This is a genomic window from Paludibacillus litoralis (assembly GCF_037646705.1).
Classification (GTDB): Bacteria; Pseudomonadota; Alphaproteobacteria; order Rhodobacterales; family Rhodobacteraceae; genus Pikeienuella; species Pikeienuella litoralis.
In genome coordinates this window covers 1-111437 of record NZ_JBBHER010000003.1, presented here as the reverse complement: position 1 = coordinate 111437, position 111437 = coordinate 1, and the positions used below count along the sequence as shown (strand labels likewise).

The window sequence follows — 111437 nt, the reverse complement described above, 5'->3', positions numbered from 1 at the left end:
AACCCGGCGCGCTCACGGGTCGCGAGGATCGGGTCGCTCATGTCAGGATCGGTCATCCGAAAGCTCCTCGTCAAATTCAGGGCCGGGCGGCCGAATCCATGATTTCGACACGCCGCGCCGGGCGGCGCCCGCACAGCGATCATCGAATGATCCAATCCGACGAAAAAAGCCAGCTTCGCGAAACGCCGCGCCGCCGCCAAGGGTGGCGCCGCCCCAGTATTTCAGCATAGTATCCCCATCGACCGGACGAACAAGAGAGGCGACAGGCCTCGGTCGGCAGTGAGGCGGAGAGTTGATATGGCGACAGAAAACTGGATGGGCCGCGCATACTGGATCGGCGCGGCGATGGCGATGCTGATGGCGCTGCTTGTCGTGACGCCGAACGCAAGCTTCGCGCAGGAGACGAATGAAAGCATCGGGGCGAAGCGCGACTGGAGCATCTTCAAACAGGGCTCCGCGGCCGACCGGCAATGCTGGGTGGTCTCGAAACCCGTGTCGTCGCGGGCGCTGCGCGGCGGCAAGCCGGTCTCGGTCAATCGGGGCGACATCTATCTGATGGTGGCGATCCGCCCCGGCTCGCAGGTCCTGAACGAGGTGTCGATGATCGGCGGCTATCCGTTCCGGAGCGGCAGTTCGGTGAAGATGGAGATCGGCTCCGACAAGTTCGAACTTTTCACCGAAGGCGAAGGCGCCTGGGCCGACAGCCCCGAAAGCGACGCCAAGATCGTGGCCGCCATGAAGCGCGGCGTCACCGCGAACGTCACCGGCGTCTCCACGCGCGGGACGACGACGATCGACCGGTTCTCGCTCAGCGGATTCACCGCCGCGCTGGACGAGGCGCGCGCGCTCTGCAAATGAGCGCGCTTTTGATGTAGGATGCGCGCCGCGTTCCATTGCGGCGCGCTTTTTTGTTCAAGGACAGAGATCAATGGCCGAGGCCGCCTTTCCCCCCATGCGAGCGATCACGCAGGATGCGCGCGTCCTGCCGCGCGTCGCGCCGAAAGGGCTGAAGCCGAATCTGATCGGCATGGACCGCGCCGCGCTGCGCGCCGCCGTCATCGAGGCCGGCGCGCCCGAGCGGCAGGCCAACATGCGCGTGGCGCAGATCTGGGGCTGGCTCTATCAGAAGGGCGCGGCCGACACGGCGGCGATGACCAGCCTCTCGAAGGGGTTCCGCGCCGCGCTGGCGGACCGGTTCCGCATCGCCCGCCCCGAAGTGGCGGAGCGCCAGATTTCCGAAGACGGCACGCGGAAATATCTCCTGAAGATCGACGGCGGCCATGAGGTCGAGGCGGTTTACATTCCGGAGGAGGACCGCGGCACCCTCTGCATCTCCTCCCAGGTCGGCTGCACGCTGAACTGCACGTTCTGCCATACCGGCACGCAGACCCTGGTGCGGAACCTGACGACCGCGGAGATCGTCGGCCAGATCCTGGTCTGCCGCGACGATCTCGGCGAATGGGCCGCCGCCGGAAAACCCATGGGCGAGAAGCGTCTTCTCTCCAATGTGGTGCTGATGGGCATGGGCGAGCCGCTCTACAACACCGACAATGTGCGCGACGCGATGCGGATCGCGATGGACAACGAGGGGCTCAGCCTCTCCCGCCGGCGCATCACGCTCTCCACATCCGGCGTGGTTCCCGAGATCATCCGGGCGGGCGAGGAGATCGGCTGCATGCTCGCCATCTCGCTCCATGCGACGACGAACGAGCTTCGCGACACGCTGGTGCCGATCAACCGGAAATGGAAGATCGAGGCGCTGCTCGACGCCTGCCGCGGCTGGCCGAAGCTCTCCAACGCCGAACGAATCACCTTCGAATACGTGATGCTGAAGGATGTGAACGATTCCGACGCCGACGCGCGCCGGCTGGTGAAGCTGATCGCCGGGATTCCGGCGAAAATCAACCTGATCCCCTTCAATCCCTGGCCCGGCGCCCCTTACGAGCGGTCCGACTGGGACCGGATCGAAGCCTTCGCGGAAATCGTCAATCGCGCCGGCTACGCCAGCCCCGTCCGCACGCCGCGCGGGCAGGACATCATGGCCGCCTGCGGGCAGCTCAAATCCGCGACCGAACGCGCAAGGAAAAGCCGCGCCGCGATCGCGGCGGAGGCCGCCAGCGCCTGAGCGGCGCCGCGGCTTTCCTCTGAACAAGAATCCGAACTCCCATGGGCGCGCCGATCGGCGCGCCCGCCTTGCAGACGGACTCTCCCATAGCTTGCGATGCATATTCGCATAGCGCGCTATTCGATACGTGGAGACGCTCATGAAGTTTCGGAAGGACCACGCCGCGAGCTATCTCGCCAATCACATGGCGCGCCTGTTCACGCGCGGCCTTCTGGCCAGAATCAAGCCGCTCGGCCTCGGCGTCGGCGCGTTGCCGGCGCTGCTGGAGCTTTGGGAGAAGGACGGGCTGACCCAGAAGGAGCTGGTCCTGCGCCTCGATATCGAGCAGGCGACGATGGCGAACACGCTTGGCCGGATGGAGCGCGACGGGCTCATCACCCGCGAACAGGATCTCGATGACGGGCGGGTGCGGCGCATCCGGCTCACGAACAGGGCGCGCGCCCTTCGCGCCCCCGCGCTCAAAGCCGTCAGAGAGCGGAACGCGGAAGCGCTCGCGGATCTCACCGAAGCGGAGCGGGAGGTCTTTCTCGATCTGATGCGAAGGACGATCGAAACGATGAAGCGCGGCGCCGACGGCTGACGGCGCCGCGTCGCTTCAGGGCGTCGCTCCGGTCAGCCGCGGCCGACGAAGGGCATGTTCGTCGCCATGATCGTCTGAAAGAGGACGTTGGTCTCCAACGGATATTCCGCCATCTGCGCGACGGCCGCGGCCACATGGTCCGGATCCATCACCGCCTCGGCCTTGATCGAGCCGTCGGCCTGCGGCACGCCGTCCACCATCCTCGCCGCCATCTCGGTCAGCGCGTTGCCGATATCGATCTGGCCGCAGGCGATGCCATGCTTGCGCCCGTCGAGCGAGAGCGACCTCGTCAACCCCGTGATCGCATGTTTCGTGACGGTGTAGGCGACGGAGCCGGGCCGCGGCGCATAGGCGCTGATCGAGCCGTTGTTGATGATCCGGCCGCCTTTCGGATCCTGCCGCTTCATCAGCGCGAACGCGGCGCGCGCGCAAAGCACCGAGCCGTTGAGATTGGCGTCGAGGACGCCATACCAGTCGTCCAGCGTCATCTCGTCGATATCGGCGACCGGGGAGCCGCGCCCGGCGTTGTTGAAAAGCAGGTCGAGCCGGCCGAACTCGGTCGCGACCTCGACGAAGATCCGCTCCACGTCATCGGCCTTCGCGATGTCGCCGGGGGCGACCAGCGCGCCTTCGCCGATCTCGGCCGCGGTTTCCTCCAGCGCGTCGCGCCGCCGACCGACCAGCGCCACGCGCCACCCCTTCGCCGCAAGCGCGCGCGCCGTCGCGCGGCCGATTCCGCTGCCCGCGCCGGTGATGAGCGCCGTTTTCGCCATGTGGTCTCTCCTATTTATCGCTTGTTTTTCACTGAAGTCCGCGCAGACCCTGACCCGCAAAGCGCGATCAGGCAAGGGGGCAACCTTCCGCCTCCGTCGCATCGAGCGCCTGAATCCGCCGCGCCTCGGCGCGATATTTCGGGAGCGACCAGATATCGATCAGGAAAGCGCCGTAAAGCCCGCGAACCAGCGTGACGAGCCAGACGATCGGAACCCGGAGCAGCGCCGGCGCCTGCAGGAGCCGCCACTCGATGGTCTCGGGCTTGCGCGAATACCAGACCGCCCAGCCTCCGGCCCGCACCGCCCGCCACATCAATCCCGCCCAGACCCAATTGAGGCCGAGGACCATCATCGCCTCGCGGAAGATCGCATCCGCCTTCTCGCGCTCGACCAGTTCGTGCTCGACCTCATAGAGCCAGTCATGAAGCGCCGCCGCGGCGAGATAGAGAGAATGGGTTTGCGGCACCAGGACCGTAAGCGGGAACGGGACGCTCGCGCCGTCGAACTCATAGCCCTTGCCGACGACATGGCGTTCGCCGGACCCGGGATGGCCGACATCGTAGCAAAAGGCGTCGTCGGTCACCCACTTCTGCGCGATCAGACCCGGCGGGGCCCCCTTGGCCCGCGTCTCCGCCCGGCGGCGGCGGCGCTCTTTCGATGAGAGCCCCTCGTAATTGCTCGCCGCCTGAAAACTGGCGCGCGTGATCGAAACGGGTTGGCGCTCCTCCGGCTCACTCATCGGCTTCCCACTCTCGTTGGCCGCGGATAAATGGCGCGCCGCCCGGAATACGCGGCGAAAGGTCGGAATTTACGGGTTTCGCGCGCACCGGATCGCCTCCATAAGTCAGGGTTGAAGATTCTCACAGCCTCCGAGGGAATGAAAGCGCTATGACCGAACTGCCCAAAACAATGCGTGTGGTCGAAATCTCTAAGCCGGGCGGGCCGGAAGTCCTTCTCCCCGCGACGCGCCCGCTGCCGGCGCCCGAGCCCGACCAGATCCTGATCCGGGTCGCCGCGGCGGGGGTGAACCGCCCCGACGTCTTCCAGCGCGCCGGCGCCTATCCGCCGCCGCCGGGCGCCTCCGATCTCCCCGGCCTCGAAGCGGCGGGCGAAATCGTCGCCATCGGGGCCGGAGTCACGCGCTGGCGGGTCGGCCAGCAGGTCTGCGCGCTCCTCGCCGGGGGCGGCTACGCCGAATACGCCGTCACCCACCAGGATCACGCGCTGCCCGTCCCGGCCGGCCTCTCGATGGAGGAGGCCGCCGCCTTGCCGGAGACGTTCTTCACCGTCTGGACCAACGTCTTCGACCGCGGCCGGCTCAGCGGCGGCGAGACGTTTCTCGTCCATGGCGGCTCGTCCGGCATCGGCACGACGGCGATCCAGCTCGCCGCCGCGTTCGGCGCGCGCGTCTTCACCACCGTCGGCGGCGCCGACAAGGCGAAGATCTGCCGCGACCTCGGCGCGGAGATCGCGGTCAACTACAAGGAGCAGGACTTCGTCGAGGTGCTGAAGGAGGCGACCGGCGGCCGCGGCGTCGACCTGACGCTCGACATGGTCGGCGGCGAGTACATCGCCCGGAACATGAAGCTCGCGGCGGATCAGGGCCGGATCGTGCAGATCGCCTTCCTCAAGGGCGCGGAGGTGAAGCTGAACTTCTCGCCCGTGATGCGAAAACGCCTGACGCTGACCGGCTCGACCCTCCGGCCGCGCTCCGACACCGAAAAGGCCGCGATCGCGGCCAGCCTCCTCTCGAAGGTCTGGCCGCTGATCGAGGCCGGCCGGGTGAAGCCGGTGATGGCCGCCCGCTTCCCGCTGGAGGAGGCCGCCGCCGCCCATCGCCTGATGGAAGGCTCGACCCATATCGGCAAGATCGTTCTGACGGCCTGAAGCTTCATCCCTCAAGTGGGCGGCGCTCAGCCGCCCATGGTCAGGACCACCTTGCCCATCGCCCGCCGCTTGGCGAGGTCGTCATAGCCCTTGACGAAATCCTCCAGAGGATAGGAGGCGGAGATCCGCGGGCGGATCTTGCCCTCGGAGAAGAGCTGCAGGTATTCAGCCACGTTCTGACGGTGCTTCTCCGGGTTCCTCGCCACCCATTGGCCCCAGAACACGCCGCGAATATCGGCTGATTTCAGGAGCGCGAGATTGAGCGGCAGGCGAGGAATCTCGCCGCCCGCGAATCCGACCACAAGGTACCGCCCCTCCCAGCCGAGCGCGCGGAACGCCGGCTCCGCCAGCTTGTCGCCGACCGGGTCGTAAACCACGTCGACGCCGCCATCCGAAAGCTCGCGCACCTTCGTCTTGATGTCTTCTTTCGCATAATTGACGCACATATCGGCGCCGTGCGCCTTCGCGACCTCCAGCTTCTCCTCGGAGCTCGCGCCGGCGATCACCGTCGCGCCCATCGCCTTGCCGAGCTCCACCGCCGCGAGACCGACCCCGCCCGCGGCGCCGAGAACGAAGAGAGTCTCCCCCGGCTTCAACCGAGCCCGATCCTTCAGCGCGTGGTAGGATGTCCCGTAGACGAGATTGATCGCCGAGCCCTGCTCGAAGCTCATGTTGTCGGGAATGTGGAACACCTTCTCGGCGGGCGCGACCACCTCTTCCGCGAACCCGCCGTAACCGGAGCCGTAGAACACCCGGTCGCCGATGGAGAAGCCTTCGACGCCCTCGCCGACCTCCGTCACCACGCCAGCGCATTCGGCGCCGGGCGAGAACGGAAATTCCGGTTTTATCTGGTATTTGCCCTCGACGATCAGGATATCGGGAAAATTCATCCCCGCGGCCTTAACCGCGATCCGGACATGGCCGGGCTTCATCGCGGGGGCTGGAACGTCCTTCACCTCATGGCTGGCGTAGGGCCCGAAGGCGGCGCAGATCAGAGCTCTCATCATGGTTCCTCTCTTGTGCGGGATTCGCGGCAGAAAGCCTGACCGCGGCCGCTTTGGCAAGCGCTGTCGGGCGTTCGCGGCCGGGGCGCGCGCGCGGCCCGTCATATCGGCGCGGGCGCCCGGGCGGGCTCGATTTCGCCGTGCGGCGGTGCTAAATCATGTTGATGACGCGCATCGCTCTCCTCCTGCTTCTCCCCGTTCTCGCGCTCGCGGCCTGCGCCGCGACGACCGCGACGCTCACGCCGGCGCAATGCGCCGCGAACTGGCGCGCGGTCGGCTACGAGGACGGCCTCGATGGCGCGGATTTTTCTCGGCTGGCGGCGTATCGCGAGGCGTGCGCGCGCGGCGGCGCGGCGCTCAGCAAAGCGGACGAGGCCGCCTGGACCGAAGGCTGGACCGCCGCGGGCGGCGCGCAGCCCGCCTACGAGCCTCGGGACGATGAGTATCGGCGGACCGGCGGCTATCCCCGGATTTACCCGCAGATCGGCGTCGGCGTCGGCAACCACGGCGTCAGCGTGGGCGGCGGGGTCGGAATCGGGCTCGGCTCCTTCGGCCTCGGCTTTTATCACTGACGCGCATCTCTGACCTGACGAGCCCGAAGGAGCCGCACCCATGACCCCCACTTTCGCAGACGCGCGAGCCGACGCGCCCGCCACGCCGCTCCATCTGATCGAACGCGCGGCGGCGCCGGCGGCGCTCGACGCGATGCCCGGCGCGGAGGCCGCCTGGGCGCGGCTTCAGGGGTTTTCCGGCGAGCTTGGCGAGACCGTGCTGATTCCCGATGACGACGGCGGGCTGAAATCCGCGCTTTTCGGCTGGGGCGACGCCCGCGCCCGCGCCGCGAAGCGGTTCGCGATCGGGGGCTTCGCCGCGAAGGCGCCGGAGGGCGTCTACAGTCTCGAAGGCGCGCTGACGGCGGAGGAAGCCGATGAGGCCGCGCTCGGCTGGCTCCTCTCCGCCTATCGGTTCGGCCGCTACAAGAGCGCGCCGGCGCAGAAGGCGCGGCTGATCCCTCCGGCGGGGGTCGACGCCGCGCGCATCATCGCCATCGCGGAGGGCGCGTGGCTCGCGCGCGATCTCATCAACACGCCGGCCGGCGACATGGGGCCGGCGGCGCTGGCGGAAGCGGCGCGCACGCTCGCCGAGCGCCATGGCGCCTCGATCGAGGTGACGGTGGGCGACGCCCTTCTCGACGCGAATTTTCCGATGATCCACGCCGTCGGCCGGGCCGCGGCGGAGGCGCCGCGCCTGATCGACATCGGATGGGGCGACCCGGCGCATCCGAAGGTCACCCTCGTCGGCAAGGGCGTCTGCTTCGACACCGGCGGGCTCGACCTGAAACCCGCCGCCGGCATGCGCTGGATGAAAAAGGACATGGGCGGCGCGGCGAACACGCTCGCGCTCGCGCACATGATCATGGCGCGCGGGCTGAAGGTGCGGCTGAGGGTCCTGATTCCCGCGGTCGAGAATTCGATCTCCGCCGCCTCGTTCCGGCCGGGGGACGTGCTGACCTCCCGCCTCGGCCTCACGGTCGAGATCGGCAACACGGACGCCGAGGGCCGGCTCGTGCTGGCGGACGCGCTGGCGCTCGCCTCTGAAGAGGCGCCCGCGCTTCTTTTCGACATCGCGACCCTGACCGGCGCGGCGCGGGTCGCCACCGGGCTGGACCTGCCGCCCTATTTCACCGACGACGCCGCCCTCGCCGCCGGTCTGGAGCGGGCCTCCGCGCAGGCGCGCGATCCGATCTGGCGTCTGCCGCTTTACGACCCTTACGACGAGGCCCTGAAATCGCCGATCGCGGATATCGACAACGCGCCAAGCGGCGGGTTCGGCGGCGCGATCACGGCCGCGCTTTTCCTCCGCCGCTTCGTCGGCGCCGGGATTCCATGGGCGCATTTCGACATTCACGGTTTCACCAACACCGCCGCGCCCGGACGCCCCAAAGGGGGCGAATGCATGGCCGCGCGCGCGCTTTTCGCGCTTCTGGAGGCCCGATATGGCTGACGATCCTTTTCAGGGCGATCCGCGGATCACCCCGATCCGGCCCGATCTCGCGCCGCTGGAAATGCGCGGCGTGGTGGAGGCCGCGACCTACGCCTCCGGCCAGCCGATGCGCGTCTCGGTCCCGATCGCGCCGCTGAGCGCGGCGCCCGATGCGGAGTCGGAGCAGGTCAGCCAGATGCTTTTCGGCGAAGACTTCACCGCCTACGAGATCGAGCGCGGCTGGGCCTGGGGGCAGGCGTCGCTCGACGGATATGTCGGTTACGTCCCCGAAGCCGACCTGATGCCCGAGCCGGCCTCGAAGCCGACGCATCGCGTCGCCGCGTTGCAGGCGCTGATCTTTCCCGAGCCGGACGTGAAAGCGCGCCCGATCGGCGCGGTGCCGTTCGGCGCCCGGATGACGGTGAAGGCGGACAATGGCGGCGCGTTTCTCGCGCTCGATCCCGGCGGATACGCGGCGAAGGTCGCGCTGAAGCCGCTCGGCGCGCGCGATTCGCTCTGGGTGGCGACGGCGGAGCGGTTCATCGGCGTCCCTTATCTCTGGGGCGGACGCTCCGCGGCCGGGCTCGATTGCTCCGGCCTCGTGCAGACGGCGCTTCACGCCGCGGGAATCGAATGCCCGCGCGACAGCGACATGCAGATGGCCGCGCTCGGGCGCGGCGTTTCGCCGAAAACGCTGAAGCGCGGCGATCTCGTCTTCTGGCGCGGCCATGTCGGGGTGATGGCGTCTCCCACCATGCTGCTGCACGCCAACGCCCACCACATGGCGGTGACGGCGGAGCCGTACGAGACCGCCCGCGCCCGCATCGCGGCGGGTGAGGACGGCGAGATCCTCGGCGTCCGCCGATTGACGCTTTGACCAGCGCGGCGCCGGTCGATCCGACAGTTGGATCGCGGCGCCCGCTACGCTAGATGAACGCCGGAGGCGCAACGCAGAATGGAGCGGGCATGTATCGACCATTGATTCTCGCGGTGGTTGCTCTCGGGCTCGCGGGGTGCGCGGCGCCCGGCGGCGCGGAAGCGCCGGCGACGGCGCCGACGCCCAACGCCGCCCCGGACCGGCCGGCGGCGTCATTCGCCGATTGGCGCGCCGGGTTCCGCCAGCGCGCGCTGGCCGCCGGAATCTCGGCCGCCACCTTCGATCGCGCCTTCGCCGGCGTCTCGCCGAACGACAAGGTGGTGGAGCTTGACCGGTTCCAGCCCGAATTCACCCGCCCGATCTGGAGCTATCTGGACAGCGCCGTCTCCGACTCCCGCATTGCGACCGGGCGCGAGGAGCTGGCGGCGCAATCCGCCACCCTCGCGCAGGTCAAGGCGACATACGGCGTCGACCCCACCGTCGTTCTGGCGATCTGGGGGCTGGAGAGCGCCTATGGCGTCAATTACGGCTCGATCCCGGTGATCGAGAGCCTGGCGACGCTGGCTTATGAAGGCCGCCGCCGCGCCTTCGCCGAAGAGCAGTTGATCGAGGCGCTCAGGATCATCGACGCGGGCGACGTGACGCCCGGCCGCATGGTCGGCTCCTGGGCCGGCGCGATGGGGCACACCCAATTCATCCCGACATCGTTTCAGGCTTACGCGGTCGATTTCGATGGCGACGGCCGGCGCGATCTCTGGGCGACGGATCCGGCCGACGCGCTCGCGTCGACGGCGAATTATCTCGCCCGGTTCGGCTGGCGGCTGGGCGAGCCCTGGGGGGTCGAGGTCGCGCTGCCGCGCGGCTTCGATTTCACGCTCGCGGATCAGGACCTCCGCCGCCCGGTCGCGGATTGGCGGGCCGCCGGCGTCACCCTGGTCGACGGAGGCCCGCTCCCCGACCATGGCGAGGCGGCGATCCTGCTTCCGGCGGGCGCCAACGGGCCCGCTTTCGCGCTCTTTTCGAATTTCGACGTGATCCGCAGGTACAACAACGCCACATCCTATGCGCTCGCGGTCGGCCATCTCAGCGACCGGATCGGGGGGGGCCAGCCGTTCCAGACCGCGTGGCCGCGGAGCGATCCGCCGCTGAGCCGTTCGGAGGCGGAGGAGATGCAGCGCCGGCTGACCGGCCTCGGGTTCGACACGCAGGGCGTCGACGGGATCATCGGCCCGATGAGCCGCGCCGCGATCCGGAATTTTCAGGCCGCGCGCGGTCTCACCCCGGACGGCTACGCCTCCGCCGCCCTTCTTGGCGCGCTCCGCGCCGCCGGGAACTGAACGCCGGAAAGGGGTCCGGGCTCAGGCCGTCAGCCCCTCCGGCTCGGGGAGCCCGTTCGCCCGCGCGAAGGCGGTCAGCGTATTCGCCAGCAGGCAGGCGATGGTCATCGGCCCGACGCCGCCCGGGACGGGCGTGATCGCGCCGGCGACAGGGGCGACGGAGGCGAAATCCACGTCGCCGACCAGCCGCATCTTGCCGCCCTCCCCCGGAATCCGGTTGATGCCGACATCGATCACCGTCGCGCCGGGCTTCACCCAGTTCGCCTTCACCAATTCCGGCCGCCCCACAGCGGCGACGAGAATATCCGCGCCCGCGCAGACCTCCGCGACGTCAACCGTGCGGCTATGGGCGATGGTGACGGTGCAACTGTCGCGAAGCAGGAGCTGCGCCATCGGCTTGCCGACGATGTTGGAGCGGCCGAGGACCACCGCGCTCTTGCCTGACAGGTCGCCATGGCGCTCGCGGAGCATCATCAGACAGCCCAGGGGCGTGCAGGGAACCATCGCCTTCTGTCCGGTGGCGAGGCGCCCGACATTCGAGATATGAAATCCGTCCGCGTCCTTCTCGGGAGCGATCGCGTTGATGACCAGATCTTCGTCGAGATGATCCGGCAACGGCAGTTGCACGAGGATCCCGTGCACCGCCGGGTCCTCGTTCAGCCGGCGGATCAGCCGCAGAAGTTCCTCTTCCGAGGTGGCGGCGTCGAGCCGATGCTCGAAACTGGCCATCCCGGCGGCGACTGTCTGCTTGCCCTTGTTGCGGACATAGATCTCGGAGGCCGGATCCTCTCCAACCAGAACCACCGCGAGGCCGGGCGTTCCGCCATGCTCCGTCTTCAGTTTTGCGACATGCGCGCCGACGCGCGCGCGAATCGTTGCGGCGAAGGCTTTGCCGTCAATGAGGGCGGCGGTCATGGCGATCTCCCCTTGGCGTCTCGATGGTGATTTCCGACTTCACCGAATTGGCGATGAAACACGCGTGATGGGCCGCCTCGTGAAGCGCGGCCTCCGCTTCGGCGTCCGGCCCGTGGGTCCAGCGGACCTTGGGGCGGAGCGTCACATGGCTGATCCAGAGCGCGCCGGCGTCGTTCTTCGTCATCACGCCGAAGGCCCGGTCGTCATAGCTCTCGGCGGTGAAGCCCTCGCGGCGGGCGAGGTCCAGAAACCAGAGCATATGGCAGGCGGCGAGCGCCGCGACGAACGCCTCCTCAGGGTCGACCGCAGCCGGGTTCGACCACGGCGCGGGCACGATCCCCGGGGATGGAGAGCCGGTCACCACCGCGCCGCCGTCGAAAAGAAGCTCATGCGCGCGGGAGTAGCGGCCCGAAGCCATGTCGCCTCTCAGCTTCCATCTTACGCGCGCCTCATGCTTCATTTCATTCCTCAGGTTTGAAATTGACCCGATGCGCCCATTCCGAGCCGTCGGAAATGACAAGCGACGTGAACCCCATCACCTGCAGAATGTCGTAGAACGTCCCTTCCAGGTCGAGGTTCTGCTCCCGGAAGAATTCCGTCCCGCGCAGGTTCGAGGTCATCTGCGCGAGAAGCGCCCGCGCGCGGAACAGGGTCCGGAACACCTCGTCGTCGAGCGCGACGACGATCAGACGATCCGAGTCGGCCCCTTTCTCGAAAAGCACGTAGCGCGGGCTCTCGGGCGCCGCAAGCTGCGCCTTGGTGATGGCGGTGACGAAATTCACCCGCACCTCCCGATTGGAGATTTGACCCGGCGTCAGCGTCCGCGCGAAGGTCTCCTCCGAGGTCACCGGCGGATAATAGTAGTTCGCATATTGATCCTCCGCCGCCGCGGCCGCGCCCGTGAGACAGGCCGCGAGGCTGAGAGCGACGATCACACGATGGCGCATGGCTCATCTCCTCCTGATGGTTTCGACACGACGCGCGCGGAGCCCGCCCCCGCCCTCATGAAAGCCCCTCGATCTCGCCCGCCGCGTTGATCCGGATGTTCTCGGCGGACGGGACGCTCGGCAGGCCCGGCATGGTCATGATCTCGCCGCAGATGACGACGACGAAGCCGGCGCCGGCGGCGAGACGGACCTCCCGGACCGGCACCGAATGTCCGGTCGGCGCGCCGCGCCGGTTCGGGTCCGTGGTGAAGGAATACTGCGTCTTCGCCATGCAGATCGGCAGATGGCCGTAGCCGGCCTCCTCCCAGTCGCGGAGCTGATCGCGGATCTTCTTGTCCGCCAGCACCTCGTCGGCGTGATAGATCTCCCGCGCGATCGTCTCGATCTTCTCGAAAAGCGGCATCTCGTCGGGGTAGAGCGGCGCGTATTGCGCGGATTTCCCGTCGATGATCTCGACGACCTTCGAGGCCAGCGCCTCGGCCCCGGCGCCGCCCTCGGCCCAGTGCCGGCAGACCACCGTCTCCGCGCCCATGGTCTTCACATAGGCTTTCACCGCCTCGATCTCGGCGTCGGTGTCGGTGACGAAATGGTTGATCGCCACCACCGCCGGGACGCCGAACTTCTTCATGTTCTGGATATGCCGGCCGAGATTCGGGCACCCCTTCTCCACCGCCTCGACATTCTCCGGCCCGAGATCGTTCTTGGCGACGCCGCCGTTCATCTTCATCGCCCGCACCGTGGCGACGATCACCACCGCCTGCGGCGCGATCCCGGCCTTGCGGCACTTGATGTTGAGAAATTTCTCCGCGCCGAGATCGGCGCCGAAGCCGGCCTCCGTCACCACGTAATCGGCGAGCTTCAACGCGGTTTTCGTCGCGATCACCGAATTGCAGCCATGGGCGATATTGGCGAACGGCCCGCCATGAACGAAGGCCGGGTTGTTCTCCAGCGTCTGCACGAGGTTGGGCTGCATCGCCTGCGCGAGAAGCACCGTCATCGCGCCCTCCGCCTTCAGATCCCGGCAATAGACCGGGCTCTTGTCGCGCCGATAGCCGATGATGATCGAGCCGAGGCGCTTTTCAAGATCGGCGAGATCGGTTGCGAGACAGAGGATCGCCATCACCTCGGACGCGACGGTGATGTCGAACCCCGTCTCCCGCGGGAAGCCGTTGGCGACGCCGCCAAGGCTGGCCGTGATCTGCCGCAGCGCGCGGTCGTTCATGTCCATGACCCGCCGCCAGGTGATGCGGCGAATGTCGATGCCGAGCTTGTTCCCCCAGTAGACGTGATTGTCGATCATCGCGGAGAGCAGGTTATGCGCCGACGTGATCGCGTGGAAATCTCCGGTGAAATGAAGGTTCATCTCCTCCATCGGCACGACCTGCGCGTAGCCGCCGCCGGCGGCGCCGCCCTTCATCCCGAAGCAGGGGCCGATCGACGCTTCGCGGATGCAGACCGCCGCGCGCTTGCCGATCCGGTTCAACCCGTCGACGAGGCCGACCGTCGTCGTCGTCTTCCCTTCGCCGGCCGGGGTCGGGTTGATCGCGGTGACGAGGATCAGGTGGCCGTCCTTCCGGGATTCCTGCGCCTTGATGAACTCGGCGGAGATCTTCGCCTTGTCATGGCCGTAAGGCAGAAGGTGCTCCGCCGGAACGCCGAGCCGGGCGCCTATTTCCTGAATTGGCAGTTTCTTCGCGGCGCGCGCGATTTCGATATCGGTCTTGGCGGCCATGTCTTGTTTCCTTCCCTGCGGGTCTGCGCTCGTTTGTTATATCGGGAGTATCCCGGTCCTGACGCATTGCATAGGTCGGAAATCCGCCGCGTCTTGTCAAAGCGCGGGGCCCTCCCTCCCTCTTTCGCACGGACCTGAGCGACGGGCGCGCCTATTCCGCGGCCACCCGCGCGGGCGCCTGGCCGCGGCCGTAGGCGTCGCGAACGATGGCGGCGAGCCGTTCGATCAGCGGCCGTTTCGGGCCGTCGGCGAGGTAGAGATTGATCCGGATCGGCGGCAGTTCCGGAAGCGCGCCGTCATGGGCGATCACCTCGAAATGCGGCGGAACCGAGCTGGCGATTTGCGTGTGGACCGCGAGATCGGCGGAAACCGTCGCCTCCACCACGCGGGTCTGGTCGCTCTCCACCGCCATCTCCCAGGAGACGCCCGCCTCGTCGAGCGCCCGCTGCGCCAGCGCCCGGAAGACGCAGCCCCGCTCATAGGCGAGTTTCAGCGGCCGCGCCTTCCAGGCCGCGCCGCCATGCGCCCCGACCCAGACGAGGCGGCCATCCTCGAGCGGCTCGCCGCCAAGGCCGGTCCGCGCTTCGGTGGTCAGGATCAGGTCCGCCGCGCCCCGCGCCCAATCCTCCTTCAGCCGCCGGGTGAAGGACGAAACGAGGCTGACCTTCATCCGGGGGAACTCGCGATGAAACCGCTGCAGGATCAGCGGCACATGCGGATAGATCACGTCGCAAGGGACGCCGAACACCAGTTCGCCCTCGAAATCCTCATGGGTCATCCGGCCCCAGACCTCGTCGTTGAGCGCCACCATCCGCCGCGCGTACCCAAGCAGCAATTCGCCCCCTGACGTCAGCGAGACGCCGCGTCCGGCGCGGTCGAACAAAGGCTGGCCCAAGGCCTGCTCAAGACGTTTCATCTGCATCGAGACGGCGGATTGCGTCAGGTTCAACCGGATCGCGGCGGCGGTCACCTTGCCTTCGTCGGCGACGGTCATGAAGCTTCGGAGAGCGGTCAGATCGAGATTGCGCGTCATATCAAACCTCGTGATCAAGGCGGTCATATAAATTCATGTTCATTAATTCGCGCCCGCCGACCATATCAATCGCGGCGGCCGAGGCCACGGCTCGCGCGGCGTCACCGCCTTCCCGCGCCGTCGGCGAGCGGATAGCGCGCGATCTCCTCGTAGACGGGCGCGGCGCGGCCCAGCGTCGAGCGGAAAAGGCCGAAGCTCTCCACGAGGATCGGCCCGGCCATGAAGCCCCCGCCCGCCTGCAGCCAGCGGGCGACGCGGGACGCGCTCATCTCGCCCGGCTTCAACCTCTTCAGGGTGACATGGGGTGAAAACCGCTCCGCCGGCAGCGCCACGCCGGCGCCGCGCGCGGCCTGCGCGACCTTGCTTTGGAGATGAAAGAGCGCGGGCTCGGCCCGGACCCCGGCGTAAAGAAGGCGCGGCCGGGCGCCGCCGAACGCGGCGACGCCATCGAGCGTGATCTCGAACGCCGGCGCCCTGATCGCGCCCAGCGCGGCGTGCAGATCGGCGGCGACCGCGCCGTCGACTTCGCCGAAAAAGCCGAGCGAGAGATGCAGATTCTCCCACGCCGTCACGCGCCCCTCAGGCACGCCCCTCTGAAGCGCGCTCAACCGGTCGCGGATTTCGGGCTCGAACCCGATCGCGGCGAAGAGACGCACGGCTCAGCGCCCGTCCCGCGCTTTCGCGATCAGCTCGAGCGCGAGCGGCCCGAACCGCTCGACCAGCTTGCCGACGCCGGCCGCGTTGGGATGAATTCCATCGGCCTGAAAGAGCGCCGGTTTCCCGGGCAGCCCTTCGAGGAAGAAGGGATCGTAGAGCGCGCCGTATTTCTCCGCGAGCTCCGGATAGAGCGCGTCGAATTCCGCCTTGTAGTCGGGGCCGTAGTTCAGCGGCGCCTTCATGCCGGTCAGCAGCACCGGCAGGCCGCGGGCCGCGGCTTCGCTCAGGATCGCGGCGATATTCTCGCGGGTGGCGGCCGGGTCGATGGCCCGCAGAAGATCGTTGCCGCCAAGCTCCACGATCAGCGCGTCCGCTCCGCCGCCGAGCGCCCAGTCGAGCCGCGCCCGGCCGCCGGCAGACGTGTCGCCGCTGACGCCGGCGTTGACCACGACGGCGTCCGGCGCGCCATTCGCCCTGAGCCAGGCCTCCAGCCGCGGCGCGAATCCCTCCTCCGCGGGGAGCCCATATCCCTGGATGAGGCTGTCGCCGAGCGCGACGAGCCTGATCTCCGCCTGGGCCGCGACGGCGCAAACCGCCAGAGCCGCCGCCAGCGCCGCCTTGCGCAGCAGCCCTTTCACGCCATATCGGACTGCACCACACATCATCTCCGGATCCGTTCCATGACCACCGCGTTCTCCCTTAAAGATGTGCGCCTCTCGCTCGCCGCCAAGGCCGGGCCGGTCGATATCCTGCGCGGGATCGACCTCGAGGTCGAGACCGGGCGGTCCCTCGGCGTTCTCGGCCCGTCCGGCTCCGGCAAATCCTCTCTCCTGATGATCATGGGCGGGCTGGAGCGCGCGACGGGGGGCGAGGTGCGCGCGCTCGGCCACGATCTCACCGCGATGGACGAAGACGCGCTCGCGCGGTTCCGCCGCGACAACATGGGCGTCGTGTTCCAGAGCTTCCATCTCATCCCGACGATGACGGCGCTTGAGAACGTCGCCGCGCCGCTGGAGCTGGCCGGCGCGCGCGACGCCTTCGAGCGGGCGGCGGCGGAGCTGGCGGCGATGGGCCTCGCCGGACGCGAAGATCACTATCCCGCGCAGCTTTCGGGCGGCGAGCAGCAGCGCGTGGCGCTCGCCCGCGCCTCCGCGCCGCGCCCGAAGATTTTGCTGGCGGACGAGCCGACCGGCAATCTCGACAGCGCCGCCGGCGCGGTGATCGTCGATGCGCTCTTCGATCTTCAGAGCCGCCACGGCGCGACGCTGATCCTGGTCACGCACGCGCCGGCGCTCGCCGCGCTCTGCGACCGCGCGATCCGGATCGAGGATGGCCGGGCGACGGAAGCGCCCGACGCCGCGCGGCAAGCCGCGTGAGGCCCGCGCTCGCGTTTCGTTTCGCGCTCCGCGAGATGCGGGGCGGCCTGAGGGGCTTTCGCGTCTTCCTTCTCTGCCTCGCGCTCGGCGTCGCGGCGGTGGCGGCGGTCGGCTCGGTCAAGGCCGCGATCGAGGCGGGCCTCGCGGATCAGGGCCGCGCCATCCTCGGCGGCGACGTCGAGATCCGCCTCACCTACCGGCGGGCGGACGCGGCCGAGCGCGCCCGGGTTCAAGGCGTCGCCGAAGAGCTCTCCGAGATCGTCGATTTCCGCTCCATGGCGGTCGCGACCAGCCGGATCAGCGGCGAGGTCGAGCGCGGGCTGGCGCAGGTGAAGGGCGTCGACGCCGCCTATCCGCTCTACGGCGAGGTCGGGCTCTCGCCCACCGGGCCGCTTTCGGCCGCGCTCGCCCCCCAAGAGGGGCTGCCGGGCCTGGTGATGCAGCAGGTCCTGATCGACCGCATGGGGCTCAGGCTCGGCGACGAGGTGAAGCTCGGCGGCGCCCGGTTCAGGCTGACCGCGGCCCTGACGGCGGAGCCGGACGGCGTCTCCGCCGGGTTCAGCCTCGGCCCGCGGGTCATCGTGGCGACCGAGGCGCTGGAAGGCTCCGGCCTTCTCGGCGAAGGCTCGTTCTTTGAAAGCGCGCTCCGGTTGAAGCTGCCGGAGGGCGCCAGCCTCGGCGCGCTGAAATCCAGCCTCGCCGCGGATATCGAGGCGGGCGGCTGGCGTTGGCGCGACCGTCGGGACGGCGCGCCCGGCGTTCGGCGGTTCGTGGAGCGAATCGGCGCGTTTCTCGTGCTTGTCGGGCTCGCCGCGCTCGCGGTCGGCGGCGTCGGCGTCGCCTCGGCGGTGCGCTCCTACATGGCCGAGAAGACCGAGACCATCGCCACGCTGAAAACCATCGGCGCGTCGGGCGGCGGCGTTTTCCTGATCTATCTGATCCAGATCGGCGCGTTGACGAGCGCCGGCGTCCTGCTCGGGCTCGCGCTCGGCGCCGGGGGGCCGGCGCTGATCGGGCCGCTCTTCGCGGCGGCGCTGCCGGTCCCGGCGCTCTTCGGCCTCTACGCCGCGCCGATGGCGGAAGCCGCGATCTATGGCGCGCTGACGGCGTTTCTTTTCGCGCTCTGGCCGTTGACGCAGGTGCGCCGGGTGCGCGCGGCGGCGCTTTTCCGCGACAGCGCCGCCCCGGCGAAGAGCGCTCGGCGCGCGGGGGACATCGCGGCGCTTCTTGGGCTTCTCGCGCTCCTCATCGCGGCGGCGCTCGCCTTTTCCGGCGCGCCCGTGCTCGCCGGCTGGTTCATCGCCGGGATCGGGGCGGCGCTGGCCGCGCTCTGGCTCGTCTCCAAACTGGTTGGGCGCGGCGCGGCGAAGGCGGCGCGGGCGGCGCGCGGGCGCCCCGCGCTCCGCCTCGCGCTCGCCGCCGTCGGCGGCCCCGGCGGCGAGACGACCTCCGCCGCGCTTTCCCTCGGGCTCGGGCTCGCCGTGCTGGCCGCGATCGGACAGGTCGACCACAACATGCAGAGGCTGATCGCGCAGCAGTTGCCGGCGGAAAGCCCCGCCTATTTCTTCATCGACATCCAGAACGCGCAGCTCGACGGCTTCCTCGCCGCCGCGCAAGGCGCGCCCGGCGTCGGCGAGATCACGACCGCGCCGATGCTTCGCGGGGTCGTCACCGCGCTCGCGGGCGTGCCAGCCGCGGAAGCGCGCAAGCGCGTCGCGCCCGGCGCGCGCTGGGTGCTGAACGGCGACCGCGGCGTCTCCTACGCCGCCCGGCCGCCGAAGGGCGCGGCGCTCACCGAAGGCGAATGGTGGCCCGCCGATTACGCCGGGCCGCCGCTCGTCTCGTTTTCGGCGGAAGAGGGGCGCGAACTCGGCCTCCGGATCGGCGATACGATCAGCGTCAACATCCTCGGGCGCGACCTGACCGCGACCATCGCAAATTTCCGCGAGATCGACTGGCGCGCGATGGGGATCAATTTCCTGATGATCCTCGACCCCGGGGCGATGGCGGGGGCGCCGCACTCCCACATCGCCGCCGTCCACGCCGCCCCGGAGGCCGAAGCGCCGCTCGTGCGCGCGGTCGGCGGCGCGTTTCCGAATGTGACCGCGATCCGGGTGCGGGACGCCATCGAGCGCGTCTCGGCCGGTCTCGCGGGGGTCGCCGCGGCGTCCCGCTGGGCGGCGGCGGCGGTTCTGGCGACGGGGCTCGTCGTCCTGATCGGCGCGGCGGCGGCGGGGGAGCGGGCGCGCGCCTACGAAGCGGCGATCCTCAAGGTTCTGGGCGCCAGCCGGGCGCGGATTCTCGCGAGCTTCGCGCTCCGCGCGGGGCTCGTCGGCGCGGCGACGGGAGTCGCCGCAATCGGCTTCGGCGCGGCGGCCGGCTGGGGCGTCGTGACTTTCGTGCTCGAGAGCGACTTCCGCTTCGACGCGCCCGGCGCGCTGGCCGTGGTCGGCGGCGCCGCTCTCGCCTCGCTCTGCGCCGGACTCGCCTTCGCCTGGCGGCCCCTTTCGCGCCGGCCGGCGGCGATCCTGAAGGCGCGCGAGTAACGCTTGAATTCCACGCCGCCTCCACCGATATTATCAGAGAATGAAGGCTTCCTGGGACAGGCGGCCTCCGCAAGAGATGGATAACGGAGAGGACACAGCTCTTATGGCTGACTATCAAACAGCGGTCCGGCACGGCGGCGCGACGCGCGTCGATATCGATGTCGGGCTTCGCGCCTACATGAACAAGGTCTACTCGCTGATGGCGGTCGCGATGGCGATCACCGGGGTGGTGGCTTACGTCTTCGGCAACGATCTCTATGCGGTGATGACCCAGCAGGAGACGATGCTGGTGCCCTCGGGCGTGATCGTCGCGCTCTTCAATTCGCCGCTGAAATGGGCGGTGATGTTCGCCCCGCTGATCTTCGTTTTCGCGTTCGCGGCGGCGATCAACAAGATGTCCGCCTCGACCGCCCAGATGGTGTTCTGGGCCTTTGCGGCGGTGATGGGGATCTCGATCTCGTCGATCTTCGCGATCTACACCGGCATGTCGATCGCGCAAACCTTCTTCGTGACGGCGATCGCCTTCCTCGGCCTCAGCCTCTACGGCTACACGACGAAGCGCGATCTGTCCGGCATGGGCGCATTCCTGATCATGGGCGTGATCGGCCTGGTCGTGGCGATGGTGGTGAACATCTTCCTCGCATCGTCGGCGCTGCAGTTCGCGATTTCGGTGATCGGCGTCCTGATCTTCGCTGGGCTCACCGCCTTCGACACCCAGCGGCTGAAGAGAGAATATCTGCACTATTCGCAGATGGGCGCCGACGGCGCGGCCTATCTGTCGAAAGGAGCGATCATGGGGGCGCTCAGCCTCTATCTGAACTTCCTCAACATGTTCATGTTCCTCCTTCAGTTCCTCGGCGCGGCGCGTGAATGATCCGTTAACCGGCCGAAGCTAGATGTGGGCCGGGGCGAACGCCCCGGCCCTTTTTCGTGATGCGCGGCCCGGGCTGGCGCCAGGGGCGGCGGGGGCGTATCAGACGTGGCCCACTTCATCGCTGCAAGACCGGGAATTCGGACATGGCCTTACCAGACTGGGCGCGAAGCAGCGCGCCGGATGGTCGATTCGCCTCTGCGCGCGGCGGCGTCGGGCGCGGTCTGTCGCTGAACCTCGTCGCCGCGGTCTTTCAGTTTCTCGGCGCGATCCTCAGCACGATCGTTCTTTCACGCATCCTTCTGGCCGAGGATTTCGGCGTCTACGGCATGATCATGCCGTTCATCTCGATCATTCTCCTCATCGTCGACGGCGGGGCGATCTACTACATGCTCCGCAGCCCCCGGGTGGTCGAGCGCGAGACGGATATGCTTTTCTGGTATGCGCTGACCTGCGGCGCGGTCGGGACGGCCGCTCTCGTTCTTGCGCTTCCCGCGATCGCGTGGGCGATGGACGAGCCCCGCCTGATCGGCGCCGGAGCGGTCGCGTCCCTCGCGCTCTTTTTCACCGCCCTCGGCTCGCAGCATGGCGCGCTGATGATGCGCTGTTTCCGGAACGATCTCCGGGCGCTCGCGATCATCGGCGGAGTCATTGTCGGGGTCACGGCCGGCATTGCGCTCGGCGTCGCCGGATTCGGCTATTGGGCGCTGATCGCGCTCCTGGTTCTGCGCGTCGGCGTCATCAGCCTGCTCAATTTCGGCCTCTCCCGCTGGCGCCCCGGCCCGCCCCGCTGGGACCGGGCGCTGATGTCCGACATCTTCCGGCTGATACGGCCGACCCTCCGCGGGCGCATCGTTCTCGCGCTGGTGCGCGAGAGCGACAAGATCATCATCGGCGTGCTCTATTCCACGACGCTCGCCGGATTCTACGTCTTCGCGCAGATGCTCTCGGTTGTGCCTCTCCAGCAAATCCTGGCGCCGTCGGTTTCCGTCGTCATGCCCTGGCTGGCTGAATTCAAATCAGATCAAAAACAGGTGTTCGCCCGGTCCTGGGATCTGCTCTGCATCTTCGTCTATGTGGCTCTCGCCCCCTGCCTTTTCGCTTCATTCTTCGCGGGGGCTCTTTTCGCGCTGGTGCTTGGACCGGAGATGCAGCCTTCTGCGGAACCCTTCCGAATCCTGATACTCTCGGCCGTCACAGGGCTCACCTTCACCCTTGTCGGGATCACCTTTCAGGTCATGGACCGGCCGGACATTGTCGAGCGCCAGACTCTTCTCATGGCTGTGATTTTCGCGGCCTGCTATGGGGTGGCGGCTTTCGACACCCGGTTTGAATCCATCGCGGTCGCCACGCTCGTGGGCAATCTGGCCGCCTTGGGGATCTGCATCGCCGCCTGCTTCAGATTTTTCGAAACCGCCGCCGCCGCTCCGTTATGGCGGCTCGCGCGGTCCGCCGGGGCCGCCGCTCTGCCGGCGCTGACCGTGCTCGCCCTGGACAGCGCCTTCACGCCGGGCGCGCTCACCGGCTTTGAGACCGGCGATCTCGCGCTGATCATCCTCGCGTTCCTGTTGATCTACGTTGGGCTCGGCTCCTGGCTTTTCAAAGTTCACCCACGCGATATTTTACGTTACGCGCGCGGCATAAAATAAGGCCGCTCGCCCTTTGCTTCGCCGAATTCGCTGCTAATCTCGCCTACAAAAGAAAGCCATCTGAATAACGGAGGACACCATGCGCGACTTGATGCAACACTGGGAGATGCGGGTTTCGCATATTCTCGACCATGCCGCGAAATATCACCCGAATCGCGCCATCATCTCGCGCTCGGTCGAAGGGCCGATCGAAACCACGAACTGGGCCGGAATTCACCGCGGAGCGAAGCAGACGGCGCAGGCGCTGGTCAAATCGGGCATGAAGCCGGGGGAGCCGGTCGGCGTCATGGCCTGGAACACCGCGCGCCACCTGAAGGTCTGGTACGGCGTCTCCGGCGCCGGCTGCGTGCTGCACACGCTCAACCCGCGGCTTTCGGGCGCTCAACTCTCTTATATCATCAATCACGCCGAAGACCGGATCCTGATGGTGGATCCGGACCTCGCGCCGGTCATCGCCGCGATCGCGGATCAGCTGAAGACGGTGAAGCAATTCATCATCATGACCGACCGCGAGCACATGCCCGACGCCCTGCCGGGCGCGACTTGCTACGAGGACTGGATCGCGGAGCAGGACGGCGATTTCGAATGGGTGCCGGGCGATGAGCGGGACGCCTGCGGCATCTGCTACACCTCCGGGACCACCGGCAACCCGAAGGGCGTCGTCTACACCCACCGCTCCAACATGCTGCATGCGCTGGCGGCCTCGGCGCCCGATTGCGTCAACCTCTCGTCGCGCGACGTCCTGATGCCGGTCGTGCCGCTCTTTCACGCGAATGGCTGGTCGCTCGCCTACACCGGGCCGATGAACGGCGCCGCCATGGTGATGCCGGGCCGCGACATGACCCCCGCCGCGCTCTATGAAATGCTGGAGATGGGCGTCACCATAACCGCGGCGGTGCCGACGATCTGGCTCGGCCTGCTACGCTATCTGAATGAGGGCAAGAAGAGCTTTTCGAGCCTGAAACGGGTCATCATCGGCGGCTCCTCCTGTCCGCGCGCGGTGATCGAGGCGTTCCAGAACGTCTACGGCGTTCACGTTCTCCACGCATGGGGCATGACGGAGACCTCGCCGCTCGGCAGCACCGGCTCCTTCAAGCCGGAGGTGGCGGCGCTGGACGAGGAGGCCAAACTCGACATCCAGTGCACGGTCGGCCACCCGCCGTTCACCGTCGATCTGAAGATCACCGACGATGCGGGCGTCGAGCTTCCATGGGACGACAAGAGCCAGGGCAGACTCTGGATCCGGGGTCCGGCCGTCATCCGGCGCTATCTGAAGGCGGAAGAGGACGCCGTGGAGCCGGATGGGTGGCTCGACACCGGCGATGTCGCGACGATGGACCCCAACGCCTATGTCCGGATCACCGACCGCTCGAAGGACGTCATCAAATCGGGCGGCGAATGGATCAGTTCGATCGATATGGAGAACGCCGCCGTCGGCCATCCCGGCGTCGCGGAGGCGGCGGCGATCGGCGTGCCGCATCCGAAATGGGATGAGCGGCCGATCCTCGTCTGCGTCAAGGCGCCGGGGGCGAATCCGCCGCCTGAGGAAATCATCGAAATCGCCTCCAAGGGACTCGCCAGATGGCAGCGCCCGGACGACGTGCTCTTCGTCGACGACCTGCCGCACACCGCGACGGGCAAGATCTCCAAGCTCCACCTCCGGCAGCGACTGAAGGAGATGGACTACAAGCTCCCGGAGTTCCGCTGAAGGCGGCGGCGCGCGCCATTCGGATCCACCTCGCCGCCGCCGCGCCCCGAGCCGGCGGCGGCCTCCGCATTGAAGCCCCGGGCGCGGCCCAATATTGTGCGGCGCCGAATGGCGAGCGAAGGCGGAGTCGGGCATGACAGGTGAAGCGGCCTTGCTTCCCGGGGGCGGCGGCCCGTGGGGATCTTCGGCCAGTTCGGCGGCGCTCCGCCCCGTCTATTCAGGCCGGCGCGGGCGGCTCTTCCTGCTCGCGCTCTCACGGATGATCGTCACCATCCTCACGCTTGGAATCGGCCGATTCTGGATGGTCACGCGGCTCCGGCGGCATTACTGGTCGTCGATCATGATCGACGGCGCGCCGCTTGAATACACCGGGCGCGCCAGCGAGAAGCTGATCGGGTTCCTCGTCGCGGTGGTGATTTTGGCGGTCTATCTGTTGGTGGCGAATCTCGGGCTCACATTCATCAGCCTCTCGTGGTTCCAAGGAAACGTTCTGGCGTTGCAACTCCCCTTCATCGCGCTTTTTCCGCTGATCTTCTGGGCGCGATATCGGGCGCGGCGATATATTCTCGCGCGGACGCGCTGGCGCGGGATCCGTTTCGGCCTGGCGCCGGGCGCGTGGGGATACGCCGCGCGGGCCATGCTCTGGTGGGCCGCGACCCTGCTTTCGCTCGGCTTCCTGTACCCGCTGATGCAGATGAAGCTCGCGCGCTACGTCACCGATCGGAGCTACTATGGCGACCTTCCATTTCGGCAGCGGGGCGGCTGGGGGCCGCTGCTTCGAAGCTGGCTCTGGTTCTGGGCGCCGCTGGCCGCGCTCGCCGCTCTCCTCATCGTTGTGGGCGCCTCGTTGATCGGGGGTGATCCGTCCCGCATCCCGGGCCTGGCCGCGATCGCCATCGGCGCCGGCTTCGCGGCGGCCGTCTGGCTCGGCTTCGCTTTCATCCGGCATCAGGTGTTCAGCTTTCGCTATATCAACGGCGGCAAGCTCCTGGCCGGGCGAACCTTCGTCGAGATCGAGCTTGGCGTCTGGCGCGTGATCGGAATCTATCTTCTTGGCTGGCTGGTGATCGGCCTCGGCGTCGCGATCACCGGATTTGCGGCCTCCGCGACGGGGTTTGGCGCGCTGGTCGGGTTGGGGCGGGAGTCCGGCGTGATGGACAGCCTCGCCTCCGGCGAGGCGCCGCGCCTCTCCGGATTGATCGCCCTCGCCTTCGGCGCCCTCGTCTATCTGCCGGCGGTCGCCGCCTACACGGCTCTCGGACACGCCTTTCTCAATCATCCTCTGATTCGGGCGACGGTCGCCGCGACCCGGATTCACGGCCTCGCCGCGGCGGCGCGCGCGCGCCAGCGCCCCCATGACGACCAGGCCGAGGCGGGCGGCTTCGCCGATGCGCTCGGCGCCGATGTCGGCGGCGCGTTCTGATGACAGCACTCGCGCAATACGAACGGCTGGAGGCGTCGGGGCGCTATTTCGACGGCGAGACCGCGGCGCCGCGCGAGGTGATCGTGAAGTTCGGCGACGCGTCACTGATCCTGGCCACCCTCGACGACACGCCGATCACCCATTGGTCCCTGGCCGGGCTCCGCGACCTCGGGGCCGGGGAAGGCGCGCTGTCGCTCACGCCCGACGATGACGGCGACGAGCGGCTCGTACTGGAGGATCCCGACATGGTGGCGGCGATCCGTGCGGTTTGCCCCGATCTCGAGCGCCGCCGCGCGGTTCCGCGGTCTCGCTGGCGGCGCGCGTCGCTCTGGGCGGCGGCGGCGCTCGGCGCGATCTATCTGATCATCTTCCACATCGCGCCCGCGCTTTCCAACCAGATGGCGAAGATGATTCCGCCGGAAACCGAAGCTGCGATGGGAAGGGAGATGGCGAAGCAGTTCACGTCTCTCCTCTCCAAGGGCGAGCCGCGCTTTTGCTCCGGCGGCGCTGGAGGGAGGGCGCTGGACGCGATGGTCGCCAGAATTTCACGCCACGCCGACACGCATGCGCCGTTGACGGTGCGGGTGCTCGACAACCCGATGATCAACGCCTTCGCCCTCCCCGGCGGACAGATCATAATGTTCCGCGGGCTGCTCCGGGCGGTCGACAGCCCCGAAGCGCTCGCCGGGGTGCTCGCGCATGAGATCGGCCATGTGGCCGCGCGCGACCCGACGCGGCTGACGCTGCAATCGGCGGGAACGGCCGGCATGATCGGGCTGCTCCTCGGCGATTTCACCGGCGCGACCGTCACGGTCGCGTTGTCGGAGGCGCTCCTGCGCTCCGGCTATCAGCGGGAGGCCGAAGCCGCCGCCGACGCCTACGCGACGCGGCTCCTCGCCGCCGAGGGCTTGCCGACCGCGCCCCTGGCGGCGTTCTTCCTGAAGCTCAAGGAGAAGGAGGGGGAGGGCGCGCCGGTCCTCTCCCATTTGTCGTCGCATCCCGATCTCGACGGCCGCGCCGCCGCGACGCGAGCGGCCGACACCGTCGGAGACGCGCCCTTCGAGCCGGTGCTCTCCGATCAGGATTGGGTGGCGCTCCGCAACATCTGCAAATAGGGCTCTCAGCCCCGGATCAGATGAAACCGGGCGCCCGGGGTGATCGCCCCTTCGGCCTCGACCCGGCCCTCGGCGATCAACCCGAGAAGATGGGAGAACACATTGCGCGCGGCGGCGCCATGAAGCCTCGGGTCGACATCGGCGTAGATCGCGGCGGTCAGCGCGGCCGGCGTCGCGGCGCCCATCTCGTTCAACCCGGCGACGATCTGGGCCTCCCGGCCGCGCCGATGCTCGGCCTGATAGGCGATCATGCCTGACGGATCCGTCACCGGATGGCCGTGGCCCGGCCAGAACACCGCGTCGCCGCGCGCCGCCATCCGATCGAGGGACGCCATGAACGCCGCCATGTCCCCCTCGGGAGGCGACACGAGCGTCGTCGCCCATCCCATCACCAGATCGCCGGAGAAGACCCCCGCCCCCGCCAGATCGAAGGCGAGATGGTTTGAAAGATGGCCGGGCGTATGGATCGCCGTCAGCCGCGCGCCGCCGATCTCCAGCACGGCGCCATCCGCCATGACCTCATCGGGGGTGAAATCGTGATCGGCGCCTTCGCCGCCGCCGAATTCCGCGCCGGAGGCGGCCAGGTCCCTCATCATCGCGCTGGAGCCGGCGCCATGGCGCCCGAATCCGTATGTGGGCGCCCCGGTCGCCGCCTTCAGCGCGGCGACGCCCGGCGAATGGTCGACATGGGTGTGGGTGACGAGAATCGCGCCGACCCGCTCCCCCGGCGCGAGCGCGCCGAGCAGCGCCTTCAACTGGTCGTCCGAGGCGGGGCCGGGGTCGATGACCGCCACCTCGCCTTCCCCGACGATATAGCTTTGCGTTCCCGTGAACGTCATCGGCGAGGGGTTCGGCGCCGTCACGCGCCGCACCTGTGGCGCCAGACGCACGGGCGCTCCATATTCCACACTGGAGTCGCGGTTGAACGGGTCGGCCATGATCGCTCCTGATTGCGGACGACGCGGGGCGCGCCTAGGCTCCTATCGTCGCGAGGACAGGCATGATCTTCAAGAGATACATTCCGCGCAGCCTTTTCGGGCGCGCGCTGCTCATTTTCATCGCGCCTGTGATTCTGTTGCAGGCCGTCGTCGCCTATGTGTTCGTCCAGCGCCATTTCGAGGGCGCGACGGCGCAGATGGCCAGCGCCGTCGCGAAGGAGCTGAACTACGCCGTCGACCTTGTCGAGCGGACCGAAGATCCGGTGGCGGCTCAAAGCACGCTTGACGAGCTGGCCGGGCCGCTGGGGATGAAATTCGGGCTGGTGGAGGGAGCGATCGTCGCGCCATCGGCGATTCGCGAGTTTTACGACGTCGCCGGCGGGGCGGTGGAGCAGGCGTTCAAACGCGACGTGAACCGACCCCTGGCGCTGGATCTGGTGTCCGACGCGGACATGATCGACGCGCGGGTGCAAACCGCGAAAGGCGTGCTTCGCGTGCTCATCCCTCGCGACCGGATGATCAGCTCCAACCCTGAATATCTGCTGTTCTGGATGTTCGGCACGGCGGCCGCGCTGATGGCGGTCGCCGTGTTCTTTCTGCGCCGGCAGGTCCTGCCGATCCGCGCGCTCGCCGCCGCCGCCGACGATTTCGGCAAGGGTCGCGACATCCCGTTTCGCCCGCAAGGGGCGGAAGAAGTGCGCCGCGCCGGCGCCGCCTTTCTCGACATGAAGGCGCGCATCGAGCGGCAGATCGAGCAGCGGACGAAGATGCTTTCCGGGGTCAGCCATGACTTGCGGACGCCGCTCACCCGGATGAAGCTCGCGCTCGTGCTTCTCGGCGACTCGCCCGAGACGCGTGAGCTTCAGCGCGACGTCGACGAGATGGGCCGGATGCTGGGCGAATTCCTCGCGTTCGCACGCGGCGAGCAAGGCGAGGAGACGAGCGAGGTCGACCCGGTCGAGATTGCGGAGGAGGTGGCGGCGGGCGCGCGGCTTCTCGGCGCGCAGGTCTCGGTGCTTTCAACCGTCGATACGCCCGGCCGGGCGACCGCGCCGTTGAAACGCATGGCGGTCAAGCGGGCGCTCGGCAATCTGGTCGGCAACGCCGCGGAATTCGGAGACCGGGTCGACATATCCGCCCGCGTCACCCGGAAATTCATCGAGTTCATCGTGGAGGATGACGGTCCCGGCATCCCCGAAGAGGCGCGCGAGGCCGCGTTTCGTCCGTTCGAGCGGCTCGACAATGCGCGCAATCAGGATAAGGGCGGCGGGGTCGGCCTCGGCCTCTCCATCGCGCTCGACATCGCGCGGAGCCATGGCGGCGAGCTGAGCCTGCATGAAAGCGAGCGGCTCGGCGGCCTGAAAGCGCGGTTTCGGGCGCCGCGTTGAGCCCCCCGCGGCCGAAGGCCGGGGCCTCCCCGAGACCACGCCCTGCGGCGATGCGCGTGAGCCGCTCCGGGGCTGAGGCGAACAGCGCGGCGGGATGCATTCCGGCGCCAGTCATGACCCGGTCCCGGACCCGGATGCGCGAAGCCCCGGCGGATCTCTCCGCCGGGGCCCGATCACCGCTTCGGAGCGGAAATGGTCAGTGAGGCCGCCGCTTGATCGGCGCCCAGATCTTCTTGTTGGTGAGGTAGAGCAGAACGAGAAGGAGAATCAGGAAGCCGATATTCCGGAACCCGGCTTCTTTCCTCTCGGTCATCTTCGGCTCGGCCGTCCACATCAGGAACGCGGAGACATCCATGGACATCTGCTCCACCGTCGCGTCGGTTCCATCCTGATACTCGATCAGCCCCTCGGAAAGCGGCGGCGGCATCGCGATAAACCCTGATGGGAAGGCGGTGTTCTCATAGAGAACCGCCCCGGCCTCGCTCTTCTCCTCGCCGGTATAGCCGGTGAGGATGGCGTGGATGTATTCCGGCCCGCCGGGCCCCTTGATCAGCTGGTTGATCCCGAGTCCGGCCGGCCCGTGAAATCCCGCGCGCGCCTTGGCCATCAGGCTGAGATCCGGCGCCCCGGCGCTGGTGTTGGCCGGGAAGTGGTCGGACGGTTTCGCCGGCCTCGTGTCGCCCGGCTCGCCCTCTTCGTCGGCGACTTCGTAATTCGCCGCGATCGCCTTCAGCTGCGCGTCGGGAAAGCCCGGCCCCGCCTTCTCTCCCAGAGAGCGGATCGTGACGAATTTCAGCCCGTGGCACGCCGCGCAAACCTCATAATAGACCTGAAAGCCGCGCTGAAGCTGATGCTGATCGAAAGAGCCGAACGGGCCTTCGAAGCTGAACGACACATCTTCGATATGGCCGCCTTCCGCGGCGAGCGCGGGGGCGGCGATGGCGAGCGCGGCGCTGGCGGCCGCAACGGCGAGAAGGTGCTTCATATCCATTTTTCCCTCTCTCACTCAGCCGGATTCGGCTGCGCGCCGGCGGCTGCGCCGGCTTGCGGCGGATAGTGCGCGTCGAAATCGGCCTCGATCGTCGCGGGCTGCCGGGTCGGCCTCTCGGTGATGCCGAGGATCGGCAGAATCACCAGGAAATAGAGGAACCAGTAGATCGTGCCGATCAGGGACAGCACCGGCACGATGCCTTCCGCCGGTTGTCCGCCCGCCCACATAAGCACCAGGAAGTCGATGACCAGGACGAGAAACGCCCAGCGGAACATCGGCCGATAACGCCCGGAGCGAACCTGGCTCGTATCGAGCCAGGGCACCAGCGCGAGAACGGCGATCGAGCCGAACATCAGCAGAACCCCGGCGAGCTTCGCCGGAATGATCCAGAGAACGTCGAAGGTGATCGCCCGGAGGATCGCGTAGAAGGGCAGGAAGTACCATTCCGGCACGATATGCGCGGGGGTCACCAGCGGGTTCGCTTCGATGTAGTTGTCCGCATGACCGAGGTAATTCGGCATGAAGAAGACGAAGACCGCGAAGAAGATCAGGAAGAAGACCAGCGCGAAGAGATCCTTGATGACGAAATACGGCCAGAAGGGCAACGTGTCCTTCTTCACCTCGTCGATCGAGCCGCGCCGAACGTCAACCCCGGTCGGATTGTTGTTTCCGGTCGAGTGGAACGCCCAGATATGCACGATGACCAGCCCGGCGATGACGAAGGGCAGGAGATAGTGCAGCGAGAAGAAGCGCGTCAGCGTCGCATTGTCGACCGCCGGCCCGCCGAGAAGCCAGGTCTGGATCGGCTCGCCGATCAGCGGCAGCGCGCCGAAGAGCCCGGTGATGACCGTGGCGCCCCAGAACGACATCTGCCCCCAGGGCAGGACATAGCCCATGAACGCCGTCGCCATCATCGCCAGATAAATCAGGATGCCGATGATCCAGGTGATCTCGCGCGGGGCCTTGTAGGAGCCGTAATAGAGCCCGCGGAAAATGTGCATGTAGACCGCGAGGAAGAACATCGACGCGCCGTTGGAATGGAGATAGCGCAGCAGCCAGCCGCCATTCACATCGCGCATGATATGCTCGACGGAGGCGAAGGCGAGCGTGGTGTCGGGCGTGTAATGCATGACCAGCGTGATGCCGGTGACGATCTGAACCGCCAGGAAGAACGTGAGGACGATCCCCCAGATCCACATCCAGTTGAGGTTCTTCGGCGTCGGAATGAACAGGGTCGAATGGAGCAAGCCGAGAATCGGCAGCCGGCTTTCGATCCATTTCTCCCAGCCGGATTTCGGCTCGTATTGCTCGTGAGGAATGCCGCTCATCTCAGGTCTCCTCAGCCGAGCTTGATGACGCCGTCGCTGACGAAAGCGACGACAGGAATGTAAAGGTTCTTCGGCGCCGGGCCTTTTCGGATGCGGCCGGAGGTGTCGTAATGCGAGCCGTGGCAGGGGCAGAACCAACCGCCGAAATCGCCGGCGTCGCCCAGGGGCACGCACCCGAGATGGGTGCAGACGCCGATCATCACCAGCCATTCGCCCGCTTCGTCGAGGGCGCGGTTGGCGTCCGACGCGTCGGCGTCGGCGGGCAGGTTGGCGTTTTCCGCGCCGGTGTCGCGCAGTTCGGAAAGCGGCGTCTCGCGCGCGGCCGCGATCTCCTCCTCGGTCCGGCGGCGGATGAAGACCGGCTTGCCGAGGAACTTGACGGTGAGCTGCGTCCCGGTCTCGACGCCGGAGATATCAACCTCGACCGACGCGAGCGCGCGCACGTCGGCGCTTGGGTTCATCTGGTCCACCAGAGGCCAAACAGCTGCGCCAACCCCCACCGCGCCTGCGGCGCCGGTCGCGACGTAGAGAAAGTCGCGGCGCGTTCCAATTGCTTCGGACACGGGTCCCATCCCCTCAATTCTGCCGGCGGTCCGGCTGTTGCTTCGGCAAACCGCGCCCGAAGCGCGGCCATCGGCCAGCGCCCTCGCACGGCGCGGTCTCGCTCATGAGCCGACTTACCTTGCGCCGCCGCGCTCGTAAAGGCGATAGGCGCGGGAAATCACGCGCCTCTGGTCGCACCCCGCGCCGAACCCGCGCGAAAGATCGCGGCGACGAAAGCAGGGGCCGCCGCCGCGCGTGCGCCGCCGTCGTCTATTCCACGGCTTCAAGCCCGATGAACCCGCCGGACTGACGGCGCCAGAACCCGGCGTAGCGGCCGTTTTCGGCCAGGAGCGAGTCGTGGGTTCCGATCTCGACGATGCGCCCCGCCTCCATCACGATGATCCGATCCATCCGCGCGATGGTGGAGAGCCGATGCGCGATCGCGATCACCGTTCGCCCCTCCATCAGCCGATCGAGGCTCTTCTGGATCGACGCCTCCACCTCGCTGTCGAGCGCCGAGGTCGCCTCGTCCAGCGCCAGAATCGGCGCGTCCTTCAGGATCGCGCGGGCGAGCGCGACCCGCTGGCGCTGGCCGCCGGAGAGCTTCACTCCCCGCTCGCCGAGATGGGCCTCATAGCCGCGCCTGCCCTCGATATCGCGGAGATCCTGAATGAACTCATGCGCCTCGGCCTCCCGCGCCGCCGTGATCATCTCCTCCCGCGACGCGTCCGGGCGGCCGTAGCGGATGTTCTCCGCCGCGGCGCGATTGAACATCGCGGTCTCCTGCTGGACCATCGCGATCTGACGGCGAAGATCATCCTGGCGCAGGGTGCGGATATCGACGCCGTCGAGCGTGATGCGCCCCTTCTCGACATCATAGAGCCTGAGCAGGAGCGAAAGCGCGGTGGTCTTGCCGGCGCCCGAGCCGCCGACCAGCGCGACCTTCTCCCCGCTCCGGATCGAGAGATCGAACCCGTCGAGCCCGCCGCCGTCCCTGGCGCCGTAGCGATAGCTCACATTCTCGAACCGGACCTCGCCCCTGGCGCGCGCAAGCGGCCGCGGTCGCGGCGGATCGGTGACGCCATGCTCCGGCGTCAGGGTGCGCATTCCATCCTCGGCCTCGCCAAGATGGGCGAAGATCACCATCGCGGTGAAGCTGATCCAGCCGGACATCTGCGCGATCCGGGTCGACAGCATCCCGGCGACGGCGATGTCGCCCGCGCTGGCGCCGCCGCCCCGCCAGAGCATCAGCGCGCCGCCAATCAGAAGCACCGGCAACGCGCCGGCGAGAAGCATCAGGACGCCGCGGAATCCGGCCGCCATCACGCCGAAATCAAGCGCGCTTTCGCGGAACCGGCCGATGGCGCGGTCCGCGCCCGCCTCCTCCCTCCCGACATGCGCGAAGAGCTTCACCACCGCCATGTTGGAAAGCGTGTCCACGATCCGCCCGGTGACCCCGGCCCGCGCCTCCGCCCGCGCCTTGGCGAGCCGCCGGATGCGCGGCAGATACCAGCGTATCAGCAACACATACGCGAAGAGCCAGAGCGCCAGCAGGGCCGTCAGCCGCCAGTTCACATTGGCCAGCACCAGCGCGGTTCCCGCAATCGTCGCCAGCGCGAACGCCATGGCGTTGGTCATCTCCAGCATGACTTCGGTGATCGAGGTCGAGGTCTGCATCTCCTTCTGCGCGAGGCGCCCCGCGAAATCGTCGTTGAAGAACTTCAGCGACTGCCCGAGCGTGTGGCGGTTGAGCCGGGCGAGGACCTGCGCGAAGAGATTGGGGCCGAGCGTGATCGAGTTCAGCGCCGCCGACAGCGTCATCGCCGCCGGGCGAATCAGCATGAAAAACGCCGCGACAAAAAGCAGCATCGGCCATTGATCGGCGAAATACGTCGCCCGGTCCGACGCCAGCGCATCGTCGATCACCCACCCGATCAGAAGCGAGCCGACAGCCTCCAGCCCGCCGACCAGCGCGCCGGCGCCCCCCGCGAGAAGGATCGCCGGCCACGCGCCGGCGAGCGCCCAACGCAGAAAATCCCGGAACCTTGACGGCGGAGCGCCTTTCGCGGCCGCGAAAGGCCGGATCAGCCCGGCGAAAAGGCGCCTCACGCCGTCGCTCCGACGTCATGGCGGCGGCCCGAGCGCCGGATGAGGCGCGTCTCGACGGGCGCGATCCGGCCTGCGCCGGGGACGGCGGCCCGGGCGATGGCCGAAAACCGGCGCGGGGTGGAAGCCAAGATCTCGCCCTCCGTCTCGTCGATCAGCCTCGTCTAGCCGCGCCCCGCCCCATTGTCGAACGCCCCGCCTTGCGCCAGCCGGGCGCGGAGCGGATAAACGGGCCGCCCAAACGCAGTGGAGACAAGACCGATGACGCCTCCCCCGCAATCGGACGCCGCAGGCGCGACCGGCGACATGACCGAGGAAAAAGCGCGCGCCGCCGCATGGTTCGAGGCGCTCCGCGACCGGATATGCGCCGCGTTCGAAGATCTGGAGACGACGCAGACCGCAGGTCCGCACGCCGCCCTCCCCCCCGGCCGCTTCGAGCGGAAGGCGACCCGCCGCGAGGGCGAGCCGGGCGAGGATTCCGGCGGCGGGGTGATGAGCGTGATGCGCGGCGGCCGGGTGTTCGAGAAGGTCGGCGTGAACGTCTCCACCGTTCATGGCCGGCTCGGCGCGGCGGCGCAGCGCTCCCTCACCGCGCGAAAGGAGATCGCGGGCCTTGAGAAGGATCCGCGCTTCTGGGCGTCCGGGCTTTCGCTCGTCGCGCATATGCGAAGCCCGAAGACGCCGGCGGTCCACATGAACACGCGGATGTTCTGGACGCCGTTCTGCTGGTGGTTCGGCGGCGGCGCCGACCTCAACCCGATGGTCGAGGAGCCGGAGGACACCGCGTTCTTCCACGCTGCGCTGAAGGCCGCCTGCGACCGGCACGACCCGGCCTATTACCCCGCGCACAAGGCCTGGGCGGACGAGTATTTCATGATCCGCCACCGGGGCGAGGCGCGGGGCGTCGGCGGGGTCTTTTTCGACGATCTCTGCACCGGCGACTGGGAGGACGATTTCTCCTACACGCAGGATATCGGCCGCGCGTTTCTCGACGCGTTCCTGCCGATCACCGAGAGACGGCGATTCGAGCCATGGACGGCGGCGGACCGCGAACATCAGCTGATCAGGCGCGGCCGCTATGTCGAGTTCAACCTGGTCTACGACCGCGGCACGAAATTCGGGCTGGAGACGGGGCATAACCCCGACGCCGTTCTGATGAGCCTGCCGCCCGAAGCGAAATGGCCGTGAAGCGGCGGCGCGCGGCTGGCGCGCCGCCCCCTCAACCTATTTGAGGGCCGACACCGGCGTCGGCGTGATCCGTTGCACCTTGATCAACGCGCGGTCCATCAGATCGCCGACACGCGGGGCGATCTCGTCCTTCCACTCCGGGTCCTCGTAGACCGCCGCGTAGAGCCGCTCCCGCTCGGCTTCGGAATCGAAGCGGCGGATCCAGATGAAAACGCTTTCGTCGACCTCGCCCCGGAAGCTGCCGACGACGCTCATGCCCCGAGAGATCTGGAACGGGAGGATCACCTCGTCGAAAAACTTCACCCATTCGTCAATCTTTCCCGGGCGGATCACATATTGACGAAGCTCCAAGAACGGCATCCGATTTTCCTCTCTCTTTGATTTCCGGCGGATGAAACAGGCGATCTCCCGGAAGCGCAATCCGCTTCTGCGTGATTGAAACGCCGACCGCGCGGCGCCTATGCTCTCAGGGAAACAGAGGAGCCCCGAACATGACGAAGGGAAGAGCGCTGGTCACCGGCGCGTCCGCCGGCATCGGCGCCGCCACGGTGCGCGCGCTGGTCGCGGACGGCTGGACGGTGGAGATGACGGCGCGGCGGGCGGACCGCCTCGCGGCGCTGGCCGAAGAGACCGGCGCCGCGCCGCACACGATCGACGCCGGAGACGCGGCCGCGATGCGGGCTCTGGTGGAGGGGGCCCCGTTCGATCTTCTCGTCGCCAACGCCGGCAAGGGCGGGGCGATGCGCGGGCTCGCCGGCGCCGACCCGGCGGAGATCGCCGAGATCGTCCACCTCAACGTCACCGCCACATTGCAGCTCATCGCCGCGATCCTGCCGGGGATGGCGGCGCGCGGGCGCGGCCATGTGATCACGCTCGGCTCGGTCTCCGGCGTCTATCCGACCGGCCCGGCGGTTTACGGCGCGTCGAAACACGCGGTGCGCGGGCTGATCCGCAATCTCCGGCTGGAGACGTTGGGCCAGGGGATCCGGTTCACCGACATCCAGCCAGGGCGCGTCGCCACCGAATTCTACGATGTGGCGGTCGCCGATCCCGTCGCCCGGGCGCGGATCACCGACACCGGCGTGGACGTTCTGGCGCCGGAGGACGTGGCCGAAGCGATTCGCTGGGCCGCGGCGCAGCCCGCCCATGTGAACGTCTCCGCGCTGGAGCTGTCGCCGATCGGGCAGACCTACGGCGGCGCCCGGTTCGCGGAACGATGACCACCAGCCTGAGAGGGCGAATCGCCGTCATCGGCTGGGGCTCCCTGCTCTGGGATCTCGACGATCTCGCGCCGAAGGTGAAGGGGCCCTGGCTGATGCGGGCGGGGCCGGCGCTGCCGTTCGAATTCTCGCGCATCTCGCCAAAGCGGAAGCTGGCGCTGGCGCTCTGTCTCGATCCGGCGCACGGGGCGCTCTGCCCGACCAACGCGATTCTCTCGCTCCGCTCCGATATCCACGAGGCGGCGGAGGATCTTCGCGCGCGGGAGCGGGCGGCGGACATCGGCTTCATCGGCGCCTTCTGCGCGCGCACCGGATTCCGCCGCTCGCGCCTCCCCGACGTCGCCGCGCTGTTCAGCGAGTGGTGCGCCGCGACCGGGGCCGCGGGCGCGGTCTGGACCGATCTGGACAGCAATTTCGAGGCCGTCCGGGGCGCGCCCTTCTCCTGCGACGCGGCCATCGCCTATCTTCGCGGCCTCCGCGGCGAAAGCCTGGAGGAGGCGCTCCGCTACGTCAGCCTCGCGCCGGAGACGACCGAGACGCCGCTTCGCCGCGCGCTCGACGCCGATCCCTGGTGGACCGGCGAGATCGCGGCGCGCCGGAGAACGGGTTAGACATGTCCCGGTCCGCTGATTACAGTTTCGCGCTGAAGACCCCCCTCCAGTCACGCAGGCGGCCATGGCGATAGCGAAAAACCGCATCCTTCTGGTGATCGGCGGCGGCGTCGCCGCCTATAAATGCCTCGACATGATCCGCCGCGGACGCGAGCGCGGGCTCGCCTTCACGCCGGTGATGACGCGCGCGGCGGCGGAGTTCGTCACTCCGCTCTCGGTTTCCGCGCTGGCCGGGGTCGCGGTCAAGACCGCGCTCTTCGATCTGACGGAGGAGGCGGAGATGGGGCACATCCAGCTTTCCCGGGCCGCCGATCTCGTCATCGTCGCGCCGGCGACCGCCGATCTGATGGCGAAGATGGCGAGCGGGCGCGCCGACGATCTCGCGTCGACGCTCCTGATGGCGACCGACAAGCCGGTTCTGATCGCGCCCGCGATGAATGTGCGGATGTGGGAGCACCCGGCGACGCAGCGCAACCTCGCGACCCTTCGCGGCGACGGGATTCACGTCGTCGGCCCGGATCGGGGCGACATGGCCTGCGGCGAGCATGGGCCGGGCCGTATGGCGGAGCCTGCTGCGATCCTCGCGGCGGCGGAACGCCTTCTCACCGGCGGCGGGCGGCTCGCGGGCCGGCGCGTTCTCGTCACCTCCGGGCCGACGCATGAGCCGATCGACCCGGTGCGCTATATCGCCAACCGCTCATCCGGCAAGCAGGGCGCCGCGATCTCGGCAGCGCTGGCGGCGGAAGGCGCGGATGTGACGCTGATCACCGGCCCCGCCACCCAGCCGCCGCCCGCCGGCGTGGCGGTGGTTCGGGTGGAGACGGCGCGCCAGATGATGGCGGCGGTCGAGGCCGCCTTGCCCGCCGACGCCGCGATCTTCGCCGCCGCCGTCGCCGACTGGCGCGCGGCGACGGAATCGGGCCGGAAACTGAAAAAGGACGGCACCGGCGCGATCCCCGATCTGAAACTGGCGGAGAACCCGGACATCCTCCGGACCATCGCCGCGCTGCCGCCCGGCCGGCGCCCGCCGCTGGTCATCGGCTTCGCCGCCGAGACCGACGACGTGATCGAAAACGCGACCGCCAAGCGGACGCGCAAAGGCTGCGACTGGATCGTCGCCAACGACGTCAGCGGCGACGTGATGGGCGGGGAGCGCAACCGCGTCACCCTGATCGACGAGAACGGAGCCGAAGACTGGCCCGAGGCCGAGAAGGCAGAGATCGCCCGGCGGCTCGCGGCGCGGATCGCGGCGCACCTGACGAAGACGACCGCGGCATGTTGAGCGCGCCCGCCATCCGCGTCAGCGCCCTGTCGAATTTCGACGCCACGCTCGGCATGCCGGCCTACGCCACCGCGGGGGCTGCGGGGGCGGACCTTCGGGCCTGCCTCGCGCCCGAGGTCCGCGCCGCCGGGCTCAGCTTCGCGCCGGGGGCGCGGGCGCTGGTGCCGACCGGCCTCGCCATGATGATCCCGGAGGGATTCGAGGCGCAGATCAGGCCGCGCTCGGGCCTCGCGTTCCGGCGGGGGCTGACGGTGGCGAACGCCCCGGGAACGATCGACAGCGATTACCGCGGCGAGATCATGGTCCTCCTGATCAATCTCGGGGCGGAGCCGACGACGGTCTCTCATGGCCAGCGGGTGGCGCAGATGGTGATCGCCCCCGTGGTTCAGGCCAGGTTCGAGACCGGCGCGCTCGATTCGACGGCGCGCGGCGCCGGCGGCTTCGGCTCAACCGGCGAAAAGGATCTGAAGCCATGATCCCGCTCCCGCCGGAAGGCGCCGCTCATCCCCGGAGCGACGCTCATGGCGGGCCGCCCGGCCCGGCGCGGCCGGGGGCCGATCGGCGGGCGGCCGCCGCGTTTTTCGGCGGACAATCGGCCTCGCGCAATGGCGTGGGGCGCGCGGCGCGCTATATTGACGAGACGAACCCAAGAAAAGGACGGCGCCATTGATGGGTGACACATTCAGCGAAGACGAGCTGGAGCGCTACGCCCGTCAGATCGTCATGCGCGAGATCGGCGGCCCCGGCCAGCGCCGGCTGCGCGGCGCGAAGGTGCTGGTGCTGGGCGCGGGCGGGCTCGGCGCTCCGGCGCTCATGTATCTCGCGGCGGCGGGGGTCGGCACGCTCGGCGTCGTCGACGACGACACGGTTTCGGTCTCCAACCTTCAGCGGCAGATCATCCACACCACCGCGCGCGTCGGCCAGATGAAGACCGCCAGCGCGAAAGAGGCCATCGCCGCGCTCAATCCGCATGTGCTGGTCCGGCTTCACGACATGCGGGTGACCGCCGACAATGTCGACGAGCTCATCAAGCCCTACCGGCTGGTGGTCGACGGCTCCGACAATATCGAGACCCGCTACATCCTCAATCGGGCCTGCGCCGCCCGCTCGACGACGCTCATCTCCGCCGCGATCACCCAGTGGGAGGGGCAGATCTCGGTGTTCAAGCCGTGGGAGGGCGGGCCCTGTTACGAATGCCTCTTCCCGACGCCGCCGAGCGAAGGACAGGCCGTCTCCTGCGCCGCCGGCGGCGTTCTCGGCCCGCTCGCCGGAGTGATGGGAACCATGCTCGCGGTCGAGACGATGAAGGACGTGGCGCTGGCCGGCAGGCCGCTCAAAGGCCGCGTGCTGGTCTATAACGCGCTGGAGGGCGAGACGCGGACCTTCAACGTCGAGAAACGTGACGACTGCCCGGTCTGCGGGAGGGCTGGGCGCGTCTAGCGGCGCGCCGCCGCCCCCGAGGCGCTAGCCGCCCGCCGCCTTGATCGCCGGCATGATGCGCTTCTCGATGTCGTCGTTCTGGATCGGCCCGATATGCTTGTAGACGATGCGCCCGTCGCCATTGATGACGAACGTCTCCGGCACGCCGTAAACTCCCCATTCGATCGCGGCGCGGCCGCTCTCGTCGGCGCCGAGCGCGGTGTAGGGATCGCCGAGCCCGGCGAGGAACGCTTTCGCCTGCGCCGGCGCGTCCTTGTAGTTGAAGCCGCGAATATCCACGCCCTCCGCCGCCAGACCCATCAGCGACGGATGCTCGACCCGGCACGGGCCGCACCAGCTCGCCCATATGTTCACCAGCTTCACCTGGCCATCCGCCAGCGCCGCCGCCTCGATGCCCGGGCGGCCTTCGTAGAGCGGCGGCAGATTGGTCTGGGGCGCCGGTTTGTCGATCAGCGTGGAGGGAAGGTCGCTCGCGTTGTCGCGGCTGAGGCCGAACCAGAACACGGCCGCGATGACGGCGAACCCGACCACCGGCAGAAACCGCATCACGCGGGATTGGGGCTTTCGCTCATCGGTCATTGTGGCTTTCTCCGCGCATCCCGCGCGCGCTCGCGCCGCTCCAGCTCCGCTCGCGCCCGCAGCCCCGTGATCCGAACCCAGAGGCAGAGCGCGGCGAAAATCACCAGGAACGCGCCGTAGGCCGGCCAGATGAACCGGGCGTGCGCGCCCATGTCGGTCATGATCTCCATCTCAGCCCCGCGCCGCCTGCATCGCCAGAGACCGCGCCCGGCGAAGCCTGATCTCGGTCCGGGTCCGGGCGAGAAGAAGAGTGATGAACGTCAGATAGAAGCCCGTGATCGAAACCACGAGCGGCAGATAGTACACATTCGCGACATTCTCCCCCTCGGCGAGCGTGAGCGACGCCGGCTGGTGCAGCGTCCGGCCGTCGAAGATCTCCACCGCATAGCGCGACATGACCGCGAAAACGACGCCGACAAGGCAGAGAACCGCCGTGAGGTCGGCCGCCTTCTCCGGATCGTCGATGGCGTTCCAGAGCGCGATATAGCCGATATAAAAAAAGAACATGATGAGCACCGACGTCAGTTTCGGGTCCCAGACCCACCATGTCCCCCAGGTCGGCGCGCCCCAGAGCGCGCCGGTGATCAGCGCGAGCGCCGTCATGGCCGCGCCCATCGGCGCCGCCGCCTTCGCCGCGAGGAACGAGACGTGGTGCCGGCGCACAAGGCCGATGACGGAGGCGATCGCCATCATGAAATAGATGTTGATCGCCAGCATCGAGGCCGGAACATGGATATAGAGGATCCGCGCGCTTTCACCCTGTTCGGGATTGGTCGGCGTCAGAAACAGCCCCCAGAGCACGCCCACCGCGAGCGATACGGCGCCCAGCCCCGCGCACCATGGCAGGACCGCGCCGGAAACGCGCATGAATTCGGCGGGATTCGCATAGCGCCAGATCGACATGGCGGGAGAAGTACCCTCATCCCACCCGCCCGGCAACGGGGGAGAAGGTCACGGTCCGGCGAGCCTGTCCCGCGCGGCGCCCCATGTTGAAACGGAGGCGGGCATCGCCTAGAGGAGCGCCGGAGGCCACGTCCTCCCCGCCTTCCGGCGGGTGCGATGTCCGGGACGGCCCGGCCCTTTTTCAACCGGAGGGTCAGACATGGCGTGGATATTGCTGGTTCTGGCGGGCGGCCTCGAGGTCGTCTGGGCGTTTTACATGAAACAGTCGGCGGGGTTCACCCGCCTCGGGCCGAGCGTCGTCACGCTCATCGCCATGAGCGCCAGCTTCCTTCTGCTGGCGATCTCGATGAAGACCCTGCCGCTCGGCGTCTCCTATATGGTCTGGACCGGGATCGGCGCGGTCGGCGCGTTCATCCTCGGAGTCGCCGTGCTTGGCGAAGCGCTGACGCCGATGCGGGCGCTGGCCGCGGCGCTCATCGTCGCCGGACTGGTGCTGATGAAGCTCTCGTCTCCGAATTGAGCGCCGGTCAGACGGCGTGGCGCGCCACCGCGGCCTCGTTCCACTCGATCCCGGCTCCGGGCCGCGCGGGCGGCGCGGCGCGGCCATTCTCGAAGGCGATCGGCTCCGCCAGGATCGGCTCGGCCCAATCGACATATTCCAGCCAGTCCGCGGTTGGCGTCGCCGCCAGAAGATGGACGCTGATTTCCGGGTAGAGATGGCTCGAAACCGGAATCCCCGCCGCCGCGCAAAGCGCCGCGGCCTCCAGCCAGCCGGTGACGCCCCAGATCTTGCCGGCGTCCGGCATCAACAGGTCCGCCGCGCCGCCGGCGATCAGCCGGGCGATGTCGGGCGGGCCGAAGGCGTTTTCCCCGGTCATCAGATGCGTCGTGGCGGCGCGGCGGACCTCGGCGTGGCCCGCCACATCGTCGGCGCGCACCGGCTCCTCGATCCAATGGAGCCGGTCGCCGATGGCGCGCGCCCGCCGCGCCGCCTCGGCCGGAAGCAGAGACTGGTTGTAATCGCTCATCACCGGGTAGTCCGGCGCCACGGCCTCGCGGCAGGCGCGGATCGCCGCCAGATCCTCCGCCAGCGTCTCGTAACCGAGCCGCAGCTTCACCGCGCCGAACCCCTCCGCCAGCGCTGTCGTCTCCGCCGGAATAGCCGCCGCGCCGATCAGGCCGAGCCCGCAGGAATTATACGCGCGAACCGGAGCGCGGCCGGCGCCGAGCGCGGCGTGAAGCGGGAGGCCCAGCCCCTTCGCGAACCCGTCCCACGCGGCCATGTCCAACCCCGAGAGCGCCTGCCCCATCGCGCCGGTCGCGCCGGCGAACCGAAGCCGGGCGCGCATCGCCGCATGGAGCGCGCGCGGGGCGAGCGGCTCTCCGATCAGCCCCGCGCCAAGCGCCTCGATCGCCGCGATCAGCGGCTTCAGCGCGAAGACGCCATAGGCGAAGAGATACGCGCGGCCCACCGCGCCATCCGACATCTCCAGATCGATCAGCGCCAGCGGCGCCTCCATCACCGCGCCGCCGCCCGTCACCAGCGGCCGGCGCATCGGAACCACGACGCCGCGCGCGCGGAGGGCGGCCACTTTCACTTCGCTCATCGTCTTCTCCTCATCGCAGATTGACCCGAAGCGCCGCCGCCGCCGCGAACGGCCCCGCCGCCAGAGCGACCAGCGTCACCGCCCCCGAAAGATAGAGCGGCGCGGCGGCGTCGAGCCCGGTCGAGGCCCGCTCCACCGCCCGCGCGCCGAGAATCAGCGTCGGCAGATAGAGCGGCAGGACCAGAAGCGAGAGCAAGAGCCCGCCGCGGCGCACACCCACCGTCAGCGCCGCGCCGATCGCGCCGATCAGAGAGAGCGCGGGCGTCCCGATCAGCAGCGACAGGAAGAGAGGCCCGTACGCCGAAGGCGCGAGATTCAGCATCAGCCCCAGAACCGGAGAGAGCGCGACGAGCGGCGCGCCGGTGGTCAGCCAATGCGCCGCCGCCTTCGCGAGGACCGACATCTCCGCCGGCGCGGGCGAGAGAAGGATGAGATCCAGCGACCCATCCTCGAAATCCGCCTGAAACAGCCGGTCGAGAGACAGGAGGCACGCCAGCAGCGCCGAGGTCCACAAGACCCCGCCGGCGACGCGGCCCAACGCCTCCATCCCGCCGCCCATGCCGATCGGGATCAGGAGCGCCGCGATCGCGAAAAACGCGAGCGCCAACCCGCCCCCGCCTCCGATGCGGAACGCCAGCGCGAGGTCGCGGCGAAAAAGCGCCGTCACGCCCATGCGCCCGTGAGGAACGGATCGCCCGCCGCCGCCGCGCGCTCATCGGGCGGCGCCAGCGCGAGCCGCGGCCCGGCGGGCAGATCGAACGCCTGATGCGTCGCGGCGACGACGAGCCCCCCCGCCGCGCAATGCGCCGCGACGACCCCGGAGAACTCCGTCACCGCCGCCGCGTCGAGCGAGACCGTCGGCTCATCCAGCAGCCAGAGCCGCCGCCCCGTGACCAGAAGCCGCGCAAGGGCGAGGCGGCGCTTCTGTCCGGCCGAGCAATAGGCCGCCGGCGCGTCCGCGATATGCGTGAGGGAAAGCCGGGAGAGCGCGGCGTCGATATCTCCGTCCGTCTGGTAGATTTCGGTCCAGGCGGCGAGATTGGCGCGCACGGTCAGCACCGGCTTCACCGCGTCGAGATGTCCCGCATAGGCCGCCTGACTCGGAATATCCGTCGTCCCTTCCAGCGTGATCCGCCCGCGGGAAGGCGCGATGAGCCCGGCCAGCGCCCGCAGCAGGGTCGATTTTCCGGCGCCGTTCGGGCCGGAAACCAGCGCCGCCTCGCCCGCCTCCACGCGAAAATCGGGCGCGACCAGCGTCAGACGCCCGCCCCGCTCCACCTCAACGCCCTCGGCAATCAACGCCATTTCGCCTCGCCGTCATCCCGCCAGCGGGTATACAGACTTCAGACGCCGCCGCCAATTGCATGCCCCGGCGACCTTGTATACGGTCGCACACCAGATCATCCGCCGTGGGGCCCGCGTATTGCGCGACTCGCGAGCATCGGCGATGAATCGCAGCATGACCATATCGGGCGCCCCGGGGTTCGGGCCCGCCCACCCAGCAAGAAGCCAGGAGGGCCGCCTCATGACCGTCATCGTCGGCAAAGACACCGCGAAAACCCGGAAGAAGCTGACCGTCGGTGACGCCAGCGTCGCCTATTATTCAATACCGGCGGCGGAGGCGGCCGGGCTCGGGAAATTCTCGCGTCTGCCCGCCGTGCTGAAGGTCGTTCTGGAGAACATGCTTCGCTTCGAGGACGGCAAGACCGTCACCACGGACGATATTCGCGCGTTCTCCAAATGGGCGGAGAATGGCGGAAGCAACCCGCGCGAGATCTCCTACCGCCCCGCGCGCGTCCTGATGCAGGACTTCACCGGCGTTCCGGCCGTGGTCGACCTCGCGGCGATGCGCGACGGGATCGTCGCGCTTGGCGGCGACGCGAAGCAGATCAACCCGCTCAACCCGGTCGATCTGGTGATCGACCACTCGGTGATGGTGGACGAGTTCGGCACCCCGCGCGCCTTCCAGTTGAACGTGGATCGCGAGTATGAGCGCAACATCGAGCGCTACACCTTCCTCAAATGGGGCCAGAGCGCCTTTGACAATTTCCGCGTCGTGCCGCCGGGAACCGGCATCTGCCATCAGGTCAATCTCGAATATCTCGCCCGCACGGTCTGGACCGACAAGGATCAGAACGGCGAAGAGGTCGCCTATCCCGACACGCAGGTCGGCACCGACAGCCACACCACGATGATCAACGGCCTCGCCGTGCTCGGCTGGGGCGTCGGCGGCATCGAGGCGGAGGCGGCGATGCTCGGCCAGCCGATCTCGATGCTGATTCCCGAGGTCGTCGGCTTCAAGCTGACCGGCGCGCTGAAGGAAGGCGTCACCGCGACGGACCTCGTCCTCAAGGTGGTGGAGATGCTGCGCAACAAGGGCGTGGTCGAGAAATTCGTCGAGTTCTACGGCCCCGGCCTCGATCACCTGCCGCTGGCGGATCGCGCGACGATCGGCAACATGTCGCCCGAATACGGCGCGACCTGCGGCTTCTTCCCGATCGACGACGAGACGCTGCGCTATCTCAGGGTCTCCGGCCGCGACGAGGAGCGCATCGCCCTGGTCGAGGCTTACGCCAAGGCCAACGGCATGTGGCGCGACGAGAATTACGACCCGATCTACACCGACACGATGGAACTCGACATGGGAACCATCACGCCCGCGATCGCAGGGCCGAAGCGCCCGCAGGACCATGTGGCGCTCGACCGCGCCGCGGACGAATTCATGAATGTCGTCGCCGATTATCGCAAGATCGACACGTCCCCGGCCGCGAAAGACATGGCCGACGAAGGCCCCGCGGCCGCCGCGGCGGGATGCCCGACGGCGGATCTGCGAAAATCGCAGAAGGTGGACGGCGCGGATTTCTCACTCCGCGACGGCTCGGTCGTGATCGCCGCGATCACCTCCTGCACCAACACCTCGAACCCCTACGTGATGATCGGCGCGGGGCTGGTCGCGCGCAAGGCGCGCGCGCTCGGCCTGCACCCGAAACCCTGGGTCAAGACCTCGCTGGCGCCGGGGAGCAAGGTCGTCTCCGAATATCTGGAGGCCGCTGGCCTGCAGGAGGATCTGGACGCGCTCGGCTTCAATCTCGTCGGCTATGGCTGCACGACCTGCATCGGCAACTCGGGCCCGATCGCGCCGGAGCTCTCGAAAGCGATCGAAGAGGGCGACCTGATCGCCTGCTCGGTGCTGTCGGGCAACCGCAACTTCGAGGGCCGCATCAGCTCCGAGACGCGGGCGAACTACCTCGCGTCGCCGCCGCTCGTCGTCGCCTACGCCATCGCCGGCGACATGAATATCGATATCGCGAACGGCGTCATCGGCGAGGACAAGGACGGGAACCCGGTCTATCTGAAGGATATCTGGCCCTCGACAAAGGAGATCGCCGAGATCGTCGACCGGACCGTGACGCGCGAGGCGTTTCTGTCGAAATACGCCGACGTCTTCAAGGGCGACGAGAAGTGGCAGGCGGTCGAGATCACCGACAGCGAGACCTATGACTGGCCGCCCGAGTCCACCTATGTGCGGAACCCTCCCTATTTCCAGGGCATGACCAAGGAGAAGGGCGCGATCTCGGATATCGAAGACGCCAAGGTGCTGGCGATCCTCGGCGACATGGTGACGACGGACCATATCTCTCCCGCCGGCTCCTTCAAGGAGACGACCCCGGCCGGCCAATACCTCGTCGAACGGGGCGTGAAGCCGCGCGAGTTCAACTCCTACGGCTCGCGGCGCGGAAATCACGAAGTGATGATGCGCGGCACATTCGCCAATATCCGCATCAAGAACGAGATGCTGGACAATGTCGAAGGCGGCTACACCACGGGGCCGAACGGCGAGCAGATGTCGATCTATGACGCCGCGATGGCGCATATCGAGAACGGCACGCCGCTGGTGGTGTTCGCCGGCGAGCTTTACGGCGCCGGCTCCTCTCGCGACTGGGCGGCGAAGGGCACGGCGCTCCTCGGCGTCAAGGCGGTGATCGCGGAAAGCTTCGAGCGGATCCACCGCTCCAATCTCATCGGCATGGGCGTGATTCCGCTCCAGTTCACAGGCGGCGACAATCGCAAGTCGCTCGGTCTGAAAGGCGATGAGACGATCTCCATCTCCGGGCTCGCCGGCGATCTCAAACCCCAGTCGGACGTCTCCGCGACCATCACCTATGGCGACGGGACGAAGAAGACGATCACGCTCAAATCCCGGATCGATACCGAGGTCGAGATCGAATATGTCGAGAATGGCGGCGTGCTTCACTACGTGCTCCGCAACCTCGCCCGGTCGGCCTGACGCGAATCGGCGCCCCCGTGAACGGGGGCGCCTCTCTTCCACATCGGCTCCTCATCGCCTCCCGAAAGCTTGACTCGTCACACTGCGCCGCACTGTGGTTACCTAAGGTCACGACTACGGGCTGAATCAGGGAGATCATGATGAGGCGCAGCGCCATCGCCGCCATTTTCGCCGCGTCGCCGCTCCTCTTCGCGGCGACGGCGAGCTTTTCCGGCGACCGCGCGGAAACCCCTGTCGTGGTCGAGTTGTTCACCTCCCAAGGCTGCTCCGCCTGCCCTCCGGCGGATGAGGAGCTCGCCCGCCTGGCGGAGCGCGACGACGTCATCGCCCTCTCTCTCCATGTCGACTACTGGGATTATCTCGGCTGGAAGGACGCCTTCGGCTCGGCCGAGCACACGAAACGCCAGCGCGCCTATTCGGAAGCCATGCATGAGCGGATCATCTACACGCCGCAGATGGTGTTCCAGGGCGGCGAGCACGTCGTCGGCAGCCAGCATGAAAAGGTCCGGGCCGCGGTCGAGCGGCAACTCGCCCACCCGCCCGCCGCACGCGTGACGCTCCAGCGGGATGGCGACGAGATTCAGATTGCGATCGACCCGACCGGCGCCGCGCCGGCCTCCGACGGGCCGGAGGCGCAAGTGTCGTTGGCCTACTTCACCGCCGCGGAAAAGGTGCGGATCCCCAGAGGCGAGAATAGCGGCCGGAACGTCGTCTATCGAAACGTGGTCAAGGGGTGGGTGGAGCTCGGCCCATGGCGGGGCCGGGCGCTGAACCTGACGACCCGCCGCCCGGCCGACGCCGACGGCGCCGCCGTCCTGGTTCAGGCGGGCGCCGGCGGGCCGATTCTCGGCGCCGGCCAGATCTCGCTGCGCTAGGCCGAGGCTGCGACGGAAGGCTGCGACGGAAGCGCGACGCCGATCATCGCGTCCCGCCCGACCAGCGCGGCGAGCTCCGCCTCATCCATATCTTCGGTTCCGGCGGGGCGCATCGGCAGCACGATATAGCGCATGTCCGCGGTCGAATCATGGACCTGCACCGTCACATCGTCGGGCAACTCCAGCCCGAATTCGGACAGGACCTTGCGCGGCTCGATCACGGTCCGGCTTCGATAGGCGCGCTGCTTGTACCAATCCGGCGGCAGGCCGAGAAGATTGCGCGGGTAGCAGGAGCAAAGCGTGCAGACGATGACGTTATGCGTCTCGGGCGTGTTCTCCACCACGATCAGCTTCATCGCCTCGAGCGGAACCCCCATCTCGGCGCAGGCGGCGGAGCCGTCGGCGAGAAGGCGCTTCTTGAACTCGGGGTCGGTCCAGGCGCGGGCCACAACCGCCGCGCCCATCGCGGGCGAGCGCGCGTCCATCGCCGCGACCCGCGTGTTTATCTCCGCCTCGGTCGTGACGCCCTTTTCGACCAGCAATTCACGGACCGCGATCTCCATCCGCTGGAAATAGGTAAGCGGCGCGTCCTGATCGGGACGATAGGGATGCCCCGATGAACTCATCCCCTCGTGATGAAAGTGATCATGGTCGTGATCGTGATCGTGGTCATGCGGCATCGGCGGGCTCCAACCAGTTTTCGAATATTTCGGCGTCGACCCGGTCGCCGGGGCGCTCCGCCTTCTCTCCCCAGACATCGCCCATGGAGAAGCGGACCCGATAGAGCCGCTTTTTCGGCGCGTCGAACCGGCCATAGGCGAGCGCCTCCGGATCTCCCGTACGCCCCAGATCGCGTTCGATGACTCCGGTCTTTCCGCGCAGATACCAAGGCGCGCGCACATGGCCCGGAGGCGCAAGATGAAGGAGCCGCACCGCTTGTCCGACTCGATAGGTCTTCGTCATCCACTCCTCCCTGATCTTCTATCTTCCGAGCGAGCACTCGCCATATGTGTCGCCGCGCGCGGCGATCTCTTCCATCTTCACGCCCAGCTCCCCCGGCGTGAACGCGCCGGCCTCCATCAGGTTCTGGGTCAAGGACTGGACCCAGCGTTCGTAATAACTCTGGGTCTCGAACGCCTCCGGGGCCATGTCCTCCAGCACGCGGCGAAGGCCGTCCACCGTGAAGAGCCCCTTCGAGGTCGCGAGCATCACCAGCGCGTCGACCCGCTTCTCCCAGAGCGCGTAGTCATGGGTCTCGCGGTCCACCTCCGGGCCGCCGTCCGCCGCGATCACGCCGCCCATATCGTGCCAGCGCCGCCCTTCCTCACTCGATCCCGTCATTCAGATCTCCTATCGGCTCTCCGCCGCCTCGCCTCAAACCAGCGCCTGACGCACGGCGGCGCCGGCCTTGCCGAAATCCATCCGGCCCTGGTACTTCTCCTTCAGAACGCCCATGACCTTGCCCATGTCCTTGATCGATTGCGCCCCGGCGTCGCGGATCGCATCCCTGACCGCGGCGTTCACTTCCTCCGGCGGCATCTGCTTTGGCATGAACTCCCGAATGATCCGGATCTCCGCGAGCTCCTGCTTCGCAAGCTCAGGGCGGCCGCCTTCCTCATAGGCTTTGGCGCTGTCCTGTCGCTGCTTCACCATCTTGGCGAGCACCTCCAGAATCTCGGCTTCGGTCAGGTCCGATGGGTCGTCGCCGCCGCGCGCGGCGATCTCCCGCTCGTTCAAGGCGGCGACGATGAGTCGGAGCGCGCCGATTCTCGTGCGCTCCTTGTCCTTCATCGCGGTCTTCAACGCGGAATTAAGGCGGTCGCGCATGGCTGTCATTATCCCGTTGGCGTCGCAGAGCGACATTCAAGCCGTTAATCTACCCCAACCCGCGCAATTTCGCAAATCCTGCACAATATGATAACATGTTGAATTATCACACTTAACTGAGCCAACGCTGGTCATTGACGGAGTTCCGCAGCTTGTCTAGCTTCCAGCGACTCACACCATGGATAAAGCTCATGAACGCACCCCGACAGCTCGACGCATGCCTCGCCCTCGCTGACGGAACGTTGTTCCGCGGGCGCGGCTTCGGCGCGACGGGGGTCGCGGTGGGGGAACTCTGCTTCAACACCGCGATGACCGGCTATCAGGAGATCATGACCGATCCCTCCTACGCCAGGCAGATCGTCACCTTCACCTTTCCGCATATCGGCAATGTCGGCGCCAACGTGGAGGATGTGGAGTCCGATCGGCCCGCCGCTCTCGGCATGGTGACCCGGATGGATCCGACCGCCCCCTCGAACTGGCGGGCGACGGAGGCGCTGGCGGCCTGGATGGCGCGAAGCGGGCGCATCGCCATCGGCGGGGTCGACACGCGGCGCCTGACGCGCGCGATCCGCCAGCACGGCATGCCGCACGCCGCCATCGGCTACACCCCGGGGGAGACGCCTGACGCCGACGCGCTGATCGAGGCGGCGCGCGGGTTCGCCGGGCTCGAAGGCGCCGACCTGGCGAAGGAGGTGACCTGCGCGCAATCCTACCACTGGGAGGAGATGCGCTGGGCCTGGCCGGGCGGCTTTCCGCGGCGCACGGATGCGCGCCGGAAGGTCGTCGCCGTCGACTACGGCGCGAAGCGCAATATCCTGCGGAATCTCGCCTCCGCCGGCGCCGATATCATCGTCCTGCCCGCGACCGCGACCGCGGAGGACGTGCTGGCGCACCATCCGGACGGCGTGTTTCTCTCCAACGGCCCCGGCGACCCGGCCGCGACCGGAGTTTACGCCGTGCCGATGATCCGGAAGCTTCTCGACACCGGCCTGCCGATCTTCGGCATCTGCCTCGGCCATCAGATGCTGGCGCTCGCGCTCGGCGCGCGCACCGTCAAGATGAACCACGGGCATCACGGCGCGAACCATCCGGTGCGCGAGCTGGCCACCGGGAAGGTCGAGATCACGTCGATGAATCACGGCTTCACCGTCGACGCGCAAACGCTTCCCGATGAACTGGTGGAGACGCATGTGTCGCTCTTCGACGGGTCGAATTGCGGGCTTCGGCTGAAGGACAGGCCGGTTTTTTCGGTGCAGCATCACCCCGAAGCGAGCCCCGGGCCACAGGACAGCCACTATCTCTTCGAGCGCTTCATGGCCTCGATGGGCTGAACTCCTTTCTGAATTTGACCGACACGCCGCGCGTTGACGGGCGCCGACATGTCTCTGTGATCCGCGATCCTGCGCCGCCGGGACTTTCGGTGACGGCGGTTTCGCCGCTCCAGGCGGCGCGGGCTTGATGTCCCGGACTGTCGCCCAGCCTCTGCGCCGATACTTCCCCGCATGCGTGTCGCGGGATGCGCGCGCCGCCCGCAATCCGCGGAACGCCCGGATTTAGCGCAATTTTCCGGATTTTATTAACCGCATCTTAACGAAATTCGTTCGTCGTCTCCCCGTCCGGTTCGCTAGTGCGTGAGCCTGAGAGAGGAAGGGCGATGGCTCAAGAAGAGGCGCGCCGGCGCCGCTGTCGCTGATGGCGAAGGACGGCGACGCAGTCAAACACCTACGCGGCGACCGGCGCCAGCTGGGCGAGATCCTGCTTTCGGAAGGCGTGATCGACAGTGACGCGCTCGCGCGGTCGCTTCTGGCGCAAAAGGTGAGCCGCGCGCGGATCGGAGAGATCCTCGTCGTTCGGAGCGGCGTGGACCGATCCGCCGTCGCCGCCGCCGCGGCGCGGCAGGCGGGGCTGGATTTCGTGGACCTGAGAGGCTCGCCGCTCGATTCCGCGCTGATCGAATCCGGCGATATCGAGCTTTTCATCCGGGAGCGGATCGCGCCCTGGCGGCTTGAATCCGGGCTTGTCGTCTATGTCGCCGCCGCGCCGGAGCGCGCCGCCGAACACCCGGCGCTTCGCTCTTCCGCGGTCGCGATCGCCGCGGCCGAGGATCAGGAGATCTCAAGAGCTCTGATTGACGCATGCGGGCCGCAGCTCGCCGAACGCTCCGCCGCGCGCCGCCCGCTTGGGGAAAGCCTCAGGGCGGGGTTCGCCCGTTGGCAGCGCGCCGCGGCGATTGGAGGTCTCGGCGGCGCCGGAGTCGTCGCCGCGGCCCATCCCAGCATCGCGCTCGCCGGGTTTCTCTGGTGCTCGGTCGGGGTGATGGCGCTCAACGGGGCGCTCTGGGGCGCCGCGCTTCTCGCCCGGCCGCGTGCGCGCGCGCTCACGCAGGCGCCGCGGCGGCTCGCCGATCTGCGCCGTCCGCCCATCGTCAGCCTGCTCGTGCCGCTTTACCGCGAGCCCGAGACGGCGCCGCTTCTGCTTCAGTCTCTCGCCGCGCTCGACTACCCTCCCGAGCTTCTCGACATCAAGCTGATCCTCGAAAGCGACGACGATGTGACGCTTGCGGCGCTGCGGGCGCTCGCGCCGCCGGCGAATATCGACATCCTGATCGCGCCCGACGGCGCGCCGCGCACCAAGCCGCGGGCGCTGAACTTCGCGCTGGATTTCACCCGCGGCGCCTTGATCGGCGTCTATGACGCCGAAGATCGGCCCGCGCCGGACCAGATCACCCGCATCGTGGCCCAGTTCGCCGACACTCCAGCGGACGTCGCCTGCATCCAGGCGCGGCTCGGTTACTACAACGCGCATGAGAACTGGCTGACCCGCTGTTTCGAGATTGAATATTCAAGCTGGTTCGACGCCATGCTGCCGGGCCTGTTCCGGCTTGATCTCCCCATCCCGCTCGGCGGCACGTCGCTGTTCATCCGCCGCGGCGCGCTTGAGGCGGTCGGCGGCTGGGACAGCCACAATGTGACGGAAGACGCCGATCTCGGCATGATGCTGGCGCGCGCCGGCCTGAGGACCATGCTCTCCGATTCGCTGACCGATGAGGAGGCGAGCAGCCGCCCGAGCGCCTGGATCCGGCAAAGATCGCGATGGTTGAAAGGGTATCTCTCCACATGGGCGACGCATATGCGCCGCCCCCGAGCTCTTCTGGCCGATCTCGGGCTTTGGCGGTTTCTCGGCTTCAACGCCGTGCTGCTTTCCGCCGCGCTCGGATATCTGCTGCTGCCGTGGCTCTGGCTGATCTCGCTCGCCGGCTTCTGGGTGGATTTTCGCGGCATGGGGGTCGGGCTGGCCTTCGACATGCTGACGGTGGCGACGAGCGTGGTGCTGCCGATCATGCTCTGCGCGGCGGCATTCGGCCTTTGGCGACGGAACCGTCTCGGCCTCGTCGGCTGGGCGCTGACCCTGCCGCTCTACTGGGGCCTTGGGGCCGCGGCGGCGTATCTGGCGGTCTGGGAGCTCGTCTGGGCGCCCTCCAGATGGCGAAAGACCCAACATGGGGTCGGCCGCGTCGCGGCCGAGCTCCGGCGCGTCGCGCTGAAAAGAAAGCGGAACGGCGGCGGACACGCCGACGACGCCCAGGATCAAAGCCGCCATCATCAATAGTGAAACGGCAGAAGTGAAACGGCGTTCCAGGTGTGGGGCACTTCCCGGAACGCCGAGTCGGGCGGTCTCATGGACCGCTCCGTCAGGACTCCCAATCCCGTTGTGGGGCGGGATGGTTCTGGGCAACACCTAATGTGGAGGGGGCGCGGCCCATCGTCGCTGTTCGTGGCGTCTAACCTACATCAGTTTGCCCAGCCTGCGAGTCGCTTCTCCCTCTCATCGCCGATTATTCATAGTTAACAATCACGGAGTCACAGGGAGACAGGCGCTCCGATGGCGCCAAACATCCATTCATGCAGCACGAACGGACGATTCACCAGATTCACCCCAGGGTCGAGCAACCACCCAACCAAGCATCCGACGTCGGTAAATAAACCGAAAACCGCGCCTGGTGGGCCGGGTGAACGGACATGCGTTAAAATCGCAAGCCGCCGCCACTCGCGCAGCTCATCAAGCGCAACACGGTCGCCGTATCGCATGAGCGCCATTCGTTATGAGGCCGCCAGACCCCCGGGCGGGCCCGAATCATCCCCCCGCCGCGCCTCTGTGACGCGCCTCTCTCTGGAACGCGCATGCGATTCGCGTCGCGCGCCGCCAACCGCGCCCGGCCGCGCGGCCGGGCGACGGACGCGCCAATCGCTCCTCCAGCCCCTCGGACCCGCGACCGGGCGCGCCTTCATTCGCCCTCCCCGGCCGCCGTCGGCGCGGGCGGCTGAGCGCCCGGATCGCGCGGCGTCGCCGAATTGCCGTGATTCACCCGATCTGCTATCCAGTCGCAATCAGACACGCGCGAGGCGGCAATGGCCAAGGTTCTGACTTTCGCTCAGCAAAAAGGCGGCGCCGGCAAGACGACATTGCTGACGCAACTCGCCGTGGCCTTCGCGACCGGCGGCGGCGGGCTCGGCGCCAGACGCCGGGTCGGACTGATCGACCTAGATCCGCAGCGCTCGCTCACCTCGTGGATGGACGAGCGGATCAAGAGACGCGGCGCGGCGGATATGGATCTCATCGAATCGAGCGAATGGCGCGTCGGCTCCGACATCGACAAGGCCGCACGCGACGCCGACCTGATCATGATCGACTGTCCCGGCGCCGCGGACGTGATGCTGAACCGCGTTCTTCGCGAAACCGATCTGGTCATCACGCCCACGCAACCGTCCGCGCCCGACGTCTGGGCGACCCGCGCCACGCTGCGCGCCGCGGCGAAACAGGGCGCGGAGGCCCGCGTGGTGCTGAACCGGGTGCCGCCCCGCGGCGCCGCGATCGAGGACATGGCGGAACGGCTCACAGCGGACGGCGCGGACCTCATGGCGGAGCGGATCGGAAACCGCATCGCCTTCGCCTCCGCCTTCGCCAATGGCGGCGCCGTGACGGAAACCGACAAATCGTCGAAAGCCGCCGATGAAATCAGGGCGTTGGCCGCCGCGATCCGGAAGATGCTCGACTGACATGCGCCGCCGGCGGCCCGATCTCCCGGTCGGAACGACGGCCGGAACACGCCGGCGCGGGCGCAGGCGCGCGAGCGAGATCTGAACGAGGACTTTCATGTTCACCATAGAGCACGACTTCGACGCCAGCGTCGTCACCCTCGTCGATGAAGGCGAGGCGCCGCTCAAGGAAGACGTGGTGGTCAACGTCTTCGATGATTGCGTAACGATTGAGCAGTATGATCCGCGCCGGGACGAAACGCTCCGCATCACGCTTTCCTTCTCTCAGGTTCGCGACCTCGAAGCGGCGTTCGATCTGCCTGAAGGCAGTTACCGGTTCGGCGCCGGCGCGGGGGGCGCCGGCGGGTCCTGACGGCCGGTCGCGGCGAGACGGTTGGCGTCTCGCGGAAATCTGCTAACGTTTCCATGAGCCGGCCTCGCCGGACTCGTGGGCCGGATTGGGGGATCACGGTGATGCAGCGATACGAGCGAACCGGACGGGCGGCGGGAGCGGCGTTGATCGCCACCCTCTTCCTGGCCGGATTTCTGACCGGATGCGCCCCGACGCCGAGCCCGCCCGATCTCGACACGCTCTACGACTCAGCCGCCAGCCTCAAGACGGAGGCGCGCCGACCGGTGATCTCCATTCCCGGCACGCTCGGCTCCAGGCTTGAGGATCAGCGATCCGGCGTGGTGATCTGGGGCGGCCCGGACGGTTTGAGCGTCGACCCCGAAGTCCCCGAGAACGCCCGCCTGATCGCGCTGCCCATCGGCGAAGGCGACGAACCTCTGCGCGAACTGCGCGACGGGGTCCGCCCCGACGGCGTGCTCCGCGTCGCCCGGGCTTCGGTTCTCGGCATTCCGGTGGAGATCGACGTCTATCGCGGCGTGATCTCGACCCTGATCGCCGGCGGCTTCGGGTTCCGGGAAACCCGCGAGGAGGAGGTGACCGAGCGCGAGATCAACCTGGACAGTTTCGAGTTCCCCTATGATTGGCGGCGCGACATCGTCGAAGGGGCGAGCGATCTCGACTATTTCATCAAACGCAAGATCCGGCAGGTCGGCGATGTCAGGCGGAAGGTTTTCAACGCCGACGACGCCGGGGAGGTGAAGTTCGACCTGATCGCCCACTCCATGGGCGGCCTCGTGGCGCGCTATTATCTCATGTATGGCGATGCGGACTTGCCGGAGGACGGCTCGCTGCCGGAGGTGACATGGGCCGGCGCGAAAAACGTCAGCCGCGCCGTCTTCATCGCTCCGCCGAACACCGGATCGGTGCTTTCGTTCGAGAATCTCGTCAACGGCAAGACGCTGGGGCCGTTTCAGCCGAGTTACGAGCCCGCCCTGCTCAGCACCCATGTCTCCATCTACGAGATGTTCCCGCGCGACCGGCATCGCCGCGTCCGGATCAAGGGATCGTCGGAGTTCGTCAGTCTTTTCGACGTGGACATGTGGGACCGCTACGGATGGGGCCTCCTCGATCCGTCGCAGGACGCCATGCTCAAGATCCTGATGCCCGACGAGCCCACCGCCGAGAGCCGGCGCGCGCGCGCCAAACGCCATCTCGCAAAGATCCTCGCGCGGGCGGAGCAGTTCCAGCGGGCGATGGACCGGCCGGTGGATGTGCCGGAGGATCTCGACCTCTATCTGGTCGTCGGCGGCGGATTCGAGACGCCGGCCGAGGTCGAATTCGATCCGGAGACCGGCCATGTCGAGATCACGAAACTGGAGGAGGGGGACGGCGTGGTCCTCCGCGCCTCATCACTCCTCGACGAGCGGCAGGATGGCGACTATGCGCTCGGCCTGCGCTCGCCGGTGACCTACCGGTCGGTGCTCCTTCTGCCGGAGGAGCATGTCGACATCACCAAGAGCGCGGTCTTCGGCGACAACCTGTTGTTCTGGCTGCTGGAGGCGCCGCGGGTCGGCGATCAGCTGGCCCGGCCGGGCCGACTCTCTCTCGCCGGCGCGCCCTCATCCTCGCAGGCGGCGACCGCGCCGCCAGCGACGAAGTGAGGGCGTCACACTTGCAATCCAGCCGCGAAGGCGCCATATGGCTGCGCTTCAAGGACATCCCCGGAAGGAGCGTCGCCCATGGCCCGCGTGACCGTCGAAGACTGCGTAGACAAGGTTCCTAACCGCTTCGATCTCGTCATGCTGGCCGCGCACCGCGCCCGCGAGATCGCCACCGGCGCGCCTCTCACGCTGGACCGCGACAACGACAAGAACCCGGTTGTCGCGCTCAGGGAGATCGCCGAGGAGACGATCCCGGTCGCCGACCTTCGGGAGCGGGCGATCGAGGCGATTCAGCGCCATATCGAGGTGGACGAGCCGGAAGAGGATCAGATGTCGATGCTCATGGGCGAGGATGGCCCCGACAAGCCGGTCGAGGACCTGAGCGAGGAGCAGCTCCTGCGCGCGCTTCTGTCCGAGCAGAGTCAGGGCTGACCCCGCCGGCCCGCCCGCGGGCGGGCCTGATGCGCCGGGCGGGCTTTCCCGGTCAGCCGCCGTCGAACATCTGGCGGATGTTGACGCTGGAGCGCTCGCCGATGTCGTCATAATGCTGCTTCAGCCAGCGCGTCGCGGCGGCGCGGCCCAGCTTGAAGAGATGCTGCAGGAACGCCCATTCGACATTCATCTTCGATGACGCGTCAAGCGGGCGGATCTGCTTGCGCTCCTGGATGATATGGACGCGCATCTTGTGGTACTCCTGCGGGTCCAGCTTGCCCTCCTCCAGCAACCGCGCGACGAAATCGATCGCGCGCAACTCGTGCAGCAGCGCCGCGTTGAAGGAGATCTCGCTGACGCGATCGGCGATCTCGGCGGCGCCGCGCGGCGCTCCCCCCCGGAAGACGGGGTCGATCTGCACGATCACGATGTCTCGCGTCGTGCTCTCATAGAAGAATGGATAAAGGGGCGGATTTCCCATGAACCCGCCATCCCAGTAATGTTTGCCGTCGATCTCCACCGCCTTGAAAAGTTGCGGCAGACAGGCTGACGCCATCACCGCATCCAGCGTGATCTCGTCATGCTGGAAGACCCGGACCTTACCCGTCTCCACCGTCGTCGCGGCGATGAACAGCTCTATCTCCCGGCAATCGCGGACCTTCTCGAAATCGACCAGTTCGCCAACCAGATCGCGAAGCGGGTTGCATCCGAGCGGGTTGAAATCATAGGGCGACGCGACGCCTTTCAGCGCGGAAAGGAATCGATAGCCGGGCGAATCATCGAGCGACCAGTTTCCCATGGCCCGCGCGAGGAGGGAGCGCTGGATCGGGCTCGCGAGGCCCGCTTTCGAGACCGCGCGCCAGAACTCCTCCAGCCGCACGCGGGCGCCGGCGCCGCCGTTCTCGTTCACTCCCTGCGCCGCGACGACAGCATTCATCGCGCCGGCCGAGGTTCCGCTGATCGCCTCGATCCAGAGCCGGTCGTCTTCGAAGATCTTGTCCAGCACGCCCCAGGTGAACGCGCCGTGCGAGCCGCCCCCCTGCAAGGCGAGGTTGATCGCCTTCTTGTGATGCGCCTTGCGACGGAGAGGGCGAGTTCCCGGAGCCTTCGGCTTGCGCCGCGCGCGCCGCTGCGGCGACGACTTTTCGGTTTCGGCGGTCATGGCGCGGCTCCTCGTGGTTCTGCGAGAAAGGAGACTGTGCGCGAGCCTATTGTGCGGCGCGGAATCACTCAACCCGCCCGACCGTCGAAAAGACCCCGACGCCGGGGCCGCCGCCGCATCGAAACGCCACGCCGCCCGCCGCCGATAAGATTGGCGTTCGGAGCGGCCGGCGCCTAAATTAGACTTTTCCTGACGTTTGGGAGAGACCGAGGCCGTGATACGGCAATTCGAACTGGTTGAGATGGTCCGGGCCTACAACCCGAACGCGGACGAGGCGCTCTTGAACCGCGCCTATGTCTATGGCGCGCGCGCGCACGCCGCGCAGAGGCGCGCGTCGGGGGAATCCTATTTCGGCCATCCGCTGGAGGTCGCGGCGATTCTGACCGAGCTGAAGCTCGACGACGCCACGATCGTCACCGCGTTGTTGCATGACACCATTGAAGACACCGCTGCGACATATGCGGAAATCACCGAGCTTTTCGGCGAAGAGATCGCGGAGCTGGTCAACGGGGTCACCAAGCTCAACAAGCTGAAGCTCGCGAGCCGCGAGGTCGAGCAGGCGGAAAACTTCCGCAAACTGCTGATCGCGATGTCGCGCGACGTGCGGGTGTTGCTGGTCAAATTGGCGGACCGCACCCACAACATGCGCACGCTCGGCGCGCTTCGCCCGGAGAAACGCGCCCGCATCGCGCGCGAGACGATGGATATCTTCGCTCCGCTCGCCAGCCGCATGGGCATGCAGCAGATGCGCGAGGAACTGGAGGATCTCGCCTTCGAAGTGCTGCATCCCGAAGCGCGCACCTCGATCATGCGCCGATTCCTGAAGCTCAGGAAGGAAACCGGCGACCTCATCCCCCGAATCAAGGCCGCGATCGGGGAGGCGCTCCGCGACGCCGGCGTCTCCGCGGAAGTTCAGGGCCGGGAGAAGACGCCCTACTCGATCTGGCGAAAGATGGAGGAGAAGCAGATCAGCTTCGGCCAGCTCTCCGACATCTACGGCTTTCGCATCATCACCGACGACATCCCGAGCTGCTACATCGCGCTCGGGGCCGTCCATACCGCCATGCGCGTGGTGCCGGAACGGATGAAGGATTACATCTCCGGGCCGAAATCGAACGGCTATCGCAGCCTTCACACCACCGTCTACGGCCCGATGGCCAGCCGCGTCGAGATCCAGATCCGCACCCGCGAGATGCATGAGGTCGCGGAAACCGGCGTCGCCGCGCACTGGGCCTACAAGGAGGGACGGCCGAGCGAGAACCCCTTCGCCGTCGATCCGTTCCACTGGCTCTCGACCCTGGTCGAACGGCTGGAGAAGGGCGACCCGCCGAAGGAGTTTCTGGAACAGGTCAAGCTCGACATGTTTCATGACCAGGTCTTCTGCTTCACCCCGAAAGGCGATGTCTACGGCCTGCCGCGCGGCGCGACCCCGATCGATTTCGCCTATGCGATCCACACCAGGATCGGCGACAGCTGCGTCGGCGCGAAGGTGGACGGCGCGCGGGTCCCGCTCTGGACGCGGCTTCGGAACGGCCAGTCGGTGGAGATCATCCGGGTCGAAAGCTCGCGGCCGAGCCCGGTCTGGATGGACATGGCCAAGACCGGGCGCGCCCGCGCGGCCATCCGCCGGGCGCTCCGCGAGGAGGAGCGCGCCGAGCATATCCGCCTCGGCACGGAGATCGCCCGCCTCGCCTTCGAACGCCGGAAGCTCGACGGCGGCGCGAAAGCGTTGCAGGCGGCGGCGCGAAAGCTCGGCTACGCCACCGTCGAGAGCCTCCTCGCCGCGCTCGGCGCGGCGGAACTGACCGGCCGGCGGCTGGTCGCCGCAGTTTATCCCGGCATGGTCGAGCCCGAAACCGACGAACCGGAGGAGGCCGTCGAGCGCCCGCACCGGCTCGTGCGCGGCGCGCCCGCCGGCGTTCCCTTCGTTTTCGCCGCGTGCTGCGAGCCGATTCCGGGCGAGCGGATCGTCGGGATCCGCACCGGGCCCGGGATCGAGGCCCACTGCATCGACTGCGAGGCGCTGATCGCCCACGAAGAGCACCCGGAGCGCTGGATCGACCTCAGATGGGATGAGGACGCGGCGCAACTCGGCGGCCGCTCGACGTCCATCGACATCACGCTGGCCAATCAGGCCGGCGCGCTCGGCGCGATCGCCACCCTGATCGGCGAGCACCGCGCGAATATCGAAAACATGGCGACGATCGCGCGCATGCCCGATTTCTGGCGGATGCGCGTCAGCCTCATGGTGAAGGACATGAAACACATGAGTGCGATCATCAGCGCCCTTGAAGCGCAGACCATCGTCGCCGAAGTACGACGCACCCGCCTCCCGACGCCGAAGCAACCGGAGGCTGAAGAGCCCCGGGATCTTTCGGCGTAGCGCCGGAGCGCGCGCCGGGATAGCGAGTGGGCGGCGCGGCGAGACCCCGCCGCGAAGTGACATCTGAAGAAGGCGGACCTGTGTTCAAACGCCGTGACAAGCGCCCCATCATGGAAGTGGTGAGAGCCTATATCGCGCCACGGACGGGCTGGCGGCGCGTGATCCACTATTGGCGTCATCGGATGCAGCGCCTCCCCGACAGCCCGACGCGCATCGCCCTTGGAGTCGCGTGCGGCGTCTACGCCTCGTTCACGCCGTTCTTCGGCTTCCATTTCATGATCGCGGCGGGGCTCGCCTGGCTGCTGCGCGGCAACATTTTCGCCAGCGCCATCGGCACCTTTTTCGGCAATCCGCTCACATTCCCCTTCATCGTCGCCATTTGTCTGGAGCTGGGCGGCCTGATCATGGGCTCGCCGGTCGATTCCGATTTCATCGAGCAGGGGCTTCACCAGATGGCCATCATGCTGCTGCGGGACATCAGCAGCCTGGTGATCCCCTACTTTGTCGGCGGGATCATACCCGGGCTCATTTCAGCGGTCGCGAGCTACATGGTCGTGCGGCCCCTGGTCGCCACCTATCAGCGGCGGCGCCGGAACCGGCTGATCGCCCGCACCCGCGCCCGAATCGCCAAACAGAACAATGTGGTGAGCGAGTAGGCCGGCGCGGCTCAGTCGGCCAACTCCTCCAGCCGGTCGGTCGCCGGCGGCGGGGTCCGCGAGAGCGCGGAGATCTCGGCGTGGAGCGCGGGCGGCATGTCGTAGTCCGCCGCCGCGAGGGAGGCCTTGAGCTGCTCGACCGAGCGCGCGCCGATGATCGGGCAGGTGATCGCCGGATGCGCCTTCGCCCAGGCCACCGCCAGCGTCATCGGATTGTCGCCTCGCGACTCCGCGAAGTCGGCGAACCTGGCCGCGGTTTCGCGAAACCAGTCGCCCGCATACCGCTTCTGGTAATCCTTGTTGACGGAGAACCGCCCCTCGGCGCCGGTCCGGTATTTCCCGGTCAGCAACCCGCCGGCCCCCGGGCCGTAAGAGATGACGCCAAGATCCGCCGCCGCCGCCAGCGGAAGGATCTCCACCTCGGCCTGGCGCTTGATCAGGCTGTACATCGGCTGAACCACCTCGAAGGGCGCGAACCCTTCGCGGGCCGCGATCCCGTTCGCCGTCGCGATCTGCCAGGCGGCGTAGTTCGAGCAGCCGATATGCGCGACCTTGCCGGAGGCGCGCAGATCCTCGAGCGCGCGCATGGTCTCCTCCAGCGGGACGCTCTCATCGAAACGATGCATGAAATAGAGGTCGATCCGCTCAACGCCGAGCCGCCGCAGACTCGCCTCGCAGGAGAGGCGGATCCCGCGGCGCGAGGCGCCCTTGTGCCGCCCCATCCCGCATTTCGACGTGATGAACACCTCGTCGCGATGGCCCCGGATCAACCCGCCCAGAATCTCCTCCGAGCGCCCCCCGCAATAGGAATCGGCGCAATCGAAGAAATTGAGGCCCGCGTCGCGGCACGCCGCGTAGATCGCGCCCGCCGTCGTTTCGTCGGCGTCTCCGCCGAAAGACATCGTTCCAAAGCAAAGTTCGGAAACCAGAGCGCCCGTGCGGCCCAGTCGTTTGGTTTTCATGAATTGTCTTCCTGCCCTGTCAGCCTCTACGGAGGCGGATCACCACGTCGACCTTGGCCACGACCGTGCCTTCCGGCGCGTCCGGAAGCCGCGCGAACTCGACCGAGTCGATCGGCGCGTCCGTGAGCCGCCCTTCGTCCTCCCAGAAGAAATGCGGGTGATCTTCCGTCCTCGTGTCGAAATAGCTCCGCGCGCCATCGACCGCGACCTCGGTCAGCAGCCCCGCGTCGGTGAAGCTTCTCAGCGTGTTATAGACCGTGGCGAGAGACACCCGCGCGCCCGCTTCGAGCGCGGCCGCGAAGAGCCGCTCGGCGGTCACATGGCGGTGCCGCTCATCGCCGACAAGAAGGGCCGCGAGGGCCCGGCGCTGCCGGGTCGGCCGAAGCCCGGCCGCCGCAAGCCAGCGTTCCGCGCTGTGGTCAGCGTCGGACGCGTCGACATCGGAGGCATCGATAGGCGCCGGTTCTGAAGTCATCGAGTTCGTCCACACATGCTTTTCTGGATCTTGCTGACAAAAGAAGCACAATCGCGCTCTTTTTACCATAGGGTCTCTTTGGCGGCCGGCGCGCGCCGACGCTTGCGTGAGCCGCCGCGCCGATGATAGGGACGATCCCGACTTTGGCCGCCCCGATTCAGACTGCGGCGCAGGCCGCGCGGCCGCATCAAGGAACCGATCTATGACCGAACGCGCAACCAGCTACGATTTCGAAGGGCTGATGGCCTGCGCGCGCGGGAAGCTGTTCGGCCCCGGTAATCCGCAGCTTCCTGCGCCGCCCATGTTGATGATGGACCGGATCACGGCGATAGAAGAGCACGGCGGCGCGAACGGCAAGGGCCGGATCGTCGCCGAGTTCGACGTGAAGCCGGACAACTGGTTCTTCCAGTGCCATTTTCTCGGCGACCCGGTGATGCCGGGCTGCCTCGGGCTCGACGCGCTCTGGCAACTCACGGGATTTTTCCTCGGCTGGAAGGGGCTTCAGGGCCGCGGGCGCGCGCTTGGCGTCGGCGAGGTGAAGTTCTCCGGCATGGTGACGCCGAAAGTGAAGCTCATCCGCTACACGGTGGAGTTCAAGCGGATCATCGACCGAAAGCTGAAGCTGGGCATCGCCAGCGGCGTGATGGAGGCCGACGGCGAGCCGATTTACACGACCACGGACATGCGGGTCGGCCTGTTCAAGGATGAAGCGCCAGCCTGAGGGCCGGCCCCACGAAAGGAGACGTCTATGCGTCGCGTCGTGATCACCGGAATCGGCGTCGTCTCGTCGATCGGAACGGATGCGGAGGCGGTGACCGCCTCGCTGAAGGCGGGGCGCTCCGGCGTCTCTTTCGCGCCGGCCTACGCCGAGCGCGGCTTTCGCAGCCATGTGGAGGGCCGCCCCGACATCAACGTCGCCGACCATATCGACAAGCGCCAGCTCCGCTTCATGGGCGACGGCGCGGCCTACAACTACATCGCCATGGAGCAGGCGGTCGCCGATAGTGGGCTGGAGAAGAACGAGGTCTCCAACGAGCGGACCGGGCTGATCATGGGCTCCGGCGGCCCCTCGACCAAGAACCTCTTCGCCGCGCATCAGATCGTGCTGGAGAAGAATTCGCCGAAGCGGATGGGGCCGTTCATGGTCACCCGCTGCATGTCCTCGACCAACTCCGCCTGCCTCGCCACGCCATTCGGGATCAAGGGGCTGAACTATTCGATCACCTCGGCCTGCTCCACGTCGGCCCATTGCATCGGCAACGGCGTCGAGCAGATCCAGTGGGGCAAGCAGGACATCGTCTTCGCCGGCGGCGGTGAGGAGCTGGACTGGACCCTCTCCTGCCTCTTCGACGCGATGGGGGCGCTGAGCTCCAAATACAACGACACCCCGGAGCGCGCCTCGCGCGCGTTCGACGCCGCGCGGGACGGGTTCGTCATCGCCGGCGGCGGCGGCGTCGTCGTGCTGGAGGAGCTCGAGCACGCCCTGGCGCGCGGCGCGAAGATCTACGCCGAAGTCACCGGATACGCCGCGACCTCGGACGGCCATGACATGGTCGCCCCTTCAGGCGAAGGCGGCGAGCGCTGCATGCGCCTCGCCCTGGACTCGATGGCCGAGAAGCGGAAGATCGATTACATCAACGCCCACGGCACCTCGACGCCGGTCGGCGACCTCCCCGAGGTCGAGGCCGTGCGCCGTCTGTTCGGCGAAGGGGAGACGCCGCCGATCAGCTCCACCAAGTCACTGACCGGACATTCGCAGGGCGCCACCGGCGTCCACGAGGCGATCTACTGCCTTTTGATGCTGAAGGACGACTTCATCACCGCCTCGGCGAATATCGACACCCTCGATCCGGCGATCAGACCGGGCGAAATCGCGGTGGAGCGCGTCGACAACGCCGGCCTCGACACGGTGATGTCGAACAGCTTCGGATTCGGCGGCACCAACGCCACGCTGATCATGAGCCGCTTTCATGGCTGATCTCATGAAAGGCAAACGCGGCCTCGTGATGGGCGTCGCCAACGATCATTCCATCGCCTGGGGCGTCGCGCGGGCGCTGGCCGCCGAGGGCGCCGCGCTCGGCTTCTCCTATCAGGGGGAGGCGTTCGGGCGCCGCGTCGCGCCGCTGGCGGAGAGCGTGGGGTCGGATTTTCTCGTCGATGTCGATGTGACCGACGGCGCCTCGATGGATATGGCGTTCGACCGGCTCGCGACGGAATGGGGACAGCTCGATTTCGTCGTCCACGCGATCGCCCATTCCGACAAGCGCGAGCTTACCGGCCGGTACGCCGACACCACGCGCGAGAACTTCGTGCGGTCGATGGAGATCTCATGTTTCTCCTTTGTCGACGTCGCTCGCCGCGCCGCCGCGCTGATGCCGGAAGGCGGCTCGCTCGTGACCATGACCTATCTCGGCGCGCAGCGCGTCATGCCGAATTACAACGTCATGGGCGTCGCCAAGGCGGCGCTGGAGGCGTCGGTGCGCTATCTCGCCAATGACCTTGGCCCGGCCGGGATCCGGGTGAACGCCATCAGCCCCGGCCCGATGCGCACGCTCGCCGGCTCCGCCATCGGCGGCGCGCGAAAGGTTTACAAGCAGACCGAGGAAAACGCGCCGCTCCGCCGCAACGCCACGCTGGAGAACATCGGCGGCGCCGCGCTCTATCTTCTGTCCGACCTTGGCGCAGGCTCCACCGGCGACGTGATTTTCGTCGATGGCGGCTATCACATCACCGGGATGGCCCAACCGGCGAACTTCTGACCCTCGCAGAGCGCGCCGCGCCCGGCCGCTTCACCCTCTAGGCCGGCCTGCGCATGGGCGGGATCGGCCGGGCCATGCATGGCGACGATCGGGATCCGACTGTGAAATCGCACGCGATCGGCGTAAGACTGCCGCGAGGCGTCCGGGCCGCGCCTCATATTGTGGCGCCGCGTCGCTCTTTGGCCTTGCGTCACCCCACGTCAAGTCTGTCAATATGGGGCGAGGCCCGCGCGTGGCGGGCGCCCGAAGATATGGAGAAGACATGGTTTTCGAGAGCAGACGCTCGCTTGACGAGTTGCGGGCGCTTCTCGGGGCTGAGATCGGCGTGTCGCGCTGGATCGAAGTCACCCAGGAGATGATCGACCGTTTCGCGGAGGTCACGGACGATCATCAGTTCATTCATGTGAACCCGGAGCTTGCGGCGAAATCGCCCTTCGGCGGCACCATCGCGCACGGGTTCCTCACGCTTTCGCTGCTTTCCACCATGGTCTATGAATCCGGGCCGTCGCTGAAAGGCGTGGCGATGGGAGTGAACTATGGCTTCGACAAGATTCGATTTCTCTCGCCGGTGCGCGCCGGAAAACGCATCCGCGGGCGCTTCACATTGCTGAAGCTGGATGAGAGCGTTCCCGGCCAGGTCACATACACTCAGGCGGTGACGGTGGAGATCGAAGGCGAGGAGAAGCCCGCTCTGTTCGCCGAATGGATCGGGCGTGTCTATATGGAGAAGGCATGAGCATAAGTTTCAACGGACAGGTCGTCATCGTCACCGGCGCGGGGGCGGGGCTCGGCCGCTCCCACGCGCTGCAATTCGCGGCGAAGGGCGCGAAGGTCGTCGTCAACGATCTCGGGGGCGGCGCCGGCGGCTCCAGCGCCGCGGCCGAAGCCGTGGTGAAGGAGATCAGGGACGCGGGCGGCGAGGCGATCGCCAACGGCGCCGATGTCTCCGACTTCTCGGCCGTCGAGGCGATGGTCGCGGAGACGATGAAAACCTGGGGCCGGGTCGATGTGCTGGTCGCCAACGCCGGGATACTTCGCGACAAGAGCTTCGCGAAGATGGAGATGCCCGATTTCGAGAAAGTGATCGACGTTCACCTGATCGGCACCGCGAATTGCGCGCGCGCCGTCTGGCCGGTGATGCGCGATCAGAACTACGGCCGGCTGGTCTTCACCACCTCCTCCTCCGGGATGTACGGAAATTTCGGACAGGCGAATTACGGCGCCGCCAAGGCGGGCATGATCGGCCTGATGAACGTCCTCCAGATCGAGGGCGAGAAATACAACATCACCGTCAACACGCTGTCGCCGACCGCGGTGACGCAAATGACGGAGAAGCTCTTCTCCGACGCGGAGAAAGAGCTGCTGACGCCGGAATCGATCTCTCCCGGCGTCCTCTTCCTCGCCTCGAAGGACGGGCCGAAACGGACCATCCTCTGCGCTGGCGGCGGATGTTTCGCACGGACCTATCTTTTCGAGACGGAAGGCGTGATCCTGACCGGCGACGACCTGACGCCTGAAGGAGTCGCCGCCAAGTTCGACGAGATCAGCAGCATGGATGGCGCCAAGGCTTTGCAAGGCGCCTTCGAACAGACCCATAAATACGCCGCCAAAGCCATCGCGGCCCATGGCGTAAAGGAGTGATTCAATGAGAGAAGCCGTTATCGTATCCACCGCCCGCACCCCGATCGGCAAGGCCTATCGCGGCGCGTTCAACGCCACCACGGCCCAGGCGCTCGCCGGCCACGCCATCGAGCACGCGGTGAAGCGCGCGGGGATCGAGCCTGGCGAGGTCGAGGACTGCATCATGGGCAACGCCCTGACGCAGGGCTCCTCCGGGCACAATTTCGGCCGGCAGGCGGCGATGCGGGCCGGGTTGCCGGTCACCGTCTCCGGCATGACCATGGACCGGCAATGCTCGTCCGGCATGATGGCCATCGCCACCGCGGCGAAATCGATCATCGTCGACGGGCTCCAGGTCGCCGTGGGCGGCGGGGGCGAGAGCATCAGCCTCGTCCAGAACGAACATCAGCGGACGGACAACACCCGCGACCCATGGCTGATGGAGCGGCTGCCCGCGCTCTACATGTCGATGCTTGAGACGGCGGAGACGGTCGGCGAGCGCTACGGCATCAGCCGCGATGCGCAGGACGAATACGCCTATCAGAGCCAGATGCGCACCGCCGCGGCGCAGGAGGCCGGCCGGTTCGACGACGAGATCGTCCCAATGAAGACGGTGATGAAGTTCCAGAACAAGGAAACCGGGGAGATCCTCGACCGCGAGGTGACGCTCTCGAAGGATGAGGGCAACCGCCCGTCGACCACGCTCGAGGGGCTTCGGGGCCTCAAGCCGGTGTTCAAGGACGGCATGGTCATCAGGGAAGGCCGGCACATCACCGCCGGCAACGCCTCGCAGCTGTCGGACGGCGCCTCCGCGGCGGTGCTGATGGAGGCGAAGGAGGCGTCGAAGCGCGGGCTTGAGCCGCTCGGTTATTTCCGCGGCGTCATGGCGGCCGGATGCGAGCCGGACGAGATGGGCATCGGTCCGATCTACGCCGTGCCAAAGCTTCTGAAGGCGCACGGGCTGACGATCGACGATATCGATCTCTGGGAGCTGAACGAGGCGTTCGCGGTGCAGGTGCTCTATTGCCGCGACCATCTCGGCATCGACAACGACAAGCTCAATGTCGACGGCGGCGCGATCTCCATCGGCCACCCCTATGGCATGTCCGGCGCGCGGATGGTCGGCCACGCGCTGATCGAAGGCAAGCGCCGGGGCGCCAAATACATCGTCAGCACCATGTGCTGCGGCGGCGGCATGGGCGCCGCCGGGCTTTTCGAAGTCGCATAAGACTGAACCCGCCGCCGCCTCGACAAGGCGGCGGCTCTCCGGCGGGAGGACGAGATGGAACTGAGCTACACTGCGGAAGAGCAGGCGTTTCGGGACGAGGTGCGCGGTTATCTCGCGGAACATCTCTCGCCGCGCCTTTCAGAGAAGGTGGCTGAGAACAAGCGCCTCACCAAAGCGGATCTCGTCGAATGGCATGACCTGCTGAACGCCAAGGGCTGGCTCGCCTGGCACTGGCCGAAAGAATATGGCGGCGCCGACTGGACCCCGGTTCAGGCGCATATCTTCCATGAGGAGATCGTCTTCGCCAACGCGCCGCGCATCGTTCCTTTCGGCGTCAACATGCTGGCGCCGGTGCTGATCAAGTTCGGAACCAAGGAGCAGAAGGATCATTACCTGCCGAAGATCCTCACCTCCGAACATTGGTGGTGCCAGGGCTATTCCGAGCCCGGCTCCGGCTCCGATCTGGCCTCGCTGAAGACCGAGGCGGTCCGGGATGGCGACCACTATGTCGTCAACGGTCAGAAAACCTGGACCACGCTCGGCCACATCGCCGATCACATCTTCTGCCTCGTCCGCACGAAAAAGGACGGCAAACCGCAGGAGGGGATCTCCTTCCTCCTGATCCCGATGGACACGCCCGGCGTCGAGGTTCGCCCGATCATCACGCTCGATGGCGAGCATGAGGTGAACGAGGTCTTCCTCACCGATGTGCGGGTGCCCGCCGGGAACCTCGTCGGCGAGGAGAACAAGGGCTGGACCCTCGCCAAATATCTCCTGACCTATGAGCGCACCGGCATCGCCGGCGCCGCCTATTCGCGCCAGGCGATGGAGCATCTCAAATCCGCCGCGAAGCGGCTGAAGGCCAATGGCAAGCCGCTCCGTGAGGATCCGTTCTTCGCCGCCCGCATGGGCAAGGTGGAGATCGACCTGATGGCGATGGATATCTTCAATCTCCGCATCCTCGCCGCGGCGGGCGGCGGCGCGGCGGGCGGCGTCGAAAGCTCGATGCTGAAGATCCGCGGCACGGAGGTCCGGCAGGAGCTGACCGACCTCATGCGCCGCGCCTTCGGCCCGCACGCGGCGCCCTTCGTCCCCGAAAGCTTCGACGAAGGCTGGAACGAGGAGCCGATCGGCCCCGACGGGGCGATGCTTCCGGCGCGGACCTATTTCAACATGCGCAAGGTCTCGATCTACGGCGGCTCGAACGAGATCCAGAAGAACATCATCTCGAAAATGGGGCTCGGTCTCTGATGGATTTCACGCTTTCCGAAGAACGCCGGATGCTGGCGGACACGCTCACGCGGTTCGTCCGTGAAAAATACGACCTTCCGACCCGGCACGGCGCCGCGGCGATGGAGGGCGGGTTCGACCCCGAAATGTGGACCCGCTTCGCCGAGCTCGGCGCCGTCGGCGCGCTCCTGCCGGAAGAAGCCGGCGGCTTCGGCGGCGGCGGAGAAGACATCATGGTGGTCTTCGAGGCGCTCGGCGGCGGCCTGGTGGTGGAGCCCTTCCTCGCCACCGCGATCCTCGGCGCGACGCCGCTGATCGGCGCCGGCAAGGACGACATGCTGGAGGCGGTGATCGGCGGCGCGCTTCATCTCGCCCTCGCGCACACCGAACCCGGCAGCCGCTACGAGATGAGCCGCGTCGCCTGCCAGGCGAAGGGCGGAAAGATCACCGGCCGGAAATCGGTGGTGCTGAACGGCGGGACGGCCGATCGCCTGATCGTCTCGGCCCGCGCCTCCGGCGATGAGGCCGACGAAGCGGGGATCGGACTCTGGCTGGTCGACCCGAAAGGGCCGGGCGCCGCGATGCGCGCCTTCGCCACCGTGGATGGCGGCCACGCCGCCGAATTCACCTTCGACGGCGCCCCGGGCGAGCCGCTCGGCGACCCGGAGGGCGGCTACGCGGCGCTGGAGCGGACCCTCGGGCGCGGCGTTCTCGCGCTGTCGGCCGAGGCGCTCGGCGCGATGGAGGTCTGCAAGACCCTCACCCTCGACTACCTGAAGACCCGCAAGCAGTTCGGCGTCCCGCTCGGCAAGTTCCAGGCGCTCCAGCACCGGATGGTCGAGATGGTGATCGCCATCGAACAGGCGCGCTCGCTCACCATGCTCGCCGCCGGGATGCTGGAGGCGCCGCGCCCGGAGCGCGAGCGCGCGCTTTCGGCGGCGAAGAACATCGTCGGCCGCGTCGGGCGGCTGGTGTCCGAGGAGACGATCCAGCTGCATGGCGGCATCGCCATGACCTGGGAATACGCCGCGCCGCATTTCGCCAAGAGGCTGACAATGATCGACCACCAACTCGGCGACGAGGATTTCCATCTCGCCCGCTTCATGACCCTGGCGGCCTGAGACATGGCCAAGGATCCCGATCCCGCCGATTTCGACGATCCCGTCCGGCTCCGCGGCATCATCCGCAACGCGGACCGGCTGGGCCGGCCGGAGCTCGTGACCGCCTGCCAGGTCAGGATCGCCGAACTTGCGGGACAGGAATTCGACGAGCCGATCGAACGCGACTTCTGGGAGGCCGTCACCATGGCCGAAGAGGTGCGGACGCTCGCCAACGGCAAGACGACGCGGCTCAGCCGCACCCGCCTGAAGCATCGACGCGACGGCGCGGTGAAATGCATCGAGGATATCGCCGCGAAGCCGGAATTGACGGCCGGTTTCGACTTCCTTGTCGAAAGCGGCCACCCCGACCTCACCTTCGAGGCGATCGCGCTCCGCCATCCCCAGAGCTTCACGGAGGAGACGCTGACCGCCGCGAGAGCCAAACTCACGGATGCGGGCGTCGACGTGGACAACGCCGTCAAGCGGGAAAGGCTCTGAAATGACCCGGGTTCTCACACATCGCGAGGGGCGCGTTCTGCATCTCGTGAACAACGCGCCGGAGCAGCGAAACGCGTTCGGCTCAGACTTTTACGACGCCATGATCCCCGCGATCGAGAGCGCGTCGGCGGCCGATATCGGCGCGGTGGTGATCTCCGGCGCCGGCGGCTTCTTTTGCGCCGGCGGCGACGTGAGGCGGCTCGCCGTCGCGCATGAGCTTTCGCCCGCCGAACGGCGCGTGGGCGTGGACCGGCTGAATGAGCTGATCCTCGCGATCCGGGCCTGCCCGCGTCCGGTGATCGCGGCGGTGGAGGGCGGCGCCGCGGGCGCCGGCGCCTCGCTCGCGGCGGCCTGCGACCTGATCGTCGCCGCGCCCACCGCCTTTTTCATGCTCGCCTATGTGAAGATCGGCATCACGCCGGATGGCGGCGCGACGGCGTTCTTCACCCGCGCCCTGCCCCGCCATTTCGCGGCCGAGATGGCGCTGACCGGCGGCCGGGTCGACGCCGCGCGTCTGCATCAGCTCGGCATGGTCAACCGGCTTGAGGGCGAGCCGGTTCAGGCCGCGCTGACCTGGGCGGCGGATCTGTCTGACGGCCCCGCCGACGCGATGGCCGAAATCAAGCGGCTGATCCGCGCCGCGGAAGAAACTGGTCTCGAAGCGCAGCTCGAAGCCGAGGCGACAAGCATCGCCGCGGCTCTCGGCGCCCCCGAAGGGATCGAGGGCGCCGCGGCCTTCCTCCAAAAGCGGAAGGCGAATTTCCGCGGCGCTTGAAGGCGCCGCGCTCAGGCCGTCAGGCTTCGGCCACCTTCACCACGGCCTTGCCGAAATTCCCGCCCGAGAGCAGGGCCATGAACGCCTCAGGCGCGCTCGCCAGCCCTTCCGTGACCGTCTCGCGGGTCTTGATCTCGCCGGAGGCGACCAGCGGCGCGACCTCGGCCATGAAATCGCTGGCCCGATCCGCATGATCGAAGACGATGAAGCCGCGAACCGAGATCCGGTTGGTGAGGATCGACCGCCACATCGCGCCCAGCCTGTCCGGGCCTTCCGCCGGGCCGGTGGCGTTGTACTGGCTGATCATGCCGCAAACCGGAATGCGGCTGAAAAAGTTCATCAACGGCATCACCGCCGCGAGCGTGACGCCGCCCACGTTCTCGTAATAGATATCCACGCCGTCCGGGCAGGCCGCCGCCAGCTTCGCCTTCAGCTCCGGGTCCCGATGGTCGACGCAGGCGTCGCAACCGAGGGTCTCCACCGCGTAGGCGCATTTCTCCGGCCCGCCGGCGACCCCGACGACCCGAAGTCCGCGCCGCTTGGCGAGTTGCGCGACCACGGAGCCGACCGCGCCGGTCACCGCGGAGACGACGATGGTCTCGCCTTTCTTCGGCCTCCCGTGCACGTTCAGGCCCACCCACGCGGTCATCCCCGGCATTCCGAGAACGCCGAGCGCGTAGGACAGCCGATCCTTCGTCCAACCGTCCGCCGGGTCGAGCAGCGTCAGATCCTCGCCGTCATGGGTCTGCCATTCGGCCCATTTGATCCGCCCCGACACATGAGCGCCGACGGGAAAGGCGGGATTGTTCGATTCCATCACCTCCGCGACCCCGCCCGACACGATCGGCTCGCCGACCACGAGCGGCGCCGCATACGACTTGCCCTCGTTCATCCGGCCGCGAATGTACGGGTCGACCGAAAGCCAGAGCAGGCGCAGCAGCACCTCGCCCGGCCCCGCCTTCGGCCGCGCCGTCTCGCGATAGGTGAAGTTCTCGGCGGTCGGCGCGCCGACAGGCCGCGACGCGAGCAGAATTTCGTGATTCTTAGACATGATCCGTTCTCCATTTCTTCTTCGGGACCTTATCCAGAGCGGCGCCCGGCCACCAGCCTCCCCCCGCGTCAATTTCAGCGAAGGGGCGATCGGGGCTTGCACCACGGCGCGCGGCGGCTAGGCTCCGCCAAAAGTTAAATTCTCAAGGATGATCGCCCATGCGCGTAGTGGATGACCTTTTCAACCTCGAGGGCAAGATCGCGCTCGTAACCGGCGGCGCCACCGGCATCGGCCGGATGGCCGCGACCGGCCTCGCCGGCGCCGGCGCGCGCGTTCTGATCGCCTCTCGCAAGAGCGAGATGTGCGAAGCGACCGCGAAGGAGATCAACGCGCTCGGCCTGCCGGGCGAGGTTGAGGGTTTCGGCGGCGACGTCGGATCCGAAGAGGGAATCGAATCCCTGGCGAAAGAGGTCGAAGGCCGCGTGGACGCCCTTCCCATCCTGATGAACAACGCCGGCGCGACCTGGGGGAAGCCCTATGGCCAATTCCCGCACAGCGCCTGGGGCAAGGTGATGAACGTGAACGTCGCCGGGCTCTTCTCGCTCACCCAGCGGCTCACGCCGTTGCTGGAGGCGGCCGCCACGCAGGAGGATCCGGCGCGCGTGGTCAATGTCGGCTCGGTGATGGGCACCATCCCGGTCGCGGGCGGGGCCTATTCCTATTCCGCCTCCAAGGCCGCGGTGCATCACATGACGCAGATTCTCGCGACCGAGCTCGCGCAGAAGCGGATCACCGTGAACGCGATCGCGCCGGGGCCGTTCCAGTCCAACATGACCGCGTTCGCCACCGCCGACGCCGAGAACCGCGACCGGATCGGCGCGAAGACCCCGCTCGGACGCATCGGCGCGCCTGACGATATCGCCGGCCTGATGATTTTTCTCTGTTCGCGCGCCGGCGCATACATCACCGGCGCGATCATCCCCGTAGACGGCGGCATTCATGTCGAAACCGTCAAAGATCTGTTTTAAGGAGACGACAATATGAACCTCGGCGTCAGCGATAAGGTTAAGCCGCTACTTGAAGCAGTCGGGAAGATGCTCGAAGAAAAGATCTATCCGGTCGAGGAGGAGTTCGAGAGCGAGATCGGCCGCCATCCCAAGGGGCGGTTTCATCACACCGATCGGCAGCTCGAGATTCTGAACGACCTCAAGACTGAGGCGAAGGCCCGCAATCTCTGGAATTTCTGGCTGACCGACAGCGAGCGCGGCTATGGGCTCAACACGGTCGAATACGCCTATCTCGCCGCCGAGATGGGCAAGTCGAAGCTTGGCCCGGAGACCTTCAACTGCGCCGCTCCCGACACCGGCAACATGGAGGTGTTCGAGCGGTACGGCACCGAAAAGATGAAATCGGAATGGCTGGCGCCGCTGATGAACGGCGACATCCGCTCGGCCTATCTGATGACGGAGCCGAACGTCGCCTCCTCCGACGCCACCAACATCTCCATGTCCTGCGTCGAAGACGGGGACGAGTGGGTGCTCAACGGCGAGAAATGGTGGGCTTCCGGGGCGGGCGATCCGCGCTGCAAGGTCTACATCGTCATGGTCAACACCGACCCCGAGCACGAGAACAAGCACCGGCGCCACTCCATGATCGTCGTTCCCGCCGGGACCAAGGGCGTCGAAGTGGTGCGCCCGATGCAGGTGTTCGGCAATGACGACGCGCCGCACGGCCACATGCACATGCGGTTCACCAATGTGCGCGTGCCGAAGGAGAACCTGATCCTCGGCCGCGGCCGCGGGTTCGAGGTTTCCCAGGGCCGGCTCGGGCCGGGCCGCATCCACCATGCGATGCGCGCCATCGGACAGGCGGAGCGGGCGCTGGAGCTGATGTGCCGCCGGTCCCTCTCCCGCACGGCGTTCGGGAAGCCGCTGGCGCAGCTCGGCGCGAACCATGACATCATCGCCGAGTGCCGGATGGACATCGACATGGCGAAGCTGCTCTGTCTCCAGACCTGCCACATGATGGACACCATCGGAAACCGCGCCGCGGCGCCATGGATCTCCAAGATCAAGGTGATCGCGCCCCGCGTCTCCCTGAAGGTGATCGACGAGGCGATCCAGATGCACGGCGCCATGGGCATCAGCCAGGACACGCATCTCGCGGACGCCTGGACCCATCAGCGCACGCTCCGCCTCGCGGACGGGCCGGACGCGGTGCATCGCCGGGTGGTCGCGCGGGCCGAGCTCCGCAAATACACCAACGAGCCGGTCTGAGATGAGCGGGCCGGCCAACGCCGCCGCGCAGATCGATCTGGACGCGGTCGAGCGCTACCTCGCCGCGCGGCTCCCGGGGTTCCGGGGGCCGCTCTCCGCGGAAAAGACCGCGACCGGCCAGTCGAACCCGACCTTCATCCTGACGGCCGGCTCCGGCGATTATGTGCTCCGGCGGAAACCGCCGGGGCAGCTTCTCAAATCCGCCCACGCCGTGGATCGGGAATATCGGGTGATCACCGCGCTCGAAGGGACGAACGTGCCGGTGCCGAAGGCGCATCTTCTCTGTGAGGATGAGAGCGTCACCGGCTCGGTCTTCTACGTGATGGACCGCGTTCCGGGGCGCATCATCTTCGACCCCGCGGTTCCCGGCGTCTCCACCGAGCATCGCCGCGCGATGTACGAGGACATGAACCGTGTGCTCGCGGCGCTGCACACGGTGGATTACGAAGCCGTGGGTCTCGGCGATTTCGGCCGGCCCGGCAGCTATTTCGCCCGGCAGCTCAGCCGCTGGACGAAGCAGTACCGCGCCTCTGAAACCGAGACGATCCCGGATCTCGAGGCGCTGATCGAATGGCTGGAGGCGCGCGTTCCGCAGGATGACGCCCGCACCTCGATCGTGCATGGCGATTATCGGATCGACAATCTGATCTATCACCCGACCGAGCCGCGCGTCGTCGCGGTTCTGGACTGGGAGCTCTCCACCCTCGGCCATCCGATCGCCGACCTCGCCTATCAACGGATGCAGGGCCGCCTGCCGCCGGGGGAGATCGGCCGCGGGCTCGCGGGCGTGGACCGCAAGGCGCTCGGCATCCCGTCGGAGGATGAATATGTCGAGATGTACATGCGCCGGGTCGGGCTCACCGAGATCCCCGAGCTGACCTTCGCCACCGCGTTCAGCTTCTTCCGGATCTGCGCCATTCTTCAGGGCGTGAAAAAACGCGGCCTGGACGGCAACGCATCCAACCCGGAAGCCGCCGCGCGGATGGGCGACAAGATCCCCGGCATGGCCCGCCTCGGCATCGAGTGCGTCGAGACGGAGGGCTGACGGCTACTCCAGATCCGTCTGGATCCATCGCTCCGAGAGGTGGATATCCGTCGTCTCCAGCCGGCCGGGGCCGAGATTGACGAATTTGTGAGGCGTGTTCGCCGGGCCGAACACGATGTCGCCCGCCTCCGCCTCCAGCTCTTCGTCGCCGACGGTGAACCGCGCGCGGCCCCGCCGGATGATGAAAAGCTCCTCATAGGGGTGGACGTGCAGCTTCGGGCCGGCGCCCGGCGTCTCCGACGAGAAGAACAGCACCGTCACCCCGGCGCCGATGCGCTCGCCCTCCAGCCGCCCGCGCCAATGTTCGGGGTCCCGGGCCCATTCGCCGCGCTTCACGATCGTCGGTTTGGCCTGCATGGCGTCTCTCCTGACATCCTGCCCCCCCGACATGGGCGCCGGCGCGGGTCAGGCAACCCTCCTGAACGGGTTGTTCCATCAGCCGTGCGGGGCGGGCGGGGCCAGCTTCTCCTCCGGGTAGCGCACCGCCATCAGGTAAAGGCCATCTGGCGGGGCGACCGGGCCGCAGGCCGCGCGATCCCGCGCGTCGAGCGCCGCCTTCACATCGCCGGGCGACCAGGCGCCGGCGCCCACCCGCTCCAGCGTTCCGACGAAGCTCCGCACCTGATTGTGAAGAAAGCTCCGCGCGCGGACATGGATCAGAATCTCCTCGCCCGCCCGCTCCACCCGGATCTCATCGACTGTCTTCACCGGAGATTTCGCCTGGCAGAGCGCGGCGCGAAAGGTGGTGAAGTCATGCCGGCCGATCAGATGCGCCGCCCCCGCCGCCATCGCCCCGACGTCGAGCGCCGCGCGCACGCCCCAGGCCTTGCCCCGCGCCAATGTCAGCGGCGCGCGCCGGTTCACGATGCGATAGAGATAGTCGCGCTCCCGCGCGTCGAACCGGGCGTGAAACGTGGCCGCCGCCCGCGCCGCCTCCAGCACCGCGACCGGGGCCGGGCGCAGATGATGGTTCAGCGCCTCGCGCAGGCGGAACGGCTCCCAATCCCGGTCGAGATCGAGATGCGCGACCTGGCCTCGCGCGTGGACGCCGGAATCGGTGCGGCCGGCGCCCTGCGCGAGAACAGGCGCCCCCCCGTTCAGCGCCGCCGCCGCGCGCTCCAGCGTCTCCTGCACCGAGGGCTGGTCCAGCTGGCGCTGCCAGCCGCAAAACGGCGCGCCGTCATATTCGAGCGTGAGACGATAGCGAGGCATCGGCGCGACGTAGCGCGGATGCGGGCCGGGGGGAAGAGCCCGGGGCTTTCCCTCGCCGCCTCGGGCCGCCATATAGAAACCTCGGAGGGGAGAGCGGATCGTGGGCGTAGCCGATATCGCGGACGACATCATCCGCTTTGCGGAGGAAGCGCGAGACGGCGCGGCCGAAATGCTGTTCGAGCCGCGGCTCCGGCTCGGCGTGACCGGGCTTTCGCGCGCCGGAAAGACCGTCTTCATCACCTCGCTTATCGCCAACCTTCTGGCGCGGGGCCGGATGACGCAGCTTCGCGCGGAGGCGGAGGGCCGGCTGCTCGCCGCCGCCGTCCAGCCGCACCCCGACCGTGAAACCCCCCGTTTCGATTACGAGGCGCATCTCGCGGCGCTCTCCGCCGATCCGCCGCGCTGGCCCGAGAGCACGCGGCGCATCAGCCAGATCCGCGTTTCGCTCCGCTATCGGCCGACCGGGCTCCTCGCCGGGCTGACCGGCGCCGGCGCGCTGCATCTCGATATCGTCGATTATCCCGGGGAATGGCTGCTGGACCTCGCCCTTCTGGAGCAGGATTACGCGGGCTGGTCGGCGCGCGCGCTGGCCGCGGCGCGCCAGCCCGCCCGGCGCGCGCACGCCGCCGAATGGCGCGCCGCGCTCGACGCGCGCGAGACGGCGGCCCCGTTCGACGAGAGCGCGGCCAAGCCGCTCGCCGCCGCGTTCACCGCCTATCTCGGCGCCTGCCGGCGCGCCGGGCTCTCCGGTCTCGCTCCGGGCCGGTTCCTGATGCCGGGCGACCTCGAAGGCTCGCCCGCGCTCACCTTCTGCCCCCTGCCGCCTTCGAAAGGCCGGGACCCGCTCCAGGCGGAGTTCGCCAAGCGGTTCGAAGCCTACAAGCGAAGCGTGGTGAAGCCTTTCTTTCGCGATCATTTCGCCCGGCTCGACCGACAGGTGGTTCTGGTCGACCTGATGACCGCGCTGAATGACGGGCCGGCCGCGCTCGCCGATCTCAGCGGCGCGATGACCGAAGTGCTTCAGGCCTTCCGCCCGGGGCGGAATTCCTGGCTCGCCTCGATCCTCGGGCGGCGGATCGACCGCATCCTCTTCGCCGCGACGAAGGCCGACCATCTCCATCACACCGAGCATGACCGGCTGACGGCGATCCTGACCGCGCTTCTCTCCGAGAGCGTCTCGCGCGCGGCGTTCCGGGGGGCGAAGACCCACGCGCTCGCCATCGCCGCGCTCCGCGCGACGGTGGAGCAGGAGGCGCCGGGGCTCCGCGCCGTGCGCGGGCGGATCGAGGCGACCGGCAAGGAGGTGGCGCTCGACCCCGGCGAGCTCCCGGCGGACCCCGCGCCGATCCTCGCCGCGGTCCGGGCGGCGGGCGCGCCCGAGGGAGGCGCCGGAGGCTGGCTCGACGGCGCCTTCAATGTGATGAATTTCGCGCCCCCGCCGCTCACCAAGGGCGAGGGGCTGCCGCATATCCGGCTGGACCGGGCGCTCGAATTCCTGATCGGAGACCGCCTCTCATGAGCGACACGCCCCGCCGCGGCCCGCGCCTGATCGAAGACGGGCTGGAATCGCTCCCTCCCGCGCCGGCCGGCCCCGCCGAAGCTCCCGAGATCGACGGGGCGGAGAGCGATGCGCCGCCCGTCGCCCGCGTCGCGGCGCCCCGGTTCGGGTTGCTCGCGCGGCTATTCTGGGCGGGATTCGGCGGGCTTTTCACCATGGCGCTCGGGCTCTGGGCCTACCAGGTGGTGGAGGAGATGATCGCGCGCAATCTCTGGCTCGGGCGCGCGGCGCTGGCGCTGGCGCTCCTCGCCGGCGCCGCGCTTCTTCTGATGGCGGCCCGCGAACTTGCGGGCCTCGCCCGGCTGAAGCGCATCGACCGGATTCGCGACGCGGCGGTACGCGCGCACGCGACGCGAGATCGCGCCGCGGCGCTGACGACGCTCTCCGCGCTCGATCAGCTCTATCGGAGCCGCGCGGAGCTCGCGGCCGAGCGGGAGACGGTGGCGGCGAAACGGGCCGAGACGCTCGACGGCGACGCGCTGATCGACCTCGCGGAGCGGGCGCTGATGACGCCGCTGGACCAGGCGGCGGAGGCGGCGGTGCGCCGCGGCGCCCGCGACGTCGCCGCGGCGACGGCGATCATTCCGCTTCCGCTGCTCGACGTCATCGCCGCGCTCGCGATCAATCTGCGCATGATCCGCGCCATCGCGGTCATCTATGGTGGGCGCGCGGGCTGGCTCGGATCCCTGCGGCTGATGCGGGCGGTGGCGGCGCACCTGATCGCCGCGGGCGCGATCGCGGTCGGCGAAGACCTGCTCGGCCCGGCCGTCGGCGGCGGCGCGCTGGCGAAGCTCTCCCGGCGCTTCGGCGAAGGCGTGGCGAACGGCGCGCTGACCGCGCGGATCGGCGTCGCGGCGATCGAGGTCTGCCGGCCGCTGCCGCATCACGCCCGGCCCCGGCCCGGCGTCTCCGCGCTGCTCGCCACCGGGCTCAAGGGGCTCTGGCCGATGCGCTAGCGCGCCGCCACCGCGATTCGTTAATCTTTTGGCGACAGAATGGAGCCCACGCGAAATTACGCGGGTGGGCGACAATGAAGCATTTCGATCAAACCAACGCGAAGACGGTGGTCAAGGCGCGGACCAGCGCCGACGTCATCCCGCTCGGCGAGCGCGACATCGGCGCCCTGCTCCGCGACGACGCGGCGCGCGCGATGATCCAGATCGCCGTCGACAGCCTCGAGCAGGGCGTCATGTTCTGGAATGCGAAAGGCCAATGCGAACTGGCCAGCGAGCGCGCCAGCACGATGCTCGAGATCGAGCCGGACGACCTGAATCCCGGCGTCAGGAGAGACGACTTTCTGCAAGCCTGCGTCGAACGGGGCGGCGTGACGCCGGAGCAGGTGCAGGAGCTCGTGGACGCGATGGCCCTCTCCCAGCCGATCACGACCGACTACCAAACCCCGTCCGGCAGGATCGTGCTCACGCAATTTCGCCCTCGCGCCGACACCGGCTATGTCGTCACGTTGACCGACGTCACCGAAATGCGGCGAAGCGCGGAGTCTCTGGCGGCCGACAAGGCCCGCGCCGAAAAGATCGAGCGGCGGCTCGGCGCGGAACTCGCGCGGCTGAACAGCGAGAAGGCGCTGATCGAATCCCGGCAACAGGAGCTCAAGCGGCTCAGCCTCGTCGCGGCCCACGCCAAGGATCTGATCGTCATCACCGACCCGACGAACCGCATCGTCTGGGCGAACGAGGCGTATCGGCGCCATAACAGCCTCGATCTCGAAATGGATCTCCTCGGCCGCTCCAGCCGAGACGTGTTGAGCGGCCCCGGAACCGACCCCGGAAAACTGGCGCAGATCGACGAGGCGATCCGGAATCGTCAGTCCACCACGCTCGACCTTCTCTGCTATCGGCGCTCCGGAACCTCGTACTGGATGGAGCAGGAAATCATCCCGGTTTTCGACGAAAAGGGGGCCCACACCAATTTCATCATCGTCGGGCGCGATATCTCCGAGCGAAAGCTCGCGGAAGCGGCGGCGGCCGACGCCCGCAAGTTCGAGGAGGCGAAGCGCACCGAGGCGCGGATGCTCGCGGAGTTCAACGAGTGGCTGCAATCGAGCGACACGCTCGATGAATTGCTCACCGTCGTCAGCTCCTTTCTCGGCAAGTTGCTGCCCGGCTCCAGCGGGGCGGTCTACACCTACGGCGCCGCGCGCGACGCGCTTCAGCGCGCCTGCGCCTGGGGGGAGCACCTTCTGGTCGAGGAATTCGAGCCCTCCGCATGTTGGGCGCTCCGGCGCGGGCGGCCCTACTTCCATGGCGGCAACACGATCGACATCGTCTGCGACCACGTCGCGGCGGGCCGCGACGGCTCCCCGCTCGAACGCCAATACTGCCTGCCGATCATCGCCCATGGCGACACTGTCGGCCTTCTCAGCGTGGAGCTGGAGGCGTCCGCGGGAACCGACACCCAGAAACTGGTGAATTTCTGCGGCGAGCATATCAGCCTCGCCATCGCCAATGTGAAGATGCGCGATCTTCTACGCGAGCAATCCACGCGCGACCCGCTGACCGGGCTCTACAACCGCCGTTACTTCCTCGACTACGCCCACCGGGAGACCAGACGCTGCGCCACGCAGAACCGGCCCGCGGCCCTGATCTCGCTCGACGTCGATCACTTCAAGAAATTCAACGACACCCACGGGCACGACGCCGGCGACACGGTGCTTCGGGCGGTTGCGGAGGTCCTGCAGAAAATGTTCCGCGAGGCGGACGTGCCCTGCCGCCATGGCGGAGAGGAATTCCTGGTGCTGATGCCCGGGTGCGGCCGAGAGCGCGCGCTGGAGCGGGCCGAGCAACTCCGCATCGCGATCGAGGCGATGCGGCCGCGTCATCGCAGCAAGACGCTCAGCATCACCGCCTCGATCGGCCTCTCGACGATTCCGGACGACGGCGAGTCGCTTCAGGATCTGATGCTCGCGGCCGATGAGGCGCTTTACAGCGCGAAAGGATCCGGGCGGAATCAGGTGATCGCGGCCGGTTGACGCCGGATCCGGCGGTTTTTTCACCTGATGGTCGGTCATGAGGTGGCGCCGAGCCGCCGCGACCGCTATTTGACGCGCTCCAGACCATGAGGCGCGATGCTCGAACCCGGCGACCAGATTGAACCAGACGGGCGCGCGGACGAGGCTTACGCGCTCGATCCCGCGCTGATCGAGCGGATCATCGGCGCGCTCGACGCCGGCGACCACGAAAGCGCCCGCGCGCTCACCGCCCGCCTCCACGCCGCTGACTTCGCCGACCTTCTGGAGCAGATCGACAGCGACGACCGCGCGGCGCTGATCCACGCCATTGGCGACACGCTCGACGCGGAAACGCTCACCGAACTGGAGGAAGGGGTCCGCGACGAGGTCCTCTCCTATCTCGATCCGGCCGTGCTCGCCGGCGCGGTGAAGGCGCTGAACTCCGACGACGTCGTCTATCTCGTCGAAGATCTGAAGGCCGAGCACAAGGCCCGCGTCCTCGACGCGCTCGACGCCGAAGACCGCGTGATCGTCGAGCAGTCGCTCTCCTATCCGGAATATTCCGCCGGCCGGATGATGCAGCGGGAGATGGTGAAGGCGCCGCCGTTCTGGACCGTCGGCCAGATGATCGACGCGATGCGCGCGGCGGAGGACCTTCCCGACCCGCTTTACGAGATCATCGTCGTCGATCCGGGGGTGAAGCCGATCGGCGCCATTCCCGTCGGCCGGATCATGGGCGCGACGCGCCCGATGCTGCTCTCGGAGATCATGTCCGAGGATTTCCGCGCGATTCCCGCGACGCAGACATCGGAGGACGTCGCCTACACGTTCAGCCAATACCACCTCGTCTCCGCCCCGGTGGTCGATGAAGACGGCCGGCTCGTCGGCGTCATCACCATCGACGACGCCGTCGAGGCGATGGATGACGAGGCCGAGGAGGACATGCTCCGCCTCGGCGGCGTCGGCGACGAAAACATCGCCGACCGGATCTGGGGCATCACCCGCTCCCGCGTCCCCTGGCTGGGGGTGAATCTTCTCACCGCGATCCTCGCCAGCCTGGTGATCCAGATCTTCGACGACGTGATCCAGAAATTTGTCGCGCTCGCCGTTCTGATGCCGATCGTCGCGTCGATGGGGGGGAACGCCGGCACCCAGACGTTGACCGTCGCGGTCCGCGCGCTCGCGACGCGCGACCTCACCGCCTCCAACATGTGGCGCGTGGTGCTGCGCGAGGCGCTTTTCGGCCTCGCGAACGGATTGATCTTCGCCGCCCTGATCGGGGCGCTCGGCTATGTCTGGTTCGAAGACGCCATGCTGGCCGGCGTCCTCGCCGCCGCCATGATCGGCAATCTGTTCGTCGCCGCGCTCGCCGGCATTCTGGTGCCGATCACGCTGGAGCGCATCGGGGCCGACCCCGCGCTCGCGTCGGGCACGTTCGTCACCACCGTGACGGACATCACCGGATTCTATCTTTTCCTCGGGCTTGGCGGCGCGTTTCTGCTTTGACGCCGCCGCCCTTGAATTCATCGGCGCGACGGCATCCACTGCCCGACGTTGAAAATACCTGTGAGGGGCCATGACCGCATCGCCGAAATCCATTGAAGAGACGCAAGCGCTTCTCGCAGGGGCCGATTATGTCTGCGGGCGGGCGCTGGCGACGGTCGCCTTTCTCGCGTTGACGCTGGGCAAGCCGCTCTTTCTCGAAGGCGAGCCGGGCACCGGCAAGACCGAAATCGCGAAGGCGCTCGCCTCGGCGCTCGGCCGGCGGCTGATCCGGCTCCAGTGTTATGAGGGCCTCGACGCGGGCTCCGCCGTCTATGAATGGAATTTCGCGGCGCAGATGATCGCGATCCGCACCGCGGAGGCGGTCGGCGGCGCGGACCCGGATGCGCTCGCCGCCGATCTCTTCTCCGAAAAATACCTGACCGAGCGGCCGCTCCTCGCCGCGATGCGCCCGCAGGTGGGCGGCCCGCCGATCCTGCTGATCGACGAGCTGGACCGAACGGATGAGCCGTTCGAGGCCTTCCTTCTGGAGGCGCTCTCCGATTTTCAGGTCACGATCCCGGAGCTTGGCACGATCAAGGCGGCCGAGCCGCCGATCGTCATCATCACCTCGAACCGGACCCGCGAGGTGCATGACGCGCTGAAACGGCGCTGCCTCTATCATTGGGTCGACTATCCGGATTTCGACCGCGAGATGGAGATCCTGCGCGCCCGCGCGCCGGAGGCGACCGAATCGCTCAGCCGCGAGGTCGTCGCCTTCGTCCAGCAGCTCCGGACCGAGGATCTTTTCAAGCGGCCGGGCGTCGCCGAGACGATCGACTGGGCGAAATGCCTGATCGCGCTCGACGCGATCGCGCTCAGCCCGCAGGTGATTTCAGACACGCTGGGCGCAATCCTGAAGTATCAGGACGACATCGCCGCGCTGCAAGGCTCCGAGGCGAAGCGCATCCTCGACGCGGCGAAGGGCAAGCTGGACGCGCTCTGATGGCCCGCTACGCCGACCTGCCGATCCGGACCGACGGCAAACTTTCCGCCAATATCGCGCATTTCGCCCGCGCGCTCCGCCGCGCGGGGCTCCCGGTCGGCCCGGGGCGGGTTCTCGACGCGGTGCGCGCGGTCGAGGCCGCGGGGTTCTCCTCCCGCGAGGATTTTTACTGGACGCTCCACGCCTGCCTCGTCAACCGGCCCGAGCACCGGGAGCTGTTCGGCCAGACCTTCCGTCTTTTCTGGCGCGACCCGCAATTTCTCGAACACATGATGTCGATGCTGATGCCGCAACTCCGGGGGGCCGAGGAGGAGCACAGACCGAAAGCCGCCGAAAAGCGCGCCGCCGAAGCCCTGCTCGACGGGGCCGAGCCGCCCGCCCCCCGCGATCAGCCGGAGGGCGAGAAGGAGGAGATCGAGATCGACGCCGCATTCAGCTTCTCCGCCGACGAGAGGCTGAAAAGGCAGGACTTCGAACAGATGACGCTGGCCGAGCAGGCCGCCGCGCTCCGCGCCGTCGCGCGCCTCGATCTGCCGATCAAGCCCCTCGCCTCGCGGCGGACGAAACCGGCGGCGCATGGCCGATTGATCGACGCGCGCCGAACGCTCCGCAGAGCGGTGCGCTCAGACGGCGAGATCAGGGCGCTGGCCATGCGCAAGCGGCGCGAACGGCCGCCCACGCTGATCGCGCTCTGCGATATTTCCGGGTCGATGTCGGGGTACAGCCGAATGCTGCTCCATTTCCTTCACGCCGCCGCCAACGCCAAGGGGCGGGGCTGGTCGGACGTTCACGCCCTCACCTTCGGCACGCGGCTGACCAACATCACCCGGCATCTGAAGCTTCGCGACGTCGACAGCGCGCTGAAGCGCGTCGGGAGCGAGGCGGAGGACTGGGAGGGCGGCACCCGTATCGGCGCCTGCCTCCGCCGCTTCAACCGGGACTGGTCGCGCCGCATCCTCAGCCAGGGCGCGGTGGTGATCCTGATCACCGACGGGCTCGACCGGGACGATCCCGCCCCGCTGGCCAAGGAGATGGAGCGGCTGCGGCTCTCCTGCCGGAAACTGATCTGGCTCAACCCGCTGCTGCGCTGGGACGGCTTCGCGCCAAAGGCGCGCGGCGTGCGCGCGATGCTGCCGCATGTGGACAGTTTTCGCGCCGCCCATTCGGTCGAAAGCCTCGAATCCCTCGCAGCGGCGCTCAGCCGGCCCGATGACGGCGGCGACAAGGCCCGGCTGATGCGGCTCCTGACGGCCTCGGATCAATAGGCGGCGTTCACCTCGCGAAGGCCCGCGCGGCGGCGCCTGAAGCGAAAGCCGCGGCCTGGCTACGCGGCGTAGGCCGCCAGCGGCGGTGACGCCGCGAGCACGGGCCGGCGTATGGTCAGGAACCGGCGCGCCTCCGCGCTCCGCCCCAGTTTCAAAAGCACGTTCGCGTAGGTCAGCTCCAGAAGATCGCGTTGCGCCCGGCTGCCTCCGAAACGCTCGGTCGCCCCCATCGCCGGGACCAGATCCTCAAGGGCGGCGGACCAGTTCCCGCGCGCGATCGCCCCCCAGGCGCGCGCCACGGGCCTCACGAGATCGCCGGCGAAGCCGCTCGTCGTTTCCGCGATCAGCGCCAGACGATCGCCGCGCCCCGCCATCGCGTGGCTCAACGCCGCATGGATATCCGCGAAACTCTGCCCCGGATCCGGAAAGGCGCGGGCCGCATAGTCGCTCAGCGCCGCCCAACGCGCCGGATCCACCGAAACGCCGGCGAGTTCAGCGCGGTACAGGATCGCCGCGGTGTCGGTGAGGATATTGATCGGGAGCCCCTTCGCCGATCCGGGGCCGACGCCAGCGTCGACCGCCCGCCACATCGTCGTCAGATCGCCGTCATGCAGCGCCCAAAGGGCCGCATGCCAGTTCAGATGACCGTGCAACAGCCCCCGATCGTCATACCCCGTCAGCCATTCCGCCAGATAGGCCCGGCCCGCCGCCGTCTCGCCCGCCTCATATTGCGCGTGCGCCTTGAAATGCGCGCCGTTCGCATTGCGTGGATTGAGCGCGAGAGACTTCTCCATCAATCTGGCCGAATGCGCGACCCGCCCCGTTTCGCATAGTGAAATGGCGTGCATCGACATCATCCACCAGCTCTCGCCATAGTGGGGCGAGAGCGCAGACGTGTACGCGAGAAGCTCCGCCTCGCGCCCGACTTCGCCGGAGAACCCGATCAGCCCGAATACGCTGGTGCAGAGTTGCGCGACGAGCGCATCGCAGGGATAGTCCCGGACATGGGCCTTCACCAGCGACCGGGCCTTTTCCGGCTCCCCGGAAAGAACCAGCGCGAGACACTCGATATGCTGGCGCTGCCGGTGGTCCAGCTTCGGCGCGAGTTCCCGAGCGCGGGAGATCGAGGCCTTCGCCCGCCGCATCGTTCCCGGCGTCATCAGCGCCCGCGCCAGAGCCGCATGCCCGAGCGCGAAGCTCTCATCCGCCGCCACGGACGCCTGAAATGCGTCCGCCGCGCCGAATTCCGATCCCAGAAACAGCTGAAGACCGCGATCATAATGATCGAGCGCCGCTCCGGACCCGACCGAAACCGCATTTCCGTAACTGTCCCGCAGCGTCATGATGCGTCCCTCTCCATGTCTCGCGCCCATCGAAACGGCCGGCGCCCGAATGGACGCCCCGGAACCTTATCCGCATCGGCGGGGCAATGCCCGGCTTCGTCGCGCCGCAGCGCTCTTTCCCCGCATGATCCGGCCGAACCTCAGACGCCCGGCGCCGCAAGCGGCAGATCGATCTCGAAGACGGCGCCTGACGGGTCTTCCGGCGCCGGCTCCGCGAGGCGGATCGAGCCGTCATGCGCTTCGATCAGCGCGCGGACGATCGAGAGCCCCATGCCGGTTCCGCCTTCGGCGCGCCGCGTGGTGAAGAACGGGTCGAAAATCTTGGCGCGATTGGCCTTGGATACGCCCGCTCCATCGTCGGAGACGCGGATCAGCGCCCGGCCCGCCGCCAGGTCGACGCCGATCCGAAGCCGCGAGGCGCCGTGCCGCGCGGCGTTGTCCGCGAGATTGCCGAGCACGGCGATGAGCTTCTCGTCCTGCATGGAGACGCATGCGTCCACGGCGCCGCTGAGGTCGATCTTCAACGGCGTCGCCACCGCGGCCGCGGCGCCGCGCACGGCGGCCGCGGCGGGCGGGCCCTGAACCTCGGCTTCCGCCCGCGCAAGTTCGAGAAGCCGGCGAACCAGAAGCGTCATCCGCTCCGCGTCGGCGACGATATTGGAGAGAAAGGCGCGCCGCGTCTCCGGCGTCATCTCCGCCTCGGCGTCCCGGACCAGCTCCGCCGCCCCCTGAATCGCCGTCAGCGGCGATTTCAGTTCATGCGCGACATGCGCCGCGAAGGCCGCGAGGCTCTCCGAGCGGTCATGGAGCTTTCGCGCGCTGCGCAGGAACGTCTCCGAAAGCTCCGCCACCTCGCGGGTTCCGTGATAGGGCAGCGGGCGCATGGCGTCCCGGTCCCCGGCGGCGACGCGGCGGGTCCTGAGCGTCAACGCCCGGATCGGCCCGGTGACGGCCCGCGTCGCGACGAAACCGAAGGCGAGAAGGGCGATCAGCGTCGCCGCCGCCGCGAAGGCGAGGCTCCGCCGCTCCTCCCACGCCACCTGAAGCATATGGGCCGGCGTCCGCGACGCATAGATCACCCCCGCGACCCGCCCTCGGTCGATCACCGGAAAGGCGGTGAATATCCGGAGCGACGCGCCCTTGGTCACATAGTAGATCAGCGGCGCCGAGCGGGCCCGAAGCCGGGTGCGAAGCCGCGCCCCGAGCCGCCCGTCAAGCGCCTCCCGCACCTCTTCGACATGGGCGAGGGAGCGGCCGGCCTCCGGCCCGGTGAGGATGATCCCGCGCGGATCGAGGGCTTCGATCCCAGCGAGCGTGCGCCGCCTGGTGGTGTCGATCAGCCGGTCCATGACGGCGCCGACCCGCGCCCATTCCGGCCCTGCCGGCGCGGCGGGTGCGGGCGCCGGGCGCGGCGGCAGCACCGGATCCGAAGCCAGATCGAGCGCCGCCGCCGCAGGCGAATACGCCAGCAGATACCCCGATCCAAGCTCCACCGGGGCGCCGAGCGCGCCGAGCGGCAAGGCCGCGGTCTCCGCCTGCATCGCCGCGGCCAGCGCGGCGGATTGCGCGATCAGCTCCGACTCGGTCTTGCGGATCAGCTGATTCTCGAAAACCCGGAAGAAAAACAGGCCGATCATCGGCGTCGCCACCGCGATCAGCAACAAAAGCACGATGATCGCCCGGATCGGCGGACGGTATTTCCGCCGCCGGTCGCTCACCCGCCTTCGGCCGCCCGTTCACATGCGCCGATCCGGAAGCCGACGCCGTGCACCGTCTCCACCGCGGGGCCGGCCCCGGCCTCCGCCAGTTTCTGGCGGATGTTGCGGATATGGCTGTCGATCGTGCGGCCGGAGACATGCACGTTCAGCCGATAGGCCGCCGCCGCCAGATCGTCTCGCGAGACCACGCGGTCCTTCCGCCGGATCAGCGCCGCCAGCATGGCGAATTCGAGCGGCGTGAGCTTCAGCGGCGCGCCGGCGAATTCAGCTTCGTGCGGCTCCGGCCGCATCACCAGCGCGCCATGGCTCAGCACCTCCGCCTCATCGGGCGGCTCCGGCGCGGCGCGCTTCAGGATCGCCTTCACCCGCGCGACCAGCTCGCGCGGCGAAAACGGCTTGCCGACGTAATCGTCGCCGCCCATCTCCAGCCCCAGAATGCGGTCGATCTCCTCATCGCGCGCGGAGAGAAAAAGAACCGGCGTCCGGTGGGTGCGGCGGATCTCGCGGCAGACATCGAGCCCGTCCGCCTCCGGCATGCCGACATCGAGGATCACCAGATCGGGCGCCGCCTCGGTGAAGCGGGTCAACGCCTCGCGGCCATCCGCGGCTTCGATCACCCGATACCCCTCGCGGGCCAGCGCGAAGCGGATCACCTCGCGGATATGCGCGTCGTCGTCCGCGATGAGAATGGTGGCGTTCATGTCTGGATTATGCCCCGGAACCTCCGCGCGGTCGAGACGAGGCGATGCGGCGTCGGCCATGGCGGTCTCCTTGCGCGGCGCGGGGAACAGCGCGGCCCCACGGCCCTGGTGGGGAACAGGGAGGGGAGTCGCCGGCGGAGCCGCGCTTCTCCAGAGATAGGCGGACGACGCCGCCGTTGGGAGGGTCGGCTCGTGCGGATTTTACGGTCTTTTCAGCAGATTTCGCGCAAAACGCTCCCACCGCGCTTCAGGCGTCTCCCGCCGGCGCCCCGCGCGCGAGACGCGCCGGGCGCCAGTTGATCAAAGCCACCCCCAGAAGCGCCGCGGCGAGGCCGAGCGCGACCGTCAGCGTCAACCGCTCGCCGAGGAACGCGACGCCGAGCATCACCCCGAACCCGGCCCGGAGATAGGCCTGGCTCGCCACCCCGAGCGAGCCGAGGGTCGCGATCAGCCGAAAATAGATCATGAGCGCGACGCCGGTGCAGACCAGCCCGAGCGCGCCCGCCGCGACCATCGCGGCGCCCGAGGGCGCCAGCGTCCATGGCCGGTCGACGATCAGCGCCACCGGCGCCACCGTGATCAGCGCGCAGACCATGGTTCCCGCCGCCGTCACCGTCGGCTTCAGATGGCTGAGCCGGTGCCCGTGGATCGCGGCGCCGGCGTAGAAGGCCGCGCTCGTCAGCGCCGCCAACTGCCCCGCGACGCTCACGCCCAGCCCTGAAAGCGTCTCCACCCCGACGATCAGCGCCACGCCGGCGATGCCGAGAAGCGCGCCGAGCAACCGGATCGCCGTCAGCGCCTCATGCCGGGTGATGGCCAGCGTCAGGAAAAAGACGAAGAGCGGCGAGGTGGAGTTCAGCACCGCCGCGACGCCGCTGTCGATATGGCTTTGCCCCCACGCCAGCAGACACCAGGCGACGCTGGCGTTCAGCGTCGACTGGATGAAGAGCCGCCCCCATGTCCGCCGGTCGCGCGGCAGACGCGCGCCCTGAAGCCGCAGCACGACGAGGAGGAATGCTGCGGCGATCGCGATCCGGACCGCGATGAGGGTCAGGGGCGGGATCTCCTTGATCGCGACGCCGATGAAGAAATAGGTGGAGCCCCAGATCAGCGCGAGGAGCCCGAGCAGGGCGAACTCGCGGGCCCGGCCATCGATCATGACGCGGCGCGGCGCATCAAGGCGTCTCGACCAACGGAAACGGGCGGGCGCCGCCGCATCCCTCGCTTCGGAAAAGCTCGATCATGACGGCGGCCACGCGGCGACTCCCTCCACCCCTCGCCATCCGTGGTAGCAGAAACCCCGCCCGGGAGAACCCGCCCGCCGTTCACCTTCAGGCGCCAAGCTTCGGGGCCAGATCCTCGAAGCGATCGAAGGTGAAGGCGGCGCTGAACTCCACCGCCGGTTTCCGCCGGTAGCCGCCGGTGAAGAAATGAAACGGAACGCCCGCGTTGACGGCGGTCGCCTCATCCGTCTCGCTGTCGCCGACGAAAACCGCCGGCCCGCCGCCGAGCCGCCGGATCGCGGTCAGGAGAGGCTCCGGGTCCGGCTTCATCACCGGCAGACTGTCCCCGCCGAGAACGACGTCGAAGAATCTCTCGAGATCGAGCGCCCGGAGAATCTTCTCCGTCGGCGCGGCGGGCTTGTTCGTCGCGAGGCCGAGCGCGAGGCCCGCGCCGGAGAGCCGCGTCAGCGCGTCGACCACGCCGGGATAAGGCCGGGTCAAGGCCGCCGGGGCGACAATATAGGCCCGCTGGAACAGGCCCAGCGCCTCTTCTTTCAGCGCCTCGGAATCGCCGTCGCCGGTCGCGGCGAGGCATCGTTCCACCAGCTTCGGCACCCCGTTGCCGACGAAACGCCGAATCTCGTCGAGGCTGACGACGCGCCGGTCGAGCGCGGCCAGCATCGCGGCGGCCGCGGCGTGCATGTCCGGCGCGCTGTCGATCAGCGTGCCGTCGAGATCGAAGACGACCGCCCGCGTCACGCCCGGCGCCCCGCTTCCGCCGCCGCGCGGATCGCCGCGATGTTCTCCGCGTAACGCGCCTCGCCGCCGCGAAACACCGCCGAGCCGGCGACCAGCGCGTCCGCGCCCGCATCCGCGACCAGCGGCGCGGTCTCTGGGGAGATGCCGCCGTCCACCTCGATATGGATCGGTCGCTCGCCGATCATCCGGCGCGCGTCGCGCACCTTGTCCAGCATCGAATGGGCGAATTTCTGGCCGCCGAATCCGGGATTGATCGTCATCACCAGCACCAGATCCACCGCGTCCAGGATATGCTCGATATGCGAAAGCGGCGTCGTCATGTTGAGCGCCACCCCCGCCTTCGCGCCGTGGCCGCGAATGCTCTGGAGCGTGCGATGAAGATGCGGCCCGGCCTCGGCGTGGACGGTGATCATCTCCGCCCCGGCCTTGGCGAACGCCTCGATATACGGGTCCGCGGGCGCGATCATCAGATGCACGTCCATGAAGGTCTTCACATGCGGGCGGATCGCGGCGACGACGTTCGGGCCGATGGTCAGGTTCGGCACGAAATGCCCATCCATCGGGTCGACATGGATCCAGTCCGCCCCCGCGGCCTCGACGGCGGCGATCTCCGCCCCGAGCCGGGCGAAATCCGCACTGAGGATCGAAGGGGCGATCTTGATGGAACGATCGAATGTCATGCGCGTCTCTCTCCTTGGCCGATCCCGGCATAACGTCTTCGTCGCCTCCGCGTCCAGCCGTCCGCGCGGGGCGGCCTCCGCGTCACTTTCACCAATCTCGAGGCGTCGGGAGCGGCGCCCGCCTTCGCGCGGGGAGGCCGGCGGCCGATGCTCTTTCTCCCGCGGGATGCGCTGGAGGGGGAGCGGCGCGCCCGGCGCGGCCTCAGTCCGGGCGTCTCCATCGACGATTGCGCCCGCCGCCGCCGGCGCTATCCTCCCCCTCCGCCAAGGGAGAATGCATGACCGATCTCGTAGGATTGGAGTTTTCGGAGGGCGGCGCCGTCGCCACGCTCACGCTGAACCGGCCGGAGGCGCTGAACGCGCTCTCGCTGGCGCTGGAGGGCGCGCTCCACGACGCCTTTCGCCGACTGGCCCTGGCGGAGGAGCTCCGCGCCATCGTGCTCACCGGCGCGGGGCGGGCGTTCTCGGTCGGCGTGGACCTGAAGGAGCTGGGCGTCGGCGCAGGGATGGCCCGGGCCTGGCATGGGCCGGAGAGCCTCGCCGCGCGCGTGCGCGCCTCGCCGGTCCCTATCATCGCGGCGGTCAACGGCTTCGCCGTCACCGGCGGGCTTGAGCTGGCGTTGCAGGCGGATTTCATCGTCGCCTCCGCCTCCGCCCGCTTCGCCGACACCCACGCCCGCGTCGGCCTCACCCCTTCCTGGGGGCTGACCCAGATCCTGCCGCGGCTGATCGGGCCCGCCCGCGCCCGGCGGATGAGCCTCACCGGCGAATTCATCGACGCGGAGGTCGCGCTTCGCTGGGGGCTCGCCACCGAGGTGACGGCGCCGGAAGATCTCCTTTCCCGCGCGCAGGCTCTCGCCGCCGACATCGCCGGAACCGAGCCGACCGCGATGCGCCGCATCCGCCAGCTCATGGCGGCGGGCGAGGGTCGGCCGCTGGCGGACGGGCTGGCGCTGGAGGCTGAAATGTTCGACACGCACCTCGCCGGCGTCGCGCCAGGCATGGTCGAGGCGCGGCGCGGCGCCGTTCAGGAACGCGGCAGACGCGCGACAGGAGACGAGACATGACCGGACCGATGCTTTTCACCCCGATCACGCTGCGGGGCCTCACCCTCCGCAACCGCATCGTGATCGCGCCGATGTGCCAATATTCCGCAGAAGACGGGCTGGCGAACGACTGGCATTTCGCCCATCTGGCGAAATTCGCCATGGGCGGCGCCGGCGCGGTGATGACCGAGGCGGCGGCGGTGCAGGCGCGGGGCCGCATCACCCACGGCGACCTCGGCGTCTGGTCCGACGCGCATGCGGAGGCGCTGAAGCCTGTCGTCTCCTTCATTCGCGCGCAGGGCGCGGCGCCGGGCATTCAACTCGGCCACGCCGGGCGCAAGGCGGCGATGCAGCGGCCGTGGTTCGGCAACGGCCCGCTCGGCCCGGAGGATCGCGCCCGCGGCGATGCGCCCTGGGAGGTGGTCGGCGCGTCGTCCGTCCCGCTCGCCGACGGCTGGCTGACGCCGAAGGAGATGACCGCCGCCGACATCGCCGAACTGATCGAGGATTTCACCGCCGCCGCCCGGCGCTCGGACGCGGCGGGGTTCGAATTCGCCGAGATTCACGGCGCGCACGGCTACCTGATCCAGAGCTTCCTCTCCCCGCTCTCCAACCGGCGGACCGACGCATGGGGCGGCGACCTCGCCGGGCGGATGAAGCTCGCGCTCGACACCGCGAAGGCGGTGCGCGCCGCCTGGCCGAAGGAAAAGCCGCTCTTCTTCCGGATTTCGTCAATCGACGGCGTCGATGGCGGCTGGGAGATGGATGACAGCGTCGCGCTTTGTCATGAGCTGAAGGCCATCGGCGTCGATGTCATCGACTGCTCGTCCATGGGCAACACCGCCGGCGGCGCGACCGCCAATCCGATGGCGCGGGGCGCCGCCTTCCAGACGCCGTTCTCGAAGCGGATCCGGGCCGAGGTCGGAATCGCGACCCAGGCCGTCGGCCTCATCCTCGACGGGCCGATGGCGGAGGAGGTGCTTCAGGACGGGCGCTCGGACCTGATCGCGATCGGGCGCGAGGCGCTCTATGACCCGTTCTGGCCGCATCATCAGGCGAAGGCGATGGGGGTCGACGGCTTCGACGCCTGGCCGGAGCAATACGGCTGGTGGCTGCAACGGCGCGAGGGCGCGGTCCGCCGGATCAATGAATCGGCCGAGGGCCGCAAGCTGCCGCCGGCCTGATCCGGTCTTTCTCCCGGCCGGCGCGCGCCGTCAGTCCCGGTGATAGGGCGCGCCGGAAAGAATGCTGGCCGCCCGGTAAAGCTGTTCGGCCAGCATTGCGCGGGCCAGCATGTGCGGCCAGACCATGTCGCCGAAGCCGAGCAGCAGATCCGCCCGGTCGCGGAGCGCGGGGGAATGCCCGTCGGCGCCGCCGATCAGAAAGGCCATGTCGCGCCGGCTTTCATCCCGTTTGACGGCGATCAGCTTCGCGAATCCGCGGCTCGTCATCGTCTTTCCGCGCTCATCGAGCGCGACGATGAACGCACCGTCCGGAACCGCCTCCAGCAGAAGGCGGCTTTCGCCCGCGCGCTTTCGATCCTCGATCTCGAGGAGCCGCGCAGGGCCAAGGCCCAGACCGCGCCCGGCCGCGTCGAATCGGGCGAGGTAATCCTTGACGAGCATGGCCTCCGGCCCGCCCTTGCGGCGGCCGATGGCCAGAATCGCGATTCGCACCGCAAGCTCCCCCTGCGGTTCAGGCCATCCGCGCGGCGGCCTCGGTGAGTTCCGGCGTCCACATCTTCTCGAGCTGGTAGAACTCGCGCACCTCGGGCCGGAAGATGTGGACGATCACGTCGCCCGCATCGATCAGCACCCAATCGCCCGCGTTCTTGCCTTCGACCCGGGTCGTGCGGCCAAGCTCCTGCTTGAGCGATTCGATCAGATGGTCGCTCAGCGCCGACACTTGCCGTGTCGAGCGGCCGGAGGCGATCACCATGTAATCGGCCATCGCGCTTTTCCCGCGGATATCGATGGTCACGATATCCTCGGCCTTGTCCTGATCGAGCCTGTCGCAGATATGGGCGAGCAGCGTCGCCACCGCCTCTTCGCCGCCGCCAACCGGCGGCATTAGGGTCGGACCCGTCATGGAGCCCGCGTTAATCCGTTCATGCAGAACGAGACCCTCCTGATGTTCGCGCCGTAGCGGCGCACTCTGAATATAGGGAAAACCGGCGACGTTCTCAACCAATCATGGCGACTGGGGCGAAACGCCCCCATCGCCGCGGCTGGTTCAGCCGAATCGCGCCGGCGCGAAGACCGGCGCCGTCGCCGCCAGCGCCGGCGCGCGGCCGAGAATCAGATCGGCCGCGAGCGCGGACAACGCGGGCGCGGTCTGGATGCCGTACCCGCCTTGCCCGGCCAGCCAGAAAAAGCCGCTCCGGGCGGCGTCGAACCCGATCACCGGCTCTCCGTCCGGCGAGAAGCTGCGGAGCCCGGCCCAGCTGCGCTCCACCCGCGTCACCTCGAAATTCGCGGCGCGCGAAAACCGGTCCAGCCCTTCGGCCAGCACCATATCGTCCGGCCAGGCGTCGAAGGGCTCGACCGGGTCCGCGTCGGCGGGGGAGACCATGAGCTTGCCCCCCATCGGTTTCGCGTACCAGGTCTCGCGCGCGTCCATCACCACCGGCCAGCCGGAGACATCGTATTCCGCCGGGGCGGGAATGATCGCGCCGGAGCGCCGCTTCGGCTGGATCCGGATCGGCGAGGCCCCCGCCATCTCGGCGATCCCCGTCGCCCAGGCGCCCGCCGCGTTGACGAGGATCGGCGCCTCATACGTCTCTTCGCCCGCCGTCACCCGCCAGACGCCGCCGGAGCGGCTGACGCCGGAGACCCGCGCGTTGAGCGCGAGCCGCGCGTCGCCCGCCCGCATCATCCGCTGAAAGCCTCCGGTCAGGAGATCGACGTCGATGTCGCGCGCGTCGGCCTCATACGCCGCCGCGACGAGTCCCTCCCGCCGGAGATACGGCGCCAGCGCCAGCGCCTCGTCGACGGAGATCGCGCGCAGTCCCGGCGTCTTCCGAACCGTCGCGTCCAGCCCGCCGCCGCCAAAATCAAGATGAAGGAGCCCGCGCGGCGACAGCAGCGGCGCCGCCGCGAACCCGTCCGGCGGCGCCTCGAAAAAGCTCTCGGAGGCCGCCGTCGCCGCGCGAACGCCCGGCGGCCCGTAGGACTTGATGAAGACCGCCGCCGAACGCCCCGTCGAATGATGGCAGGGCGCGCGCTCCGCTTCGAGCACGATCACCTTCGCGGCGTCGGCGAGATGCGCCGCCGCCCCGAGGCCGGCGGCCCCGGCGCCGACGATGAGAACGTCCGCGCGCGCGGCCATCGGCTCACCCCCCGGCGCGGACGTGTTTTTCGTATTCGTCGGCGATCGAATGCGTGAGCTCGCCAACCTCGTACATATGCTCGCCGATCTGGCCGACCGGAGTCACCTCCGCCGCCGTGCCGGTCAGCCAGCATTGCTCGAAATCCGCAAGCTCGTCCGGCATGATGTGCCGCTCGATCACCTCGACGCCGCGCGCCTTCAGAAAGCCGAGCACCGTCTGCCGCGTCAGCCCGTTCAGGAAGCAATCCGGCAGCGGCGTGTGGACCGCGCCGTCCTTCACGAAGAAGATGTTCGCGCCGGTCGCCTCCGCGACATAGCCGCGATAATCCATCATCAGCGCGTCGGAGCAGCCCTTCGCCGCCGCCGCGTGTTTCGACATCGTGCAGATCATGTAGAGCCCGGCCGCCTTGGCGTGGCACGGGATCGTCTCCGGGCTCGGCCGCTTCCATTTGGAGATGTCGAGCTTCGCGCCGGTCCTCTTCGCGTCGCCGTAATAGGCGCCCCAGGACCAGACCGCGACCGCCATGTGAACCGGATTCTGCGCCGCCGCGACGCCCATGTCGGGGCCGGAGCCGCGCCACATGAACGGGCGCACATAGCAATCTTCGAGCCCGGAGGCTTTCAGCGCCTCCGCCTTCGCCGCGTCGATCTCCTCCACGCTGTAGGGCGAGGGGATATCCATCGCCTCGGCGCTGGAAAGCAGCCGCAAGCTGTGGTCGTGGCCGCGAAAGATCACGCCGCCATAGGCGCGCTCGCCCTCGAAGACGGAGGAGGCGTAATGCAGCGCGTGCGTCAGCACATGCACCTTCGCCTCGCGCCAGGGGACCATTTCGCCATCGACCCAGATAACGCCGTCACGGTCGTCATAGGCTTCGCCCGCCATCTTCGCATCCTCTCATCACGGCGCTCCGCAGCGAAGGAGCGCACCACTCTTCCAAATCTTCGCGAAAGTTTCGCAAACCGACGGCCAAGGGAAATGAAATAACCCAAAACCTTGCGATCCGCGTAGCATTCGGATATTTCTAAGTCAATAAGACTGACATAAAGCACGGCGGCGGGGCGACGAGGGCGCCGCAACCGGGATATGGAGGCGAGCACCATGCACTCTCCGACGCGCTCCGCTCAGATAATGCGTGCCGATCAGCTGCTCTTTCTCAAGGACGAGCAGCTGCGGAGCGGGATCGAATTGCTGTTCTTCGCCTATCGGGACTTCACCAGCGACCCCGACCGGATTCTGGTCGAACGGGGCTATGGCCGCGCCCATCACCGGGCGATCCATTTCATCCGCCACCGGCCCGGTCTGACGGTGGCCGCGCTGATCGAATTTCTCGGCGTCACCAAGCAGTCGCTCAACCGGGTCCTGCGCCAGTTGATCGCGGACGGGCTGGTGGAGCAGACCGTCGGCGCGACCGACCGGCGCCAGAGGCTCCTGCACCTGACCGGCGCGGGCCGCGACCTGGAGGCGCAATTGTCGGAGACCCAGCGCGAGCGGCTCCGCCGCGCCTATCTCGAAGCGGGACCGGAAGCGGTTGCAGGATTCCGCGAAGTGCTGCACAGAATGATGGACAAGGACGCGCAGCGTCTGCTCGCGACGAAAACCGAACGGTGAGGCCACGGCGGCGATGACCAGCACCAGCACCGAGCCAACCGCCCATATCCTCGTCGTCGACGACGATCAGCGCATCCGCACGCTCCTGAAGCAGTTTCTCGTCAAGAACGGCTATCTGGTGACCGTGGCGCGGGACGCGGCCCATGCGCGCCGGGTCCTCGCCGGGCTCGCCTTCGATCTTCTGGTCATCGACGTGATGATGCCGGGGGAGGACGGATTCTCGCTGACCGCGGCCATCCGGAAAACCACCGAATGCCCGATTCTGCTTCTCACCGCGCGCGGCGAAACCGAGGATCGGATCACCGGCCTCGAATCGGGCGCGGACGACTACCTGCCGAAACCGTTCGAGCCGCGGGAGCTTCTGCTTCGGGTCGCCGCGATCCTGAGGCGCGCCGCGATCGTCCCGACTCAGGACGACCCGCCAAAGACCCTCGCGCTCGGCGTCACCCGCTACGAGATCTCCCGCGGAGAGCTTTGGCGCGGCGAGTCGCTGGTGCGGCTCACCTCGACCGAAGCGGCGCTGATGCGCGTCTTCGCGAAAAGCCCGAACGAGGCGCTGACCCGCGGGCGTCTGGTCGAAGAGCTGGGCGGCTCCGCCGGCGGCGCGCAGGAGCGCGCGGTCGACGTCCAGATCACCCGGCTGCGCCGGAAGATCGAGAATGACCCGAAGAACCCCCGCTATCTGCAAACCGTGCGCGGCGAGGGGTACATGCTGACGCCGGACTGACGCGCCCGCGCGCGCCCTGGCGCCGGGACCTCGCGCCGGCCGCCGCTTGACGCCCGCCCCCGGCGCCCCCACCCTCCTCACGCCATGACCTTCGCGATCCTCTCCCATCCCGATTCTCTCCGCCACCTCGCCCCGCCCGGCCATCCGGAGCGGGTGGCCCGGATCGAGGCCGTCTCCGCCGCGCTCGCCGCGCCCGAATTCGCCGCCGCGCTCCGTGTCGAGGCCCCTCTGGCCGGGGATGCGGCGATTCTTCGCGCCCATTCCGCCGCCCATCTCCGGCGGCTGGAGGCGGCCGCGCCCGCAGCGGGATTCGCGGCGCTCGACGGCGACACCAGTCTCTCTCCCGGCTCGCTGGACGCGGCGCGCCGCGCCGCGGGCGCGAATGTGAAGGCGGTCGACATGGTGCTGGGCGGAGAGGTCTCCTCCGCCTTCTGCGCCGTCCGCCCGCCCGGCCACCACGCGGAGCGCGAGACCGCGATGGGGTTCTGCTTCTTCTCCAACGCCGCCATCGGCGCGCTGCACGCGCTGGAGGCGCACGGACTCTCCCGCGTCGCCATCGCCGATTTCGACGTGCATCACGGCAACGGAACGCAGGACGTGGTTCAGGCCGATTCGCGGATCTTCTTCGCCTCGTCCCATCAATCGCCGCTCTATCCCGGCACCGGGATGGAGGACGAGACCGGAGTCGGCAACGTCCTGAACGCCACGCTTGCGCCCCGGAGCGACGGCGCCGCGTTCCGGAAGGCGTGGGAGGAGCGGCTCCTGCCGGCGATCGACGCCCACGCGCCCGAGCTTCTGATCATCTCCGCCGGATTCGACGCCCACCGGCGCGACCCGCTGGCCGAGTTGACGCTGGACGAGGCCGACTTCGTCTGGATCACCGAGAAACTCGCCGACCTGGCGGCGCGGCGCTGCGCCGGGCGGCTGGTCTCGACGCTGGAAGGGGGGTATGACCTCGACGCGCTGGCCGCTTCGGTCGCCGGCCACGCCAAGGTTCTGATGGAGCGCGCTTCATGAGCGAGAAAAAGATCGCCGACATGAGCTTCGAGCAAGCGATGGAGGAGCTGGAGAGCGTCGTCAGCCAGCTCGAAAACGCGCAGGTTCCGCTCGACAAGTCGATTGACCTCTATGAACGCGGCGAGAAGCTCCGCGCCCATTGCGAGGCGCGTCTGAAAAACGCGGAGCTCCGGGTGCGAAAGATCATTCAGGGCGCGGATGGCGAGGCGAAGGGCGCGGAGCCGCTCGACGCGCCGTGACGCCGCCGGATGAGGCGGGCTTCCCCGCGATTCTCGAAGCCTCCGCGCGCCGGGTCGAAGCCGCGCTCGACGCGGCGCTGCCTCCCGCGGCGCCGGGCGCCGAAGGCCGGCTCGCCGCCGCCATGCGCCGCGCCGCGCTCGGGGGCGGCAAGCGGCTTCGCGCCTTTCTCGTGATCGAGACCGCCGCGCTCTTCGGCGCCGACGCGCCGGGCGCGGACCGGGCGGCCGCCGCGCTCGAATGCCTTCACGCTTATTCGCTGGTTCATGACGATCTTCCCTGCATGGACGACGACGACCTCCGCCGCGGCCTGCCCACCGTGCATGTCGAATGGGACGAGGCGACGGCGGTCCTGGCGGGCGACGCGCTGCAGGCGCTGGCCTTCGAGCTGATGACCGCCCCGGAGACCGCCCCCGACGGCGCCGTGCGCGCCGAGCTCGCCCATGTTCTGGCGCGGGCCTCCGGCTTCGCCGGCATGGTCGGGGGGCAGGCGCTCGACATCGCCGCCGAGACCGCGCCTGCGCCGCTCGCGGCGCCGGAAATCGCGGATCTCCAGGCGAAGAAGACCGGCGCGCTGATCGCCGCCGCCGTCGAGGCCGGCGCGATTCTCGGCCGCGCCAGCGGCGCGGAGCGCCAGGCGCTGGCCGGCTACGCCGCGGATCTCGGCGCGGCGTTCCAGATCGCCGACGACATTCTCGACGCCGAGGGCGACGCGGACGCCGCGGGCAAACGGCTCGGCAAGGATCAGGCCGCCGGAAAGGCCACCCTCGTCGCCCTGCTCGGCCTGGAGGGCGCCCGCGCGCGCGCCGCCGCGCGCGCGGCCGCCGCGGCCGCCCGGCTCGACCTCTTCGGCGCGCGCGCCGCACCCCTTCGACACGCGGCGCGCTTTGCGGTAAGCCGCCGGCGTTGATCAAGCCGCGAGAGGAGCATCAGGTGGCCGAAAATCCGCATGCGCGCCCCGCGACCCCGCTTCTCGACCGGGTCTCGAGTCCGGCCGATGTCCGGCTGCTCTCGGACCGCGACCTTCGGCGCCTCGCCGATGAGCTCCGGGCCGAGACGATCTCCGCGGTTTCCGTCACCGGCGGGCATCTCGGCGCCGGGCTCGGCGTCATTGAGCTGACCGTCGCCATTCACGCGGTGTTCGACACCCCGCGCGACAAGCTGATCTGGGACGTGGGCCACCAAACCTATCCGCACAAGATCCTGACCGGGCGGCGGGGACGGATCCGCACGCTCCGGCAGGGCGGCGGGCTCTCCGGCTTCACCAAGCGCGCCGAGAGCGAATACGACCCGTTCGGCGCCGCCCATTCCTCCACCTCGATCTCGGCCGCGCTCGGATTCGCCGCGGCCCGCGATCTCGGCGGCGACCCCGGCGACGCCATCGCCGTGATCGGCGACGGCGCGCTCTCCGCCGGAATGGCCTATGAGGCGATGAACAACGCCGGCGGGATGGGCAAACGTCTGATCGTCATCCTCAACGACAACGAGATGTCGATCGCCCCGCCGGTCGGCGCGATGTCGGCCTATCTCTCGCGCATCTACGCCGGCGCGCCGTTTCAGGATCTGAAAGCCGCCGCCAAGACCGCCGCCTCGCTTCTGCCGCCGCCGCTTCGCGAGGGCGCGCGGCGGGCGAGGGACATGATGAAGACGATGGCCTTCGGCGGCTCGATCTTCGAAGAGCTCGGCTTCTCTTATGTCGGGCCGATCGACGGGCACGATCTCGATCAGCTTCTGCCGGTCCTCCGCGCGGTGAAGGCGCGGGCGGACGGGCCGGTGCTGATCCATGCGCTGACCCGGAAGGGCAAGGGCTACCCCCCCGCCGAGCAGGCCAGCGACCGCGGGCACGCCACCGCGAAATTCGACATCGCGACCGGCGCGCAGGCCAAGGCGGCCTCCAACGCGCCCTCCTACACCAAGGTGTTCGCGACCAGCCTGATCTCCGAAGCCGAGCGCGACGACAGGATCGTCGCCATCACCGCCGCGATGCCCGACGGCACCGGGCTCAACCTCTTCGCGGAGCGGTTCCCGGATCGTTGCTTCGATGTCGGCATCGCGGAACAGCACGGCGTCACCTTCGCGGCGGGGCTGGCGGCGGGCGGGATGAAGCCCTTCGTCGCGATCTATTCCACCTTTCTGCAGCGCGCTTACGATCAGGTCGTGCATGACGTGGCGCTTCAGCGCCTGCCGGTCCGCTTCGCCATCGACCGCGCCGGGCTGGTCGGGGCCGACGGCGCGACCCACGCCGGCAGTTTCGACATCGCCTTTCTCGCCAACCTGCCGGGATTCGTCGTGATGGCGGCGGCGGATGAGGCCGAGCTTCGCCATATGGTCGCGACCGCCCGCGCGATCGACGACGGCCCTTCGGCCTTCCGCTATCCGCGCGGCGAAGGCGTCGGCGTCGAGATGCCGGAGCGCGGCGCGCCGCTGGAGATCGGGCGCGGCCGCGTCGTCCGCGAGGGCGCCCGCGTCGCGCTGCTCTCCTTCGGCGCCCGGCTTCAGGAATGTCTGAAAGCGGCGGAGGCGCTTGACGCGGACGGCGTCTCGACCACCGTCGCCGACGCCCGTTTCGCCAAGCCGCTGGACCGCGACCTCATCCTCCGCCTCGCGCGCGGCCACGAGGCGCTGATCACCATCGAGGAGGGCGCGAGCGGCGGCTTCGGCTCCCAGGTGGCGCAGCTTCTGGCGGAGGCGGGCGCGTTCGACGCCGGCCTCCGGTTCCGGTCGATGGTCTTCCCCGACGTCTTTCTCGATCAGGACAGCCCCGCCGCCATGTACCGAAGCGCGGGCATGGAGGCCGGCGATATCGCCTTGAAGGCGCGGGTCGCGCTCGGAATCAGCCGGAAATAAGCGACGGCGCGCGCCGGGCCGCGCCGGTCATTTGAAGCCGCCCCGCCATTCTGCGCGGCGGCCCCAGACCTCGCGCCAGACGCCATGGCGCTTTATGAATATCTCCGCGATCCGGCGCGACGCCGCCCAGAGATTGACAAGGAGAACCGCGATCGGCTGTTTCCAGGCGGGGAAGTGCCGCCGGATCAACTCCCGCCGCGCCTGCAGGAGACGCACATACTTGTCGGCCCTCACCGGGCTCGACGCGCCGAAGTAATGGACGATGACCACGTCCGGCGTCACCCGCGGCCGCGCGCCGAGATCGCGCGCCGCGCGGAGGCAGAGATCCGCCTCCTCGCCATACATGAAAAACACCGGGTCGAACCCGCCCAGAGCCTCCCAATCCGCGCGGCTGAGCAGGAACAGGCAGCCGACGACGATATCGACCTGGCGCTCGCTCATCCGGTCCCAGCCGCCATAGGCCTCGGAATTGAAGAACTCGCTGTTTCTGAAGAACGCGGCCAGGCCCGTCATCCGGCAGAAGAGAGTCCAGAGCGACATCCGCCGCCAGCAGGAGCTGGGATTGAGGCTGAGATCGCCGAACACGGTCCGGCCACCCCAGATCCGCGCCTCGGGCCGCGCGCGGGCGAACTCCACCAGCCGGTCGAGCGCGCGATCCAGGACGACGGTGTCCGGGTTCAGGAGGAGGATGTATTCGCCCCGCGCATGCTTCGCGGCCAGGTTGTTGGCTCTGGCGAAGCCGTGATTCTCCGTCTCCGCAAAGAGAGTGATGTCCGGAAACTCTTCCGCGATCGCTTCGGCGGAGCCATCGCTGGAGGCGTTGTCGACGACCAGGATCTCGTGCGGGGTCTGCGTCTCCCGGACGACGGAGCGCAGACATTCCAGCGTCATCTCGCGCGTGTTGTAACTGACGACGATGATCGAAAGAACCGGATCAGACATTGCCCGCCACCCACCTATGCAAAGACACGCCGCCACGCAGCGGAGGCACGCACCTATGCGAAATCCTCTGATATTTCAAGCAAAGGACAACGGCGCGCCGGCGGGAGACGCCATCATTCAGACCGAATAGGCGGACTCGCCCGGCATATGCGCGCCGACGCTGGCCGCAAGATCCCGCGCCATCTCCCGGAACCGCAGCGCCTCGGCGCTTTCAGGCTTCGAGGCCACGATCGGCGCGCCGTCGTCCGACGTCGTCCGGATGTCCAGTGCGAGCGGGACGCGGCCGAGAAACGGCGCGCCGATCCTCGCCGCCTCCGCCTCCGCGCCGCCATGGCCGAAGATCGGCGTCTCATGGCCGCAATTCGGGCAACAGAATGTCGCCATGTTCTCGATCACGCCAAGGATCGGAATCCGGATCTTCTCGAACATGTCGATCGCCTTTCGCGCGTCCAGCAGCGCGACGTCCTGCGGCGTCGAGACGATGACGGCGCCGGCCAGTTTCGTCTTCTGGCTCAGCGTCAACTGCACGTCGCCGGTGCCCGGCGGCAGATCGACGATCAGGAAATCCAGCGGCTTCCACGCGACCTGATAGAGCATCTGCGTCACGGCGGTGATCAGCATCGGTCCGCGCCAGATCACGCTCTCGTTCTCGCCGGTCAGGAATCCCATCGACATGCATTTGACGCCATATCCGCGGAGCGGAACGATGGTCTCGCCATCGGGCGCGACCGGGCGCCCGTCTATGCCGAGCATTCGGGGCTGCGACGGCCCGTAGACGTCGGAATCGAGCAGGCCGACCCGCCAGCCCTCCATCGCCAGGGCCACCGCGATATTGGCCGACACCGTGGATTTGCCCACGCCGCCCTTGCCGGAGCCGATCACGATGATCCGCTCGACGCCGTCGACCGCGCCGCTGCTCGGCGGCGGGCGGCGGGGCGGCGCGGCGCCCGGCGCCCCGCGCGCGCCGAGATCGGGCGGCGCGCCCTTCGGCGGGGCGGGGCGGCGGATCGGCGCGTCGTCAGGCGCGGTGAGCACCACGTTCACGCTTCGAACGCCCGGAACCCGCTTCGCCGCCGCCTCCGCCGCCCGCCGGAGCGGCTCCAGCCCGGCGCCGCGCTCCGGATCCACCCTGATCGCGAAGCGGACGGCGGTGTTCTTCACCACCAGCCCGGCGACCATGCCCGCCGTCACGATGTCGCGCCCGTCCCCGTCGCCGGCCCCGTCGCTGTCCACGACCGTCCTCAGCGCATCGAGAACCATCTCACTGGTCGGGCCGGTCATGATCGCTCCTTCGCTCAGCTCTCGCCTGTCTCTCTGATAGACTCTCGCCCGCCACGACGCCACACGCCGGCGCTTTTCCCACATTTGGAGACGTTCCGCGAAAAGCGGTTGCTCCCGCGGCCCGCTCTTGCAAGTAATGGCCCTGTGTAACCGGGGGGGAGGAGGCATGGCGGCTCAGCCGTTGCTGACGGTGGAGGACCTGACTGTCGCCTTTGGCGCGGGTCGCGCGGCGGTGACCGTGGTCGAAGACGTGTCCTTCGCGCTTCGCAAGGGCGAGACTCTGGCGCTGGTCGGCGAATCGGGCTCCGGCAAGACGCTGACCGGAAAGGCGCTCATCGGCATCCTGCCGAAAGGCGCGCATGTGGTCTCCGGGCGCGCGCTCTACACCGGAGACGAAGGCGCGTTCGACCTTCTGACGCTGAAGCCGGCCGCGCTCCGCAAGGTCAGGGGCGGCGTCATCTCGATGATCTTCCAGGAGCCGATGAGCTCCCTGTCCTCGCTCCACACCATCGGCGACCAGGTGGTCGAGGCGGTCAAGCTCCATTCTCCGCTCCGCGGCGCCGCGGCGAAGGCGCGCTGCATCGAGACATTCAGGAATGTCGGCTTCCCCGACCCCGAGCGCGCCTGGCGCGCCTATCCGTTCGAGCTGTCCGGCGGGCTTCGCCAGCGCGCGATGATCGCGATGGCGATCGTCTGCCAGCCGGCGCTGATGATCGCCGACGAGCCCACCACCGCGCTCGACGTCACCACGCAGGCGACCGTGCTCGACCTGCTGAAGACGCTGCAACGCGAAACCGGCATGGCGATGATCATGGTGACGCATGATCTCGGCGTCGTCGCCAACATGGCGGATTCGGTCGTCGTCCTGCGCAAGGGCCGCGTTGTGGAGAGCGGGCCGGCGCGCGCGGTGCTGACCACGCCAGGCCACGGCTACACCCGAAAGCTGATCGCGGCGGCGCCCGAAGCGCCGTCGGATCTCTCTCCGCGCCATGCGTCGTCCGAGGATTTCATCCTTTCCGCGCGCCACCTGTCCAAGACCTATCCCGGCAAGGCGCAAGGCTTTCGCGGGGTCTCCGCCCCGGTGAAGGCGGTGCGGGACGTCCGGATCGACATCCGCCGCGGCGAAACTCTGGCGATCGTCGGCGAATCGGGCTCCGGCAAGTCGACCGTCGCCAAGCTGATGCTCCGGGCGGAGCGGCCCGACCCGGGCGCCGAAGTGCTCTTCAGGGGCGCCGATGGCGTCGAGGTGGACGTCGCGGCGCTCTCGGGGGCGGCGCTGACGGCGTTCCGCCGCAAGGTGCAGATCGTGTTCCAGGACCCGTTCTCCTCCCTCTCTCCGCGGATGTGCGTGCGGGATATCCTGACCGAGCCGCTCCGCGTTCACGGCGTCGGCACCGGACGCGAACAGCGCGACCGCGCCGCCGATCTGATGGAGCGCGTCGGGCTCTCCGCCGATCACCTGCAACGCTTTCCGCATGCGTTTTCCGGCGGTCAGCGCCAACGCATCTCGATCGCGCGCGCGCTCGCCCTCGGGCCGGAGCTGCTCGTCTGCGACGAGCCGACCTCGGCGCTCGACGTGTCGGTTCAGGCCCAGGTGCTGGACCTGTTCAAGCAGATCCGGGACGATCTCGGGCTCTCCTACCTTTTCATCAGCCACGATCTGGCGGTGGTGGCCAACCTCGCCGACCGCGTCGCGGTGATGCGGCGCGGACGCGTGGTCGAGGAGGGGCCGGTCGAGGCGCTTTTCAAGAACCCGTCGCATCCCTACACCCGCGCGCTGATGGCCGCGTCGCCGGAGCCCGACATGGATCGCCCGCTCGACCTCGCCGCCGTCGCCCGCGGCGCCGGCGAGCCGGAGACCTGGCCCGCCCCGTACGGTTTCACCGATGACGCCGCACCGAACCTCGTCGAGGTCGAGACCGGGCATTTCGTGAGGAGAGCCGCATGAAACCGCTCACCCGGACCCTTGTCGCCGCCCTGTTCGCCGGCCTTTTCGCCGCCGCGCCGGCGGCCGCGCTGGAGATGCAGGAGACGCCCTGGTTCGCTCAGCAGGTCGCGGACGGGGCGCTGCCCCCGGTCGCCGAGCGCGCGCCGGTCGAGCCGCTGGTCGTCGACTTCGAAAGCCGCGGCCGCACGATCGGAACCCAGGGCGGAGAGATCCGCACCCTCATCGCGCGCGCGAAGGACGTCCGTTACGCCGTCGTCTACGGCTACGCCCGGCTTGTCGGGTACGATCAGGATTTCGAATTGAAACCCGATATCCTGAAAAGCGTCGACGTGAAGGAGGGGCGCGTCTTCACGCTGCACCTTCGCAAGGGCCACAAATGGTCGAACGGCGATCCCTTCACCAGCGAGGATTTCCGCTACTGGTGGGAGGACGTCGCCAACAATCCGCTGTTGTCGCCATCGGGGCCGCCCGAGTTGATGATCGTCGGCGACGCGCCGCCGGAATTCGTGGTCATCGACGAGACCACGGTTCAATACGCCTGGCCGACGCCGAACCCGCGCTTCCTGCCGGCGCTGGCCGCGGCGCGGCCGCCATTCATCTACCGGCCGGCGAAATACCTGAAGCAGTTCCACGCCGATTACGCCGACCCCGCCGCACTCGAGGCGCTGGTCGCGGAGAACGCCGTGCGCAACTGGCCGCAGCTGCATAACAGGCTCGACAATCTTTATAATTTCGACAACCCTGATCTCCCCACGCTGCAACCTTGGGTCAACACTACGCCGAAGAACAACTCCCGCTACGTGCTCGCCCGAAACCCCTATTACCACCGCGTCGATCCGGAGGGGCGGCAGCTTCCCTATGTCGACACGGTCGAGATGACCGTCGCGGCGGGCGGGCTGATCCCGGCGAAGGTGAACCGCGGCGAGGCCGATCTTCAGGTCCGCGGACTCTCCTTCTCCGATGCGCCGGTTCTGAAGAAGGGCGAAGCCGAGGGCGGCTACACCACCTATCTCTGGACCAACGGCGCGGGCGCGGATATCGCGCTCTATCCGAACCAGACCGTGAACGACCCGGTCTGGCGCGATCTGATGCGCAACATGGATTTCCGGCGCGCGCTCAGCTTCGCGATCAACCGCGAAGCGATCAACAAATCGATCTATTTCGGGCTCGCGCGGCCGACCAACGTCGCCGCTCTGCCGGAAAGCCCCCTCTACAACGAGGATTTCGCCTACGCCTACGCCAATCTCGACCGGCAGGCCGCGAACGACCTGCTGGATCAGGTCGGCCTCGGCCAGCGCGACTCCGACGGCTGGCGGCTGCTCCCCGACGGGCGGCGCGCGGAACTCATCGTCGAGACCGCGGGCGAGCGGCTGGAGGAGAGCGACGCGCTCGAACTCGTTCAGGAGATGTGGAAGGATGTCGGGCTGAAGATGATCTTCCGGCCGCTCGACCGCGACATCCTCCGGAACCGGGCCTATGCGGGCGAAAGCATGATGCCGGTCTGGTATGGCTGGGACAACGGCGTGCCGACGCCGGACGCCAGCCCCGCGGCGTTGGCGCCGGTGGAGCAGACGAACTTCTCGTGGCCCGCCTGGGGGCAGTATTTCCAGACCAGCGGCGGCGCGGGCGAGCCGCCGGCGACGAAGCCGGCGAAGCGGCTTCTCGCGCTCTTCGAGCGCTGGTCCTCGGCCACGACGACGAGTGAAAAAAACGCGATCTGGATGGAAATGCTGGAGATCCAGGCCAATCAGGTGATGGCGATCGGGCTTGTCTCCGGGGCGCCGCAGCCGATCGCGGTCTCGAAACGGTTGCGCAACTTCACCGAGAGCGGCGTCTACGCCTGGGAGCCGGCCGCGCATCTCGGCGCCTACCGGATCGACGAATTGTATTACGCCGAATGAGGGGGCCCGGAAACATGACGGCCGCCGTCAGAGAAAGACGGGCCTGAGATGCCGGCCTATATCCTCCGCCGCTGCTTCACCATGCTGGGCACGCTCCTCGTGATCTCGGGGTTGATCTTCATCATCATCAACCTGCCGGAGGGGAACTATCTCACCAACCGGATCCGGGAGCTGATGGCGACCGGCGAAGAGGGCTCGGTCGCGAAGGCGCGGTTCCTTCTCGCGCAATATTCTCTCGACCGGCCCTTGCTGGAGCAATACGGGATATGGGTCGGCCTCTGGCCCGGACCGAACGGCTTTTCAGGGCTGCTCCAGGGCGATTTCGGCTATTCCTTCGAATTCGACAGGCCGGTCTCCGAGGTCGTCTCGGAGGCGATGTGGTTCAGCATCGGGCTCAATCTCGCGGTCGTCCTTTTCGTCTACCTCACGGCGCTGCCGCTCGGCATCCTGGCGGCGGTGAGGGCGAACACATGGATCGACTATCTCGCCGCGCTGGCCGGATATATCGGCCTTGCGACGCCGAACTTCCTCCTCGCGCTGATCCTCATGTATTATGGAAACAAGGCGGTCGGCCTGCCGATCGGGGGCGGCATGGCGAAGGAATTTCTGGACCAGCCGATGAGCCTCGACAAGTTCGGCTCGATCCTGCTTCACCTGATCGCGCCGGTCGTCGTGATCGGCACCGCGGGCATGGCCGGAATGATGCGGCGGCTCCGCGCCAACCTGCTGGATGAGCTCGGAAAGCCCTATGTCGTCACCGCGGCGGCGAAGGGCGTGTCGCCGACGCGGACGGTGCTCAGATATCCGCTCCGGATGGCGCTCAACCCGTTCATCGCCGACATCGGCAATCTTCTGCCGCAACTGATCTCGGGTTCGGTTCTGGTCTCGGTGGTGATGAGCCTGCCCACGATCGGGCCGATCCTGCTGTCCGCGCTTCAGAGCCAGGACGTCTTCCTCTCCGGGTTCATCCTTCTTTTCGTCTCGGCGCTGACCCTGATCGGAATGCTGATTTCAGACCTCCTGCTCGCCGTGATCGACCCGAGAATCCGGCTTGCGGGCCGGGCGGGGGGCGCGCGATGAGCAAGATCGACCCGGATCGGCACTACGTCGCCGACGACGATTACGATGAGGCCGCCGACATCCAGGCGCTCGACCGCGCCGATCTCGACGCCCCGACATGGCTGCTGATCTGGCGGCGGTTTCTGCGCCACAGGCTCGGCGTCATCTCGGCCATCTACCTCGCGACGATCTATCTCGCGCTGCCGTTCATCGATTTTCTCGCGCCCTATCACTACGCGGAGCGGCACGTCGACCACATCTACGCGGACCCGCAGCCGCTCCGGCTCTGGTCCCCGGAAGGCGACTTCATCGGCCTTCACACCTATGCGACGACGGAGACCTTTGACCGCATAACGTTCCAGATGAAATCGGTGACCGACTGGAGCGATCCGCAACCGATTCCGCTCTTTGCGAATTGCGGCGCGAATTACCGCCTGCTTGGCCTATTCGAGACCAATTTCCGCCTGATGTGCCCGCCGGAGGGCGGCACGCTCTTCATCTTCGGGGCGGATCGGCTCGGGCGCGATGTGCACAGCCGGATCATGCATGGCGCGCAACTCTCTCTGACCGTGGGCCTCATCGGGGTCGCGGTATCCTTCGCCATCGGCCTCACTCTGGGAGGCATGGCGGGCTATTTCGGCGGCCTGACCGACAGTCTGACCATGCGCGCGATCGAGATCATCCGAAGCCTGCCGGAGCTTCCGATCTGGCTGGCGCTCTCGGCCGCGATTCCGGCGACATGGGGGCCGATTTCCGTCTTCTTTGTCATCTCGATCATTCTCGGCCTCCTGGACTGGCCAGGACTCGCGCGCGCCGTCCGCTCGAAATTTCTCGCCCTTCGGGAGGAGGATTACGTGAAGGCGGCGGAGTTGATGGGCGCCCGCCCGCGGCGGATCATCGCCGTCCACATGATGCCGAACTTCATGTCGCATCTGGTCGCGTCCGCCACGCTGTCGATCCCGGCGATGATTCTCGGGGAGACGGCGCTCTCTTTCCTCGGGCTCGGCCTTCGGGCGCCGGCGGTGAGTTGGGGGCTGATGCTGAACGACGCGCTCGATCTCACCGTGGTGGAGATCTATCCGTGGCTGCTGATGCCGCTCGCGCCGGTCATCATGGTGGTGCTGGCGTTCAGCTTCCTTGGCGACGGGCTGCGGGACGCGCTGGATCCCTACAGCTGACGCTGGGCGCCCCCCGGCGGCGCCTGGCCGCCGGCTGATGCGAACAAGCTCGCATTGGACGTGATCGGCCTGGCTGGCTTCGGCTATGACTTCGCGTCGTTCGATGGCGATGA

At 68.0% G+C, this 111437-nt stretch carries 110 protein-coding genes (1 of these 110 running past the window's edge); 64 read left to right on the top strand and 46 right to left on the bottom strand.

All coding sequences use genetic code 11. The annotated features are described in order from the left end of the window. On the bottom strand, positions 1 to 41 hold the start of the coding sequence (locus tag WG921_RS04995; protein ID WP_413788565.1) for an asparaginase. Its footprint begins 982 nt before the window's first position; 41 of the gene's 1023 nt are visible here — the first part of the coding sequence; its start codon is at positions 39 to 41; the stop codon falls past the left edge of the window. 256 nt (positions 42 to 297) lie between these two features. Here WG921_RS04995 and WG921_RS04990 point away from each other — a divergent pair, with 256 nt between their 5' ends. The 3 genes from WG921_RS04990 to WG921_RS04980 all read left to right on the top strand — a co-directional run bounded on the left by WG921_RS04990 (position 298) and on the right by WG921_RS04980 (position 2705). Beyond that, complete coding sequence (locus tag WG921_RS04990) at positions 298 to 858, top strand: invasion associated locus B family protein (RefSeq protein ID WP_340108117.1); 561 nt, start codon at positions 298 to 300, stop codon at positions 856 to 858. A 70-nt stretch (positions 859 to 928) separates the two neighbouring features. Then, complete coding sequence (rlmN, locus tag WG921_RS04985) at positions 929 to 2125, top strand: dual-specificity RNA methyltransferase RlmN (protein ID WP_413788556.1); 1197 nt, start codon at positions 929 to 931, stop codon at positions 2123 to 2125. Between the two features lie 139 nt (positions 2126 to 2264). After that, positions 2265 to 2705 carry a MarR family winged helix-turn-helix transcriptional regulator gene (locus tag WG921_RS04980; protein ID WP_340108116.1) on the top strand — a complete coding sequence of 147 codons (441 nt, stop codon included), beginning with the start codon at positions 2265 to 2267 and terminating at the stop codon, positions 2703 to 2705. Between the two features lie 32 nt (positions 2706 to 2737). Here the strand turns inward: WG921_RS04980 and WG921_RS04975 are convergent, their stop codons facing one another. Both WG921_RS04975 and WG921_RS04970 read right to left on the bottom strand, forming a co-directional pair. Then, positions 2738 to 3478: an SDR family oxidoreductase gene (locus WG921_RS04975; RefSeq protein WP_340108115.1), complete on the bottom strand. Its 741-nt coding sequence runs from the start codon at positions 3476 to 3478 to the stop codon at positions 2738 to 2740. A gap of 67 nt (positions 3479 to 3545) precedes the next feature. Continuing rightward, positions 3546 to 4217 carry a DUF1353 domain-containing protein gene (locus tag WG921_RS04970; RefSeq protein WP_340108114.1) on the bottom strand — a complete coding sequence of 224 codons (672 nt, stop codon included), beginning with the start codon at positions 4215 to 4217 and terminating at the stop codon, positions 3546 to 3548. A gap of 149 nt (positions 4218 to 4366) precedes the next feature. On the opposite strand from WG921_RS04970, the gene WG921_RS04965 reads away from it, so the two are divergent. Beyond that, entirely contained in the window at positions 4367 to 5365 is a 999-nt protein-coding gene (locus WG921_RS04965; RefSeq protein ID WP_340108113.1) for an NAD(P)H-quinone oxidoreductase, read from the top strand. Positions 5366 to 5391: 26 nt separating this feature from the next. On the opposite strand, the gene WG921_RS04960 is transcribed toward WG921_RS04965, so the two are convergent. Further along, positions 5392 to 6372 carry an NADPH:quinone oxidoreductase family protein gene (locus tag WG921_RS04960; RefSeq protein ID WP_340108112.1) on the bottom strand — a complete coding sequence of 327 codons (981 nt, stop codon included), beginning with the start codon at positions 6370 to 6372 and terminating at the stop codon, positions 5392 to 5394. A gap of 155 nt (positions 6373 to 6527) precedes the next feature. Here WG921_RS04960 and WG921_RS04955 point away from each other — a divergent pair, with 155 nt between their 5' ends. From WG921_RS04955 to WG921_RS04940, 4 genes are all read left to right on the top strand, one after another. After that, positions 6528 to 6941 (top strand): DUF2799 domain-containing protein, encoded by a 414-nt coding sequence (locus tag WG921_RS04955; protein ID WP_340108111.1) that lies wholly within the window; start codon positions 6528 to 6530, stop codon positions 6939 to 6941. Positions 6942 to 6981: 40 nt separating this feature from the next. Further along, positions 6982 to 8373: a leucyl aminopeptidase family protein gene (locus tag WG921_RS04950; protein WP_340108110.1), complete on the top strand. Its 1392-nt coding sequence runs from the start codon at positions 6982 to 6984 to the stop codon at positions 8371 to 8373. Beyond that, positions 8366 to 9229 carry a C40 family peptidase gene (locus WG921_RS04945; RefSeq protein WP_340108109.1) on the top strand — a complete coding sequence of 288 codons (864 nt, stop codon included), beginning with the start codon at positions 8366 to 8368 and terminating at the stop codon, positions 9227 to 9229. Before WG921_RS04950 ends, WG921_RS04945 begins: the two co-directional genes overlap by 8 nt. 89 nt (positions 9230 to 9318) lie before the next feature. Further along, entirely contained in the window at positions 9319 to 10566 is a 1248-nt protein-coding gene (locus WG921_RS04940) for a lytic murein transglycosylase (protein WP_340108108.1), read from the top strand. A gap of 21 nt (positions 10567 to 10587) precedes the next feature. Here WG921_RS04940 and folD read toward each other — a convergent pair whose 3' ends face one another. From folD to WG921_RS04905, 7 genes are all read right to left on the bottom strand, one after another. Beyond that, a complete protein-coding gene (gene folD / locus WG921_RS04935; protein ID WP_340108107.1) occupies positions 10588 to 11481 on the bottom strand; it encodes a bifunctional methylenetetrahydrofolate dehydrogenase/methenyltetrahydrofolate cyclohydrolase FolD in 894 nt (297 codons plus the stop codon). Then, positions 11462 to 11941 carry an OsmC family protein gene (locus tag WG921_RS04930; RefSeq protein ID WP_340108106.1) on the bottom strand — a complete coding sequence of 160 codons (480 nt, stop codon included), beginning with the start codon at positions 11939 to 11941 and terminating at the stop codon, positions 11462 to 11464. The genes folD and WG921_RS04930 overlap by 20 nt, the downstream gene beginning before the upstream one ends. Before the next feature lies 1 nt (position 11942). Then, a complete protein-coding gene (locus WG921_RS04925; protein ID WP_340108105.1) occupies positions 11943 to 12428 on the bottom strand; it encodes a hypothetical protein in 486 nt (161 codons plus the stop codon). 55 nt (positions 12429 to 12483) lie between these two features. Further along, positions 12484 to 14160, bottom strand: coding sequence for a formate--tetrahydrofolate ligase (locus tag WG921_RS04920; protein ID WP_340108104.1), 1677 nt, complete (start codon positions 14158 to 14160; stop codon positions 12484 to 12486). Positions 14161 to 14311: 151 nt separating this feature from the next. Next, positions 14312 to 15193 (bottom strand): LysR family transcriptional regulator, encoded by an 882-nt coding sequence (locus WG921_RS04915; RefSeq protein WP_340108103.1) that lies wholly within the window; start codon positions 15191 to 15193, stop codon positions 14312 to 14314. Positions 15194 to 15294: 101 nt separating this feature from the next. Next, the gene (gene thpR, locus WG921_RS04910; RefSeq protein ID WP_340108102.1) at positions 15295 to 15849 is read right to left on the bottom strand and encodes an RNA 2',3'-cyclic phosphodiesterase; all 555 of its coding nucleotides are present in this window, start codon (positions 15847 to 15849) and stop codon (positions 15295 to 15297) included. A gap of 3 nt (positions 15850 to 15852) precedes the next feature. Then, on the bottom strand, positions 15853 to 16515 hold the full coding sequence (locus tag WG921_RS04905; RefSeq protein ID WP_340108101.1) for an arylesterase: 663 nt from the start codon (positions 16513 to 16515) through the stop codon (positions 15853 to 15855). 15 nt (positions 16516 to 16530) lie between these two features. Here WG921_RS04905 and WG921_RS04900 point away from each other — a divergent pair, with 15 nt between their 5' ends. From WG921_RS04900 to WG921_RS04870, 7 genes are all read left to right on the top strand, one after another. Continuing rightward, the gene (locus WG921_RS04900; protein ID WP_340108100.1) at positions 16531 to 17226 is read left to right on the top strand and encodes an ABC transporter ATP-binding protein; all 696 of its coding nucleotides are present in this window, start codon (positions 16531 to 16533) and stop codon (positions 17224 to 17226) included. Beyond that, the gene (locus WG921_RS04895; protein ID WP_340108099.1) at positions 17223 to 19772 is read left to right on the top strand and encodes an ABC transporter permease; all 2550 of its coding nucleotides are present in this window, start codon (positions 17223 to 17225) and stop codon (positions 19770 to 19772) included. Before WG921_RS04900 ends, WG921_RS04895 begins: the two co-directional genes overlap by 4 nt. Positions 19773 to 19875: 103 nt before the next feature. After that, positions 19876 to 20646: a Bax inhibitor-1/YccA family protein gene (locus WG921_RS04890; RefSeq protein WP_340108098.1), complete on the top strand. Its 771-nt coding sequence runs from the start codon at positions 19876 to 19878 to the stop codon at positions 20644 to 20646. 143 nt (positions 20647 to 20789) lie between these two features. Further along, complete coding sequence (locus WG921_RS04885) at positions 20790 to 22292, top strand: oligosaccharide flippase family protein (RefSeq protein WP_340108097.1); 1503 nt, start codon at positions 20790 to 20792, stop codon at positions 22290 to 22292. Between the two features lie 79 nt (positions 22293 to 22371). Further along, positions 22372 to 24000, top strand: a complete 1629-nt coding sequence (locus WG921_RS04880) for a long-chain-fatty-acid--CoA ligase (protein ID WP_340108096.1) — start codon at positions 22372 to 22374, stop codon at positions 23998 to 24000. A 133-nt stretch (positions 24001 to 24133) separates the two neighbouring features. Continuing rightward, the gene (locus WG921_RS04875; RefSeq protein WP_340108095.1) at positions 24134 to 25423 is read left to right on the top strand and encodes a DUF898 family protein; all 1290 of its coding nucleotides are present in this window, start codon (positions 24134 to 24136) and stop codon (positions 25421 to 25423) included. Further along, positions 25423 to 26538 (top strand): M48 family metallopeptidase, encoded by a 1116-nt coding sequence (locus WG921_RS04870; RefSeq protein WP_340108094.1) that lies wholly within the window; start codon positions 25423 to 25425, stop codon positions 26536 to 26538. Before WG921_RS04875 ends, WG921_RS04870 begins: the two co-directional genes overlap by 1 nt. Positions 26539 to 26543: 5 nt before the next feature. Here WG921_RS04870 and WG921_RS04865 read toward each other — a convergent pair whose 3' ends face one another. Continuing rightward, the gene (locus WG921_RS04865; protein ID WP_340108093.1) at positions 26544 to 27428 is read right to left on the bottom strand and encodes an MBL fold metallo-hydrolase; all 885 of its coding nucleotides are present in this window, start codon (positions 27426 to 27428) and stop codon (positions 26544 to 26546) included. 110 nt (positions 27429 to 27538) lie between these two features. On the opposite strand from WG921_RS04865, the gene WG921_RS04860 reads away from it, so the two are divergent. Continuing rightward, on the top strand, positions 27539 to 28864 hold the full coding sequence (locus WG921_RS04860) for an ATP-binding protein (RefSeq protein WP_340108092.1): 1326 nt from the start codon (positions 27539 to 27541) through the stop codon (positions 28862 to 28864). A gap of 196 nt (positions 28865 to 29060) precedes the next feature. Here the strand turns inward: WG921_RS04860 and WG921_RS04855 are convergent, their stop codons facing one another. The 4 genes from WG921_RS04855 to WG921_RS04840 form a co-directional block, all read right to left on the bottom strand. After that, positions 29061 to 29849: a cytochrome c1 gene (locus WG921_RS04855; protein ID WP_340108464.1), complete on the bottom strand. Its 789-nt coding sequence runs from the start codon at positions 29847 to 29849 to the stop codon at positions 29061 to 29063. A 17-nt stretch (positions 29850 to 29866) separates the two neighbouring features. Further along, complete coding sequence (locus tag WG921_RS04850) at positions 29867 to 31183, bottom strand: cytochrome b (RefSeq protein WP_340108091.1); 1317 nt, start codon at positions 31181 to 31183, stop codon at positions 29867 to 29869. An 11-nt stretch (positions 31184 to 31194) separates the two neighbouring features. Next, positions 31195 to 31755, bottom strand: a complete 561-nt coding sequence (gene petA / locus WG921_RS04845; protein WP_340108090.1) for a ubiquinol-cytochrome c reductase iron-sulfur subunit — start codon at positions 31753 to 31755, stop codon at positions 31195 to 31197. Between the two features lie 241 nt (positions 31756 to 31996). Next, positions 31997 to 33835 carry an ABC transporter ATP-binding protein gene (locus tag WG921_RS04840; RefSeq protein WP_340108089.1) on the bottom strand — a complete coding sequence of 613 codons (1839 nt, stop codon included), beginning with the start codon at positions 33833 to 33835 and terminating at the stop codon, positions 31997 to 31999. A gap of 258 nt (positions 33836 to 34093) precedes the next feature. On the opposite strand from WG921_RS04840, the gene hemF reads away from it, so the two are divergent. Next, a complete protein-coding gene (gene hemF / locus WG921_RS04835) occupies positions 34094 to 35020 on the top strand; it encodes an oxygen-dependent coproporphyrinogen oxidase (protein WP_340108088.1) in 927 nt (308 codons plus the stop codon). A gap of 36 nt (positions 35021 to 35056) precedes the next feature. Here hemF and WG921_RS04830 read toward each other — a convergent pair whose 3' ends face one another. After that, positions 35057 to 35380 carry an NIPSNAP family protein gene (locus WG921_RS04830; protein WP_340108087.1) on the bottom strand — a complete coding sequence of 108 codons (324 nt, stop codon included), beginning with the start codon at positions 35378 to 35380 and terminating at the stop codon, positions 35057 to 35059. Between the two features lie 131 nt (positions 35381 to 35511). Between WG921_RS04830 and WG921_RS04825 the strand changes: the two genes are divergently transcribed. The 5 genes from WG921_RS04825 to WG921_RS04805 all read left to right on the top strand — a co-directional run bounded on the left by WG921_RS04825 (position 35512) and on the right by WG921_RS04805 (position 39573). Beyond that, positions 35512 to 36240: an SDR family oxidoreductase gene (locus WG921_RS04825; protein WP_340108086.1), complete on the top strand. Its 729-nt coding sequence runs from the start codon at positions 35512 to 35514 to the stop codon at positions 36238 to 36240. Then, positions 36237 to 36851 (top strand): hypothetical protein, encoded by a 615-nt coding sequence (locus WG921_RS04820; RefSeq protein WP_340108085.1) that lies wholly within the window; start codon positions 36237 to 36239, stop codon positions 36849 to 36851. The genes WG921_RS04825 and WG921_RS04820 overlap by 4 nt, the downstream gene beginning before the upstream one ends. Positions 36852 to 36915: 64 nt before the next feature. Beyond that, positions 36916 to 38133 carry a bifunctional phosphopantothenoylcysteine decarboxylase/phosphopantothenate--cysteine ligase CoaBC gene (gene coaBC, locus WG921_RS04815; RefSeq protein ID WP_340108084.1) on the top strand — a complete coding sequence of 406 codons (1218 nt, stop codon included), beginning with the start codon at positions 36916 to 36918 and terminating at the stop codon, positions 38131 to 38133. Next, positions 38127 to 38609, top strand: a complete 483-nt coding sequence (gene dut, locus WG921_RS04810) for a dUTP diphosphatase (RefSeq protein ID WP_340108083.1) — start codon at positions 38127 to 38129, stop codon at positions 38607 to 38609. The genes coaBC and dut overlap by 7 nt, the downstream gene beginning before the upstream one ends. 193 nt (positions 38610 to 38802) lie before the next feature. Next, positions 38803 to 39573, top strand: a complete 771-nt coding sequence (locus tag WG921_RS04805; RefSeq protein WP_340108082.1) for a HesA/MoeB/ThiF family protein — start codon at positions 38803 to 38805, stop codon at positions 39571 to 39573. 24 nt (positions 39574 to 39597) lie between these two features. Here WG921_RS04805 and WG921_RS04800 read toward each other — a convergent pair whose 3' ends face one another. The 3 genes from WG921_RS04800 to ccmC are packed head-to-tail and all read right to left on the bottom strand — an operon-like array spanning position 39598 to position 41055. Next, positions 39598 to 40152, bottom strand: a complete 555-nt coding sequence (locus WG921_RS04800; protein WP_340108081.1) for a DsbE family thiol:disulfide interchange protein — start codon at positions 40150 to 40152, stop codon at positions 39598 to 39600. After that, entirely contained in the window at positions 40149 to 40313 is a 165-nt protein-coding gene (gene ccmD / locus WG921_RS04795) for a heme exporter protein CcmD (protein ID WP_340108080.1), read from the bottom strand. Before ccmD ends, WG921_RS04800 begins: the two co-directional genes overlap by 4 nt. 10 nt (positions 40314 to 40323) lie before the next feature. Then, entirely contained in the window at positions 40324 to 41055 is a 732-nt protein-coding gene (gene ccmC, locus WG921_RS04790; protein ID WP_340108079.1) for a heme ABC transporter permease CcmC, read from the bottom strand. Between the two features lie 199 nt (positions 41056 to 41254). Between ccmC and WG921_RS04785 the strand changes: the two genes are divergently transcribed. Then, positions 41255 to 41575 (top strand): DMT family transporter, encoded by a 321-nt coding sequence (locus tag WG921_RS04785; protein WP_340108078.1) that lies wholly within the window; start codon positions 41255 to 41257, stop codon positions 41573 to 41575. A 7-nt stretch (positions 41576 to 41582) separates the two neighbouring features. On the opposite strand, the gene WG921_RS04780 is transcribed toward WG921_RS04785, so the two are convergent. Genes WG921_RS04780 through ccmA form a run of 3 tightly spaced genes read right to left on the bottom strand, consistent with a single transcriptional unit; the run spans position 41583 to position 43967 of the window. Then, positions 41583 to 42662 carry an enolase C-terminal domain-like protein gene (locus WG921_RS04780; protein ID WP_340108077.1) on the bottom strand — a complete coding sequence of 360 codons (1080 nt, stop codon included), beginning with the start codon at positions 42660 to 42662 and terminating at the stop codon, positions 41583 to 41585. Between the two features lie 10 nt (positions 42663 to 42672). After that, positions 42673 to 43329: a heme exporter protein CcmB gene (gene ccmB / locus WG921_RS04775; RefSeq protein WP_340108076.1), complete on the bottom strand. Its 657-nt coding sequence runs from the start codon at positions 43327 to 43329 to the stop codon at positions 42673 to 42675. Beyond that, complete coding sequence (gene ccmA, locus WG921_RS04770) at positions 43326 to 43967, bottom strand: heme ABC exporter ATP-binding protein CcmA (protein WP_340108075.1); 642 nt, start codon at positions 43965 to 43967, stop codon at positions 43326 to 43328. The genes ccmB and ccmA overlap by 4 nt, the downstream gene beginning before the upstream one ends. 220 nt (positions 43968 to 44187) lie before the next feature. On the opposite strand from ccmA, the gene acnA reads away from it, so the two are divergent. Both acnA and WG921_RS04760 read left to right on the top strand, forming a co-directional pair. Then, positions 44188 to 46950, top strand: a complete 2763-nt coding sequence (gene acnA / locus WG921_RS04765; protein WP_340108074.1) for an aconitate hydratase AcnA — start codon at positions 44188 to 44190, stop codon at positions 46948 to 46950. 140 nt (positions 46951 to 47090) lie between these two features. Then, positions 47091 to 47825, top strand: a complete 735-nt coding sequence (locus tag WG921_RS04760; protein WP_340108073.1) for a DUF1223 domain-containing protein — start codon at positions 47091 to 47093, stop codon at positions 47823 to 47825. Here WG921_RS04760 and nthA read toward each other — a convergent pair. Genes nthA through WG921_RS04740 form a run of 4 tightly spaced genes read right to left on the bottom strand, consistent with a single transcriptional unit; the run spans position 47822 to position 49652 of the window. After that, positions 47822 to 48505, bottom strand: coding sequence for a nitrile hydratase subunit alpha (gene nthA, locus WG921_RS04755; protein WP_340108072.1), 684 nt, complete (start codon positions 48503 to 48505; stop codon positions 47822 to 47824). The genes WG921_RS04760 and nthA overlap by 4 nt on opposite strands. Further along, positions 48495 to 48788 (bottom strand): SH3-like domain-containing protein, encoded by a 294-nt coding sequence (locus tag WG921_RS04750; protein ID WP_340108071.1) that lies wholly within the window; start codon positions 48786 to 48788, stop codon positions 48495 to 48497. Before WG921_RS04750 ends, nthA begins: the two co-directional genes overlap by 11 nt. An 18-nt stretch (positions 48789 to 48806) precedes the next feature. Further along, positions 48807 to 49166 (bottom strand): ScnB-like protein, encoded by a 360-nt coding sequence (locus tag WG921_RS04745; RefSeq protein ID WP_340108070.1) that lies wholly within the window; start codon positions 49164 to 49166, stop codon positions 48807 to 48809. Positions 49167 to 49199: 33 nt separating this feature from the next. After that, the gene (locus tag WG921_RS04740; protein WP_340108069.1) at positions 49200 to 49652 is read right to left on the bottom strand and encodes a GatB/YqeY domain-containing protein; all 453 of its coding nucleotides are present in this window, start codon (positions 49650 to 49652) and stop codon (positions 49200 to 49202) included. Positions 49653 to 49843: 191 nt separating this feature from the next. On the opposite strand from WG921_RS04740, the gene carA reads away from it, so the two are divergent. Both carA and WG921_RS04730 read left to right on the top strand, forming a co-directional pair. Next, positions 49844 to 50983: a glutamine-hydrolyzing carbamoyl-phosphate synthase small subunit gene (gene carA / locus WG921_RS04735; protein ID WP_340108068.1), complete on the top strand. Its 1140-nt coding sequence runs from the start codon at positions 49844 to 49846 to the stop codon at positions 50981 to 50983. A gap of 361 nt (positions 50984 to 51344) precedes the next feature. Next, a complete protein-coding gene (locus WG921_RS04730) occupies positions 51345 to 53261 on the top strand; it encodes a glycosyltransferase family 2 protein (RefSeq protein ID WP_340108067.1) in 1917 nt (638 codons plus the stop codon). Positions 53262 to 53512: 251 nt separating this feature from the next. On the opposite strand, the gene WG921_RS04725 is transcribed toward WG921_RS04730, so the two are convergent. Continuing rightward, the gene (locus WG921_RS04725) at positions 53513 to 53740 is read right to left on the bottom strand and encodes a hypothetical protein (RefSeq protein ID WP_340108066.1); all 228 of its coding nucleotides are present in this window, start codon (positions 53738 to 53740) and stop codon (positions 53513 to 53515) included. A gap of 321 nt (positions 53741 to 54061) precedes the next feature. Between WG921_RS04725 and WG921_RS04720 the strand changes: the two genes are divergently transcribed. From WG921_RS04720 to rpoZ, 4 genes are all read left to right on the top strand, one after another. Further along, on the top strand, positions 54062 to 54709 hold the full coding sequence (locus WG921_RS04720; RefSeq protein WP_340108065.1) for a ParA family protein: 648 nt from the start codon (positions 54062 to 54064) through the stop codon (positions 54707 to 54709). 97 nt (positions 54710 to 54806) lie between these two features. Continuing rightward, a complete protein-coding gene (locus tag WG921_RS04715; protein ID WP_340108064.1) occupies positions 54807 to 55061 on the top strand; it encodes a hypothetical protein in 255 nt (84 codons plus the stop codon). Between the two features lie 101 nt (positions 55062 to 55162). Further along, positions 55163 to 56701: a lipase family alpha/beta hydrolase gene (locus WG921_RS04710; RefSeq protein ID WP_340108063.1), complete on the top strand. Its 1539-nt coding sequence runs from the start codon at positions 55163 to 55165 to the stop codon at positions 56699 to 56701. 78 nt (positions 56702 to 56779) lie between these two features. Further along, a complete protein-coding gene (gene rpoZ, locus WG921_RS04705) occupies positions 56780 to 57133 on the top strand; it encodes a DNA-directed RNA polymerase subunit omega (protein WP_340108062.1) in 354 nt (117 codons plus the stop codon). A 52-nt stretch (positions 57134 to 57185) separates the two neighbouring features. On the opposite strand, the gene WG921_RS04700 is transcribed toward rpoZ, so the two are convergent. Next, complete coding sequence (locus WG921_RS04700) at positions 57186 to 58295, bottom strand: patatin-like phospholipase family protein (protein ID WP_340108061.1); 1110 nt, start codon at positions 58293 to 58295, stop codon at positions 57186 to 57188. Positions 58296 to 58509: 214 nt separating this feature from the next. Between WG921_RS04700 and WG921_RS04695 the strand changes: the two genes are divergently transcribed. Beyond that, on the top strand, positions 58510 to 60678 hold the full coding sequence (locus WG921_RS04695; protein WP_340108060.1) for a RelA/SpoT family protein: 2169 nt from the start codon (positions 58510 to 58512) through the stop codon (positions 60676 to 60678). A 110-nt stretch (positions 60679 to 60788) separates the two neighbouring features. Then, positions 60789 to 61334: a DUF2062 domain-containing protein gene (locus tag WG921_RS04690; protein WP_340108059.1), complete on the top strand. Its 546-nt coding sequence runs from the start codon at positions 60789 to 60791 to the stop codon at positions 61332 to 61334. Between the two features lie 11 nt (positions 61335 to 61345). Here the strand turns inward: WG921_RS04690 and WG921_RS04685 are convergent, their stop codons facing one another. Further along, positions 61346 to 62296, bottom strand: coding sequence for an aldo/keto reductase (locus WG921_RS04685; protein WP_340108058.1), 951 nt, complete (start codon positions 62294 to 62296; stop codon positions 61346 to 61348). A 19-nt stretch (positions 62297 to 62315) separates the two neighbouring features. Then, on the bottom strand, positions 62316 to 62771 hold the full coding sequence (gene irrA, locus WG921_RS04680) for an iron response transcriptional regulator IrrA (protein ID WP_340108057.1): 456 nt from the start codon (positions 62769 to 62771) through the stop codon (positions 62316 to 62318). Positions 62772 to 62973: 202 nt separating this feature from the next. Here irrA and fabA point away from each other — a divergent pair, with 202 nt between their 5' ends. From fabA to WG921_RS04630, 10 genes are all read left to right on the top strand, one after another. Continuing rightward, complete coding sequence (gene fabA, locus WG921_RS04675) at positions 62974 to 63492, top strand: bifunctional 3-hydroxydecanoyl-ACP dehydratase/trans-2-decenoyl-ACP isomerase (protein ID WP_340108056.1); 519 nt, start codon at positions 62974 to 62976, stop codon at positions 63490 to 63492. A 27-nt stretch (positions 63493 to 63519) separates the two neighbouring features. Next, entirely contained in the window at positions 63520 to 64749 is a 1230-nt protein-coding gene (gene fabB / locus WG921_RS04670; RefSeq protein ID WP_340108055.1) for a beta-ketoacyl-ACP synthase I, read from the top strand. Further along, positions 64742 to 65530: an enoyl-ACP reductase FabI gene (locus WG921_RS04665; protein ID WP_340108054.1), complete on the top strand. Its 789-nt coding sequence runs from the start codon at positions 64742 to 64744 to the stop codon at positions 65528 to 65530. The genes fabB and WG921_RS04665 overlap by 8 nt, the downstream gene beginning before the upstream one ends. Positions 65531 to 65792: 262 nt before the next feature. Continuing rightward, positions 65793 to 66266, top strand: coding sequence for a MaoC family dehydratase (locus WG921_RS04660; protein ID WP_340108053.1), 474 nt, complete (start codon positions 65793 to 65795; stop codon positions 66264 to 66266). Beyond that, entirely contained in the window at positions 66263 to 67171 is a 909-nt protein-coding gene (locus WG921_RS04655) for an SDR family NAD(P)-dependent oxidoreductase (protein WP_340108052.1), read from the top strand. Before WG921_RS04660 ends, WG921_RS04655 begins: the two co-directional genes overlap by 4 nt. Before the next feature lie 4 nt (positions 67172 to 67175). Further along, positions 67176 to 68378 (top strand): acetyl-CoA C-acyltransferase, encoded by a 1203-nt coding sequence (locus tag WG921_RS04650; RefSeq protein WP_340108051.1) that lies wholly within the window; start codon positions 67176 to 67178, stop codon positions 68376 to 68378. 54 nt (positions 68379 to 68432) lie between these two features. Beyond that, entirely contained in the window at positions 68433 to 69629 is a 1197-nt protein-coding gene (locus WG921_RS04645) for an acyl-CoA dehydrogenase family protein (protein WP_340108050.1), read from the top strand. Beyond that, on the top strand, positions 69629 to 70729 hold the full coding sequence (locus WG921_RS04640; protein ID WP_340108049.1) for an acyl-CoA dehydrogenase family protein: 1101 nt from the start codon (positions 69629 to 69631) through the stop codon (positions 70727 to 70729). Before WG921_RS04645 ends, WG921_RS04640 begins: the two co-directional genes overlap by 1 nt. A 3-nt stretch (positions 70730 to 70732) precedes the next feature. After that, a complete protein-coding gene (locus WG921_RS04635) occupies positions 70733 to 71206 on the top strand; it encodes a hypothetical protein (protein WP_340108048.1) in 474 nt (157 codons plus the stop codon). 1 nt (position 71207) lies between these two features. After that, positions 71208 to 71981, top strand: coding sequence for an oxepin-CoA hydrolase, alternative type (locus WG921_RS04630; protein WP_340108047.1), 774 nt, complete (start codon positions 71208 to 71210; stop codon positions 71979 to 71981). 19 nt (positions 71982 to 72000) lie between these two features. On the opposite strand, the gene WG921_RS04625 is transcribed toward WG921_RS04630, so the two are convergent. Then, positions 72001 to 73032, bottom strand: coding sequence for an NADP-dependent oxidoreductase (locus WG921_RS04625; protein WP_340108046.1), 1032 nt, complete (start codon positions 73030 to 73032; stop codon positions 72001 to 72003). A 158-nt stretch (positions 73033 to 73190) separates the two neighbouring features. Between WG921_RS04625 and WG921_RS04620 the strand changes: the two genes are divergently transcribed. The 3 genes from WG921_RS04620 to WG921_RS04610 all read left to right on the top strand — a co-directional run bounded on the left by WG921_RS04620 (position 73191) and on the right by WG921_RS04610 (position 76293). Next, the gene (locus WG921_RS04620; RefSeq protein WP_340108045.1) at positions 73191 to 74000 is read left to right on the top strand and encodes an SDR family oxidoreductase; all 810 of its coding nucleotides are present in this window, start codon (positions 73191 to 73193) and stop codon (positions 73998 to 74000) included. 66 nt (positions 74001 to 74066) lie between these two features. Further along, the gene (locus tag WG921_RS04615) at positions 74067 to 75248 is read left to right on the top strand and encodes an acyl-CoA dehydrogenase family protein (protein ID WP_340108044.1); all 1182 of its coding nucleotides are present in this window, start codon (positions 74067 to 74069) and stop codon (positions 75246 to 75248) included. A 1-nt stretch (position 75249) separates the two neighbouring features. Further along, a complete protein-coding gene (locus tag WG921_RS04610; protein ID WP_340108043.1) occupies positions 75250 to 76293 on the top strand; it encodes a phosphotransferase in 1044 nt (347 codons plus the stop codon). Positions 76294 to 76296: 3 nt separating this feature from the next. Here the strand turns inward: WG921_RS04610 and WG921_RS04605 are convergent, their stop codons facing one another. Both WG921_RS04605 and truA read right to left on the bottom strand, forming a co-directional pair. After that, positions 76297 to 76650 carry a cupin domain-containing protein gene (locus WG921_RS04605; RefSeq protein WP_340108042.1) on the bottom strand — a complete coding sequence of 118 codons (354 nt, stop codon included), beginning with the start codon at positions 76648 to 76650 and terminating at the stop codon, positions 76297 to 76299. A gap of 78 nt (positions 76651 to 76728) precedes the next feature. After that, the gene (gene truA / locus WG921_RS04600; protein ID WP_340108041.1) at positions 76729 to 77505 is read right to left on the bottom strand and encodes a tRNA pseudouridine(38-40) synthase TruA; all 777 of its coding nucleotides are present in this window, start codon (positions 77503 to 77505) and stop codon (positions 76729 to 76731) included. Positions 77506 to 77605: 100 nt separating this feature from the next. Between truA and WG921_RS04595 the strand changes: the two genes are divergently transcribed. The 6 genes from WG921_RS04595 to WG921_RS04570 all read left to right on the top strand — a co-directional run bounded on the left by WG921_RS04595 (position 77606) and on the right by WG921_RS04570 (position 85781). Continuing rightward, positions 77606 to 79024 (top strand): YcjX family GTP-binding protein, encoded by a 1419-nt coding sequence (locus tag WG921_RS04595; protein ID WP_340108040.1) that lies wholly within the window; start codon positions 77606 to 77608, stop codon positions 79022 to 79024. Beyond that, entirely contained in the window at positions 79021 to 80019 is a 999-nt protein-coding gene (locus WG921_RS04590; RefSeq protein WP_340108039.1) for a TIGR01620 family protein, read from the top strand. Before WG921_RS04595 ends, WG921_RS04590 begins: the two co-directional genes overlap by 4 nt. Positions 80020 to 80093: 74 nt before the next feature. Next, positions 80094 to 82049 carry a diguanylate cyclase gene (locus WG921_RS04585; protein WP_340108038.1) on the top strand — a complete coding sequence of 652 codons (1956 nt, stop codon included), beginning with the start codon at positions 80094 to 80096 and terminating at the stop codon, positions 82047 to 82049. A gap of 96 nt (positions 82050 to 82145) precedes the next feature. Next, complete coding sequence (mgtE, locus tag WG921_RS04580) at positions 82146 to 83534, top strand: magnesium transporter (protein WP_340108037.1); 1389 nt, start codon at positions 82146 to 82148, stop codon at positions 83532 to 83534. Positions 83535 to 83604: 70 nt separating this feature from the next. Continuing rightward, positions 83605 to 84516, top strand: coding sequence for an AAA family ATPase (locus WG921_RS04575; protein WP_340108036.1), 912 nt, complete (start codon positions 83605 to 83607; stop codon positions 84514 to 84516). Further along, positions 84516 to 85781: a vWA domain-containing protein gene (locus WG921_RS04570; RefSeq protein ID WP_340108035.1), complete on the top strand. Its 1266-nt coding sequence runs from the start codon at positions 84516 to 84518 to the stop codon at positions 85779 to 85781. The genes WG921_RS04575 and WG921_RS04570 overlap by 1 nt, the downstream gene beginning before the upstream one ends. Before the next feature lie 59 nt (positions 85782 to 85840). Here the strand turns inward: WG921_RS04570 and WG921_RS04565 are convergent, their stop codons facing one another. From WG921_RS04565 to rpe, 6 genes are all read right to left on the bottom strand, one after another. Next, positions 85841 to 87124 (bottom strand): tetratricopeptide repeat protein, encoded by a 1284-nt coding sequence (locus tag WG921_RS04565; RefSeq protein WP_340108034.1) that lies wholly within the window; start codon positions 87122 to 87124, stop codon positions 85841 to 85843. Between the two features lie 140 nt (positions 87125 to 87264). Next, positions 87265 to 88842: a sensor histidine kinase gene (locus WG921_RS04560; protein WP_340108033.1), complete on the bottom strand. Its 1578-nt coding sequence runs from the start codon at positions 88840 to 88842 to the stop codon at positions 87265 to 87267. Then, a complete protein-coding gene (locus WG921_RS04555; RefSeq protein ID WP_340108032.1) occupies positions 88839 to 89603 on the bottom strand; it encodes a response regulator transcription factor in 765 nt (254 codons plus the stop codon). Before WG921_RS04555 ends, WG921_RS04560 begins: the two co-directional genes overlap by 4 nt. 187 nt (positions 89604 to 89790) lie before the next feature. Beyond that, on the bottom strand, positions 89791 to 90702 hold the full coding sequence (locus WG921_RS04550; protein WP_340108031.1) for a DMT family transporter: 912 nt from the start codon (positions 90700 to 90702) through the stop codon (positions 89791 to 89793). Between the two features lie 172 nt (positions 90703 to 90874). Then, positions 90875 to 91525, bottom strand: a complete 651-nt coding sequence (gph, locus tag WG921_RS04545) for a phosphoglycolate phosphatase (protein ID WP_340108030.1) — start codon at positions 91523 to 91525, stop codon at positions 90875 to 90877. Then, the gene (gene rpe, locus WG921_RS04540) at positions 91522 to 92205 is read right to left on the bottom strand and encodes a ribulose-phosphate 3-epimerase (RefSeq protein ID WP_340108029.1); all 684 of its coding nucleotides are present in this window, start codon (positions 92203 to 92205) and stop codon (positions 91522 to 91524) included. Before rpe ends, gph begins: the two co-directional genes overlap by 4 nt. A gap of 278 nt (positions 92206 to 92483) precedes the next feature. On the opposite strand from rpe, the gene WG921_RS04535 reads away from it, so the two are divergent. Beyond that, entirely contained in the window at positions 92484 to 93272 is a 789-nt protein-coding gene (locus WG921_RS04535; RefSeq protein ID WP_340108028.1) for an enoyl-CoA hydratase, read from the top strand. Continuing rightward, positions 93269 to 94435 (top strand): NADH:flavin oxidoreductase/NADH oxidase, encoded by a 1167-nt coding sequence (locus WG921_RS04530; protein WP_340108027.1) that lies wholly within the window; start codon positions 93269 to 93271, stop codon positions 94433 to 94435. Before WG921_RS04535 ends, WG921_RS04530 begins: the two co-directional genes overlap by 4 nt. 30 nt (positions 94436 to 94465) lie before the next feature. On the opposite strand, the gene rlmH is transcribed toward WG921_RS04530, so the two are convergent. From rlmH to WG921_RS04510, 4 genes are all read right to left on the bottom strand, one after another. Continuing rightward, the gene (rlmH, locus tag WG921_RS04525) at positions 94466 to 94927 is read right to left on the bottom strand and encodes a 23S rRNA (pseudouridine(1915)-N(3))-methyltransferase RlmH (protein ID WP_340108026.1); all 462 of its coding nucleotides are present in this window, start codon (positions 94925 to 94927) and stop codon (positions 94466 to 94468) included. Between the two features lie 19 nt (positions 94928 to 94946). Beyond that, positions 94947 to 95339 (bottom strand): ribosome silencing factor, encoded by a 393-nt coding sequence (rsfS, locus tag WG921_RS04520; RefSeq protein WP_340108025.1) that lies wholly within the window; start codon positions 95337 to 95339, stop codon positions 94947 to 94949. A 144-nt stretch (positions 95340 to 95483) separates the two neighbouring features. Further along, positions 95484 to 96578 carry an NAD(P)/FAD-dependent oxidoreductase gene (locus WG921_RS04515; protein WP_340108024.1) on the bottom strand — a complete coding sequence of 365 codons (1095 nt, stop codon included), beginning with the start codon at positions 96576 to 96578 and terminating at the stop codon, positions 95484 to 95486. A gap of 4 nt (positions 96579 to 96582) precedes the next feature. Beyond that, positions 96583 to 97461 carry a branched-chain amino acid aminotransferase gene (locus WG921_RS04510; RefSeq protein WP_340108023.1) on the bottom strand — a complete coding sequence of 293 codons (879 nt, stop codon included), beginning with the start codon at positions 97459 to 97461 and terminating at the stop codon, positions 96583 to 96585. 216 nt (positions 97462 to 97677) lie between these two features. Here WG921_RS04510 and WG921_RS04505 point away from each other — a divergent pair, with 216 nt between their 5' ends. From WG921_RS04505 to dxs, 6 genes are all read left to right on the top strand, one after another. Next, complete coding sequence (locus WG921_RS04505) at positions 97678 to 98187, top strand: MarR family winged helix-turn-helix transcriptional regulator (RefSeq protein WP_340108022.1); 510 nt, start codon at positions 97678 to 97680, stop codon at positions 98185 to 98187. A gap of 13 nt (positions 98188 to 98200) precedes the next feature. Beyond that, complete coding sequence (locus WG921_RS04500; protein WP_340108021.1) at positions 98201 to 98914, top strand: response regulator; 714 nt, start codon at positions 98201 to 98203, stop codon at positions 98912 to 98914. An 84-nt stretch (positions 98915 to 98998) separates the two neighbouring features. After that, complete coding sequence (locus WG921_RS04495; RefSeq protein ID WP_340108020.1) at positions 98999 to 99931, top strand: histone deacetylase family protein; 933 nt, start codon at positions 98999 to 99001, stop codon at positions 99929 to 99931. Then, complete coding sequence (locus WG921_RS04490) at positions 99928 to 100170, top strand: exodeoxyribonuclease VII small subunit (protein WP_340108019.1); 243 nt, start codon at positions 99928 to 99930, stop codon at positions 100168 to 100170. Before WG921_RS04495 ends, WG921_RS04490 begins: the two co-directional genes overlap by 4 nt. Beyond that, a complete protein-coding gene (locus WG921_RS04485; protein WP_340108018.1) occupies positions 100167 to 101078 on the top strand; it encodes a polyprenyl synthetase family protein in 912 nt (303 codons plus the stop codon). The genes WG921_RS04490 and WG921_RS04485 overlap by 4 nt, the downstream gene beginning before the upstream one ends. A gap of 23 nt (positions 101079 to 101101) precedes the next feature. Beyond that, positions 101102 to 103015: a 1-deoxy-D-xylulose-5-phosphate synthase gene (gene dxs / locus WG921_RS04480; RefSeq protein ID WP_340108017.1), complete on the top strand. Its 1914-nt coding sequence runs from the start codon at positions 101102 to 101104 to the stop codon at positions 103013 to 103015. 27 nt (positions 103016 to 103042) lie between these two features. Here dxs and WG921_RS04475 read toward each other — a convergent pair whose 3' ends face one another. Together WG921_RS04475 and WG921_RS04470 are read right to left on the bottom strand one after the other, a co-directional pair. Further along, positions 103043 to 103957 (bottom strand): glycosyltransferase family 2 protein, encoded by a 915-nt coding sequence (locus WG921_RS04475; RefSeq protein WP_340108016.1) that lies wholly within the window; start codon positions 103955 to 103957, stop codon positions 103043 to 103045. Between the two features lie 117 nt (positions 103958 to 104074). Then, positions 104075 to 105238, bottom strand: a complete 1164-nt coding sequence (locus tag WG921_RS04470) for an Mrp/NBP35 family ATP-binding protein (protein ID WP_340108015.1) — start codon at positions 105236 to 105238, stop codon at positions 104075 to 104077. A 166-nt stretch (positions 105239 to 105404) separates the two neighbouring features. Between WG921_RS04470 and WG921_RS04465 the strand changes: the two genes are divergently transcribed. From WG921_RS04465 to WG921_RS04450, 4 genes are read left to right on the top strand one after another with little or no spacing between them, the layout of a single operon-like run. Next, positions 105405 to 107186, top strand: a complete 1782-nt coding sequence (locus WG921_RS04465; protein WP_340108014.1) for an ABC transporter ATP-binding protein — start codon at positions 105405 to 105407, stop codon at positions 107184 to 107186. Next, positions 107183 to 109087: an ABC transporter substrate-binding protein gene (locus WG921_RS04460; RefSeq protein WP_340108013.1), complete on the top strand. Its 1905-nt coding sequence runs from the start codon at positions 107183 to 107185 to the stop codon at positions 109085 to 109087. Before WG921_RS04465 ends, WG921_RS04460 begins: the two co-directional genes overlap by 4 nt. Positions 109088 to 109135: 48 nt before the next feature. Beyond that, positions 109136 to 110167 carry an ABC transporter permease gene (locus tag WG921_RS04455; protein ID WP_340108012.1) on the top strand — a complete coding sequence of 344 codons (1032 nt, stop codon included), beginning with the start codon at positions 109136 to 109138 and terminating at the stop codon, positions 110165 to 110167. Beyond that, positions 110164 to 111324, top strand: coding sequence for an ABC transporter permease (locus WG921_RS04450; RefSeq protein WP_340108011.1), 1161 nt, complete (start codon positions 110164 to 110166; stop codon positions 111322 to 111324). Before WG921_RS04455 ends, WG921_RS04450 begins: the two co-directional genes overlap by 4 nt. Positions 111325 to 111437 lie beyond the last annotated feature (113 nt).

What these genes read in the sequence shown, in the direction of transcription:
- WG921_RS04990 (WP_340108117.1), top strand. Translation starts at nt 298, where the DNA reads ATGGCGACAGAAAACTGGATGGGCCGCGCATACTGGATCGGCGCGGCG.
- rlmN (WP_413788556.1), top strand. Translation starts at nt 929, where the DNA reads ATGGCCGAGGCCGCCTTTCCCCCCATGCGAGCGATCACGCAGGATGCG.
- WG921_RS04980 (WP_340108116.1), top strand. Translation starts at nt 2,265, where the DNA reads ATGAAGTTTCGGAAGGACCACGCCGCGAGCTATCTCGCCAATCACATG.
- WG921_RS04975 (WP_340108115.1), bottom strand. Translation starts at nt 3,478, where the DNA reads ATGGCGAAAACGGCGCTCATCACCGGCGCGGGCAGCGGAATCGGCCGC.
- WG921_RS04970 (WP_340108114.1), bottom strand. Translation starts at nt 4,217, where the DNA reads ATGAGTGAGCCGGAGGAGCGCCAACCCGTTTCGATCACGCGCGCCAGT.
- WG921_RS04965 (WP_340108113.1), top strand. Translation starts at nt 4,367, where the DNA reads ATGACCGAACTGCCCAAAACAATGCGTGTGGTCGAAATCTCTAAGCCG.
- WG921_RS04960 (WP_340108112.1), bottom strand. Translation starts at nt 6,372, where the DNA reads ATGATGAGAGCTCTGATCTGCGCCGCCTTCGGGCCCTACGCCAGCCAT.
- WG921_RS04955 (WP_340108111.1), top strand. Translation starts at nt 6,528, where the DNA reads ATGTTGATGACGCGCATCGCTCTCCTCCTGCTTCTCCCCGTTCTCGCG.
- WG921_RS04950 (WP_340108110.1), top strand. Translation starts at nt 6,982, where the DNA reads ATGACCCCCACTTTCGCAGACGCGCGAGCCGACGCGCCCGCCACGCCG.
- WG921_RS04945 (WP_340108109.1), top strand. Translation starts at nt 8,366, where the DNA reads ATGGCTGACGATCCTTTTCAGGGCGATCCGCGGATCACCCCGATCCGG.
- WG921_RS04940 (WP_340108108.1), top strand. Translation starts at nt 9,319, where the DNA reads ATGTATCGACCATTGATTCTCGCGGTGGTTGCTCTCGGGCTCGCGGGG.
- folD (WP_340108107.1), bottom strand. Translation starts at nt 11,481, where the DNA reads ATGACCGCCGCCCTCATTGACGGCAAAGCCTTCGCCGCAACGATTCGC.
- WG921_RS04930 (WP_340108106.1), bottom strand. Translation starts at nt 11,941, where the DNA reads ATGAAGCATGAGGCGCGCGTAAGATGGAAGCTGAGAGGCGACATGGCT.
- WG921_RS04925 (WP_340108105.1), bottom strand. Translation starts at nt 12,428, where the DNA reads ATGCGCCATCGTGTGATCGTCGCTCTCAGCCTCGCGGCCTGTCTCACG.
- WG921_RS04920 (WP_340108104.1), bottom strand. Translation starts at nt 14,160, where the DNA reads ATGGCCGCCAAGACCGATATCGAAATCGCGCGCGCCGCGAAGAAACTG.
- WG921_RS04915 (WP_340108103.1), bottom strand. Translation starts at nt 15,193, where the DNA reads ATGACGCGCAATCTCGATCTGACCGCTCTCCGAAGCTTCATGACCGTC.
- WG921_RS04905 (WP_340108101.1), bottom strand. Translation starts at nt 16,515, where the DNA reads ATGATGTGTGGTGCAGTCCGATATGGCGTGAAAGGGCTGCTGCGCAAG.
- WG921_RS04900 (WP_340108100.1), top strand. Translation starts at nt 16,531, where the DNA reads ATGACCACCGCGTTCTCCCTTAAAGATGTGCGCCTCTCGCTCGCCGCC.
- WG921_RS04890 (WP_340108098.1), top strand. Translation starts at nt 19,876, where the DNA reads ATGGCTGACTATCAAACAGCGGTCCGGCACGGCGGCGCGACGCGCGTC.
- WG921_RS04885 (WP_340108097.1), top strand. Translation starts at nt 20,790, where the DNA reads ATGGCCTTACCAGACTGGGCGCGAAGCAGCGCGCCGGATGGTCGATTC.
- WG921_RS04880 (WP_340108096.1), top strand. Translation starts at nt 22,372, where the DNA reads ATGCGCGACTTGATGCAACACTGGGAGATGCGGGTTTCGCATATTCTC.
- WG921_RS04875 (WP_340108095.1), top strand. Translation starts at nt 24,134, where the DNA reads ATGACAGGTGAAGCGGCCTTGCTTCCCGGGGGCGGCGGCCCGTGGGGA.
- WG921_RS04870 (WP_340108094.1), top strand. Translation starts at nt 25,423, where the DNA reads ATGACAGCACTCGCGCAATACGAACGGCTGGAGGCGTCGGGGCGCTAT.
- WG921_RS04860 (WP_340108092.1), top strand. Translation starts at nt 27,539, where the DNA reads ATGATCTTCAAGAGATACATTCCGCGCAGCCTTTTCGGGCGCGCGCTG.
- WG921_RS04855 (WP_340108464.1), bottom strand. Translation starts at nt 29,849, where the DNA reads ATGAAGCACCTTCTCGCCGTTGCGGCCGCCAGCGCCGCGCTCGCCATC.
- WG921_RS04850 (WP_340108091.1), bottom strand. Translation starts at nt 31,183, where the DNA reads ATGAGCGGCATTCCTCACGAGCAATACGAGCCGAAATCCGGCTGGGAG.
- petA (WP_340108090.1), bottom strand. Translation starts at nt 31,755, where the DNA reads ATGGGACCCGTGTCCGAAGCAATTGGAACGCGCCGCGACTTTCTCTAC.
- hemF (WP_340108088.1), top strand. Translation starts at nt 34,094, where the DNA reads ATGACGCCTCCCCCGCAATCGGACGCCGCAGGCGCGACCGGCGACATG.
- WG921_RS04830 (WP_340108087.1), bottom strand. Translation starts at nt 35,380, where the DNA reads ATGCCGTTCTTGGAGCTTCGTCAATATGTGATCCGCCCGGGAAAGATT.
- WG921_RS04825 (WP_340108086.1), top strand. Translation starts at nt 35,512, where the DNA reads ATGACGAAGGGAAGAGCGCTGGTCACCGGCGCGTCCGCCGGCATCGGC.
- WG921_RS04820 (WP_340108085.1), top strand. Translation starts at nt 36,237, where the DNA reads ATGACCACCAGCCTGAGAGGGCGAATCGCCGTCATCGGCTGGGGCTCC.
- coaBC (WP_340108084.1), top strand. Translation starts at nt 36,916, where the DNA reads ATGGCGATAGCGAAAAACCGCATCCTTCTGGTGATCGGCGGCGGCGTC.
- dut (WP_340108083.1), top strand. Translation starts at nt 38,127, where the DNA reads ATGTTGAGCGCGCCCGCCATCCGCGTCAGCGCCCTGTCGAATTTCGAC.
- WG921_RS04805 (WP_340108082.1), top strand. Translation starts at nt 38,803, where the DNA reads ATGGGTGACACATTCAGCGAAGACGAGCTGGAGCGCTACGCCCGTCAG.
- WG921_RS04800 (WP_340108081.1), bottom strand. Translation starts at nt 40,152, where the DNA reads ATGACCGATGAGCGAAAGCCCCAATCCCGCGTGATGCGGTTTCTGCCG.
- ccmD (WP_340108080.1), bottom strand. Translation starts at nt 40,313, where the DNA reads ATGACCGACATGGGCGCGCACGCCCGGTTCATCTGGCCGGCCTACGGC.
- ccmC (WP_340108079.1), bottom strand. Translation starts at nt 41,055, where the DNA reads ATGTCGATCTGGCGCTATGCGAATCCCGCCGAATTCATGCGCGTTTCC.
- WG921_RS04785 (WP_340108078.1), top strand. Translation starts at nt 41,255, where the DNA reads ATGGCGTGGATATTGCTGGTTCTGGCGGGCGGCCTCGAGGTCGTCTGG.
- WG921_RS04780 (WP_340108077.1), bottom strand. Translation starts at nt 42,662, where the DNA reads ATGAGCGAAGTGAAAGTGGCCGCCCTCCGCGCGCGCGGCGTCGTGGTT.
- ccmA (WP_340108075.1), bottom strand. Translation starts at nt 43,967, where the DNA reads ATGGCGTTGATTGCCGAGGGCGTTGAGGTGGAGCGGGGCGGGCGTCTG.
- acnA (WP_340108074.1), top strand. Translation starts at nt 44,188, where the DNA reads ATGACCGTCATCGTCGGCAAAGACACCGCGAAAACCCGGAAGAAGCTG.
- WG921_RS04760 (WP_340108073.1), top strand. Translation starts at nt 47,091, where the DNA reads ATGAGGCGCAGCGCCATCGCCGCCATTTTCGCCGCGTCGCCGCTCCTC.
- nthA (WP_340108072.1), bottom strand. Translation starts at nt 48,505, where the DNA reads ATGCCGCATGACCACGATCACGATCACGACCATGATCACTTTCATCAC.
- WG921_RS04750 (WP_340108071.1), bottom strand. Translation starts at nt 48,788, where the DNA reads ATGACGAAGACCTATCGAGTCGGACAAGCGGTGCGGCTCCTTCATCTT.
- WG921_RS04745 (WP_340108070.1), bottom strand. Translation starts at nt 49,166, where the DNA reads ATGACGGGATCGAGTGAGGAAGGGCGGCGCTGGCACGATATGGGCGGC.
- WG921_RS04740 (WP_340108069.1), bottom strand. Translation starts at nt 49,652, where the DNA reads ATGCGCGACCGCCTTAATTCCGCGTTGAAGACCGCGATGAAGGACAAG.
- carA (WP_340108068.1), top strand. Translation starts at nt 49,844, where the DNA reads ATGAACGCACCCCGACAGCTCGACGCATGCCTCGCCCTCGCTGACGGA.
- WG921_RS04730 (WP_340108067.1), top strand. Translation starts at nt 51,345, where the DNA reads ATGGCGAAGGACGGCGACGCAGTCAAACACCTACGCGGCGACCGGCGC.
- WG921_RS04725 (WP_340108066.1), bottom strand. Translation starts at nt 53,740, where the DNA reads ATGCGATACGGCGACCGTGTTGCGCTTGATGAGCTGCGCGAGTGGCGG.
- WG921_RS04720 (WP_340108065.1), top strand. Translation starts at nt 54,062, where the DNA reads ATGGCCAAGGTTCTGACTTTCGCTCAGCAAAAAGGCGGCGCCGGCAAG.
- WG921_RS04715 (WP_340108064.1), top strand. Translation starts at nt 54,807, where the DNA reads ATGTTCACCATAGAGCACGACTTCGACGCCAGCGTCGTCACCCTCGTC.
- WG921_RS04710 (WP_340108063.1), top strand. Translation starts at nt 55,163, where the DNA reads ATGCAGCGATACGAGCGAACCGGACGGGCGGCGGGAGCGGCGTTGATC.
- rpoZ (WP_340108062.1), top strand. Translation starts at nt 56,780, where the DNA reads ATGGCCCGCGTGACCGTCGAAGACTGCGTAGACAAGGTTCCTAACCGC.
- WG921_RS04700 (WP_340108061.1), bottom strand. Translation starts at nt 58,295, where the DNA reads ATGACCGCCGAAACCGAAAAGTCGTCGCCGCAGCGGCGCGCGCGGCGC.
- WG921_RS04690 (WP_340108059.1), top strand. Translation starts at nt 60,789, where the DNA reads ATGGAAGTGGTGAGAGCCTATATCGCGCCACGGACGGGCTGGCGGCGC.
- WG921_RS04685 (WP_340108058.1), bottom strand. Translation starts at nt 62,296, where the DNA reads ATGAAAACCAAACGACTGGGCCGCACGGGCGCTCTGGTTTCCGAACTT.
- irrA (WP_340108057.1), bottom strand. Translation starts at nt 62,771, where the DNA reads ATGACTTCAGAACCGGCGCCTATCGATGCCTCCGATGTCGACGCGTCC.
- fabA (WP_340108056.1), top strand. Translation starts at nt 62,974, where the DNA reads ATGACCGAACGCGCAACCAGCTACGATTTCGAAGGGCTGATGGCCTGC.
- fabB (WP_340108055.1), top strand. Translation starts at nt 63,520, where the DNA reads ATGCGTCGCGTCGTGATCACCGGAATCGGCGTCGTCTCGTCGATCGGA.
- WG921_RS04665 (WP_340108054.1), top strand. Translation starts at nt 64,742, where the DNA reads ATGGCTGATCTCATGAAAGGCAAACGCGGCCTCGTGATGGGCGTCGCC.
- WG921_RS04660 (WP_340108053.1), top strand. Translation starts at nt 65,793, where the DNA reads ATGGTTTTCGAGAGCAGACGCTCGCTTGACGAGTTGCGGGCGCTTCTC.
- WG921_RS04655 (WP_340108052.1), top strand. Translation starts at nt 66,263, where the DNA reads ATGAGCATAAGTTTCAACGGACAGGTCGTCATCGTCACCGGCGCGGGG.
- WG921_RS04650 (WP_340108051.1), top strand. Translation starts at nt 67,176, where the DNA reads ATGAGAGAAGCCGTTATCGTATCCACCGCCCGCACCCCGATCGGCAAG.
- WG921_RS04645 (WP_340108050.1), top strand. Translation starts at nt 68,433, where the DNA reads ATGGAACTGAGCTACACTGCGGAAGAGCAGGCGTTTCGGGACGAGGTG.
- WG921_RS04640 (WP_340108049.1), top strand. Translation starts at nt 69,629, where the DNA reads ATGGATTTCACGCTTTCCGAAGAACGCCGGATGCTGGCGGACACGCTC.
- WG921_RS04635 (WP_340108048.1), top strand. Translation starts at nt 70,733, where the DNA reads ATGGCCAAGGATCCCGATCCCGCCGATTTCGACGATCCCGTCCGGCTC.
- WG921_RS04630 (WP_340108047.1), top strand. Translation starts at nt 71,208, where the DNA reads ATGACCCGGGTTCTCACACATCGCGAGGGGCGCGTTCTGCATCTCGTG.
- WG921_RS04625 (WP_340108046.1), bottom strand. Translation starts at nt 73,032, where the DNA reads ATGTCTAAGAATCACGAAATTCTGCTCGCGTCGCGGCCTGTCGGCGCG.
- WG921_RS04620 (WP_340108045.1), top strand. Translation starts at nt 73,191, where the DNA reads ATGCGCGTAGTGGATGACCTTTTCAACCTCGAGGGCAAGATCGCGCTC.
- WG921_RS04615 (WP_340108044.1), top strand. Translation starts at nt 74,067, where the DNA reads ATGCTCGAAGAAAAGATCTATCCGGTCGAGGAGGAGTTCGAGAGCGAG.
- WG921_RS04610 (WP_340108043.1), top strand. Translation starts at nt 75,250, where the DNA reads ATGAGCGGGCCGGCCAACGCCGCCGCGCAGATCGATCTGGACGCGGTC.
- WG921_RS04605 (WP_340108042.1), bottom strand. Translation starts at nt 76,650, where the DNA reads ATGCAGGCCAAACCGACGATCGTGAAGCGCGGCGAATGGGCCCGGGAC.
- truA (WP_340108041.1), bottom strand. Translation starts at nt 77,505, where the DNA reads ATGCCTCGCTATCGTCTCACGCTCGAATATGACGGCGCGCCGTTTTGC.
- WG921_RS04590 (WP_340108039.1), top strand. Translation starts at nt 79,021, where the DNA reads ATGAGCGACACGCCCCGCCGCGGCCCGCGCCTGATCGAAGACGGGCTG.
- WG921_RS04585 (WP_340108038.1), top strand. Translation starts at nt 80,094, where the DNA reads ATGAAGCATTTCGATCAAACCAACGCGAAGACGGTGGTCAAGGCGCGG.
- mgtE (WP_340108037.1), top strand. Translation starts at nt 82,146, where the DNA reads ATGCTCGAACCCGGCGACCAGATTGAACCAGACGGGCGCGCGGACGAG.
- WG921_RS04575 (WP_340108036.1), top strand. Translation starts at nt 83,605, where the DNA reads ATGACCGCATCGCCGAAATCCATTGAAGAGACGCAAGCGCTTCTCGCA.
- WG921_RS04570 (WP_340108035.1), top strand. Translation starts at nt 84,516, where the DNA reads ATGGCCCGCTACGCCGACCTGCCGATCCGGACCGACGGCAAACTTTCC.
- WG921_RS04565 (WP_340108034.1), bottom strand. Translation starts at nt 87,124, where the DNA reads ATGACGCTGCGGGACAGTTACGGAAATGCGGTTTCGGTCGGGTCCGGA.
- WG921_RS04555 (WP_340108032.1), bottom strand. Translation starts at nt 89,603, where the DNA reads ATGGCCGACGCCGCATCGCCTCGTCTCGACCGCGCGGAGGTTCCGGGG.
- WG921_RS04550 (WP_340108031.1), bottom strand. Translation starts at nt 90,702, where the DNA reads ATGATCGATGGCCGGGCCCGCGAGTTCGCCCTGCTCGGGCTCCTCGCG.
- rpe (WP_340108029.1), bottom strand. Translation starts at nt 92,205, where the DNA reads ATGACATTCGATCGTTCCATCAAGATCGCCCCTTCGATCCTCAGTGCG.
- WG921_RS04535 (WP_340108028.1), top strand. Translation starts at nt 92,484, where the DNA reads ATGACCGATCTCGTAGGATTGGAGTTTTCGGAGGGCGGCGCCGTCGCC.
- WG921_RS04530 (WP_340108027.1), top strand. Translation starts at nt 93,269, where the DNA reads ATGACCGGACCGATGCTTTTCACCCCGATCACGCTGCGGGGCCTCACC.
- rsfS (WP_340108025.1), bottom strand. Translation starts at nt 95,339, where the DNA reads ATGACGGGTCCGACCCTAATGCCGCCGGTTGGCGGCGGCGAAGAGGCG.
- WG921_RS04515 (WP_340108024.1), bottom strand. Translation starts at nt 96,578, where the DNA reads ATGGCCGCGCGCGCGGACGTTCTCATCGTCGGCGCCGGGGCCGCCGGC.
- WG921_RS04510 (WP_340108023.1), bottom strand. Translation starts at nt 97,461, where the DNA reads ATGGCGGGCGAAGCCTATGACGACCGTGACGGCGTTATCTGGGTCGAT.
- WG921_RS04505 (WP_340108022.1), top strand. Translation starts at nt 97,678, where the DNA reads ATGCACTCTCCGACGCGCTCCGCTCAGATAATGCGTGCCGATCAGCTG.
- WG921_RS04500 (WP_340108021.1), top strand. Translation starts at nt 98,201, where the DNA reads ATGACCAGCACCAGCACCGAGCCAACCGCCCATATCCTCGTCGTCGAC.
- WG921_RS04495 (WP_340108020.1), top strand. Translation starts at nt 98,999, where the DNA reads ATGACCTTCGCGATCCTCTCCCATCCCGATTCTCTCCGCCACCTCGCC.
- WG921_RS04490 (WP_340108019.1), top strand. Translation starts at nt 99,928, where the DNA reads ATGAGCGAGAAAAAGATCGCCGACATGAGCTTCGAGCAAGCGATGGAG.
- WG921_RS04475 (WP_340108016.1), bottom strand. Translation starts at nt 103,957, where the DNA reads ATGTCTGATCCGGTTCTTTCGATCATCGTCGTCAGTTACAACACGCGC.
- WG921_RS04470 (WP_340108015.1), bottom strand. Translation starts at nt 105,238, where the DNA reads ATGACCGGCCCGACCAGTGAGATGGTTCTCGATGCGCTGAGGACGGTC.
- WG921_RS04465 (WP_340108014.1), top strand. Translation starts at nt 105,405, where the DNA reads ATGGCGGCTCAGCCGTTGCTGACGGTGGAGGACCTGACTGTCGCCTTT.
- WG921_RS04460 (WP_340108013.1), top strand. Translation starts at nt 107,183, where the DNA reads ATGAAACCGCTCACCCGGACCCTTGTCGCCGCCCTGTTCGCCGGCCTT.
- WG921_RS04455 (WP_340108012.1), top strand. Translation starts at nt 109,136, where the DNA reads ATGCCGGCCTATATCCTCCGCCGCTGCTTCACCATGCTGGGCACGCTC.
- WG921_RS04450 (WP_340108011.1), top strand. Translation starts at nt 110,164, where the DNA reads ATGAGCAAGATCGACCCGGATCGGCACTACGTCGCCGACGACGATTAC.